Here is a 115,343-nt window from a genome sequence, read left to right as displayed (position 1 = left end):
CGTGCCGAGACGCAGGGGCTGACCGCCGATGGGATCGAGTTCGCCTTCGATGATGTTGCGGACGTCGGCGACGAGGGTGGACTTGAAGTCGCGGGTGGGCGTGACGTTGCGGAGGTGATACTCCTCTTTGTTGGCTCCGGCGATAAGGTTGGTGCGGCCTTCGAGGGCTTTGTCGAGGATGACCAGGGTGCCGGGTTTCTTTGGGTGCGGAGCGGCTTCGAGGCCGATGGGACCGAGATATCCTGCGGGTGCTTTGAAGGTGGCTTCGATCTCTTCGGTGACCATGGGGCGGAGTTCACCGCCGGCCAGGAGAAGGAGCTTTGCTTCGTTGATGGAGTGGTCGCCGCGCAGGAAGACTACGACGGGGCGGAGTTTGCCGAGTTTGGCGTGGTCTGATTCTTTGAGTTCGGCCATATAGGCCATGGTCTTGATCTGATGGACCGGGGCGAGGTTGAGGAAGGCTCCGACCTCGTCGATGGTGCGCTGGCCTGGGGTATGGACAAGCTCGGGGAGGCCGTCGCCGGTGGGGGCGAGGTCATCGACGGGAGCAAGCTGCGAGGTGGCCTTTTCGAGGTTGGCGGCGTAGCCTGAGGCGCTGCTGGCTATGAGATCTTCGCCTGCGTCGGTGTAGACCATGAACTCCTGCGAGGCGGAGCCGCCCATGGCGCCGGAGTCGGCGTCGACGGCGACGAACTGCAGGCCGCAGCGAGTGAAGATGCGGCGGTAGGCCTGATCGTGTTTGTTGTAGGAGATGTCGAGGCCGGCTTCATCGATGTCGAAGGAGTAGGCGTCCTTCATGAGGAACTGGCGGACGCGAAGCAGGCCGGATTTGGGACGGGGCTCGTCGCGGAACTTGGTTTGGATCTGGTACCAGATCTGGGGGAGCTGTTTGTAGCTGCGGAGTTCCTTGCGAGCGATGTCGGTGACGATCTCCTCGTGGGTCATTGCGAGGCAGAGCTCGGCGCCCTTGCGGTCCTTGAGACGGAACATGTTTTCGCCCATGCCGGACCACCGGCCGCTGGCCTCCCAGACTTCTTTAGGGTTCAGTGCGGGGAGCAGGAACTCCTGGCCGATGCGGTCCATCTCTTCGCGCACGATGGCGACGATCTTGTTGACGGAACGATTGCCGAGGAAGAGGTAGCTGTAGATGCCAGCGCCGAGTTGGCGGATATAACCGGCGCGGAGGAGAAGCTTGTGGCTGGCGACTTCGGCATCTGCGGGTGCTTCACGGAGGGTGGGGATAAAAAGTTGAGACCAACGATGCATTGTCAAAAAAGGCGCTTTCCGGCCCATCGCATCGTGGCTGCGTGAGCATTTTAAGATGAGCCTCCATTCTAAACCGGGTGACTTCGGATTTATTTGGGGACGAGGTTTGTTCGGGTTGATGGGGCATGCAATGGGGTTAGGTCTGCATTCTATTCGCTATGTCGTTCATGCGACATACTTTCTATCTTGATAAAGCGTAGAGTCCAATCAATCGCATCTACCCGCCCTGCAATGTGTGGGCAACTCGTCTTTGCGGCTAGAGAGGCGACTCTCGTGCAAAGGACCTCGGGGTGCGAAATAACCACACTATGACTGAGTCACTACCGCGACCAAGAAATCTCATGCTGGCTCAGTTGCCGGATGCCGAGTATGAGGCGTTGGCCAAGTTTCTTGTGCCTGTGGAACTGCCGTTAGGCACGCGTCTCTCCGAACCCAACGAACCTGTCGAGTTTATCTATTTTTTGAATAGCGGCCTGATCTCGACCGATGCGCTAACCGAGAAAGGCGAATCAGTAGAGGTTGGAGTGATTGGCCGTGAGGGATTCTCGGGGCTGCCGGCGCTTCTGGATCAGCCTCAAATGTCGCACTCGGTGTTGATGCAGGGAGTAGGCGAGGGGCTACGAATCCGATCTTCCATCGTGCGCGATCAGTTTTTGAAGGGTGGAATGCTACAGCGGCTCGTACATTCGTTCGCCTATTTACAACTTGCACAGACGTCTCAGTCGGTGCTGTGCAACCGGATGCACGAGGTGGATGCGAGGCTGGCGCGATGGCTGCTCACCTCTGCCGACCGGATGGAATCGGAGTCGTTGAACCTGACGCAGGAGTTTCTGGCGCAAATGCTGGGGGTGCAGCGGTCGACGGTGACGGTGGCGGCCGGAGATCTGCAGAGAGCCGGTGTCATCGGGTACAGCCGCGGAAAGATCAACATTTTGGATCGCCCGGCGCTGATCGGGAGGGCGTGCGAGTGCTACAGCATTGTTACTTCTGCGTACGATCGGATCATTACCAAAAAATTTTTAGCAGAATTGAGTTATGTCGAATAGGAGATTGAAAGGATGCTCGTATTCTGTTAGGCTCACTGGGCGATTGCGTAGACCCAACACACTTCTTGATTTGCTCAAACGCGTCGAAGACGCCCATTCGGAGACGACCGTGCCGAAGATTCTTTTGGTGGGACAGGACGTTCGCTTGTTAGGAACGCGGGCTGCCGTGCTCAGGAAGACCCGCGCCGAAGTGAACTACTGCCTGGGGTCGCAGGCGGTCGGAAGGGTAAAGAGTGAACGGCCGGATCTTGTGGTCCTCTGTCATTCGCTTCTGGAGGGTGAGGTGGAGTCGATCGCAGATGATATCCGTAAGTGTTGCAAGACGACGAAAGTTTTGATGGTTCTATCCGAAGCGGGGACTGAATTTCCGCTTCAGGATGGAAAGTTTGATGCGATTTGTTTGTCACGTCCTGATCGACTCATCGCTTGTGCAAAGGGGTTGCTGGGTGGGCCTCTACCCCATTGTGTGCAGGGAATGAAGGGCAATGGAGAGGCAACGCTGGCTCCCTGATTGGTGCCGAGATTACATGACACTGATTGTTCGATGCGGCTTCGGGATCAGGTGAGTTGCAGGGTCCATAGGTCGTGGAGATGGACGACGCCTTCTACCTGACTACCCGGGCCTACGACGATGAGTGAGGTGATCTTTTTGTCCTCCATGAGGGCCAGTGCTGAGGAGGCCAGGGCGCTGCCTTCAATCGTGTGGGGATGGGAGTTCATGATTTCGGCGGCTGTGTGTTCGAGGGCGTGGGATCCGTCGCGCTCGAGGAGTCGGCGGAGGTCGCCATCGGAGATCATACCGGCTAAATGACCGTCTTTTAGGACGGTGGTCATGCCGAGCTTTTTTCGCGACATCTCATAGATGACCTGCGGCATGGGCGTGGATTCGCTGACCTGTGGGAGGGCATCGCCGGTGTGCATCAGCTCGCGGACGCGGGCGAGCCGTCTGCCGATGCGGCCGCCGGGATGGAGGTCGGCGAAGTCTTCGACCTTCCATTGACGGAGGCGGCTTACTTCGAGGGCGAGGGCGTCGCCGAGAGCGAGCATGACGGTGGTGGAGGCGGTGGGCGCGAGGTTGAGGGTGCAGGCTTCGACAGAGACGCTCGCGTCGAGGAAGATGTTGCTGGCCTGGGCGAGGGTGGAGGTGCCGCAGCCGCTGATGGCGACCAGTGTGGTGTTGAGGCGCTTGAGCGTGGGGAGGAGACGGAGCAGCTCTTCCGTTTCGCCGCTGTAAGAGAGGGCCAGGACGACACCGCCGGAGGTGAGCATGCCGAGGTCGCCGTGAATCGCTTCGGCAGCGTGCAGGAAGTGTGCCGGGGTCCCGGTGGAGCGTAGAGTGGCGGCGATCTTGCGCGCGATGATGCCGCTCTTGCCGATGCCGGTGACGATGACTCGGCTTTGATTGGTAGCGGCTTGAAGCAGATGATTGATCGCCTCGGTAAACGGGGCGAGCAGCGTGGTGTCGAGGCGGTGGGCTAGCTCGTTGAGCGCGGCGGCTTCGATGCGGACGAACTCGGAGGGACGCGGGGAATCGGATGGGGCGGTGGCTTTGCTGGACATAGTGGCTGAACCATGTCGATGCTAGCAGAGGTCTGCGTCGGAGCAAGACTGATGTGCGTTTTCGAGGTTCGGCTACGAGAGGGTCGTGTAACTTGCAGAGAAAGCTGCCGGTGCATCGTTTATGGGGTCTTTGCGTCTAAACTACTGGTGTGGCGCGAGGTTCGTGCTGAAAGGATTTCTCACGTGAAGCGGAGTGGATTGGTCTTTGGTGTGATGGTGGTTGGGATTGCGCTGCTGTTGTGGGCGGGATGGCACAATCTGCGCGAGCGGAGGCTTGCGATGCAGCAGGCCCAGGAGAACCACGTGGTTCTTGTGCCGGAGAAGGCGGGGCCGGCGGCGCAGACAGATTCCCAGTCGCCCGAAGCAGAGGCGATGCAGATGCGTGGCAAGGTTGCCCCTGGCTTCACGCTCGTGACGCTGGATGGTAAGAAGGTTTCGCTGAGCGACTATAAGGGCCGGCCCGTTCTGGTGAACTTCTGGGCGACTTGGTGCGGGCCCTGCAAGGTGGAGATGCCGTGGTTTGAAGAGTTTCGCAAACAGTATGCGGCGCAGGGTTTGGAGATACTCGGGCTGGCGGATGATGTCGATGCGGGCAAGGATGCGATCGCAAAGGTGGCGCAGAAGACAGGGGTGACTTATCCCATTTTGCTCACCGATGGGAAGATCCAAAAGGCTTATGGCGGACCGGATGGGATGGACTATCTGCCGATGTCGTTCTATGTCGACAAGAACGGCGTGATCGTCGAGGAGACGGCTGGGCTCGGAAGCAAGGATGAGATCGAAGCGCACATCAAGAAGATTGTTGCTTCGGGAGCGACGACGGCGGCGGGTGGACAGTGACGGGATTGTTTGCGGGGTTGTTGATCGCGTTGCCAATCGGGTTGGCGGCGCAGCAGGTGGGCAATCTTGATGCTCCGGTCGTGAAGCCGAAGTCGTATGTTGTGTATGGGGCTGATCAGCAGAATGTCGTTGCAGGCAAGCGCAGCGTGGTGGAGCTGCACTTTCGCGTGCTGGATGGCTACCATGTGAACTCGCACACGCCCAAGTCGGAGCTGTTGATTCCGACCAGGATAGAGTTGCAGCCGGCGACTGGAGTGAAGGCTGAGGCGGTTGAGTATCCGACTGGTACGTCCTACAGCTTTAGCTTCGATCCGACGGAGAAGCTTGACGTTTACACGGGGACGTTTACCGTGAGGCTGCCGGTGGTGGCTGAGGCGGGGACGCATAGTGTGGATGGAACGCTTCGGTATCAAGCATGCGATCATGCGGCGTGCTATCCGCCGAAGAGCCTGCCGGTACAGGTAATCTTTACGGCGAAGTAGCTTCGGGCTTGTGCGTCAAGCTGGAAGATTTCTGTTGGTAGGCTCGATACGTCTGACGGTTTTTTTCATGGAGTGGTGGCATCATGGAGGAACAGGACAGACAGGAGCGGGCGGACGGAAATGGAAGAATTTCGAAGGCTGACACGGCTGCCGGCGTACGTATTCAACATTACAAGTGAGCTGAAGGCTGCGGCACGCAAGCGTGGGGAAGACATCATTGATTTCGGGATGGGGAATCCCGACGGTGCCACGCCGAAGCATATTGTCGACAAGCTGATTGAAGCGGCGCAGCGGACGGCTACGCATCGCTACTCGTTGTCGCGAGGGGTGCCGCGGCTGCGGAAAGCGATTTGTAACTGGTACAAGCGGCGCTACGATGTGGATCTCGATCCTGAGACCGAGGCGATTGTTACGATCGGTTCGAAGGAGGGGATTGCGCATCTTTGTCTGGCGGTGCTGGATGATGAGGACACGGTAGCTGTTCCGAATCCGAGCTATCCGATTCACATCTTTGGGCCGGTTATTGCGGGCTCGAAGGTGCAGAGCATTCCTATGCGGGGCGGGACTGCGGAGGCGCTGCTGGAGGAGTTGGAACATGATCTGCCGCGTATGGAGCCGCGACCGAAGCTGCTGATTCTGAACTTTCCTTCGAACCCTACGGCGCAGTGCGTGGAGCTTTCTTTCTTTGAGCGGATCGTCGCGCTGTGCAGGGAGTTGGGGATCTACATTGTTCACGATCTTGCTTACGCGGATATAGTTTTCGATGGCTATCGTGCTCCGAGCATCCTTGAAGTTCCTGGAGCTAAGGAGATTGCGGTGGAGTTCTTTACGCTCTCGAAGAGTTACAATATGCCGGGCTGGCGGGTCGGCTTCATGGTGGGAAACACCAAGCTGGTCGCGGCTTTGGGACGCATCAAGAGCTACTTCGACTATGGGACTTTTACGCCGATTCAAGTGGCGGCAATCTGCGCGCTGGATGGGCCGCAGGAGTGTGTGGCGGAGATTCGCGATATTTACAAGGAACGGCGGGATGTTCTGGTGCCGGGGTTGAATAAGCTGGGATGGCCGGTGGATCTGCCGAAGGCTACGATGTTTGCGTGGGCGAGGATTCCGGAACAGTACAAGGGGCTTGGATCTGTTGAGTTTTCGAAAAAGCTGCTGCTGGAGGCTAAGGTTGCGGTGAGCCCTGGCGTGGGTTTTGGCGAGCATGGGGACGGGCATGTTCGGTTTTCGTTGATTGAAAATGAGGAGCGGACACGGCAGGCGCTGCGGGGGATTAAGCAGATGTTTAAGGCTGGTTGAAGATCGAATTTTGCAAAAATATTTGCCCTGGTGAGAGCCAGGGCTTTTGCTTTTTTGCTGGTGTTTTTGAGGGGTGTTTTGGGAAAATGTGGTGTTTGGCGATGGTGAGTTGTGGTGAGGAACGTGGTGGATTGTGGTGGGGACGTGGTGTTTTGCAGTCGCATTTTCAGGCGCGAAAAATACGCCATGTTTTGAGGTTTATTTTCGGGTTGCGGGTGGGTTTTGAGTGGCGGGTATCGGGGTGCCTTGGTGGAAGGTGATCTGCCATTGGCCGTTGACGTGCGTCCAGATGGAGCTTCGCAAGGACTGGCCGATTGGTTCTCCCGCCGCGTTGCGCCGGGTAGCTTTGTAGGTTGCGAGGATGACGTTGGGGGCTAGTTCTCTGGTTTTGAAGTCAGAGAGGAGGGAGGCTGGGCGGGGTGGTTCGTCTTGAAACTCTTTTGCGAGGTCTTCGAGGATGGCGGCTTTGTCGAAGACTCGGCCTGAGCCACCGAACTCGAGGAAGTCGTCGGCGAGATAGGAGGCGACGGTTTCCGAGTCGCGGCGGACGGTGGGGTCGAGGAGATGTTCTTCGAGGGACTTCAGGTGGTCGGCGATTTGCATAATGAAACCATTTCGGCAGTTTCAGAGATGGAGATAGTCTAGCGTGGCTCAGGGTTTCAAATTTCCTGATTACGGTAGCCGTGACGCTTCGGGGTTCGGGTGAATCCGGCTAATTTACCGTGAGGGTGAAGTTGGTTGAAGCTTTGATTGCGGTGTTCACGGAATCGGTTCCGGTCAGTGTGAGGGTGTAGGTGCTCGCGTTGGGCGGGGGTGTTGTATTGCCGGTTCCGCCGGAACTTCCACCTCCACTTCCTCCGCAGCCCGAGAGTCCCAGGCTCGCTATTGTGATGAACGCGACAGCGAGCCACAGTGATGGGCTGAGTCTTCTTCGTCTTCTCGTAAAGAAGGATCCGCCGACCAGCAGGCCTGCATAGATGACAATTCCTGGCGTGCTGCGCCACTTCGATGACGTTTCTCGTCTCGAAGATGCGTGTGAGGTGAGAGTGCGAAAGCTCGTAGGTTCGCCCGAAACTACGCGAGTACATGCCGAGCCGACGCCGATGTTCAGTGTGGCCGCGTTCGGATTGTTGGTGGTCGATGCGCTGATGAAATAACACACCTCAGAGGTGCCAGTAGACGTAGCGGCGGCGAGAGACCAGGCGACCCTGCCACTGTAGCCTCCAGCGGGTGTTGCGCTGATTGGAATGCTGCCCTGGCTGCCGTTTGCGACCGTGATGTTTGCGGCTGCCACCGTGAAACTGCCGGTCGCTGTCAGGTTCCCGACCTGGAAGGCGTAGGTTGCGATGGAAGGTGAAAGCGTTGCGTCGCCCGGATAGGCGACCGTCAGCAGATGCGATCCGGGGGTCGACGGCTGCGGAAAAGGAAAGGTGATGAGTTGGCCGCCGTCGTTATAGTAAGGAGTCGACGGGAACGCAAGCAAAGGGTTCAAGACAGTGCCATCGAGGGACACCGAAATGCTGCCGGTGAGAGCGGCGGCATTGACAGCAGAGATGGCCGGTTCCACGCTGATTTGAACAGCGATGTCTCCCGGATTATCGGTATAGACAGAATTGATCCGGATTGTGGTCGGCACTAGTTTCGTGGTTGGGCTCGGAGGTAACGCCTTGGCCAACTGGCCGAAATCGACGCTGCCCAGGCCGGTGGCCTCGTCATACCCCGGGGTTGCCGCATATCCTGACTCGCCGGGCGCTGCGCAAGAGGGAGTGGTGGAAGCGCAGGCATTCGTGCCCGAGACAATATCGTGAAATACCGCTGCATACGATGCAGGATTTGATGCCAGGCCGTACAGGATGGGGTTGATGTTTCCCTGTCCTGTTTCCTGCTGGGCCTGGTTGAGGATGGCGATTAGACCAGCGAAGATGGGCGTGGCAAAGCTAGTTCCTCCGGCTACGGGGAAGTTCGTGTTGCTACCTCCCAGTCCATTGGCACAACTGGCTGTCTCCCCTTGTGAGTTCGTCAGGGAAGGGTCGCCGGAGCAGAACAGAAAGCCGGGACTGGCGATGGAGGACTGAAGCGCGACGTCGGGCAATAGGCGATAGGCTCCAGAAGGTATCCCGGGAACGGCGGACTGCCATGTGGGTCTGGAGAAGTGGGTGCTGGCCCCACCCCCACCCGCGGCGATGCCGAACGAAGACGAACCCTCGTTCCAAACCACCTCTGGAACGTAGGAAAGTAGAGAACTGCTCAGGTTTTCGTTGGTGGCGGCTGACCAATATTGACTGGACCCTGGGGCAAAGGTTCCCGTTGCCATCTGGGTTCCGCCAATTGCTGTGACATAGGGACTGTCCGCAGGATAGGAGACCGAGAGAGCCTGTTGCTGCGTGAGCGAGAGCCCTGAAGAGGTGAAATCGACGCAAGCTGTGGAGCCGCTGTCACCCGCAGCAGCGACAATGGTTTGTCCTTGGGCGGCCGCTCGTTCGAAGAGCGCATTTCCCTGATCGAGATCTGTCGCGCTCATCAGCGATTCGCAGACGCCATAACTGATGCTGATTACGGGGGCTATATTCTGGTCGATCGTGAACGCCAGGGCGTCAAAGACATCGTAGTTCTGGTTGGCACCTACATGAACGAAGAATATGTTGGCCTCTGTTGCGATACCGGAGGAGTATTCGAGGTCGATCTCGGACTCCCCCTCATCGCCTGGCGAGATGGCCTCGACACCTGAGCCTGGAACCAGGACAAAGCTGATGTTACCGATGCTGCCCGGCGAGAGGTTTCCCTTGAAGAACGAGACCGCGGAGGTAGTATCCGCATCGGACTGACCGACCACAGCGAGGCCTTGGCCCGAACCCGTGAACCCGCTGCTGTAGAGCGTGTTCAGGTCGTACATTGTGGCGATGTCTTGTGGGCCGAGGTAGTGGGTTTGGGTTGCCAGTGTTGTGTAGTCGGGATGGGGGTGGGTTTGTACTTTTAGGTTTGGCTTGGGGCGGAAGTCGGAGAGGTGGAGGACGGCGGCGGTGACGGGGGTGAGTTCGGCGGGGAGGGTGAGGTCGGCGGCGGGGGCGAAGTGTAGCTCGCCTTCGGTGCGGTAGTTGTGGAGCTCAGTGCCGAAGGCGGCCTGGACCTGCGCGGCGGTGCCGGAGAAGGTGATGCGGTCGCGGCTGCGGGAGACGCTGTCGATGTGAAAGCCGCGGGATACGAGCCAGCTTTGAGTTGCGGCGATGTCCTGGTCGGCGACACCGAAGCGGGTGGCGAAGGTCTCCGGGGTGAGCCATTGGTGATAGAGGGGCGAGGCTGGGTTCTGCTGGGCGGAGAGAAGCTCTTGCAGGGTGGCTTCCTGCGTGGCGGAGCGCTTGAAGACGAGCGTGATGCCGGGGATGGGTGTCTCGGAGGAGAGGGCGCCGAGGTCGTCAGCGGTGTGGACTCTGGGGGTGCGTGAGTTGGAAAGGACTACGCGAGATGCCTCGGTGATGGGGCCTTTTATTCGGGGCTCCGGAGTTTGGGAGAAAGTGGTTTGGGAGGCAGGGGTTTGGGAGAACGAGGGCAGAGAGGAGACCAGCAGGGCCACGGTAAGGAGTGGCAGGAGTACTCGACGAAGGTGCTTCATATGGAGCTATTACTCTTTTCTTGGGCCTGAACGCGTTGGGGGAAACAGACAAGAGACTAGCAGAGGAGCTGGCGGGAACTCTAATAGATTTTGCGAGAGAACAGTTGCGGCGGTAACGTGCCACGATTGTGCCATGTACAAACGAAGAGTTCGGGAGGCTTTGAGCGGGAGTTGGATCGCGACTGGGGCAGGTTTTTTTCTGGAGTAGACTTTTCGCATGAAAAATCTCTTTGAACGGTCGGCAGTGGAAGAGGTGAAGGGACGGATGGGGCAGTTGCGGCCTGATAGCGCTGCGCATTGGGGCAAGATGAATGCTGCGCAGGCGGTGGAGCATTGTGCGAGGGGAATGGAACTGGCGTTGGGGGATCGGCGTCCGCCGCGGGTGTTGATCGGGCGGATTCTGGGGCCGTTGGTGAAGCCGATGGCGTTTCGAGACGGTGAGCCGATGCGCAAAAACTCGCCTACGGTGCCGGGGCTGGCGGTGGAGGACGAACGGGACCTTGAGGCGGAACGTAGCCGGTTATGCGGGCTGATCGACCGGTTTGCCGCGGGTGGGCCGGAGGGATGTACTGACCATCCGCATAGTTTCTTCGGGCGGTTGACGCCGGAGGAGTGGTCCGCGTGGATGTATAAGCACCTGGATCATCATCTGCGGCAGTTTGGGGCTTAGTGCTTCCTGGGGCCCAGGGCTTTGACTACTTTTTTGCGTTGGCGAGTTTCTTTTGGGTTTCGAGGAAGCGGCGGACGCGGTCGAGGGTGCGGGATTTGCCGAAGACTACCATGCTTTCCAAGAGCGGCGGGGACATGGTGCTGCCCGTGAGGATCGCGCGGAGGAGCATGAAGTTTTCTTTGACGGACCACTGCTTTTCTTCGCCTAGTTTTTTTAGGGCGGGCTCGAGGGCTTCGTGGGTCCAGTCGGTGGCTTCGAGCACGGTGAGTTGCTCGGCGGCAAAGGCGAGGGTCTCTTCGGGGGTGCGTTTTTTGGGCACGAAGACTTCAGCGGGCGGCATGATGTCGTCGGCGAAGAGGAAGTGGGTGAGGTTGCCGAACTCGCCGAGGGTTTCGATGCGGGTTTGGACTAGTGGGGCTATTTGTTGCAGGTAGGCGTCGCTGAGGATGGTTTCGCGTAGGGCAGCGTAGAACTTTTCTGGCGTGAGGGCGCGGATGTATTCGCCGTTGAGCCACTTGAGTTTGGTGAGGTCGAAGACGGGGCCGCCGAGGCGAATGTTTTTGACGTCGAAGCGGGCGACCATGTCGGGGAGGGTGAAGATGTCGGTCTCGCTTTGCTTGGTGGCGGCTTGGGTGGGTGTGGATTCGGCGGTGGGTGCGGGCATGCCGCCGCCCATGAGTCCGAGGAAGTTGATCATGGCTTCGGGGAGGAAGCCGGCCTGGCGGTAGTAGATGAGGGAGACGGGATTTTTGCGCTTGGAGATTTTGGATTTGTCGAGATTGCGCAGGAGGGGCATGTGCCAGAAGCGGGGGATCTGCCAGCCGAAGGCTTTGTAGAGGAGGACGTGCTTGGGAGTGGAGGAGATCCACTCTTCGGCGCGGATGACGTCGGTGATGCGCATGAGGTGGTCGTCGACGACGTTGGCGAGGTGGTAGGTGGGGAAGCCGTCGGACTTCATGAGGACCTGGTCGTCGACGTTGGAGTGCTCGAAGCGGATGACGCCGCGGAGTTCGTCTCGGAACTCAGTGAAGGCGGGGTCGCCGGCAGGAACTTTGAGGCGGACAGTGTAGGGGCGGCCTTCGGCGAGGTACGTGTCGATTTGTGCCTGGGAGAGTTCGCGGTGGGCGCCGTCGTAGCGTGGTGGGAGCTTGGCGGCGATCTGGCGTTGGCGCAGGTCTTCGAGCTCTTCGGGGGTTTCGAAGGAGCGGTAGGCGGTGCCGTTCGCGAGGAGGAGCTGGACGTGCTCGCGATAGATTTCGGTGCGCTCGGACTGGCGATAGGGGCCGTAGGGGCCGCCGAGGTCGGGGCCTTCGTCCCAGGTGAGGCCGAGCCAGCGGAGGGAGTTGAAGATCTCCTGCTCGGAGGTGGCGACGAAGCGGGCGCGGTCGGTGTCCTCGATGCGGAGGACGAATTTTCCGTTGCGCTGGCGGGCGTAGAGATAGTTGATGAGGCCGATGTAGGCGGTGCCTACGTGGGGGTCGCCGGTGGGGGAGGGAGCGATGCGGACGCGGATGGGGGCTTCGGTGGTGCTAGTGCTATTCGTCATAAAGGCCAAGAGTTAATGCTAGCAGAGCGGGCGGCAGGTCCGGGGATTCATGGCGTTGGCCGGGAGGGATGCAGGCGCGCGGTGGGCTGCTCTTTGATGACGCCGGCCGCTTTGCCGGATCGCGCGCTTTCATCGGGACAGGCTCATTCTGCTCTGCCGGGGTTTAAGTTTTCTGTTGGAGCACTCGAAGAATCGAATGGTCCGGTAGAGCATTAGGAATGCCTGAGGTCGGAAGGCTTCGTCTTGCCCAGCCGCTGATACCCAGGGTGAACACCGCGAGTGAGCTTCTGCTGGTCTGCAACCTGCTGCAGCAACTCGGTTAACTTTTTGCGATCGCCGGCGCTCAGTGCGGAGAGGAGCGCATCCTGATGCTCACGGGCCACCTTGCCAATTCGCTCCAGGATTTCGCCTCCTGCCCTGGTGAGATGGAGCGAATACAGCCTTCGGTCGTTGGGGTTTGGCTTCCGCTCGACAAGTTGCCGGCGTTCCAGATTGTCCAGGATGGCCACCAGGCGGCTTGGATGGATGCGCAACTTCTCGGAGAGTTCCTGCTGGCTGATCGCCGCCGCGACGCGCAGCAACCGCAGGATCCCCGCATCTGCCGGAGTAAGTTGCAACACAGCTAATCGCTCGGTGAATTGATTCGCGGCATGCGCGCCCAACTGCGCGAGCAGAAATGCCGGCTGTCCGTTTTCCATCTCTTTGCGGTCCATGTCGTAAGAATATCATTGCATTTAATATTCATTTATAATATAAACGATTACATTATGAAAGTATCTCCGAAATTTCGTGGACCTTCGTTAATTCTGCTCGGGACGATACACATCCTGCTGTTCGCAGCGGGTCTCGTAGCAGCCGCGACGCTCCGGCACGGGGCGCCTTATATCAACCCTTTTGCGGCGGGTGAGACTGTCCGCGCTTTTTTTGAACAAAATCCCACCGCTGTCCGTGTAAGCAACTTCTTCTTATTTGCCTCCGCCGTACCTCTTGGGCTCTTTGCCGTCACGATGGTCAGCCGGTTGCGGTTTCTGGGGGTTCGGGCTGCGGGTACGAACATTGCGCTCTTCGGCGGATTGACGGCGGCCAGCGCGTTGATTCTTTCCGGACTATTCGGCTGGGTGTTGTCTTTGCCTGATGTTGCCGCGTCTGTGCCGATGGTTCGGGCTATCCTCTTTCTCAGTTTTCTGTTTGGAGGGGCCGCCTACGCGGTTGGGTTCGGCTTGCTGGCTGCAGGGGTGTGCGTCACGAGCTATTTTTACCGTCTCCTTCCACGTTGGTTGATTGCACTGGGAATGCTTGTCGCAGTTGCGGGAGAGTTCTCCTCGCTCGGCCTGGTCGCATACCCGGCGAACTTTCTGATCCCAATCACTCGATACCTGGGGTTCATTTGGCTGTTGCTTGCGGCGGTGAAGTTGACGAAGAGCCGCGACGAAGCGGGAGCGGCCAGTGTCCTCGATGCTTAGGAGGTTGCCGTTGCGCGGGACGCGATAACACGAACGTGTCTTCAGTTGTCAGTTGTCAGTTGCCGGTCGGTTTGGAGGTGCGGTGACGCGCCGATGCCTTTAGATACCTGCATACCAGGCATAGCCGAATTCGGGCTCCGAGGAGCCCAGACCCTTTCCGAAGCTTTTGAGCGAATCGGTGGCTGTGATGCGGTGGATGAACTTCACACTCTTGTAGCCGAGCTGGCGGGGGACGCGGAGGCGAAGAGGGCCACCGAAGGAGACCGGGAGGTCCCCGTCGTTCATGCCCCAGGTGAGGAGCGTTTGAGGGTGCAGGGCGTCGGCCATGTCGATGCTGTCCCACCAGTCGCTCTCGATGGAGTGGTAGACGATGTAACGCGCCTGCGGCAGGATCCCTGCGCTGTGGAGCACGTCGGTGAGCGGCGTGCCGATCCACTCGGCGATGTAGGACCAACCCTCTTCGCAGGCGACCTCGGTGATCTGGCTGCTAAGAGCCATGCTGCGGAGGTCGGGGAGCGAGAAGCTGGTGGGATGCGCAACCATTCCATCTACGTCCAGCTTCCAGTTGGCGAATCCGCTCGCCTGATGAGCCTTGAAGGCGTCGTTTGGTGGGGCGATGGCGTTGGCGAACGGCATCTTCGAGATCATTCCGCGTGGGAACTGACGTGCCGGCGAGTGCGCGGTGATGAGGCGTTGCGCGGCGTAGGTGAGTGTGGTGCCGAGGCCATAAGGGCCGGCGCAGTCGGGTGGGATGAGTCCGAAGCGGCGAGAGAGATGGGAGGCGACGGCCAGGCCTGAGACGCCGGCGGTCGCGGCCAAGCCAGAGGTGATGAGCTTGCGTCGTGAGATAGGAGTCATGGCTGCTCCGGTAGGGATGCGACTGTTGGGTGGGCTGCCTGCGTGGGTGCTGGGTTGTCGGTCCGGCCTGTGATCATCGCCCGGACATGGCTGCGGAAGCCTGCGTGGATGACCATGGCGATGTGAGTCAGGACAAAGAGCAGGATTGCTCCGGAGACGAGGAAGTGCAGCGTGCGTGCGGACTGCCGGCCTCCGAGTGCGCTTGCGAGGAAGGGATAGGCGGAGACAAGCGACGGCGACTGAGCGAGGCCGGTCCAGATTATGAGCGGGAATAACACGAAGATTACAGTCAGATAGGCGGTCCGCTGGATCACGTTGTAAGCATTGGCCCCGGGTTCCTCAGAGGATGGGCGGCGGTGGAGGTACATTGCGATCACGTCGCGGTAGGCTTGCCAGGTGCGCTGGCCACGGGGAGGGAGCAGGTGGTTGCGGAGGTGTCCGTTCCACAGGCTTGCCCCGAGGTAGAGCAGCCCCGTGAGAACGAGGACCCATGCGGCCTCAAAGTGGAGGTAACGACTCCAGCCGTTCTGGTCGGGGAGGACACGATAGCCAGTCGGCACGGTGCCTCGTGATGAAGGGATATGCAGGTTGACGAGGGGAGCCATGTTCACGTTGCCGGTCTCGCCCCAGTAGAAACGGGGATGAGAGATGACGATCTCAATGCCGGTCAACAGCAGGGCGAAGAAAGCTGCGGTGGTTATCCAGTGAGTAAGGCGAACGAGTGCGGAGTGTCGGGGATCTTCGGATTCGCGCAGTACGGACGTGCGTGGCACACCCGGAGGATAGCACCGGGGAATCGAGGAGTTGAATTTTAATCGCGCACTTAGATTTCAGCTGGTTTGCAAGGGCGCGTTGGCGATTTGTTTCGGGCGCTCAGGTTATTTAGGGTCCTTCAAGAGGGGTCCATTCGAGATAGCGCAATTGACATCAATCGAGTCTTAATATATATACCTACTAGTACGTATTTTTTAGGAGGGTTATGAAACATCTATCCGGTGCTGCGTTCGTGCTTATCCTTCACGCGTCTTTATGCGTGCCAACCCATCTCTCGGCTGCAACCATCCAGGTTGTTTCCCAAGATCATGCCGTTCTTGCCACTGTCGCAACCTGGAAGTCCACCAAGGCTGAACATGTGTATGGGCTACCAGATATGAAGCCCAATAAAAAAGGCACATTGACGCTCGGTGCGGATGCCCTTACGTTCACAGGAAAGTCGGGCAATACGTCCATTCAGCGCAGTTCTGTAACGGCCGTGAGCGCCGGCAACCAGAGAGTCGAGATCTGGGGTATCGGCGGAAGGCTCTTGAGAATGACGATCCCTGATGGCGGCGGCGTCGCAGCGGCTGCCATCATGCATCACCGGGTAGACATGCTGACGGTTGAGTTCAACGACAGCAGCGGCGGCTATCACGCTGCTGTCTTCTTACTACCAGCCAAAGAGGCAGACCGTGCGCTGGAGAGCTTCGTTTTAAGTCCTGTGCCGCCACGGAAATTTTCGGAGACGGTCTGTCATAACGCCCCGATTGAACCGAAGAGTGTGCTTGTGTCCGCTCCCAACTGGGATCAAGCTGAGGTGCCGGCTGCCTATCGAGCACTCGTATACGAGCACCTGATCGATCGTATTCAGAGTACGAAAGAAGTCGCGCATGTCTATCGGGGTGGCGAAGATAATGGCCAAGGTGTGTGCCCACAGTACAAGGTTCACATCTCGATTGCGACTTTCAAGGAGGGAAGCTCGGTGATGCGTGCAGCTCTGGGCCCTGCCGGAATGTTCGTTGGGACCACGCAGATGAAGTTCGATGTCACTTTCACCGATTCGTCGGGAAGGCTGAATACGAGCGAACAGATCACGGCGACGATGCGGGGCGAGTCCGAGAGCACAAACGTCGCGGATCACGTCGCCAAAAGTATTGCCAAGCATTACGCTACCGTGCTGAAGAGCGCCGACAAGAGCAACTCAGCGAAGAACATCGTCGACCCTGCTTCGTAAATCCGCAGAAGCGTCGTCCGTCATGGAGGCTGCGTGACGGCGCTCTTAGCAGAGTTCCTTGCTCCTTTCTACACTGTAAGCACCCAAGAGCTTCACTTTCTGAGCTTTGAGCGAAAAACAGAGAGGAAACATGAACACCGGCGAAGTACCGCACACGACTGACAATCGTTGGAGTAACGATTCGTACCTGGAGATGGACCACAGGCTCAATTCCTTGCGCTCGCTTGTTTGTGATCTTCTCAAGACCAATCAGGAGCTCCGTCAGGCTCTTCTGGAGGCGAGGTCAGGCGTATCTGAGGATCAGGGCTCGCGGTCGTCAGATGCTTTGGGAGCGAAGAGCGAACTTTGATCAATCAGAATCAGGTATCACCACCTTTACCAACGTGGCCGGCACTAGTCTGCAGATAGTGAGTTGGCTCCATCGAGTTGGAGCCGTCGAAGCGTCGTACTCAAACCAAATTATGATGATGAATAGTCTTCGCCATTGCGCAGAGCGCGTTTCAACCGCCGAGGAAGGGCTTTACTTCACGAACATGAGACCAGAGAAGATGACAGTCAAAACAGCCAACAAGCACGAACTCAGGACAAGAGAGACGCGGGCACTTTTGCTCCAGGCTGCTGAAACGATCTTCGTGCGGGACGGATACGAAGGGGCAGAACTGGGAGAGATTGCGGCCCTTGCCGGGCGCACCAAGGGTGCAATCTACGCGCAATTCAAGAGCAAAGAGGATATCTTTCTCGCGCTCATTGAGGAGCGCACGAATTGCTACCGCGCTCGAATGGAAAAGATTTTGGCCGCATCAACGACCGTTGACGGGAATATGAATGCTGTTCGGAATTTTTTCCTGGAGCGCACTGAAGACCAGGCGTGGTCCCTTTTAGTATTGGAATTCAAACTTTTTGCCTTGCGGCATCCCGAATCGAAGAAGCGGCTGCAGACGTTGTACGCCGGAATCCTCTACCGGACTGATGAAAAGAAGCTTGCCGACATACTAGGTGCAGCCGCGAAAGGAAAAGATGCGATCAGTCGGGCGGTCGCGGTCCAAACCCTGGGACCCGTGATCTCTGCTCTCGTTCTCGAATCTCAATTGGAAAACCATCTTATGAATAAGAATGTCATCAAAAAGGTTGCTAACCGAATATTTGACGCTCTGCTGGAAGTTCCGACACGTTAGTTTGCGAGGAGATCAACACTATCTCTTCGGTGTGGGAAGGTTGCTATTTGAGTTCGCGGACCCAGATGTTGCGGAAGCTGATGGGTTCGCTCTTGTCGCCGTGGGCTTGCAGTTTGATGGGCGCGGTATCGTACTTTTTGTAGAAGGGCTGGCCGATGTAGAGCGTTTCACCTTTTAGTTCGAAGTGATTCTCGACGAGGACGCCGTTGAAGAGGACGGTGGCGTAGGCGGGAGTTTTGACGGTGGCGTCGGCGTTGAAGGTTGGTGCGGTCCAGATTACGTCGTAGGTCTGCCACTCGCCGGGTTTGCGGTTTGGGTTGGCGAGCGGGATGGCTTGCTTGTAGATGCTTCCGGCCTGGCCGTTGACGTAGGTCTTGTTGTTGTAGGAGTCGAGGATCTGGAGTTCGTATCCGGCGTCGCCGGTGCCGGTGGAGGCGAGGAAGACGCCGCTGTTGCCGCGTGCCTGGTCGGTGCCGGTAATGTTTTCGGGAATTCTCCACTCGATGTGGAGCTGATAGTTCTTGAAGGTTCGTTTGGTTTCGATGTTGCCGGAGCCGGGTGCTTTGCTGACGGTGAGGATGCCGTCGGCGACGGTCCATGCGGCGGGGGATTTGTCTTTGGTGGAGACCCATTGGTCTAGGTTTTTTCCGTCGAAGAGGACGATGGCGTCGGAGGGGGGCGCGGAGTCGGTGATGCCGGGTGTGACGATTGGGGGGACCGGCTCGTAGACTTCGGTGTCCTGGTGTTTTGGTGCGGCAGGCTGTTGGGCGGTGAGGGAAGTGGCGGCGATCAGGGCTGCGAGTGCGAGGAAGTTCGAAGGTTGAATGCGCATGATTTTTCTAGAAGAGAATATACCCAATCGTGCGCTGCCTGAGAGCGTCGTCATCTTGCGACAGGTGAACGGATGGATCCGCGAGGACAAAATACGGGGATCCTTCGCTCCGCTCAGGATGACGACTTCTTGGATATCGGTTGGGAAGGTGGCTTGGTTAGCTGCGGGCGGAGCGGACGGCGGCGGCTAGTTCGGCCAGGGCGGTTTTAGTTTCGGGCCAGTCGATGCAGGCGTCTGTGATGGACTGGCCGTAGACGAGGGGTTTGCCGGGGACTAGTTTTTGGGCGCCGGCTACGAGGTTGCTTTCGAGCATGACTCCTATGATGCGCTTGTCTCCGGCGGCGATCTGGGCGGCCACGTTGCTGGCGACGCCTGACTGCTGGGTGTGGTCTTTGTGGCTGTTGGCGTGGCTGCAGTCGATCATGACCTGGGGGCGGATGCCGGCCTTCTCCATCTGCTTGCAGGTGTCTTCGACGGCGGTGGCGTCGTAGTTGGTGGTGTTGCGTCCGCCGCGCAGGATGATGTGGGTGTCGTGATTGCCTTTGGTGACGAAGATTGCGGTCTGGCCGTGTTTGGTGTGGCCGAGGAAGTTGTGCGCCTGGCCGGCGGAGAGGATGGCTTCGATGGCGATCTGGACATTTCCGGAGGTTCCGTTTTTGAAGCCAACGGGGCAGGAGAGTCCGGAGACGAGTTCGCGGTGGACCTGGCTTTCGGTGGTGCGGGCGCCGATGGCTCCCCAGCTGACAAGCGAGGAGACGTACTGGGGGGAGATCATGTCGAGGAACTCGGTGCCGGCGGGGACGCCCATCTCGGCGAGGTCGAGGAGGAGATGGCGGGCTTTGCGGAGGCCGTCGTTAATCTTGAAGGACTCGTCGAGGTAGGGGTCGTTGATGAGGCCCTTCCAGCCGAGTGTGGTGCGGGGTTTCTCGAAGTAGACGCGCATGATGATGCAGAGTTCGCGGGAGTGCTCGGCGATGGCGGATTTGAGGAGCTCGGCGTACTCGCGGGCGGCTTCGGTGTCGTGGATGGAGCAGGGGCCGACGACTACTAGGAGGCGATGGTCTTCGCCGTGGAGGATTTTGATGATCTCGGTGCGAGCCTTGTAGACGGTTGCAGAGGCGGCTTCGGTGATGGGGAGCTCTTCTTCGAGGGCGACGGGCGGAAGGACGACTTTGGTCCAGGTGATGCGAAGGTCATCGGTGGGAAAGAGCATGGGTCTCGCTTGAGTCGGATCAGATGGAGCGGCATTCCGCTGTGAGTCTTGTGAAAGTATCACGTCCCCTCAATCTTATAGCCTGATGGCTGCTGTGTACTGGCGGACGATCGGGTGCAGACTAGAATAGTAGCTGCGGGTTGTCTTCGACGAAGCCGCGATTCATCTGCGAGATGCAACAGGAAAGGTTTCCCCCAAGTGAAAGCATTAGTGAAGAGCCGCGAAGAACGCGGCCTGTGGCTAGAGGATGTTCCCGAGCCTGAGATGGGCATCAATGACGTTAAGATTCGTGTTCTGGCTACCGGGATTTGCGGTACCGACCTCCACATTTATGAGTGGGATGCGTGGGCCCGTTCGACGATCAAGCAGGGGCTGACGATTGGGCATGAGTTTGTCGGCGAAGTGGTGGCGGTGGGGTCGAACGTAAACGACATTCCGATCGGGCAGCTGGTGAGCGGCGAGGGGCATGTGGTCTGTGGGCGCTGCCGCAATTGTCTTGCTGGGCGGAGGCATCTTTGCGCGTTCACGCTTGGTGTCGGGGTGAATCGTAACGGGGCGTTCGCGGAGTACATTGTGCTGCCCATGTCGAACATCTGGATTCATAGTCCAGGGGTGCCGCATGAGATCGCGGCGATCTTTGATCCGCTGGGAAATGCGGTGCATACAGCGCTGGCGTTTCCGGTGCTTGGCGAGGATGTGCTGGTTACAGGCGCGGGGCCGATCGGGATTATGGCTGCGGCGGTGGCGCGGCATGCCGGAGCTCGGCATGTGGTGATCTCAGACCCGAATGAGTATCGCAGGGCGCTGGCGGAAAAGGTCGGGGTGACTCTTGCAGTGGATCCTCGGGCTACACCTCTGAAGGAGATTCAGCAGAAGCTGCATATGCAGGAGGGCTTCGATGTGGGGCTTGAGATGTCGGGAAATCCGAACGCGTTTCGGGATATGCTTGCGAACATGAGCCACGGCGCGAAGATTGCGATGCTTGGGATTCCGTCGGAGGATATCTCGATCAACTGGAACCAGGTGGTGTTCAACCAGCTTACGATTCGCGGCATTTACGGACGGGAGATGTATGAGACCTGGTACAAGATGACCGTGATGCTTGAGAGTGGATTGGATATTTCGGGAGTGATTACGCATCGGATGAACTGGCGTGACTATGAAGACGGCTTTGCGGCGATGCGATCGGGGAACTCGGGCAAGGTGATTCTCGATTGGAGCGACGTTGCTTAGGTTGTCCGCGCTTGAGTTGAGGTAGGTGTAGAGCTCGCATCCCACCACGGTTTTCCCTCGGTCTGAGAGGGCGGATCGTGGTGGAACTGCGTTATGGGTCCGCCGGCCTGAGATACATGTCGGGATTCGTAAGTTGGGCGTTCTCTACGGTCAACAAAATTCATACAATTTTCGATTGCATGTGGTGGGCTGTCGCCCGTGTTATCTGCCGGATGGCTGCTATCTGTAGCGGAAGCGGGCAATCTACGACATTAGTACGGCGGCCGTAACTTTAATGGGAGATGTGAATCAAACTACGCAGGAGCAGAACGGTGCACATTCCAGACCATTAAGCGTCTATTATCTGAGTCATCGCAAACCCGGGAGTTCTCGACCGAAGCGCACGTTCACACCTTGACAGGGCCAAGAATGGAAACAAGCGACTGCGAAATGCCCGGCCGAACCCTTGCGCATCCTCCTGCGCATCAGCCGGACAGCCTCTTTGAGAGCTGCTCGTGGTTTTACGCTCTTTGCCGTGAATATTTGTTTCGCGATCACACGCCGGAGATCAGTCGAGCGCTGTTTCCTTCTGCGGGACCGGCTCCTGGTACCAGGGTTCTTGAGCTGGGTTGTGGCCCTGGCTTCTATGCCTGTCGACTCTCGCAGGAGTATCCGCAGATTCATACCACAGGTGTCGACCTCTCGCGTCGATTGCTGGCGAGAGCGAAGTCCCGGGCTGCGAGTAGAAGTCTTCAGAACTGCACGTTCGCGCATGGCGACGCCCACTCTCTCCCGGATGATTCCAACTCTGTCGACGCAATTGTTGTCTCGCGGCTTTTTCTGATTGTTGCGAACAGGGAGGCTGTGTTGGGTGAGATCTTTCGGGTTTTGCGGCCGGGGGGACGCTGCTTTATCGCAGAACCGACCTCGGGCTTTCGTACCCGCATACCACTTGGCTGCATGTGGCTGCTCTCAAAGGTGAGCAACAGCCCGGCCGGAAGATATCGCGAGCCGCGACAAGCTGATGTAATGACGGCGACGGATTTTTCGGAGTTGATTCATTCGCAACCGTGGGGCGAGGTCGACCTGCAATATGATGGCTGGTATCAGTACGCGGTCTGCGAGAAACGAGCTGAGGCTCTGATCGACTCCGCATGGCTGGAGAGGCGGGTCGAATGGAGGGCGGTTTAGTCTTATGACTCCTTCAACGATGTCCTACCCGATTCTTGATCCTGGGAAGCCGGTGGCGGTAAGAGCCGGGCAGACGGCTCTCGCTGTGATGGCGAAGGCTCCGCGCGCTGGTAAGGTGAAGACCCGCCTCTCGCCTCCTCTGACGCCGGAACAGGCTGCGGATCTCAACATCTGTTTTCTGAAGGACACTGCTGAAAATATCGCTTCGGCTTCCGTGCCGGGTGGCGCGGTTGGGGTGATCTCTTATACTCCGGCGGGCGATGAGGGCCTCTTCGACAATCTTCTGCCTGTCGACTTTACGTTGATTCCGCAGCGTGGTGATGGCTTTGGCGAAAGGCTGTTTGCGACTGCACAGGATCTTCTCTCCTGCGGCTACGGCAGCGTTTGTCTTATTGACTCCGATTCGCCCACCGTTCCGGTGGCCGCGTTTGAACAGGCCATCGCTGAGTTGCAGAGGGAAGGTGACCGCATTGTTATTGGGCCGGCAATGGACGGTGGCTACTACTTGATCGGTCTCAAACGAGCTCATCCCGAACTCTTCGCCGAGATTACGTGGAGTACGCCGTCTGTGTTATCTGAGACGGTGGCTGCGGCGAAGAAGGCTGACATTGAGGTCGTAGTTCTGCCGCTTTGGTACGACGTGGATGATGGAGAGACGCTTGAATTGTTGACTGCCGAACTGCTTGGCGATGCCCAGCCACCGTTTGCCACGCTGGCTGGGTATCGCGCTGAACATACGCGCGCTTACCTTCGTTCGCTGCGATCTAGGGGAGGCGAAAGCTGATGATCGCAACGACCGACCGTGCTGCAAAATCCGCCGCGAGCGTTGGGATAGACGCTGGTGTTCGTCGACACTGGTCGGTTGCTCGCGCCTGGCAGACCAACGCTGCACTGGTTCTGATAGGGATTGCTCTATTCTTACTGACGCGACAATTAGTCAGCGAGTACGATCATTTCAGGATTGGGTTTTCAGGCGTGTCGGGGTGGTCGTGCATTCTTTATCTTGGCGCGGCGTTGATAGTGCTGACCCAGCCAGTCGATAGATTCACTTTTCCTATTATTGTGACTGTGGCGATCGCGTGCCGTCTGGTTGCGCTGCTGGGTCCGCCTTTTCTTTCGAGCGATGTCTATCGATATGTGTGGGATGGCGTGGTCCAACATGCTCACATCAGCCCGTATCGCTATGTTCCCGGGGATGCTGTACTCGCTTTTCTGCGCGAGCCTTTTCAGAGTGTCTTCGACAAAATCAACCGGCGCGACTATGCCCACACTATTTATCCGCCCGCGGCTCAGGCGCTCTTCTATTTGATTACCTGGATCTCTCCGACGATCATTTTCATGAAGTCCGTGATGGTCTTGTTTGAAGGGATTACGATGTATGCGCTCGTGACCCTGCTGCACTCGTTGGGTTTTCGTCGCGAGCAGACGCTGCTCTATGCATGGTGTCCGATGCTTGTGTGGGAGATCGCCGGCTCGGGGCATCTTGATTCTGTGGCGATGGCGTTCATTGGGCTTGCTTTGCTGGCGCGCTTTCGGAAACATCCAGTGCTGACAGGAATCTTTCTCGGCGTCGCTATTCTGCTGAAGCTCTATCCGCTTGTGCTGCTCCCTGCGCTCTATCGACGCGGGGATTTCAAGATGCCTGCCGCTGTTGCCACCGTTGTAGCGGTGGGCTACGCGGCATATTCGAACGTTGGTCTTCTCGTCTTTGGATTTCTTGGGGGTTATGTAAAGGAAGAGGGTCTGGCGACGGGCTCGCGATACTTCTTACTGGAGCTAGCGCAACAAATCCCTGGTCTGCACGGTCTCTCTACTGCCGCCTACATCGTTTTTTGTGCTGCGGTCTTCGCGGGGATCGTCTGGCGGTGCGGGCAGATCGCGGGCCGCGACGGGAGCAACCGTAAAAAGCCGTTTGCTTCGGATGGGGTTGCGGGTTTTCTTCCGCCTGCGTTTGCGCTGGCGAGTGCGCTGATGTTTTTGTTTTCACCTCACTATGCGTGGTACATCCTCTGGTTGATTCCGTTTTTCAGTTTGATGCCGAACCTGCCAATCCTGACTTACGTTCTCGGCTTCTTCTACCTGTACACAACGGATTTGGCTGAGCCGGGGCCTAAGATGTTTCTGGCTAATAAAATTCTCTACGCTTCGGTGTTTGCAGCGTTCATAATTCAGTTAGCTTTCAAGCGATGGCCGATTCATCGCAAGTTGTTTATTCAACCAGTGGTGGCGAGTGAATCTCTATGAGTACACTTCTTCCGATTCTTCCTCCCAACGACCTGCTCCATGACAAGGAGAGGCTTAGCCCCGCGGCGCAGCAGGCTGAGGAGGAGAAGAACCGCATGCGCCGGTACTTCGAGAAGCCTGAGTCGGACGCACATCTTGCTGCGATCGCCGCTCACGAGCCGGTTTGTCTTTACCTCGAGACGACGAACCGATGCAATCTGCTGTGCACGACCTGCCCGCGCACCTACGAGGAGCTGGAGCCCGAGGCCGATATGCCGTGGGAGCTTTTCACGTCTCTCATCGATCAGTATCCGAATATTGCGCGGGTTGTGCTGCACGGCATCGGCGAGCCCATGCTAGTCAAGGACATTGCTCAGCGAGTGAAGTATTTGAAGGATCGAAACATCTATGTTTTGTTCAACACGAATGGGACTTTGCTCACGAAGGCGAATGGGCGGGCTCTCATTGAAGCGGGTCTGGATGAGCTTCGCGTGTCACTCGACGCCGCGGAGTCTGAGGTCTTTCAGATGGTTCGCGGCAAGGACTTCTTCGACAAGATCGTTGCTAACGTCAAAAATTTCACGCGACTGCAGCGCGAGCTTGATGCTCCCAAACCGCGCGTGTCATTGTGGCTAACTGGTCTGCGTGAGACGGTGGATCAGCTACCTAATTTTGTGCGTCTGGCCCACTCTATCGGGGTGACCGAGGTTTATCTACAGCGGCTGGTATTCTTCGATGTCCCGATGGATGAACACTCTCTCGCGCGTGCGGAGTCGGCGCTCTTTGAACACACTACCGAGCGAGAAGAGGCTTTGATTCGTGAGGCTGAATCGGTTGCTCAAGAACTCGGTGTGATGTTCTCTGCATCCGGCGCAGTCGATCCTGGCGAGTCAATCAAGATGCAGCGCTCAGATAGTCCGTGGTCCCTGTGCCGTCGGCCCTGGTCGCTGATGTACATCACGGCGAACGGGCGTGTGCTGCCGTGCTGCATCGCGCCTTTCAGCATGAAGGGCTATGGCAGCTTCACTCTGGGTGATGCTACGCAGAGTAGCCTCCGCGAGATATGGAATGGGGCGGAATATCAACATTTCCGCGAGGGCCTTCTGACCAGCGCTCCGCCGCCGGCCTGTGTCAATTGCGGACTTCGCTGGAGCCTTTGACGATCGCTCTTGCACCTTTGCGGCAACGCCTTATAATCGCACCTGCGAAAGACAGAGAGGATGCGATGAATATCCAGCAGCACTCCGGCTTCTACGTGGTAGGCGTAGCGGCGCGCACGCATAATGCGGCTGAGAAGAATGGCAAGGGAAAGATCGGGGAGATCTGGCATACCCTGCTGCGAGACAATCTCGCCGCGAAGATCCCGAACAAGCTTGGGATTGATCTGATCGCGGTGTATACCGACTATGAAGCCGGCCGTGACGGTTACTACACCTACCTTCTTGGATTGCCTGTCTCTTCCATTCACAACATACCCGCGAAGTTCGTCGCGAAACATGTTCCCGGAGGCCGCTACGCAGTTGTTACGTCGAGCAGAGGGCCTGTGACACGGGTGGTTCCGGAGATATGGGACCGGATCTGTTCTATGTCGGCCGGCGAATTAGGTGGCTCGCGATCCTTCCGTGCCGACTACGAGGTTTACGACCAGCGTTCGACCGATCCGGAGAAGGCCCAGATCGAAGTGTATGTCGGTCTTCGCTAGACGCATCCATACGCACTGAATTTCAGGATTGACTCGAAGTAAAGAATCAGAATGCAACCAACAATTTCTGTCATCATTCCGGCGCTGAATGAAGCCGAGTCGATCGGGCATGTTGTCTCCGAGATGCCCTGGCAACTCATTGCCGAATGCATCGTCGTCGACAACGGGAGCTCCGATGAGACTGCCGCTGTTGCGGAGGCGGCAGGCGCGCGCGTCGTTCGATCTCCGCGTGGATATGGAGCTGCCTGTAAAGCGGGCGGCGAGGCGGCACTTTCCACGAGCGTTATTCTGGTCTACATGGACGGCGATGGATCCGACGTTATTGCGGACCTGCCACGACTGGTGGGTCCGATAGAGGCCAACGAGGCGGACTTCGTTCTCGGCTCGCGAATTCGCGGCACGCGTGAGGCGGGATCTATGCTCGGTTCGCAGGTCTTCGCTGCACATCTGGTCAGCACTCTTTTGCGTCTCTTTCAAGGCGTGCACTATACCGACATGGGGCCCTTTCGTGCAATTCGTAGAACGTCACTCAATGGGTTACAGATGTCGGAGCTGACCTACGGATGGAATCTAGAGATGCAGATTCGCGCTGCTCAGAACAAACTTCGCATTCGGGAGATTCCAGTCGATTATCGTAAACGCATGGGCGGAACCTCCAAAGTTTCGGGTGATGTGAGAGCGAGTATGAAAGCTGCGATTCGCATCCTCAAGGTTCTGTTTCGCGCGGGTCTTTCGCGCAAACTGAGCTAGGGATTGCGCAGAAGAAGGAAAGTTCCAACGTATACTTGTTGCGTCAAGTTGTCAGGAGACATTATGCAAAGTCGTATTCTCGGCACCACTATGCCCGTTCTCGAGTTCGCCCTCGGTCCGAATGACGCGGTCATCTCGGAAGCAGGGGAGCTCTCGTGGATGACTTCTTCTGTTCAGATGACCACGCACACTCAATACGCGGGTGGCGGCGGCTTCTTCGGGGCAATTGCGCGGGTCGCGGGCGGCGGATCGCTCTTTATGACTGAGTACAGGGCGGTTGGCGGTCCCGGCGAGGTTGCGTTCGCGACGCGAGTTCCAGGACACATCGTACCTGTGGAGGTTGGTCCGGGGCATGAGTACCTCGTTCACCGTCATGGGTTTCTCTGCGCCACCGCCGCGATAGAACTAGGGGTTGGTTTTCAGCAGTCGCTTGGCGCGGGGATCTTCGGTGGTGACGGTTTTCTGTTGCAGAAGATCAGCGGACAGGGCATCGCCTGGCTGGAGCTATCTGGGGAGCTTGTCATCAAGGATCTTGCTGCCGGCGAGACGCTGCGTGTCCATCCCGGTCATGTGGGCGCGTTTCAGTCTACCGTTGCGTTCCAGATCCAGCGGGTTCCTGGCATTAAAAACATGATCTTCGGTGGTGACGGTGTCTTTCTTGCGGCGCTTACCGGACCTGGCCGCGTGTGGCTGCAGACCCTGCCTATTTCGCGGCTCGCACATCAGATTCAGGAGTATCTGCCGAAGGAACGCGCGCAGCAGGCTGCTGAGGGCGGGGTCGTTGGCGGTATAGTGGGTTCCATCCTGAAGGGAATGTAGTCGCGATTAGCTGAATTGACGACATTCTTCTCCCTGTTCGTGATGGGTGAGATGTTTAGGTTTTAGCAAGTGAAACGACTATGCCCCCGACAACGATCAGCGTTCCTCCTATAAGGATCGTTGGTGAGGGAACCTGTTTGAAGATTAGCCATGAGAGCAGTTGGGCGACTACGAAGAAGAAGACGACGTACAAACCAAGTAGTCTTCCAAAGTCCCACGGTGGTGCGTTGACGGTCCAACCGTATGCAAAGAGGATGATTGCGGCTGCGCCGAACATTAGAATGCGGGCCCGGGCTGAATTCGAATGAAGGCCTGCACGAATTAGAGCATCGCCGCCGGCTTCGAGAGCTGCGGCGGCAAGCAAGATCAAAACTGTGGCGATGCGGCTCATGTTTCTATGTGATGAGACTCTTAAGGACAGCTCTACATAGAGGACCATGTCGCGGATAAGAAAGTCGTAAAAGCGCTTCTTCGAGTGGGTCAAAGTCATTTCGACCAGATGCTGCAGCCCCTGCCAGCCGGGGCTAAACTCGAGTAGAGGCTCGAATGACAGTAGTTGCGCTCGATATTCATCCAGGACGCTCGAAGAGATTTCCTGCTGGCCCCTCGTTTCTTCCAAGGTTTTTGACAGGCCGCATGTTTCGACAGACAGCGGTTGAGTCTATGGTGGAGTCTGCGCGGCGTTACGGAGACCTTGTCCACTACACCGTCTTTGGTCGCCATATCTATCAACTGAATCATCCTGAGCTTATTGAGGATTTTCTTATCAAGGACGCGGGCAAGCATCACCGCGGGATCGTGATGCAACGGTCAAAGACTGTTCTAGGAGAAGGGCTGCTGACCAGTGAAGAGCCACTGCACATGCGTCAGCGAAGGCTTGCGCAGCCGGCGTTTTTGCGTCATCGAATCGCGAACTATGGAGAGGTGATTGGAGAGAATGCTGCCGCGATTTCACAAAGTTGGAAGCCTGGTTCGATTCGTGATGTGCATGAAGATATGCTCGAGCTGGCGTTGCGGATTGTCGGCAAGTGCCTCTTCGATCTGGACGTTCAGTCGCACGAAGAGGTGAAGAAGGTTTCGGCTGCGGTAGATGCGTTCATGGGGTTTCTTCCGCTGGCCATACTGCCATTCTCGGAACAGATTCAGCGATTGCCGCTGCCTGCCATGAGGCGGATACGGAAGGGACAGGCGGACCTCGATACGATCATTTACGGAATGATCCGTGAGCGACGCCAGTCGCCGGGGGATCGCGGCGATCTACTCTCGATGCTGATTGAGGCGGTCGATACGGAAGGATCCAGTGGCCGCATGTCGGACCAGCAGGTGCATGATGAGTGTCTGACGATTATGCTGGCGGGGCACGAGACCACTGCGAATGCGCTGAGCTTTGCGCTGTGGCTGCTCGCCAAGTACCCGGAGGTGCAGACGCGTTTGTATGAAGAAGCCCGTATGGTTCTCGGAGATCGTGCGCCGACAGCAGCCGACTACTCCCGTCTTCCTTATGCTACTCAGGTTTTTTCCGAGACGATGCGGCTTTATCCACCGGTCTGGGTGATTGCCCGTAGCTGTGTCGAACCTTATGACATCGCCGGCTATGCAATCGCCAAGGGAGCTATTCTTATCGCGCCTCAGTTCGTCGTCCACCGCGATGAGCGTTTTTATCCGGATCCACTTCGATTTGATCCTGAGCGTTTTGCAGTGGATAAGAAGGAGACTGTAAGGTCGCGCCCGCGTTTCGCCTTCTTTCCTTTCGCGGCGGGAAGCCGGCAGTGTATCGGAGAAGGGTTGGCCTGGATGGAGGGAGTGCTTTCTCTGGCTACGATCGCCCGTGACTGGAGGCTTAGCCTGCCATCTGGAGCACCGGCTCAGATCGCGGTCAATCCTGCAATTAGCCTGCGACCGAAGCATGGAGTTCCGTTATTGATGGAACGAAGAGGCTAGCGCCCCTCCATCCAGGAGTCGATCGAGTATCCGTTGTGGCGGTGTAGAAAGATCAATATGGAGTAGACCAATGCATAGGTCAGTTGAATTGCTGCTGCGGCCCAATCCTGCAAAAGTGCGGATCCAAACGTCAGCACGACGATGAGGAGACTTGCCGCGATGAGCGCTGCTCGCGTTCTGAGGCCGGTTAGAATCAGGAGACCAAAGAGACCTTCAATTGACGGCAGGATCAATCCGAAGAACCAGACGCTCCATGCGGGAAGTGGTGCATGGCCGAACTGAATGACTAGCTTTGCGGCGAACTCGCCTGGGCCGGCAATCATGCGGCTTACGCCGTGCATCATCAAATTTACGCCGACCACTATGCGCAGTAGGGCATATGCTGTGCGCTCGTCAGAAAAATTCAATTCTTCAACCATTGGGTCCCCGCTTAGTGGTGCGCTCAACTCGGGATCGCATTATTTCTTCAGATGCCAAAGCTGACGGAACGGTATAAGGAATTGTCGAGGGATGCATAAGTTGAGTGCGGGGCTCTATATTCTGGAGCAATGCAAGGAAACTCAACAGAACCTTTTCTTCATCTCGCTCATGTCAATGTAGCCCGCGGAGATAGTGTCGTTCTTCACGACATCAACCTGTCGGTTAATGCGGGGGAACATATAGCGATTCTCGGCCCGAACGGATGTGGCAAGTCGACGCTGATCAAGACCATAACGTGCAAGTGTTATCCGCTGGTGCAACCGGAGATGAAGGTGAGAATCTTTGGGCGCGAACGGTGGGATCTAACGGAGTTGAAGAAGCGGCTCGGGGTTGTTTCTGCGGAGTTGCCAGGGAAACAGACGCTACAGACTACGGGGCGCGATGCCGTGATTACTGGCTTTTTTTCGAGTAGTACGCTGTGGCCGAATCTTGTGGTGACGGAGGCTATGCGGGCTTCTGCGGAGGAGGTGTTGGGGCAGATTGATGCGGTGGGGTTTGCGGAGAAGCTGGTGGGAGAGATGTCGGCGGGGCAGCAGAGGCGGATTATGATTGGGCGGGCGCTCGTGGCGTCGGCGGGGATGTTGTTGTTGGACGAGCCTTCGAATGCGCTGGATCTGGCGGCTCAGGCGGAGTTGCGAGGGTTGTTGCGAAGGTTAGCGGAGCAGGGGACTGGGATCATGCTGATTACGCACCATATTGCGGATATTCCACCGGAGATTGATCGGATTTTGATGATGCGGGAGGGGCGGATTGTGGCGGATGGGTCGAAGGCGGAGCTGCTGACCGCAGAGAGGCTGAGTGATCTGTTTAAGACGGAGGTTCAGCTTTCGGAGCGGGATGGTTTTTATCACGCTTGGTGAGGGATTTTTTCTGGCGTGGTGATTTGGGGTTTTTACAGGGGTATTTTGAGAAAAGTGGGTGCGTTGCGTGGTGTTTTGGGTGGTGAAACGTGGTGTTTTTGCATGGTAGACGTGGTGGGTTAGCAGTCGGTTTTTGGGTGATGAAAAATGCGCCACGGTTTTGAGATTTATTTTTGAGTGGTTGAAAGAGATGTCCTGCCGGACGGGCCCACTGCGCGTGGGGCGGTCACTTCGTGACGGGTATACCTCGTCTTGGTGGGACTGGCATTTGGCTCCTCCCGTTGGTCGGAGCGACTTTCTGCTTGCGACCAGCGGCAGCATTACGCGAAGCCCAATACGCGTCACGAAGTGACCGCTGCCCGCGCAGGGCGGAGAAGCGCTTTAGTCTGCTTGGGGGATTACGCCGGTTTGGAGCTTGACTAGTTCTGGCTGGGCTATGCGTGATGGGCCGAGGACCGCGATTTTGGGTAGGGGGCCGCGGACCATGGCTACCTCGTCGCAGGCGTAGAGGCGCGGGCAGGTCTGGCAGTCCTTGTAGATCTTGTCGGGCAGGGTGGTGCGGTCGACTACGCGGAAGCCGAAGTGGAAGAAGAAGTCGGGGATGCGGGTGAAGAGGCAGACGGCGGTGACCTTTTGCTCTTCGGCTTCTTCAAGGAGGGCGCGGAGGAGACGGCCCCCTGCGCCCTGGCCCTTGGCTTCGGGCTTGACGACGATGGAGCGGACTTCGGCGAGGTGGGGGCCGTAGAGGTGGAGTGCTCCGCAGCCGAGGAAGACGCCGCCTGAGTCTCCATCGACGGGGGATTCGGCTACGGCGAAGTCGCGGATGTTCTCGCAGATCTCGGCGTAGTTGCGGCGGAGGAGGGTGCCGTCGCCGGAGAGGGAGTTGACGAGATCGAAGATGTTGACGGCGTCAGGGAGCTTGGCCTTGCGCACGGTTGCGCCGCCTACGCGGAGGCGGGATGAGGAGGTGGATTCACTCACGGTCATCAAGGGGGTAGTGGGCAACTGCGTTTAGCTCCTTACTTTATTTTCGCAGAGTATTGGATGATTTGATGATTCGGTTTGGTGCGGGGGTTGAAGAGTGCGGTTCGCGTGTGGCGCGAATGCTCACTCATGCGGTGAGACTGGGTAAGTAGCGTTCGCAACGGCAACAGACGAAATACGGGGGTCTCTCCACTACGCAATAGACGATGGAACTGTCTATTGCTTCGGTCGAGATGACGAATCTTTGGGGAAGCGGGATTGGATGAGACTGCATGAGTGGGCATTCGCAGCGGCAACAGACGAAATACGGGGGTCTCTCCACTGCGCGATAGACGATGGAACTGTCTATCGCTTCGGTCGAGATGACGAATCTTTGGGGATGCGAGAGATTGAACCGGCTTTGTCGTCACGCGTGCTCCGTGAGACGGACCTTGGCTTCAGCGAGGGCTGTGGCGACGCGGGGACGGGCGGTGCCTCCGATTACGTCGTGGCAGTCGAGGGTGGCTTCGAGGGTGATGGCTGAGAAGAAGTCTTCGCCGAACTGGGGGCAGATGGTGCGGAGTTCTTCGAGGGTTAATTGCTGGAGTTCGCGGTGGGTTTCGAGGCCCCCGTCTCCCATCGCTAGGCGGACGGCGTTGCCGATGTGCTCGTGGGCCTTGCGGAAGGGGATGCCTTTGTCGGTGAGGTAGGTGGCGGCGGCCATGGCGTTGAGGTAGCCGGAGTGGGCGGCGGTCTTCATGATGTCGTAGCGGAACTTGAGGGAGGCGGTGAAGGCTGGGAGAACGCTTAGGATGCCGGCGATGGTGTCGGCTGCGTCGAAGACTGGCTCCTGGCCTTCTTGAAGGTCTTTGTTGTAGGCGAGGGGTAGGCCTTTGATGAGTGTGGCTAGTGTTGTGGCTGCGCCTAGGAGGCGTCCGGATTTGCCGCGGATGAGTTCGGTGAGGTCAGGGTTCTTCTTTTGCGGCATGGCGCTTGAGCCGGTGGAGAAGCGTTCGGGGAGGTCTAGGAAGCCGAACTCGGCTGTTGAGTAGAGGGTTAGTTCTTCGGCGAAGCGGGAGATGTGGATGCCTAGAGTGGCGATGGCTTGGGTGAATTCGAGGGCGAAGTCGCGGTCGCTGGTTGCGTCCATGCTGTTGGGGGTGGGGGCGTCGAAGTTGAGGGCGCGGGCGGCGATGGTGCGGTCGAGGGTGAGGGTTGCGCCTGCTACTGCGCCGGAGCCGAGGGGGCAGAGGTTCATGCGCTTGCGGGCGTCCGTGAGTCGGCTGGCGTCGCGCTCGATCATCGTTACATAGGCTAGGAGCCAGTGGGCTACGAGGACGGGTTCGGCGCGCTGGAGGTGGGTGTACGAGGGCATGGTGGCTTCGCCTGCGGATTCGGCTAGGTCGATGAGGGCTTTTCGCCATGCGGTGAGGCCAGCGAGGGTGTTGTCGATGGCTTCGCGGACGAAGAGGCGCATGTCGGTGGCGATCTGCTCGTTGCGGCTGCGGCCGGTGTGGAGCTTGAGGGCGAGGTCGCCGATTTGTTTGGTGAGTTCGAGTTCGACGTAGTGGTGGACGTCTTCGGCCTGGGGGTTGGCGGTGACGATGGCTTCGCCTTGTTCGGCTTGCTGCTTGGCTACGGCGCGGAGGCCTTCTTCCATTTGCAGGAGCTCTTCGCTGGTGAGGATGCCTGCGGCTTCGATGGCGCGGGCGTGGGCTATGCTGGCTTCGACTTCGTAGGGGACCAGGCGCCAGTCGAAGGGGAAGGAGCGCTGCCACGATTCGAAGGTGGCGTCGAGTGGTTCGCGGAAGCGGCCGGACCACATTTTTGCGGATTGATCAGTCATCGTGTGTTCTATCCCTATTGGGTCGGTGATGGATTCTAATGAGGCATAGGCTCTAAAGTGATCGTGACATCCCCACACTTAATGGCTTGAAAATGTACTTCGGTTGAGTTGATTGGATCTGTTCCTGGATCAATCACAACTGCCAAGTATCTCGGGCCTGCCCAATTAAGGTGAAGACTTGATTTAGATAATAAGCGATCAAATTCGAGAATTTCGACTGGCTGTTGCTCGGCCTGACTGAGGTAAACAATGGTGGCTTCATATCCTCCGCCGAAGCTACCGCCCGCTTCGCCGTGAGCAGTGGCGAGCCAGTGTTTGTCAGACGAATAAGCTTGGGTAGACCAACTAATGTCGCGTTTGCTACGGCAGCCAGTAAGTGCAAATACGAGGAATGAACAGAGGGAGAGCTTGCACAGATTGTCTCTCAGGTTGATCGACATCTATGCGTGTCCTTCTGGCATGAGCTCTTCCCAGGTTGCGTTATTCGATTCAATCAAAGCGATCTTCTGTGCCCGTGTCCAATGCTTGAGTTCCTTCTCACGAGCAATGGCGTTATTGACGTACTGGTGGCGCTCGAAGTAAACGAGCCGGTGGACTTTGTAGCGTGCGGTGAAGCTGCTTGGTGCTTGTTTGCGGTGTTGGTAGATTCTCTTGCGAAGGTTGTTGGTGACGCCGATGTAGAGGATATGTGAACGGTTGGAGAGGATGTAGACCCAAAACTGGTATTCGTGTCCTGGCACTGTGGCTCTCCGGTTGGCGCTGCGGCTTGATTGGTGAAACGCAGATTCCCTTCGGGAATGACAAACAAAATGGGTGTCACTCTTTGTTGCTGCTGCTGTTGAGTTGGGGCATTTCGGAGCCTTTGCTTAGGGTGATTAGGCCGCTTTGGGCGTAGGTGATTAGTTTGGCGCGGGTGTCGGTGATGTCTAGGTTGCGCATGGTGAGTTGGCCGATGCGGTCGCGGGGGGAGAAGGTGGATTCGCCTTTTTCCATGGTGAGACGCTCGGGGTGGAAGGTCAGGTTGGGCGAGGCAGTGTTGAGGATGGAGTAGTCGTTGCCGCGTCGGAGTTCGATTGTAACCTCTCCGGTTACAGGTTTGGCGACCCAGCGCTGGGCGGCTTCGCGGAGCATGATGGCCTGGGGGTCGAACCAGCGGCCCTGGTAGAGGAGACGGCCCAGCTTGCGGCCGTTTTCGCGGTACTGCTCGATGGTGTCCTCGTTGTGGATGCCGGTGATGAGGCGCTCGTAGGCGATGAAGAGGAGGGCGAGGCCGGGTGACTCATAGATGCCGCGGGACTTGGCTTCGATGATGCGGTTTTCGATCTGGTCGCTCATGCCGAGGCCATGGCGGCCACCGATGCTGTTGGCTTCGAGCATGAGGGCTACGGGGTCGGAGAGCTCTTTGCCGTTGAGGGCGACGGGGAAGCCTTCTTCGAAGCGGATGGCGATCTCTTCGGGTTTGATCACGACGTCGTCGCGCCAGAAGGCGGTGCCCATGATGGGTTCGACGATCTTCATACTGGTGGTGAGGAGCTCGAGGTCCTTGGCTTCGTGGGTTGCGCCGAGGATATTGGAGTCGGTGGAGTAGGCTTTTTCGGCGGACATCTTGTAGCCGAAGCCGGCCTTGGTCATGAAGGCGGACATCTCGGCACGGCCGCCTAGCTCGTCGATGAAGGTGGGGTCGAGCCAGGGCTTGTAGACCTTGAGGTCGGGGTTGACGAGGAGGCCGTAGCGGTAGAAGCGCTCGATGTCGTTGCCTTTGAAGGTGGAGCCGTCGCCCCAGATGTTGACGTCGTCTTCCTTCATGGCGGTGACGAGCATGGTGCCGGTGACGGCTCGGCCGATTGGGGTGGTGTTGAAGTAGGTGACGCCGGCGGTGGTGATGTGGAAGGCTCCGGACTGTAGGGCGGCGATGCCTTCGCGGACGAGGGGGGCGCGGCAGTCGATGAGGCGGGCTTTTTCGGCGCCGTACTCGAGGGCTTTGCGGGGGATCTCGTCGTAGTCGGCTTCGTCGGGCTGGCCGAGATTGGCGGTGTAGGCGTAGGGGAGCGCGCCTTTCTGCTTCATCCAGTGGAGCGCGGCGCTGGTGTCGAGGCCGCCGGAGAAGGCTATGCCTACTTTTTGGCCTAGGGGGAGAGTTTCGAGAATTACGGACATTAATTTAGGACCTCTATAACGCGGTGGACTGGAAGTAAACTCAGCTTAGAAAATATTGCTCACGAATGAGGGGCCGTCGGGTGAATCGAAAAAGCCGCGCGAAAGACCTGTTTCTTTATGTGCTGATTAGCGGAGCTATCATCGCTTTGCTTGTAGTTGTGATCGAGCTTGGAGTCGACCGAAGAACCTTTATGAACGGAACTGGGTTTGCATTCTTTACGCTCCCACTTTTCGGATTCTTCGTTGAAAGCAGTCGGCGTTGGTGGAAAAAGCCGCTGTTTTGGTCGCTTGCCGGATTGCTGTTTGTCCTGCACTCCATGTGCTTTTGGTGGATTGCATATCGCGCCGGTTTATTCAAACCTGCGTGGTATCCGATCCTCATCTTGGAATATGCCGTGCTCATCGCTTGCAGAAATCTAGTTTTAGCTAAGGCTGATAATTCCAGTTAGCTTCTCTTCCGGGGTTGGATTCCGCGGCTGCGGCTGTTGGAGGTGCGCTTGGCTCCGCCGAGGAGCATGAGCAGGATGGCTTTTTGGGCGTGCATGCGGTTTTCGGCCTGGTCGAAGACGACGGATTGGGGGCCGTCGAGGACGGCGTCGGTGACTTCGGCGTTGCGATGCGCGGGGAGGCAGTGCATGAAGACGGCGTCGGCTTGCGCGTTGGCCATGAGGGCTTCGTTGACCTGGTAGGGCTTGAAGATGGGAGCGCGCTTGGTGGCCTCGTGCTCGAAGCCCATGCTGGTGCAGACGTCGGTGTAGACGGCGTCGGCTCCGGTGACGGCTTTGACGGGGTCGTGCATGAGGGTGATGCTGCCGCCGGTGGTCTCGGCGATCTCGATGGCTTTGTGGATGATTTCGAGTTTAGGGGCGAAACCCTTTGGCGTGGCTACGGTGCAGTGGGCGCCGAGCTGTGCGGCGGTGAGCATGAGGGAGTGGCAGACATTGTTGCCGTCGCCGACGTAGGTGAAGTGGAGGCCCTCTGCGGAGCCGAAGCGCTCTTCGAGGGTGAAGAAGTCGGCGATGGCTTGGCAGGGGTGCTCGAGGTCGGAGAGGGCGTTGATGACGGGGATCTTGGAGCAGGCGGCGATCTCGGTGATGGTGTCGTGGGCGTAGGTGCGGAGGACCATGATTGCCATCCAGCGCTCGATGTTGTGGGCCATGTCGGAGAGGGATTCGCGCTCGCCGAGGGGGGACTGGGTCTGGTCGACGAAGATGGCGTTGCCGCCGAGGGTGTTGATGGCGGTCTCGAAGGTGAGGCGGGTGCGGAGGGAGGCCTTCTCGAAGAACATGACCATCTGGCGCGCGTCGAGGGCGTGACGGAAGTCTTCGGGATTGTTCTTGACGGCGTGAGCGAGCTCCATGAGGGCTGCCATCTCCTCGACGGTGAGGTCGGCGATGGAGCAGAGGTCGCGGCCGTGGAGGCGCTTGGAGGCTTCGCTGAAGGCGGTGTCGGACTGGATGCCGAGGGCGGCGTGGCGCGTGGGGACGAAGTCTTCGGCTTCGGACTTCGAGTTCATGATGACGGTTTTGCTACCCATTGGCTTTGTCTCCTGCCGGAACTGCTCCGGCCAGTGCTGCAGTGAAGATCTCGTCGAAGGCTTTGATGGCGGTGTCGACGTGTTGACGCTCCAGAAGGAAGGGCGGGAGGAGCCGGAGGACTGTCTCGCTGGTGCGGTTGATGATGATGCGGCGCTCTAGCATCTGTGCGGCGACGCGCTGGGCAAGGTCGGCGGAGTTGATTTCGATGCCGAGCATGAGGCCTTTACCGCGAACGTCCGTGATGCAGTCGTGGCGCTTGGCTAGTTGCGTGAGTTGATCGTGGAAGTATGCGCCTACTTCGTTGATGTGGGCGAGAAGGTTGTCGCGTTTGATGGTGTCGATGACAGCGATGGCTACGGCGCATGCGAGTGGATTGCCGCCGAAGGTGGTGCCGTGCATGCCGGGGGTGATGGCCTCGGCGGCGGCGTTGGTGCAGAGCATCGCGCCCATGGGGATGCCGTTGGCGATGGGCTTGGCGAGGGTGGTTACGTCAGGGAGGATGTTGTAGTGCTGGTAGGCGAACCATCTTCCGGTGCGGCCCATGCCGGACTGAATCTCGTCGGCGATGAGGAGGGCGCCGGTGGAGTCGCAGAGTTCGCGTGCGGCTGCGAAGAACTCCTGCGAGACGGGATGGATTCCGCCTTCGCCCTGGATGGGTTCGATGCAGATGGCGCATATTTCGGAGGAGAACTTTGCGCGGAGGTCGGCTACGTCGTTGAAGCGGACGAAGTCGACGCCGGGCATGACGGGCATGAAGGGCTCGCGGTACTTGTCCTTAGCGGTGGTCGCGACGGAGCCCATGGTGCGGCCGTGGAAGCTGTGGTCGAGGGCTAGGAACTTTGTGCCGATGGTGCGGCCCTTCGAGCGGAGGAGACCGGAGTGGGCGCGGGCCAGCTTGAGGGCGGCCTCCCAGGCTTCGGTGCCGCTGTTGGTGAAGAAGGCGCGGTCGAGGCCGGAGATCTCGGTGAGGTGAAGGGCGAGTTCGGCGGTGTGCTGGTGGAAGAAGAGGTTTGAGGTGTGGATGAGGCGCTTCGACTGGTGCGCGATGGCCTCTTCGATGGCGGGGTGGTTGTAGCCTAGCCCGCAGACGCCGATGCCGCTGAGGAGGTCGAGGTAGTCGTTGCCGTTCTCGTCGCGCAGGTGAACGCCCTCGCCGCTGACGAAGAGGATGGGGTTGCGCTCGTAGGTGTTGAGGAGCAGTTTCTTTTCTGCTGCCTGGATGGATTGCAAGTTGGGTGTTGCGTTCATGCGACCATGACCTCCGTTCCGTCGTTGACCCGTGTGGAGACGAGGTCAGGTAGTAGAGATGCTGCTTCTGCGGGAAGAATGCGTACGCGCTTGACGCCGTGAGTGAGTGCGTCGCGGCAGGCGTTCAGTTTGGGGAGCATACCGCCTGAGACGACCTGCGCCTGCTCCATGGCGGGAATCTGTGCGAGGGTGAGCCAGCGCATGACGTTGCCGTCTGCGCCTTTGACGCCGGGGACGTCGGTGAGGAAGACGAGGGTGTCGGCTTTGGTGCCGATGGCGCAAGCTGCGGCCATCTCGTCGGCGTTGATGTTGTAGTACTCACCGTCGAAACCAAGGGCGATGGAGGAGATGACGGGGACTGCGCCCATGGCCCAGATGGCCTCGAGCCACTTGGGGTCCATGGCGGCGATCTCGCCTACGAAGCCGAGGTCGGGGTTGGTCTTTTTCTTGCGTGCGCGGAAGACGTGTCCGTCGCCACCGGAGAGGCCGACGGCGGATTGGCCGTGCGAGCCGATGGCGGCGACGAGCGATTTGTTGACGCGGCCGGCGAGGACCATGAGTGCGGCGTCACGGGTTTCGGCATCGGTGATGCGGAGGCCGGAGATGAACTCGCTCTTTTTGCCCATGAGGGCAAGGGTGCGGGTTAACTGAACGCCCCCACCGTGGACGACGGCGACCTGGTTTCCGTCTGCGACGAGGTCGGCGATGGCTTTGCCGCAGGCGTGGAGGATCTTCTTGTCCTCGAGAGCGGCACCGCCTAGTTTGACCACAAATCTCACAGCAAGCCCTCCTCTTCGTTCCATCCGCAGATCAGGTTGAGGTTTTGAACGGCCTGGCCGGAGGCTCCCTTGAGAAGATTGTCGAGGCAGGAGACCATGATGAGACGCTTTCCGTCGGGAGCGAGCGCAAAGCCGAGGTCGCAGAAGTTGGTGCGAACGATGTGTTGTATCTCTGGCAGGTGCGGCGTGGTGCGAAGCCGGACCAGCGGGCTGTGTTGATAGAAGTTCTGGAGCACGGTGCTGATGGCAGCGGCTTCGGTTTTGGTTTTGAGGCGAAGGTAGATCGTGGACAGGATCCCGCGTGGTATGGGGAGTAGATGCGGGGTGAACTGGATTTGATCCGAGGTGATGTGAAGCTGCTCGAGCAGCTCGCCCGTATGGCGGTGGCCGAAGACGTTGTATGCGGAGAGATTGTCGGCTGCGTACATGAAGTGGGTTTTGGATGTGGGTGCTTTGCCTGCGCCGCTGACTCCCGATTTGGCGTCGCAGATGATGCCGTGGTCGAGGTCGACGAGGCCAGCCTGTACGAGCGGCGCGAGGGCGAGGATGATCGAGGTGGCGTAGCAACCGGGGTTGGCGACTAGACGGGCTTTGCGAATCTCGTCGCGATGCAGCTCGGGGCAGCCATAGACGGCTTCTGATTGAAGCTGTGCGGCGTGATCGGCGTTGGTGTCCTTCAGCTTGTAGATGTCGCGGTTGGCGTGGTGTTGGAGCCGCCATGCGCCGCTGAGGTCGATGACCTTGATGCCGCGTTCGATGGCTTGGGGAACCCACTCACGGGACTGCTCGTGTGGTGTGGCGAGGAGGAGGACTTCGGTTCCGGAGTCGACGATGCGGTCCCATGAGAAGGGGAGGATCTCGTGGGCGTGATCTTTGCCCGCGACAGCAAGCTGGGGATGGATGTCTTCGAGGGAGTGCGGGGTGGTGGACTCCGGTTCGCCGGCGCGGCCGAGGAACGTGGGTGCGGTTCCGCGGAGTCTGGGATGATGCAGGAGCAGGCGCGCGAGCTCGCCGCCTGCATAGCCGCCGATGCCGGCGATGGCAGTGCGGGGCGCGGTGGTGCGGGCGGCGGGTTGTTCGAGGAGGTCGGTGATGGTGGAGTGAGAAGTTGCGTTAGCCAAGGTAGCCTTCGATTCGTGTCTTTAACAGGTTTGCTTGTTTTTCGTCCGGGCAGATGATGAGGACGGTGTCGTCGCCTGCGATGGTTCCTACGACCTCGGGCCAGTCCTCATAGTCGATGCCGGCGGCGATGGGTTGAGCGCTTCCGGTGGTGGTGACGAGGACGAGGAGGTTGATGGCCTGGCGCACCTCGAGGCCGAAGCTTTCGAGAACCTCGCGGATGCCGGGGAGTGCATCTTCGTCGGAGTCGTTTCCGTTGGGAAGAGAGTAGCCGTTCGGTCCTTTATTTAATCTCAATTCATGGATATCGCGCGATAATGTTGCTTGAGTGACATGAAATCCGCGTCCGGCTAGTTTTCGACGTAGCTCGTCCTGGCTGGTGACCGCGGTCTTTACCAGCAACTCTCGAATTACGGCGTGACGCTGTTGTTTCATGAGTTTGTTGTACCTGTGTTCGCGTAGTTAAGTCGTCAATTGTGGCTCAATTTGTTATAGAGCCCATCTGTATAAATATACATTATCTGTGTATATTTATACACACGTTGCTTCGTCTTCTTTTTCGTTGACGAGCGCTCCACAAAAAAGGAAGGGTTGTAGCCGGGATTTTGGTGCCGGGTGCGACGTATAGTGAAGCATGGAACGGTCCCTGGCAGCTAGTTTGAACCCAACTCGCCGAGATGCGGGTGTGTCTTCCTCGGTTTCGCCGTCATTAGTTGACGAGCGTTTTGACCACGACTCGTGTGGCGTGGGATTTGTGGCTTCGGTAGAGGCTTTGCCTTCGCATGTAATTCTGGAGCAGGCGCTGACGGCGCTGGGCAGGCTGGCTCATCGTGGGGCGACGGCGGCTGATGGCAAGAGCAGCGACGGAGTGGGCGTGATGACCGCGGTTCCGCGGTCGCTGCTGGTGAAGGCTGCGAACCTCTCGACCGACAACAAAATTGGCGACAAGCAGCTGCTGGGTGTGGGGATGCTGTTGATTCCGGTAGCGGAGACGCGTGCCGAGGAGGTCCTGGGACGGTGCCTGCTCTCGCATGACTTCGAGATTCTTTGTTGGCGCGATGTTCCGGTGCGGACGGAGTTCCTAGGGGAGACGGCGCTGGAGACGATGCCGAAGATTCGGCAGGTGCTGATTGTCGACGGTGTAGATGCAGAGCCGGAGACGATGGAGCGGCGGCTGTATCTGGCGCGGAAGCAGTTTGAGCGGGCGCATGAGCAGGGCGACGTTACGGGGTACGTATGCTCGCTATCGTCACAGACGATTGTTTATAAGGCGATGTGTACGGGAGTTTTCCTGCGGGATTTTTATCCGGATCTGGATTCGGAAGATTACGTTACGCCGTTCGCGGTATTTCATCAGCGCTATGCGACGAATACGCTGCCGACGTGGCATCGCGCGCAACCGGGGCGGAAGCTGGGGCACAACGGCGAGATCAATACGGTATGGGGAAACCGGGCGCGGATGGATGCTCGCGACTCGACGCTGCCGGTGGAGTGCAAGCCGGTGCTGACGAAGGATGGGACCGACTCTACGAGTCTGGACGAGGCGGTGGAGCTGCTGTCGCAGAATGGCAGGACGCTGGCTGAGGCGGTTCGTATGCTGCTGCCGCCAGCGACCGATGGGCATCATGAATCTTCTTTTTTGAGGTACCACACGGATTGCGCGGAGCCGTGGGATGGTCCGGCTGCGCTTGCGTTCAGCGATGGGCGTGTTGTGGGTGCGGCGTTGGATCGGAATGGGCTGCGGCCTTGTCGATTTGCGATTACGAGCGCGGGGCTGGTGGTTGCTGGGTCGGAGGCGGGGTTGGTGGATCTCGATCCGGAAGAGGTGACGCATAGCGGACGGCTGGGGCCGGGGCAGATGCTTCTGGTGGATCTGGAGAAGCACAAGGTTTATGAGGATGAGGAGCTGCTGGAGCTGTTCGACGTGGGAGCGACGTACGCCAAGCTGGTGGAAGATAGTCCTCTGATTGCGGCTGAGGCGCCAGTGGTGGATTTGGCAGCGCTGGCTGCGGTGCAGCGTGGGTTTGGCTATACGCGTGAAGACGTGAAGATGATTCTGCAGCCGATGGCGCTGGAGGGGAAGGACGCTGTGTATTCGATGGGGGACGATACGCCGCTGGCGTTTCTTGCCCGGTCGCCGCGTCCGATATATGCGTACTTTCGACAGAGGTTTGCGCAGGTGACCAATCCGCCGATTGATTCGCTGCGCGAGTCCTGCGTGGTGTCGCTGCATACGCGGCTTGGGCCGTGGCCTCACATGCTGGATAAAAATGCGCCGCTGCCCGGAGTTTCGCTGCCTTCTCCGTTTCTGACGCTGGGGCAGGTGGAGGCGCTGCGGAAGGGTGAGTATCCGCATCGGGAAGAGTTGAAGCTTGCGGAGTTGCAGGCGGTGTTTGGTGCGGAGAAAACGCTGACGCAGGGGATCGACGAGCTGTGCATGCAGGCGATCAAGCTGGTGCGGGAGGGGGCTCGTATTCTGCTGCTGTCTGATCGCAGTGCGAGTGCGGAGAGGCTGCCGATTCCGATGGCGATGGCTACGGGTGCGGTACATCATGCGCTGGTGGATGCGGGGTTGCGTACGCTCGCTGGGCTTGCTGTTGAGGCGGGAGACTGCAGGGATATTCATCATGCTGCGGTGCTGATTGGTTATGGCGCTGGAGCAGTCTGTCCGTGGCTTGCACTGGAGACGGGCAGGAGTCTTGCGCCTGCGGGTACTGACGCGGCGGATGCTGAGCGGAAGATGATGAAGTCGCTCGATGCCGGGCTGGCGAAGGTGATGTCGAAGATGGGGATCTCGGTGGTGGACAGCTACCGTGGGGCCCATCTGTTCGACATTCTCGGGTTGCACTCGAGTGTGGTGGCGCGATGCTTCTTTGGGACGCCGGCTCCGTTGTCCGGTGTCGGATTTGCGGAGGTGGAGCGGCAGCTGCGACAGACGTGGACTCCGGGTGAGTCTGTGGCTGCAGCTTCGGCAGAGCTGCCGGACTATGGGTGGGTGCGATTCCGGAAGGCTGATGTTTCGGAGCCGCATGCGTGGCAGCCGCCTACGGTGAAGGCGTTGCAGTCGGTGGTGGGGAGTGCGCGGAATGTTCCGCAGCCTACGGACCCCGCGGGTGCATTTGCGATCTATACGCGGGATGTAATTGCGCGTGATCCTGCGGTGTTGCGGGATCTGTTGGAGATTCGTCCGGCGGGGCCTGAGCTGGCGTTGAGTGATGTGGAGACGCCTGCGAGTCTGTGCAAGCGGTTTGTGGCTAGTGCGATGTCGCTAGGGTCTTTGAGCCCGGAGGCTCACCAGACGATTACGGCTGCGATGAATATGCTGGGCGGCCGGTCGAATACTGGCGAGGGTGGGGAGGATTCTGCGGTTTATCGGGTGCATCCTGAGGGCGCGGAGAGGGTCGATGCAGGCGGAGGGATGAGCCTTGCTGCGCGGTCGGGTGGAGGAGCGGCGGTGGCCGAGGCCGCAGTGGAAGCGCCCGCGGTGCATGTGTCGCTGAACAACAAGATCAAGCAAATTGCGTCGGGACGGTTTGGCGTGACGGCGGAGTATCTCGTGCATGCGGAGGAGATTGAGATCAAGGTGGCGCAGGGTGCGAAGCCAGGCGAGGGTGGACAGTTGCCTGGGCACAAGGTGAGCGGGCTGATTGCGCGGTTGCGTCATGCGCAGCCGGGAGTGGCGCTGATCTCGCCGCCGCCGCACCATGATATTTACTCGATCGAGGACTTGGCGCAGCTGATCTATGACTTGAAGCGCGTGAACCCGAAGGCTGCGATTGGGGTGAAGCTGGTGTCGGGTTGTGGCGTGGGTACGGTGGCTGCTGGTGTGGCGAAGGCTTATGCGGATTACATCGTGATCGCTGGGAACACTGGCGGGACTGGTGCGGCTGCGCTTTCGAGCATCAAGTATGCGGGGAATCCGTGGGAGCTGGGGCTTGCTGAGGCGCAGCAGGTGCTGATGCAGAACGGCATGCGCGGACGCGTGAGGCTGCGCACCGACGGCGGGCTGGCTACGGCGCGGGATATTTTGATTGCGGCGCTGCTGGGCGCGGATGAGTATGCGTTCGGGACGGCGGTGCTGGTGGTGCTGGGCTGCGACATGGCGCGGCAGTGTCATTTGAATACTTGTCCGACGGGGATTGCGACACAGAAGCCGGAGCTGCGGGCGAAGTTCCGTGGAAAGCCGGAGCATGTGGTGCGGTTCTTCGAGCAGCTTTCGGGGGATCTGCAGCATCTGTTAGCTCGGTATGGACTTCCTTCGATGGAGGCGGCGATTGGGCGCTCGGATCTGTTGGAGCAGGTTCGGTTCGATGGGAATCTTGATCTGCAGCCGATGTTGGCGAAGGTGTCGGATGGGCCGAGCCGGTTTATGGGCGTGCGGAATACGCAGCCGGTGGCGGGGCCACCGCTCGATGAGCCCTGGGTTGGGCCGGCGATGACGGCGACGGATGCTGGAGAGCCTTTTGTTGTGGACTCGAAGATTGCTAACTCTGATCGTGCGGTGGGTTCTCGGTTGGCGGGAGAGCTGGCGCTGCGTCGAGCGCAGGGAGAGCTTGCGGCGGATATTACGTTCAACCTGACGGGAACGGCTGGACAGTCGTTTGGCGCGTTCACGGTGGATGGGATGAAGCTGGTACTCGATGGACAGGCGAACGATTTCGTCGGGAAGGGCCTGTCGGGTGGCGAGCTCGTGATTCGAGCGCGTGGTCTGGCGGCGAAGGACAGCGGGAAGCATGTGATTCTTGGCAACGTCGCTCTCTATGGCGCGACGTCCGGGCGGTTGTTTGCAGCAGGACGTGCTGGAGAGCGGTTTGCGGTTCGCAACTCGGGCGCGATTGCCGTTGTCGAGGGGGTGGGTGACCATGGGTGCGAGTACATGACTGGTGGTGTGGTGGCGATTCTTGGCAGGGTTGGCATTAACTTTGGCGCTGGGATGACGGGGGGCCTGGCGTGGGTTTTGGATGCGGATGGTTCCTTCGTGTCGGGGCTGAGGTATCACCCGGAGTTCATTGATGCGGAGCCGTTTGATGTCGTTGGCGCTGAAGCGCAGGAGAGTCTGCGGGCGTTGATTGCGGAGCATGTGAAGGAGTCAGGGAGCGGGCTGGGGCAGGCGATGCTGGCGGATTGGCCTGCGCGGGCTGCGGAGTTCATTCGGTTGACTCCGCGTCCCCAGGCTTAGACGCTGATCAGGCTGCTGTGGTGTGGCGTTGGGATGGCGCGCCGCAGCAGCCTGAGAGGACGACTGGTTAGATTGCGGCTACGCCGTAGATGTGTTCGGCGATGCACTTCCGTGAGACAGGGATTGCATAAAGATTCATTTTGGAGGAATGAATCGTAATTCATTCTTGGCAAAGTCGTGTGGATTCATTAGAGTGGCGGCACCGGAGATTTCCGGTTTGAGGCCTGGACTGAAACGATTAGCGAAGAAGACGAGGCCTGATTCGATTAAGGCAGATGTGCCGGCAACGGGACCCGGAAGCGAAAAATATCAACGCATTCTGGATGCGGCGGTGGAGGTCATCGCCGAGCACGGTTATTTCAGTTCGCCGGTAAGTGCGATTGCGAAGCGCGCCGGGGTGGCGGATGGGACGATCTATCTCTACTTCAAGAGTAAGGATGACGTGCTGCGGACGGCGATCGACTCGACCTTCGACAAGTTTCATCGGCAGGTGGAGGAGGAGTTCAAGACGCTGCATGGGCCGCGGGAGCAGCTGGAGTACATCGCGCAGGTTCACCTGGAGAGCCATGCGGTGAATCGTAGCATGGCGGTGCTGATGCAGACCGAGGTGAGGCAGAGCGCGAAGTTTATCGCGGAGTTTTCGCATCATCATCTCGTGAAGTACATCCAGGTGGTGCGCGAGGTGGTGCGGCGGGGGCAGCAGGAGGGTATCTTCCGGAGGGATGTGTCCGACGGCGTGGTGGCTCACTGCATGTTCGGGGCGATTGATGAGCTGCTGAGTTCTGCTGTGTTTACGGGACGGGTCTATGATTCGAAGGCGACTGCGGCGCAGGTTATGGATGTGCTGCTGAGTGGGATTCAGACGAAGTGAACACCTGTCATGGTTGTGGTGATTTGGGAAAGGGTCGCAAAAGCAGATTCCTCCGCTGCGCTGCGGAATGACAACAATAAATGCGTTGCGGAATGACAACAAAAGAGATTTGGAGATGAATGATGTTTGATTTTGTGACTTTGAATGATGTTTTGGAGCAGGCGACGGGGCGGGGCGGTCGAGCTGTGATGATGGGGCAGGGTGTGGATGGGGTTTGGAATCCGATTACATCTGATGAGCTTTATGGGCGGGTGAGGGCGCTGGCGGATGTGTTTCGCGGATGGGGTGTGGGGAAGGGCGATCGCGTGGCGATTGTTTCGGAGAACAGGTGGGAGTGGCCTGTGACGGACTTTGCTACGCTGGCGATTGGGGCAGTGGATGTGCCGCTCTATCCGACGCTGACGCCGGAACAGATTGGGTATATGTTGCGGGACTCGGGGGCGAAGGTGGCGGTGCTGTCGTCGCAGGACCAGTATGACAAGTTGTCGGCTGCGGGGGAGCTGCCCGAGCTGGAGCATGTGGTGGTGATGGACGCGGGAGAGTTTCCGAACGCGGAGAGCTTTGGCGCGCTGATGGAGGGGGCGAAGGCGAAGCAGCAGAGGGATGTGGGCTTCGATGGGATGCTGAAGACGGTGAAGCCGGAGGATCTGGCGACGATTATTTACACGTCGGGTACAACGGGAGAGTCGAAGGGCGTGATGCTGACGCATGGAAACCTGACGAGCAATGTGAACTTCTCGACGGGCAAGATGGGATTTTCTGAGAAGGATAGCTGCATCTCTTTTCTGCCGCTGTCGCATGTGACGGCGCGGCATCTGGATTACTCGATGATGTGCCATGGGGCGCGGCTGGCATATTGTCCGAAGTTTGACCAGCTGGCGGCGGCGATGAAGGAGGTGAAGCCGACGGTGTTTGTTGCGGTGCCGCGGGTGTATGAGAAGATTCGGCAGGCGGTGGAGGGCAAGTCGGCTGCGTCGCCGGCGAAGTTGAAGATACTGCGCTGGGCGTTGGGCGTGGGGAAGAAACATCGGCCGGAGATCCTGGCAGGGACGACGCCTGGTTCGGTGAGCTGGAAGATTGCGAACAAGCTGGTGTACTCGAAGATTCGCGAGGCGTTTGGCGGGAGCGCTGAGGTGTTCATCTCGGGCGGCGCGCCGCTTGGGATGGATTCGGCGGGGTGGTTCGCGGATGTTGGGATCCGGATTTTTGAGGGGTATGGGTTGACGGAGACCTCGCCGGTGATTGCGCTGAACTTTCCGGAGGCGCATCGGATTGGGACGGTTGGGCAGGCTTTGAAGAATGTGGAGTGCCGATTTGCGGAAGACGGCGAGCTGGAGGTGCGGGGGCCTTCGGTGTTTGTGGGGTACTGGAAGAAGGAGGAAGCGACCAAGGAAGCATTTACTGCGGATGGGTGGTTCAAGACTGGGGATATCGGGAATATCGATAAGGATGGGTACCTGTCGATTACGGACAGGAAGAAGGAGCTGCTGAAGACGAGCGGAGGAAAGCTGATTGCTCCGCAGCCGATTGAGAATAAGCTGAAGGCGAATGTTCTGGTGGCGCAGGCGGCTCTGGTGGGCGATAAGCACAAGTTTGCGTGTGTGCTGATTTCTCCGAACTTCGCGGCGCTTGAAGGATGGGCGAAGGGGCAGGGCATCAACGCCGGTGATCATGCGGCGCTGGTGAAGGATGCGAAGGTGGTGAAGGCTTACCAGGAGATCGTAGATAAAGTGAATATGGGCCTGGCGAACTTTGAGAGTATGAAGCGGATGAGCGTGGTTGCCGAGGAGTGGAGCGTGGAGGATGGAACACTGACTCCGAGTATGAAGTTGAAGCGCCGGGTGGTGGAGCAGAAGTACGCGAAGGAGATTGGAGATTTCTATGCGGATGAGGCGACTGCATCGAAGGGGTGAGTTAGATGGTTTAGGGGGCGGTGTGTTGCGCGTCATGGGTGTGATGGCGCTTGCTGGTGGAGTTTGTCTGGCGCAGATGGGACCGCCGGTTTGCGCGGTGCCGGCGGGAAAGCAGGTTGCCAGTTTGCGGCCTCAAGTAGGACCGAGGCCTACGGTGGAGGCCGCGGTGGCTACGGGGGAGACCGCGGCGGCAGATCCGACGATGGTGGTGGCGGCAGAGCCGATGGAGAACTTTGGGGTGGCGCGATATCGGCTGGAGGACTACGCCGATTGCGTGGGGACGGGTGGGTGCTACTGGGCGGATCTGGATGCTCAGGCTAAGCGGGCAGAGGCCGGGTTGAAGAGGCTGATCGCTGCGGAGAAGGTGGGCGAGAAGCTGGCGCTGGTCTTGGATATTGATGAGACGTCGCTGACGAACTACTGCGAGATGAAGCGGGAGGACTACGGATTTATCTCGGTGCCGTTCAACGAGTGGGCGGTCTCACCGGAGGCGGACATGCCGATAGCGGGGACGCTTAGGTTGTTCAATGAAGCTCGGGCAGCGGGGTTGGAAGTTTTCTTTATCACGGGGCGGCCTGGGGAGCAGAGGGCAGCTACGGCGAAGAATCTCGAGGCTGCAGGGTATAAGGGATGGAAGGGGCTCGCGCTGCGAGAGGGGCCTCAGAAGACAATGGCTACAGTCGCTTACAAGAGTGAGGAGCGAAAGAAGATTGTGGATGCGGGGTATCGGATCGTGATGAGCGTTGGGGACCAGTGGAGTGACTTGAATGGGGAACCCAGGGCGGAAATCAGCGTGAAACTGCCGAATCCCTTTTACTATTTGCCTTAGGATTGTGCAGGGGGCTTGATTTGGGGACTTTAGTATCCGGCGATAGGACGGTGTTGCGGCGGGCGCGTAAGGCGGGGCGGAGGTTTTTAAATCCGGTGCCTACCGTGATCGGTGGGTTGAGTACGATGTTCAAAGTGCTGCCGCATTATTTGATGAATAAAGCGGAGACGGTGCCGGTGAGGGCGCTGGGGCCGTTCCACACTGATGTTTCGATGTATGACGCGGCTCCTGCGAGTGGGCTCCGGGTGACCTGGATGGGGCACTCCTCGATGCTGATGGAGATTGATGGGCTGCGAGTGCTGATGGACCCGATGTGGGATGAGCGGGCTTCTCCGACGCGATGGGCGGGCCCGAAGAGGTTTTTTGCTGCTCCGATGCGCCTGGAGGAGTTGCCGCCTGTGGATGTGGTGTTGGTGTCGCATGACCACTACGACCACCTGGGCGAGGTTACGATTCGAGGATTGGCGCGGCTGGCGTCGATGCGTGAGGCGAGGTGGGTGACCTCGCTTGGTGTGGGAGAGCTGTTGCGGGGATTTGGAGTTGATGCTGCTCGGATCTCGGAGCTGGATTGGACGCAGAGTGTCTCCGTGGGTGGAGTGGAGATCACAGCAGTTCCGTCGCGGCATTTTTCCGGGAGAAGCCTATTCAATCGGTTTGAGACTCTTTGGTCGGCGTTTGTTTTTAAGGGTCTAAAACACAGGGTTTACTTTGGTGCGGACTCGGGATGGTGGGAGGGGTTTGCGGAGATCGGCGCGACGTATGGACCGTTCGACCTGACGATGCTGGAGATCGGAGCGTTTGATGCGCTGTGGAATGCAATTCATCTGGGGCCGGATGGTGCGGCACGTGCGTTCGAGGCGCTAGGCGACAAGGGATTGATGATGCCTATTCATTGGGGTCTGTTCGACCTGGCGCTGCATGCGTGGCGGCAGCCGATAACGGCGATGCTGGAGATTGCCGATGAACGGGGGATTCGGTTGTGGGCGCCAGAGCCGGGACGGCCAACAGAGGTAGTCAGTGGGGTGGAAGTGCGGTCGGATTGGTGGCTGTGAGCGGGCTCTAGTGCCGCGCGAAGTCAACACTGACGATAGTTGCTACCTCTACTGGAACGCCATCCACCAGATAGGGCCGGAAGCGCCAGGTGCGTACTGCGCTGGTTGCGGCGCTTCGTAGCAGGCGGTGTCCTTTGAGGACGCGCAGGTTCTCGACGGTACCTTTTTTCGAGATGATGGCCTGCATAACGACATTTCCCTGCGTATGGGTGAGACTAGCGAGCTTCGGGTAGGTAGGCTTTGGAGCGGAAAGAAGATTCGCTGCCATGACACCGGACGATACGTTGACACGGCGATTGGAGAGCACTGAGGGAGTCCATCGAGTGGCTGCGCGAGGGGCTGGTTCAGGGGAACGAGCATCTGTGCCAGCGGTGGTGTCAGTGGCTACTTCGGCAGAGCTCTCGCTGTAGGCGGGGGCAGAACTTGGCGATGGGTCGAAGGAACTCGATGCGGTTGTGCTGGATTGTCTGGTTGCGATCGGGGATCGCGGGTTTACGGACTGATCGCTTTTGGCCACGGACCTCGAGGTCGTGTTTGATGGGTCGGTGGTGAAGACTGCTGAGGGTTTCTGGGTCTCGTGAGGTAGAGAATCTGCGCTGGGTGGAAGAGTCTCGCTGACGGGGACGGCGTTTGCCTGGGCCGTGTCACGCCCGAGACGCCGGTACACGAGACCCGCAAGGAGCAGCACGCCGCAGAGAAGAAGAATTGGGAATGCATATTGTCTCCCGGAAGAGAACAGATGTTTGGACCGTGTCCAGGGCTGAGCGAAGGCCAGAGGGAATTTCTTGGTTTGCCAAAATTTCTTTGGCTCTGGGTCGTGCTTCGGCTCGTTTGCCTGGTTCGCCTCGACATTCTTCCTGACTTCATTTTGTCGTGTTGCCTGGAGGGGGTCTTGATTTGAATCAGAGTCGTCGTGCCGTGTGAGTGGCGGAACGGCGGCGGAGAACTTCGCATCGTTGGCGTCTCTGACGTGCGGAGTGACGTTCTGGCTGTGGGGTTGCGGCGCAGCGGGCAGCACAAGCGAAGGGATGTTTTCGAGTCGCGGCTCCATTCGGCTAATCCGTTGGTCGATTGAGTCGAGGTAGAACTTGACCTCCAGGCTGCTGAGCTCGAGCCGGGTGAGCGATTCTGTGAGAATGTTCACGTTGGCGTGGGAGTCGGCAGCTATCGCATCGAGTGAGGAAGCAAAGGCGGGCTGGAGGATCAGTTCTTGTGGTCCTTGGTCCGGAGTGGTGTCGGAGATAAAGGTATCGGGGTGTGTCGCGAGGGGCGGATGGTCCGGGGAGGAGCGGTCGAGCGCTAGAGAATGTTCGTCAGGGTCGACAATAGATTCTGAACAGGGGCTGTCGGGGTGTTCGGCGCTGATTCGACTGCAGCCTCCCACGCTGATGAGGAAGTCGATGATGAGGTTGACCGGCAGGCTGATCTCGCGGTCGGAGGTGGCGACGTCAGGGCCGCCGCTGGCTACGGCGAGGATCGTGAGGACGGTACGGAGGGAGACCTGGCTCTCCCGTTCCATAAAGGTTTTAGCCAAAACGGAGAGATCGGCGCGAAGCTGGGTGTCCTTTTGAAGCCTTCGGGCGAAGGTGAAAAAGTTGTCCGGTACACCGAAGGCGACGCCACTGCTCCGGAAAAAATCCTGCAGCTCGTCGATGTACTCCCCGAACCGGGAGATTGTTTCCTGCGAGTCGGAGAAGAAGGTCATGGCAGTAGTTTTGATGCCAATTGACGACGAGTGGTGATCCTGCCGGGCGTGAAGTGTGGAAATTGGCAGATTGAGGCTTGCGGCCGGTCGATGACACCGATGGTCTGGCCAAGGGGTGCGGCTAACTGAGGTATGATTTCGCTGACGTTTAAAGGAGATTGCGATGCGGGTTGGGATGTTGACTGGAGGCGGAGATTGTCCTGGGCTGAACGCTGTGATCCGGGCGGCGGTACGTAAGGGGATTTTGCACCATGGGGATGAGTTTGTCGGCTTCATGGAGGGGTGGCGGGGCGTGTTAGATGACGTAACGATGCCGCTTACGCTCGAGACGACCTCTGGGATTCTGCATCGGGGTGGGACGATTCTGCGGTCTTCGAGAACGAACGTGAAGAAGATTCCTGGTGGGTTTGAGAAGTGTCTTGAGGTGCTGGGGAGACACAAGCTGGATGCTCTGATTGCGCTGGGTGGAGACGATACCCAGTCGATCAGTTTGGCGTTGAGCGAAAAGGGCGTGAAGTGCGTGGGCGTGCCGAAGACGATCGACAACGATTTGAATGGGACTGACGCCTGCTTCGGGTTTGATACGGCTGTGGGGATTGCCACCGAGGCGGTGGACCGGCTGCACTCGACCGCAGAGGCGCATAACCGCGTGATGGTGTGTGAGGTGATGGGGCGCGATGCTGGATGGATCGCGATTACGGCAGGCATCGCAGGCGGCGCGGATGTGATTCTTGTGCCGGAGGTGCCGATCGATATCGAAGAGGTGTGCCGGTTGGTGAAGTATCGGCGTGAGCATGGGAAGAAGTTTTCGATTGTGGTCGCGGCCGAGGGCGCGCAGTTTCCGGAGACAGGGCAGGCGACCCACGGGACTTCTGTCGACTCGTTTGGCCATGCGCGGCTGAGCGGGATTGGGCAGGCGCTGGCTGAGGAGATTGAGAAGCGGACCGGCTATGAGACACGTAGCGTGAACCTGGGGCATACGCAACGGGGAGGGACTCCTTCGGCCTATGACCGGATGCTGGCTACGCGGTATGGCGTGGCGGCGATTGACCTGGTGCATGCGGGTAAGTTTGGCCGTCTGGTGGTGCTGAAGGGGACCGAGATCACGGATATCCCGTTGGCGGACGCGATCGCCAAGACGAGAACGGTGGGGGAGGACTTACTGGCGGTGATGAAGGGGTTACAGCCGTTAGGTTCCAGTTAACAAAGGGAGATTTTTGTTGTGCCGGTAGACAAAAGGGGGTACAAAGAGGGTGCTGGTGTTGCTCTGCATCCGGCATCCACTTTGCACTGCTTTCGTCGAACGGAGACTTGTGATGGCTGTGTCGGTACAGGCAACGGTGCGTGAGGTGATGGACATCCGGCAGGCGTCGGAGTATCTGGGCATCAGCGGGGACACGTTGTACAGATACGCGTCGGAGGGGTTTATTCCTGCGTTCAAACTGGGGAATCGGTGGCGGTTTAAGAAGACGCTGCTGGATGCCTGGATGGATGAGAAGTCGGGCGTGAAGCCACCTGCGCCGATTGCTGTGATGCCAAAGCAAAAGAAGCCAGTTGCGAGGGCGCGGTAGACGGATTGATTAAACTGCTGGCGTTGCACATCGATGGATACGTTGTCCTGTTCGGGGCAGTTGCAGTCGCGGCGTTCTGGTTTGCGATTCAGCTTTGCTGGTCGGCTGCGGGCAAGCCCTGGTATGGAGTGGTGGGGCGGCTTGTGGGGGCGCTGGCGCTGCTGGGACTGGGAATCGTGATGATCTTTTTTACTGCCTTCGGGACCTGACTGAGGGGTTCGATTATCTGCGATGGAGGTTCGAACCTCTGTGCCGTATGGTGCGTGCTGCTTAGGCCGGTTGAAGTGTAATGACCGTGATCTCCGGAGGACAGTTGAGTCGGAAGGGCAGCCCCACGGTGCCGATGCCGCGATTAACGTAAAGCTGCATCTGATTGAAGCGGTAGTGGCCTTCCGGATATTTTTCGCCTAGTGGAGGCAGGATGAGTGGGCCGAGGAAGGGCAGACGGACCTGGCCGCCATGGGCGTGGCCGGAGAGCATGAGATCGACGAGCGGGCCACGGGGATGGGCGACGACGGTGTCTGCGTAGTCGGGCTCGTGCGCCATGAGAATGACTGGGCCGTCGGGCTTTGTGGGGATGGCGAGATCGAGGTTGGGAGCGCTGGTGCCGGGGTCGTCGACGCCGCAGAGCCAGAGGCGAGCGCCGTTGCGTTCGATGGGAAGATACTGGTTAACGAGAACTGGCGTGCCGCGGCTGGAAAGAGCCTGGATGACCATCGGGGCGTCGACGGCTACGTCGTGATTGCCGAGGATCGCGTAGCGCAGGGGGGCGGTGAGGGTGGCAACGATCTCGGCGCAGCGGTGGGCTGCGTGTTTGCCTGCTATGAAGGTGATGGAGCCGTGGGTGATGAAGTCGCCGGTGAGGAGGACGAGGTCTGCGGCCAACGTGTTGACCTTGCTGATGACGCGCTCGAGGAAGAAGGGCTCGGTGTACTCGTCGAGGTGGATGTCGCTGAGTTGAACGATGCGGTAGCCATGGAAGGCGGAGGGAAGATTTGCGATGGCGATGGGGCGTTGGACGACGTCGACTTCGTGGCGAGCGATCTCTCCAGAGTAGAGAGCCAGAGCTGCGGCGGTGGTCCCTGAGCCTATGAGGAAGTTGCGTCGAGTAAAGCGCGACGGCTGAGCGGATTGAGAGCCGGGCATACTTCATGATACCGGTGGAAGGGGATAGACGAAAGGCGGTGTTCGATCTGGGAGTTGGGTAGAATCAGAGGTAATGAATTTTAGTCTGAGAAAGAAAAGAGCCGGCGCTGGGGCGAAGGCAGCTGGCGTTGATGGGATCCTGATCACTCATCTGCCGGATGTTCGTTACTTGTGTGGATTCACCGGCTCGAGCGCGGTGCTGGCGTTGGTGGGCGCACGCGCAACGCTGTTTACCGATGGACGGTACACGGTGCAGGCGCGGGCGGAGGCGGCTGGGACTAAGGTCGTGATTGCGAAGAAGCCGGCTGTGGTGGCGGCTTGTGAATGGCTTGAAGCAACTGGGGTGAGGCGCTGTGGGTTCGACGCGGCGCATACGACGGTGACCGCTTTGGAGACGATGCGGAAGGCGCTTTCGGCGAAGGTGCGACGGGGGATGTTTGTGGCGGTGGGGCCGGTGGTGGCCAGGATGCGAGAGGTGAAAGATGCCGACGAGATAGAGCTGATACGGGCCGCTGCGCTGGTGGGGTGCGATCTATTTGATGGCATGCTGACGTATCTTGAGGCGGGGCTGACTGAGGTGGAGGTGGCGGCGACGCTGGAGTACGCAGCGAGGCTAGCGGGTGCGGAGGGGATGTCGTTCGATACGATCGTTGCGAGTGGAGAGCGATCGGCGCTGCCGCATGGGCGAGCGACGAGGGCAAAGCTGCCGAAGCAGGGGTTCGTGACGTTGGACTTCGGTGTTATTCTCGACGGATATTGCAGCGATATGACCCGTACCGTGCACATGGGCAAGGCGTTGCGTAATGAGCGGGACGTGTATGATTCTGTGCTGGAAGCGCAGGAGGCTGCGGTCGCCGCTGTGGCGCCGGGCGTGACTGCCGGAGAGGTGGACGAGGCGGCCAGGAGCGTTTTGCGGAGGGTGAAGCTGGATAAATACTTCAGCCACTCTACCGGGCACGGTGTTGGGTTGGAGATTCATGAAGGACCGAGACTTGCAGCGAAGCAGACGCAGGTGTTAAAGCAGGGAATGGTGATTACAATCGAACCTGGTGTGTATATGCCGGGACAGTTCGGTTTGCGCATTGAAGATATGGTTTTGGTGACGGCTAATGGCGGTGAAGTTTTGACGCCCAGTGTGAAGGCCTGGATAGAGCTCTAAAAAAGACATGGTGCCGGAAGAGGCACGGGAAGAGACATGATGGACGGAAATAAGTTGAATGAGCTGCGCGAACTGGTCGAGTTTTTGAAGGCGAATGAGATCGCCGAGTTCGATATGGAGCAGGACGACCTGAAGGTGCGGATCAAGTTTGCGGGTGAGCCTGCTGCCGCGCCTGCCGGTGGGTTTGATATGGCGCAGTTGAGTCGATTGATGGCGTCAGCTCCTGCTGCTGCGCCGGTGTCTGCTGCTGCTCCTGTGGGTGGGGCGATTGCAGCTGCTCCGGCTGCTGAGGTTGAGGAAAAGCTGCATGAGGTGAAGTCGCCTATTGTGGGGACCTTCTATGAGTCGCCGTCACCGGGCGCGCCTGCGTTTGTGAAGGTAGGCGATCAGGTGGAAGTGGGGCAGGTGCTCTGCATCGTTGAGGCCATGAAGCTGATGAACGAGATTGAGTCCGATGTGGCCGGCGAAGTGGTGAAGCGGATCGCGGCGAGCGGCCAGCCGGTGGAGTATGGACAGGCACTGTTTGCCATCAAGTCGCGATAAGAGACGGTAGCGATCCGTCAGCAAAGATTCGTAAAAGATCGATGGAAGGCTCCTGTATTTATGTTTCGTAAGGTATTGATTGCCAATCGTGGGGAGATTGCACTGCGCGTGATCAGCGCTTGCAAAGAGATGGGTATCCGCACGGTCGCGGTATATAGCGAGGCTGATCGGAATTCGCTTCATGTGCGGTTTGCCGATGAGGCGATCTGCATTGGACCTCCACGTTCGGCGGACAGCTATCTGAATGTGCCTGCCGTGATCTCGGCGGCTGAGATTGCGGACGTTGACGCGATTCATCCCGGGTATGGATTGTTGAGCGAGAATGCGAACTTCGCAGAGGTGTGCCGGGCTTCGAATATCAAGTTCATTGGGCCTCCGCCAGAGGTGACGCGGATGATGGGCGAGAAGTCCACGGCGCGACAGACGATGAAGAAGGCGAAGGTGCCGATTCTGCCGGGGTCGGACGGCGTGATTGCCGACGAAAACGAAGCGCTGGAGTGGGCGAAGGATGTGGGATATCCGGTGATTCTGAAGGCTGTCGCAGGCGGCGGCGGTCGCGGAATGCGCATCTGTCGCAACAAAGAAGAGCTACCGGGGATGTATCAGCAGGCTTCTACGGAAGCAGCGAATGCATTCGGCAACGGCGATATGTACATGGAGAAGTTCATTGAACGACCTCGGCATATCGAGTTCCAGGTGCTGGCGGATGAGCATGGAAATGTAATGAGCCTGGGCGAGCGGGAGTGTTCGATTCAGCGTCGGCATCAGAAGCTGATCGAAGAGGCTCCTAGTCTGATGATCACGCCGAAGTTGCGGGAGGAACTAGGTAAGACGATCAAGCGAGCGCTGGAGAATATCGGTTATTGGAACGCCGGGACCATCGAATTTTTGATGGATGAGGATGGCAAGATCTACTTCATCGAGATGAACACCCGGATCCAGGTGGAGCATTGTGTCACCGAGATGGTTACAGGAATTGACCTGGTAAAGGCTCAATTACGGATTGCCGCGGGGGAGAAGCTGACCTCGATTATTACGCGCCCGGTGGAGATTCGTGGACATGCGATCGAGTGCCGGATCAATGCAGAACATCCGGAGAAGTTCACACCCAGCGCCGGAAAGATTACGGCTTTCAATCTGCCGGGCGGCAATGGGGTGCGGGTGGATACTGCCCAATATGCTGAGGGATTTGTGCCGCCTTACTACGATTCGTTGATCGCAAAGCTGATCTGCCATGGATCGGATCGCGAAGATGCGATGAACAAGATGCAGCGGGCTCTGAGCCAGTTTGTGGTGCAGGGAATCCATACGACGATTCCGCTGCATGAGAAGATCTTTGCGGATAAAGAATTTCGGTCGGGGCAGTTCGATACGAAGTTTATGGAGCGATTCTTCGAGCGGCAGAAGGACAGCTAGGTGGAGACCTCTCTGCCTCGCTTGTATCCGATTGTGGATGACGGGTTTCTGGTGAGTCGCGGCTTTACGGTTGAGCGATTCGCGAAGGAACTAAGAGCAGCTGGGGTTGGGCTGCTCCAGTATCGCAGTAAGACGACAGGTCCTCGGGAGGTTCTGAGGGTTGCAGCGTTAATTCGTGATGCGATGGCTGGAAGTGAGTGTCGATTGATTTTGAATGACCGGGCAGATCTCGCGTTGCTTGCCGGGTGGGATGGAGTTCATGTAGGGCAGGAGGATCTGTCGCCTGATGAAGCACGCCGGGTTGTGGGGGCACAGCGTTGGGTGGGGGTTTCGACGCATACCGAGGAGCAGGCTCGACAGGCGGAGTTGAGTTCTGCGGATTATGTTGCCGTGGGGCCGGTGTTTGCTACGGGGACGAAGCTGGATGCGGAACCGATTATTGGTTTGGCGGGTGTGAGGCTGGCGCAGAGACTGACGAAGAAGCCGATTGTGGCGATCGGTGGAGTTACGCGGGCGAATGCGCGAAGTGTGATCGATGCCGGGGCGGATTCGGTTGCGGTGATCAGCGCATTGATCGCTGAGGGGGAGTCGGTTGAGAAAGTGGCGAGAGACTTTCTCGATGTTTTGCGGTAGAACAGACGAACGTGAATCTTGTGAAAAAAATAACAGCAGATCCCCCTGCTTCGCTTCGGGATGACAAACAAATAGGCATTGTGGACGATGCTGCACCGGTGTCGTCGGCTCCTCAGTTTGTACAGGGGATGGGGCTGTTTTCGGCGACCGCGATTGTGATGGGTTCGATGATCGGGTCGGGCATCTTCATTGTGTCGGCGGATATGTCGCGCGGGTTGGGTTCGCCGGCGTTGCTGATTGCGGCCTGGCTGGTGACGGCGGCGATGACCATGATCGGCGCGCTGAGCTACGGGGAGCTCGCGGCGATGATGCCTAAAGCCGGTGGACAGTATGTTTATCTCCGCGAGGCGCTTGGGCCGCTGTGGGGTTTTCTTTATGGGTGGACTCTTTTCCTGGTGATTCAAACGGGGACGATTGCGGCCGTGGGGGTTGCGTTCGGAAAGTTTCTTGGAGTTTTCTTTCCGAGTGTGAGTGCGCAGAACTGGATCTGGCACATTGGGCACGTTCCGCCGTGGCATGTGGGACCAATGATGTTGGGCAACATGGATATTGGGCTGAATACGGCGAACCTGTCGGCGATTGTGGTGATCACGCTGCTGACGCTGCTCAATACCTTTGGCGTGAAGATGGGGGCGGCAGTGCAGAATGTCTTCACCTCTGCGAAGGTGCTTGCGTTGGCGGCGGTGGTGCTGGTGGGTGTGCTGGCAAAGAATTCGGTTGCGGTGGCGGCGAACTTTGGGGCGGGCTGGCAACACTTCTGGACGGGGGCAGGATGGCACACGTTGCATGCGGTGCAGGTGGGGGTGGGTGGCCCGACCGCCTATGTTGGATTGCTAACAATGGTGGCGGTGGTTCAGGTGGGATCGCTGTTCAGCTCGGATGCGTGGAACAACGTTACCTTTACGGCGGGCGAGATCAGGAACCCGAAGAAGAATCTTCCGCTCTCGTTAGCGATTGGCACGGGCGTGGTGCTGCTGCTGTATGTGCTATGCAACTTCGTTTATCTGAGTGTGCTGCCGCTGGCGGGCGATGCAGCGGCGACGACGATTGCGGGCCGAGGGATTCAGTTTGCTTCTGAGGACAGGGTTGCGACGGCGGTGATGGAGCAAGCCCTTGCTGGCTACGGCGCGAGGCTGATGGCTGCGGCGATTCTGATCTCGACCTTTGGATGTGTAAACGGAATGCTCTTGGCGGGTGCGCGGGTGTACTACGCGATGAGCCGGGATGGGCTGTTTTTTAAGTCTGTGGGGAGGCTGAGTGAGAGGTCGAAGACGCCGGTGAACTCGCTGTGGGTGCAGTGGGCGTGGACCTGCCTGTTGTGCCTCTCGGGGAGTTATGGGCAGCTTCTGGATTATGTGATCTTTGCCGTGCTGGTCTTTTATATTCTGACGATTGCGGGGCTGTTTGTGCTTCGGCGGACTCGGCCGACGGCGGCGCGGCCTTATCGGGCGTTCGGGTATCCTCTGCTGCCGGGGCTTTATATCGTGATGGCGCTGTGGATTTGTGCAGTACTATTGCGTTACAAACCTCAGTACACGTGGCCGGGCCTGATAATTGTTCTGTTGGGCATACCGGTGTATCTGGTGTGGAAGCGACAAGCTGTCGCGGATGCTGTTTAGGAAGTTGGGAGATTAGAGCGCGCATGGGAAATTTGTTTGCCAAGAAGTCGATGAACAAGATGATGGCCGAGGCCAATGAACATGGCGTCGATACACTGGAGCGGGTGCTGGGGCCAGTGCAGTTGACTGCACTCGGCATCGGCGCGGTGATCGGTGCAGGTATCTTCGTGCTGAGCGGATTGGGAGCGAGAACCGCCGGGCCTAGCCTGATGCTGGCATTTGTGCTGAGCGGGTTGGGATGCGCCTTCGCGGGATTGTGCTATGCGGAATTTGCGGCGATGATTCCGTTGGCAGGCAGCGCCTACACCTATGCGTATGCGACCCTGGGTGAGTTGATCGCGTGGATCATCGGGTGGGATCTGACGCTTGAGTACGCGATGGGCGCGAGCACGGTGAGTTCGGGTTGGTCGAACAATTTTGTAGAGATGCTGAACATCTTCCATCTCAGGTTTCCCTTATGGCTGGCCTATGATCACTGGACGGGGCTGAGGCAGGCGACCGATCGTGTGGCGAGAGGCATGGTTTTGAGCTCTCATCCGGGCATGGTTCCGGGTACTCCAGCGTTCAGCGATGCGATGGACGCATTGAAGGCGGCGCATCCGCCCGAACTTGTGACCCAGGCGCATGCGCTGTTGAATGCACCACACATCTTTGGAGTGGAGATCGGGGTCAATGTACCGGCTTTCCTGATTGCGCTGGTGATTACAGCGGTGCTCGTGGTGGGCATTAAAGAGAGCGCGAAGTTCAACGCGACCATCGTGGCTATCAAAGTTGGAATCGTGCTGTTTGTGCTTGGCCTTGGATCGCACTACATCACCAAGTCGAATTGGGGGACGGACTGGCATAGCTTCGCGCCGTTTGGCGTTGGCGGAATTGGACTGGCTGCTGGGCTCGTGTTCTTCTCTTATATTGGTTTCGACGCGGTGTCCACGACGGCTCAGGAGGCAAAGAATCCGCAGCGCGATCTGCCAATTGGAATCATTGTGTCGCTTTCTATCTGCACGCTTCTTTATATCGGCGTGGCGGCCGTTCTGACTGGGATGGTGCCGTGGCGCGAGGTGAATATTGAAGCACCAATCTCGCGGGCCTTTCTCGATCACAACCTGGCGTGGGCTTCAAACATCGTGACCATTGGTGCGCTGGCCGGGTTGACCAGCGTGATGTTGGTGATGTTGCTGGGGCAGAGTCGGGTACTCTACTCGATGGCACACGACGGTTTGCTGCCGAAGAAGTTTTTTGGGGATATCCACCATAAGTTCAGGACGCCGTGGAAGGGTACGATCCTCGCAGGCCTTTTAGCCGCAATTGTGGGAAGCATTACTCCCATCGACGATATTGGCAAGATGGTGAACATCGGAACGCTGTTGGCGTTTGTCATCGTATGTATCGCCGTGATTGTGCTGCGGAGGACCGATCCTGATCGCGCAAGGCCGTTCAAGACACCGCTGGTGCCGTTCGTGCCGATTCTTGGGATTTTCTTCAATGGCTACATGATGTACAAGCTGGGAATCTGGAACTGGGTCCGATTGATCGTGTGGCTGATTATCGGGCTCGTTGTCTATTTCACCTACAGCAGAAAACACAGTACGCTGCAGCAGAGCCTTGAAGCGAAGGAGTCAGTGGAGATCAAGTAGCAGACAGATTTTGAGAGCAAGAAGGGCGTCCGGCTTCGGCTGGGCGTCTTCTTTTCATTTGGCTCTGATTTGCTCCTAGACTAGTGGTTGCTAATTTCTCAGTGGGCTCTTGGGGCTGGCGGACGCGGTCGGGGAGTTAGGTGCGGCGGTCGGCGCCGCCTGAGGCAGGATTGGAAGAATTACGGTATTCGCGGACGTGGGGTCGTCGCGCAGGCGGAGAAAGAAGCCGGTCTTTGCGGGGCGGGGGAGCGTAAGAGCGGTACCAACGAACCCTTCCGGGACAGTGATTGGAGAGGTAAAGGCAACGTCGGTGGCGATGGAATCTACCAGATAGAGGCTGGAGCCGGTGACAGTGCAGGGCTGGGTGGTGTCGGCGGGGCAGTGAAGGTCTTTGAAGGTTGGGAGGCGGACGAGAGTGACAAGTGGGAGCCAGTCGCCGGTGGTTCCGTCGGGGGAGACGGGGCGAAGGCGGAGTGGCCCAAAGGCGGAGGCGCCAAAGTCCTTGAGGGGATCCAGGGTGGCGAGGATGGTGTGCGGATTTTGAAGTACCAGGTTGCCGGAGGAGACACTCAGGGTGGTGTGCAGACTTTCGTCGGCGTTCGCTATTTCAATCTTGCCGGAGCGGGGAAAGGGCACAACTGACTTGAGGGAGAAGGTGAGTTGCTGGTCGGCTGGCAGATCGTCCTGGTCGGCTAGGTGGATGGGCGTAGTGCTCGATTGGCCGATGTTCTTGCTGATGAGAGTAACGGAGGGCCGTGGTGGCGAGACCGTGACGGGAAGAGTGAGGGTGCGACCGTCTTTGAGTGACAAGCTGGCGGTAAGATGGTCGCCGACGCGAAGTTTGAGCGCCTGGCTGTTTGGGGGAAGGGTAAGACGAAGTTGAGTGTCGGAGTTAGGTGGCGCGGGAGTTGGGGTCGCGGTGTCCTGATTAGAGGGCGTGCTTGGCGGAGCGGGGGTAAAGGTGAGGTCGTTGATGGTTAGCTGCTGGACCTGATCGAGGCTGGAACCGGTGAGGTCTGCGGTGGTGTCCCCGGCGTGGAGTTCGAGCGAGGCTAGACGTGCGGGTTCAGAGTAAGTCTTGGCGGCGACTGTGCTTGCCTTCGTGTCGCCAAACTGTTTGATAGCGAGGTGAAGGGCACCCGGGTTGATGGATTTGAGAGAGACGGTTACGTCGACCGCAGCAGGTTTGCCCGTTGGCTTCCACTTGGTTTCGACCAATTTGCCGGCGCTGGTGTCGAGAGAGATGGTGTCGACGCATGCGGTGCCGGTGGAGCTGAGCATGAGATGATTTTCGCGGCCTGCGATCAACACGTCATCGTCGGCGAGCTTCCAGTCTTTTCCTGGGGTGTCCTGGAGCTGGAGGGTGGGACCTTTGAAGGCGTCGAAGCCCCAAAAGCCGGTAATGGTGCCGGTGACGGTGTTGGTGGTTTGATGCGATGCAGGTGCAGAGGCCGCTACCGCCGGTTGGGATTCCGGAGTTGCGTTGGAACTGACGTTTTGTACAGGGTCGGAGTTTGCGTCTGGGTTCGATTCGAGGGACAGGGGCTTCCGCGCGGGTGCGTGGGAGAGGACGAGGCCGCCTTCAAAGGCGTCCGGCTTAACCGGAATATCGGTGCCGCCGTTGGGGCCATCGATATGAAGGACGAGATCGTGTGCCAGCGTGGTCGCGTAGACAAGAGGCGCGCCCTCTACAGGAAGAACAACAGCGGGTTTGAGCAGGCAGGAGACGCTGTCAGGACTGGAGGCGCGGAGGGGTGGGGGGAGAGAAGCCTGAATTGCAGGAAGGCCGATGACGATGACGGATTTGGGGTTGTTGAAGGAGGGTGGGGTGTTGAGGCGAAGGTTGAGAGCATCGCCATCAGGAAAGGCAATTGCGGGAATGTATTGATACTTGGCGGTGTGAAGGCTACTGGTGATGCGGATAAGATCCACGATTGCACCGACATAGGCGCTGTAAGTACCTGCTCCGGCGAGTTGGGTATAGCTGGCCTGAGCGATGAAGTCAGAGTTTGCTCCACTGCTCAACGCGTCGGCGACGGTCTGGCCATGGCCATCATCGAGAAGACTTTGGTTTCCGGCTTGAGTGAGACAAGCGGCCTGCATGTCGACGGGGCGTTTGAAGCAGTCTCCGTTCGGCTTGAGATTGAGGGTGCGGGAGAGAAGATCAGAGTGTTCGGCGAGACCCTTGGAGTCTTCGGGTGGCACACGGCGGATAGCGGCGAGGTAGGTCTCAATGCGGGCCTGCTCGAAGCCGGCCTCGATGAGGTCTTGAGACGCGCGGACGAAGATGCCGGGGCGACCGCGAACCGCGGAGCGAAGGGTGCTGAAATCGCCTCCGGTTTCGGGCGCAAGGAAGAGGATTACCTGCTGAGCCTCGGCGGGGACGGTGATGGTGACGCCCTCTTCGCGGACTTTTTTATTCCAGGTCTGGATCTCAAAAAACCAGTTGTCCGGCGGAGGATTTGTGGTTCCGCGCAGGAAGGCGGCGACCAGGAGGTAGTGAACTGATTGCGTGGGGGGCAGGTCTGCGCGGAGCCAGATCTTGTCGCCAGGCTGCAGGTTGGGGACTTGGGCAATGGGCAGAACTTTGCCAGAGCGCGTGACGTGGACGTCTACCTTTGGCCCAGCCAGGTCGAAGCGCGCGGGGTCAGCGTGGAGCAGCGGGCAGGCCAGAAGAGTAGCAGCGAGGGCTCCAAGGAAGCGCGAACGACGAAACGCTTTTGCCATCATTCCATTTTAGACGGGAATGAGCTGGGTGCGGATGTAACCGTGCCGCATTGAATCTTTATCGCAACTGATGCTGCAGTCAGTTACGGATGCGCGCCGAGAGATGGTCGCCGGCGATGACGCCGTCGCGGATGGTGACGATTCGGTGGGCGTATTCGGCGATGTCGGGCTCGTGGGTGACGAGGATGATGGTGTTACCGCCGGCATGAAGTTCGTCGAACAGAGCCATGATCTCGTCGCCCGTTTTGGAGTCGAGGTTGCCGGTGGGTTCGTCGGCGAGGATGATTGAGGGTTTGTTCACCAAAGCACGGGCGATGGCGACGCGCTGACGCTGACCGCCGGAGAGTTCGTTGGGCTTGTGCATCATGCGAGTGCCGAGACCGACTGACTCGAGGACACTCTTTGCTCGCTCGGTGCGTGCAGCTGCGGGTGTGCCGTTGTAGATCAGAGGCAGCTCGACGTTGTGGAGCGATGTGGCGCGGGCGAGCAGGTTGAAGGTCTGGAAGACGAACCCGATCTCTTTGTTGCGGATTCGGGCGAGCTCATCGTCGTTAAGCTCGGAGACGTCATGGCCGTTGAGCCAGTAGCGGCCTTGGGAGGGCGAGTCGAGACAACCAATGAGATTCATCAGGGTGGACTTGCCGGAGCCAGAGGGACCCATAATGGCAACGTACTCATTGTGGCGGATGCGGAGGTTGACACCGCGGAGGGCGTGCACCTGCTGATCGCCCATCTCGTAGGTCTTCCAGAGATTGTCGGTGACGATGACGTCTCCGGGGGTGGGTCCGGAGGCGTTGCTGGTGCTTAGGTTGGATTCGACTGCAGTTTCAATGGCCATCCGGTTCTCCGTGCTCCTACGTATTTCAGGATAGTACGTTTGGGGTGGTGGGATGGTTCCGCGGTATTGACTGAGTCACTCCGAGAACAACAATTTTAAGGCTTTTTTTCGGTATATTCAGGTTTTTTTCTTATGATTTGTCGGAGTCGCCTGGAGCTTCAACGCTGTTGTCTACTTTGACGGAAGTTCCACTCTTTAGGGTTCTCAGGATTCGATAGCGTCCAGTGACGATTTCATCACCATCTTTCAAACCGCTGAGGACCTCGATATCTGTGGCTCCTGTGACCCCAGTGGTGATTGGAACGAAGATGGCGCGGCGCTTTTTATGGTCTGTCCGGAGCACGTAGACCCCCTGGACCGGTTGAGGTTTGCGTTCGGGAGCGCTGGAGGTGGAAGCGGATACTACGCTTGGTTTGCCTGCGTTCGCTGCGAGTGCTTTTTCGACGGCAGGATCACGCTGCACAAGCGCCTGAATGGGGATGATGAGGGCGTTCGGCTTGTGGGCGGTTGTTATCTTTGCTGTAGCCGAGAGGCCCGGGCGAAGATCGTCGGAGGCCTGGTCGAGGGTGACGACGACCTTGAAGTCCTTGGCTTCCTCGGTACCTGTGGTGCTCTGTGTGGTCGAGAGGCCGGTGGTTCGGAGAAGGGCCTGATCGCCAACCTCGGTGACGTGGCCTTTGAAGACCCGACCTGGCAGCGCGTCGACGGAGACATCAGCGGGCTGGTTCAGGGAGACGTTGACAATGTCAGTTTCGTCGACCTTGACCTCCGCTGTAATGACGGACATATCGGCGAGGGTCATGATTGTGGATCCGCCGGCGTTCTGGATACCAACGACGACAGTTTCGCCCTCACGCACGGGAACGTTGGTAACAAGTCCATCGAACGGGGCGCGGCTGATGGTTTTGTCGAGGGCGTCGAAGTTTGCACGCTGACTGGCGACTGCCTGGTTCATGTGGCCGCGTTGCGATTCGGTCTGCGCGATAGCTTGAGCGAGAGCAGCCTGCCGCTGGGCGAGGGTAGCGGAAGCCATGTCGTACGCGGCTTTCTTGGCGTCGAAGTCCTGTTTCGCGATCAGCTTTTCGTTGTACAAGGACTCGGCGCGGCCGAAGTCGAGTTTTTTCTGTTCAAGGTCAGCTTTGCCCTGGGCGATGTTTGCCTCGGCGGTCTTTTCCGCGGCAGTGTAGCTGGTGATGTCTGTGCGCGATGAGGCGATAGTCGCTTGCTGGGCTGCGACGGTGGCCTGCGGTTGGACACTTTCGACCGTGGCGAGGGTCGTACCAGCCTTTACGTGATCGCCTTCTTTGACATAGAGGTGGGTGATGCGCCCGAAGGCGGTGGCACCGACGTTGACGTAAGTCTTCGGCTTGATTTGGCCGGTGCCGTTGACGATAGAGACCAGATCCTGGTGCACGGCCTTGCCTGTGGAGACCTTCGTAACGCTGGCCTGCCCATGAAGGATGGTGCCGACGACGATGCCTGCAAGAACCAGGACCGCAACTACGATCAAGAGGATTTTCTTTGTGCTCATTGCCGCTTTCTATCGCACCTCCGCGGCAGTGCAGAGGTGGTTGGGAGTCGGTGCTTGCTAAAGACAGTACGGAAGCGGAAGAAATTGCGTTCCGTAATCTTGCCAAAACCTGAGTGAGATCACTTTACGAGAAACTGCGCAAAAGCCTGCAACTATCCGGTAGACGAGACTTATGGGCTTGCCCGGGAATACGAGCGATGATATCAGGGGCGGTCTGGAGTCTCCTCTTGTAACGAAGATGTAACCGCTCTACAATGTTGGTTGGTAACAGGAGTGCACCCCTTCTTTATGACGACTTCCCGGCGCTTGGTATCGAGCACGACCCTATTTTTGTTGATCCTGATGGGGGGGCATGTTTTGACTGCCCAGGAAGCACCTAGCGATTCCGCACAGGCCGACGGCGTGACGAAGGGACCGGTGACGGTGGAAAAGCCGGATCCTTTGAAGCGTCCTCTTAGCGATAAAGAGAAGCGCGACCAGCAGAAGGCGCTGAAGGCCGAGTTGAAGGGTGTTTACAAGAAGTGGGTGGATGAGGACGTTCGTTGGATCATCACCGACCAGGAGTTGCAGGCGTTCAAAAGCTTGAGCAATGACGAGGAGCGCGACCAGTTTATTGAGAACTTCTGGTTACGACGCAATCCGAATCCTGACTCGCCGGAGAACGAGTTTCGCGAGGAACACTACGCGCGCATCGCTTATTCGAACGACCACTTCGCCGCCGGCAAGCCTGGCTGGAGAACTGATCGCGGTCATATTTATATTGCTTACGGGAAGCCCGACAATATCGACTCGCATCCGAGCGGCGGAAGCTACGAGCGCCCTGTCGAAGAAGGTGGCGGAAATACCTCTACGTTTCCCTTCGAGATTTGGCACTACCGCTATCTGGCGGGTATCGGGGACAACGTTGATATCGAATTTGTCGATACCTGCATGTGCGGCGACTATCACATGACGATTGATCGCTCCGAGAAAGATGCTCTGAAGCACACCCCAGGTGCTGGCCAGACACTTTATGAGCAGACCGGACAGTCGAAACAGGCAGACCGATTTTCGGGCGGCGGACTGGAACAGCTTGGTGCAGGGCCGCTATCGTCTCAGAACCAAAGCAAGCAGTTTGACCGATTGGATCGATTCGCCAAATTGATGGCTCCTCCGGAGATCAAGTTCAAGGATATGGAGTCGTTTATGACGACTTCGAAGATTCTCACCGGGCCTCCATTTCTATTTGACGTGCGTACCGACTACGTGAAAGTCACCAACGATACGATCTTGGTTCCTGTAACGTTGCAGATCAAAAACGGCGACATTACGTTTACGAATAAAGATGGTGTCGCGATGGGCACGGTGAACATCCTGGGCCGCGTCTCGAATCTGAATCACAAAGCAATACAGACCTTCGAAGATACGGTCAGTGTCCAGGTCCCGAGCGAACTGCTTGCGCGCAAACGAACTGATCAGTCCGTCTATTGGAAGTCGCTGCCGCTGCGTCCTGGGCTGTACAAGATCGATATTGTTATCAAGGACGTCAATAATCCCGACCATATTGGCAGGTGGCAACGTAGTTTGAACGTGCCAGCCTACGATGATGACCGGCTTGCTTCGTCTTCCCTCATTCTGGCTTCTTCCATGGAAAGAGTGCCATCGAAGGATATCGGCGCTGGAAACTTCATCATTGGCGACACACACATTACTCCACGCGTTCCTACTGGAATTGGGGTGCCTGTTACGTTTCATCGAGCACAGAATCTGAACTTCTGGATGCAGGTTTATAACCTGGGGATCGACGAGAAGAGCAAGCAGAATGGTGCGACGATCGAGTATCAGATTTTGGACGTGGCAACGAATAAGTCCATTCTTGAGACGCAGGAGCTGACGTCGAAGACCAACCCTAACGCCGATCAGGTTACGATTGAAAAGAGTTTGCCGCTGGCGAGTCTTCAGCCCGGTAAGTATCAGGTCAACATCAAAGTAAATGATGGAATAACGAAGCAGCAGATCGCAGAATCTGCGCCGTTTAACGTAGATTAGACAGGTGCGGTTAGAACGGGAACATGGTTATACAGACGCTAATTCGTAATAACCAGTTACATCGCACTCTGTAACGCCGCCCCCTAATTTTTCTGGGTGCGGGATGACTCTGGACAGCCATTCGACGCGCAGGACGGTTTTACTGTGCAACGACCCCAGGTGAAGATCGCGCTTCTGTCGCTGATGCTGCTGTCTGCAGCCGTCGGCGTTGCCGTGGGACAAAGTGCGGCTGTCTCGGGGGTGGTTCGCGATGCGCAGGGTGTAGCGCAGCTGGGTGCTTTGGTTCAGGTAATAGCAGCTGATTCTGCAATGGCTGGAACTGCGTTTACTGATCTTCATGGGCGCTATTTCATCTCTCATCTGCTTCCCGGCCAATATGAGGTACGAGCCAGTGCGGCGCTGTTTGTTCCGGCAATGCGGGGTAACTTGCAACTTCAGTCTGGAGCTCAGGCGGTCGTCAATCTCACTTTGAGTACTCTTTTCGAATCGACTGCGTGGCTTCCGGCAGAGCGGCGCAAGGCAGATGAACCGGGTGACGATTGGAAGTGGACTTTGCGATCGGTGGCTAATCGTCCAATCCTTCGGCTGACTGAAGATGGCGACGTGATCATGGTCTCATCCAGCGTTCGAGAGACGCCTAAGCGTGCTGAAAGAGTGCGCGCCGAGGTTACGGCTGGCGATGGCGGGTTCGGGAGTAACGGAATTCACAATGTTTTTGCGTTCGACCGAGTACTCGATGACGGCGCCGGTTTGACACTGCATGCGGATATTGGGACCCAACCTGGGGCACCTTTTGTGGGGCAATCCACTGAAGTTGCGACCGGGTATGGAATGCAGCTCGGGATGGGGGGCGCGGCACGAACGGTGTTGAGCTATCAGGGGCATCCTGAGGTGCTGGGGCCGAACGGCTCGTCTGGGCTGGAAGTGATGCAGCTGGCCAGCGGGCAGAAGATGCAACTTGGGGACTTGGTGGACGTGGAGGCTGGAGGCACCGTGTATGTTGTCCGGACCTCTGGTTATGCCTCCGGGTCGCGGCCGTTCCTGAAGGTCACGGCGCACCCCACCGAGAACTGGAACTTCGGCTACCGAATGGCTACGTCGCAGGATCTGCAGTCGTTTGCTGGGCTCGATACTGTTAAGCGTGAGCTGCCTGTAGCCGCGATCTACCAGGGGAAGATCCAGACCGAGGGCGGACTGCACCAGGAGTTTACTGTCGGTCGGAAGACTGGCCGGGGAATGGTGCAGGTCGCGTATTACAGTGATTCCCTTGATAGGGTGGCGGTTTCTGGTGGCGGCGCGTTGACTGCGGCTGATATTGCTCAGACAGGACAGAACGGCGCGAGCGGGATTATCGCGGATTCCACGACGGGGAACTTCAGATTTTTGAGTGCGGGCTATAACGTCAGGGGCCTGAATGTAATGATGACCGAGCCGCTGACCACTAACCTTTGGGTTGCGTTGGAGTATGGCACCGGAGCGGGGCTTGGCGCAAAAGATGGGGCTGCTGTCGGTCTGCCCGGAACTGGATCTGACCTTGCGCCGGTGAGCGCCCGGACTGCGACGGTCGCTTTGAGAGGCCGGGTGCTCCGCAGTGGTACAGCGGTTCGAGCAGCTTATCGCTGGCAGCCGACACGACTCGTGACCGCGGTTGATCCCTATGCTCCTTTCAGTGATCAGGCGTACCTCAGTTGCTATCTGCGGCAGACTTTACGGCTGGGAAGTCTATTGCCGCCGGGGCTCGAGGCTACGGTTGACGTCACAAATCTTTTGGCGCAGGGTTATCGACCATTCCTGTCGGCGGATGGACAGACCCTGTTCCTTGCGCAGTCACCTCGGACGATTCAGGCCGGGCTTGCGTTCACCTTCTAGCCCGCCTTTGTGTCCCCACACGGATGTAGCATGACCCACGTCCGCTAGTCAGCCTCCTGACTCTGTCAGGTTGGCCACCCCGGTACTGTTTTTACGAGGAGTCTGACTGCCGACCCGACTCGCCAGGAGCAGAGTTCGTGGTCGCTTATGGCTCTTTAAGGTGAAGCACAAAAATTCATCGTCGGCTCCTCATGGATAATCGGATGCCAAAGAGATCACCCATTGGCCGAGTTTCACAGATCTTCCAGATCACAGATGTCCTATTCATCCAATACCTGACCTAGGCGTGCTAATTGATGGCTTGCGGTCGAGAAGTGCGTTGGTGAGACGACGCGTAATCGGTGAGTACCCCGTCATTTTTCAGTTTCCCTTTCATATTTATTGATCCAGTTGACTTCCCACGTCTTTCCGCCATCGTCTGAAAACGCTTGTTCGGATTGTGCCGTGTCAGGAGTGATCTTCCAAATGGAAAATCGTACAAGGACCGATCTGCCGTTGATTAACTCGTAGTCATAAAAGTCGCCACGCCCATTCTTGAATTCGCTAACGCCGGGTATACCGAGCGTGCCAACGGTTGGCGTCGCAAACTCTAAGTTCCACTCCCGTGTCGATGGGTTGAACCAGCGCAGGGACAAGAGTTCGATGTGACCGGCTGGACCATCCGCCTTGTACTCCGCCAGATTGGCGCGGCCATCCCAGACTTTCTTGACGACGGTGGCACCGTCCATGTCGACCCACGTCGTCGATCCCGTCAGGGGATGCAGAAGTCGGGAAGAATGCGTCTTCCAGGTGCCGAAATCGAAATCGAAGTCGTGTTGCCCGTCCTCTGCTGCGGTTGAGGTCTTTGCAGCCTTGTTCGCCCCGGCGTCGGAAACGTCCAGGGCTGTCGATTGTGTTTCCCGTGTCAGGTCTGCAATGAAAGCCGCCGCCCAGGTCGCACCACCGTCATTCGAGTAGGATTCTTCGTAGCGATGAGAACCCGGCTTGATGTTAGACCACACCCCGCGAACCAGGATTGATTTGTCGTGAAAGGTGTCCTGGGAGAAGAGCTCCCCGCGTCCGTCTTTGAACGAACCGATCGTCGGCGTATTCAAAACCCCCATCTTGCTATCGATGAACGACTGGCTCCACTGATGGGACTGAGGGTTATAAAGAAATAGAGTTAACCCCTCCCAATGTCCGTTCGGGCCGTCGGCCTCGATCTCCTCCAATTGGGCCCGACCATCCCAGACCTTCCTTACTGTGACCGTTCCGTTGAGTTCCATCGACTTGGAAGAACCTGCGAACGGATCGAGGACTCGCCTGATATGGGTATGCCATACCCCAATGTTGAAGTCGAAGTCGTGTTGCCCGTCCCGTCCCGAAGCGGGCTGAGGCGCGGCGTCTGACACTGCCTGGGCTATTAGGGGAGACGTCAGATCCGGACGTCCGCCAAATCCACATATTAGAAAACCGATGACAGCGATGCGAAGCTTGATGCTCCGCTTGTTTATGGGTCGCCGATGTTTCGCCATCCCGAGTATCTTGGTCTGGCAGGGAAGAGAATGGATTATTGGTGTTCTGCTCTCGCTCATGCGAGCAGTGTAGGCTTGTTTCCACGTTGAACATTCCACTTATGACACACGGATTTTCAAAGAAAAATCAAAGCTCGGTTGACTATGCCTACCGGTTCGGTGATTTCGAGCTCCATCCAGAGGAGCGACTCCTAAAGAGAGCTCGCATTCCGGTCCAGCTCCAGCCCAAAGCCTTCGACGCTCTCCTCTGTCTGGTGCGAAGGGCGGAACGTCTCGTAAGCAAACAAGAGTTGATCAACACTCTCTGGCCATCGATTCATGTGAGTGAATCAAACCTTACCAACACAATCGTGAGCCTGAGAAAAATTGTCGGGCGCGAGACGATTCGCACCGTTTCGAAACACGGCTATCGATTCGAACTGGCAGTTACGGGTGAACCAGGCGTCGCGCAAGCCACATATGAGAAATTTACGCGCGCGAAAGAGTTGACTGTTCAACGTTCTTTGGAGTCGATGCATCTCGCGCGCGATTTGTACTGGACCTGCCTGGCTGCGGACCCAAGCTTTGCACCTGCCTGGGCGTGGTTGGGTCGATGTTGCTGGTTCCTTGATAAATTCAGCGGCAACTCTTCGGCGAATCTGGAGTTGGCACATGCCGCATTTCAGCGAGCGTTTGCGCTCGATCCGGAGTTGGCCTGCGCTCATCAGTTCTACACCTTGCTGCAGGTAGACACTGGACATGCAGATGAGGCTATGGGGAGGCTCCTTGAACGGTTGGAGCGTCATCCTGGGGAGCCGGAATCGTTCACGAGTCTTATTCAGGTGTTTCGTTTTCGGGGATTACTTGTAGAGTCGGTTGAAGCGCACAGACGAGGAGTTGAGTTAGATCCGGCGCTCGTCACAAGCGTTGCTCACACGTTATTCCTTGCTGGAGAATTTGCGTCTGCCATAGAGCACTATAGCGGACGCGCTGCCTACTATCTCGACGCGGCGGCCTGGGCGGCCTTGGGTAATCGGAAGCGAGCGATTACCCTGTTGCGTGAACGGTTGGGTCGTATGCCGTTATCCAAGTTGATGAACGCTCTCATGAGTTCGCTGTTGGCCCTTCTGGAAGGCAGAGCGGATGAGGCAGTCCATCTCATGGAGACGGCGGACACAACTCGCGAACCCGAAATTCTCGTCTATTTCGCACGTCACTACGCCCGGCTCAGGATGACAGATTCCTCGGTGAGCGTTCTGAAGCGGGCGGCGCAGTCAGGCTTCGTCTGCGCACCCTCCACTCTAACTTCAGACCCGTGGCTGAGCGCCTTACGAAGACATCCGGAGTTTGGCTCTCTGTTGATCACTGCGGAAACTCTGGTTGAGGAAGCACGATCAAACCTCGGCGCGTCTCCGAAGAGTTGGCCATCTTGATCCGCTATCAGGCCGGGAATGTAAGCAAGCGACTGACGGCGCGATAGAGCAAAATCATTCCGGCGGGTCTGCCGCAGTCGAAGACAGGGTGCAGAATTTTTGGATGCATTTGCGTATGATGTGTCTCTGTTCGATTCGACGTATGGGTTGAGATCGAACGAGGAGGCTTTGCTTGCGAGTTGGTCTGATGACACGAGAGTACCCACCCAATGTCTATGGGGGCGCCGGAGTTCACGTTGAATATCTCAGCCTGGAGTTGGCCAAGTCGATTGAAGTCGAGGTTCACTGCTGGGGCAATCAGTTTCTTGACGAAGGAAATCTGCATGTCCGCGGTGCGGAGCCGTGGTCGGAGATCGCCAAGGGCACTAACGAGAAGTACACGACGGCGCTCGAGACTCTGAGTCTTAATCTTGTCCAGATGAAGTCGCTTGCGGCCATTGACATTGTGCACACGCATACCTGGTACGTGGCAATGGCGGGCTTTCTTGCAAAGAAACTCTTTGACGTTCCGTTTGTACTAACAACGCACAGTCTGGAGCCGCTCCGTGCGTGGAAGGCAGAGCAGCTTGGTAGCGGATATGCGATGAGTTCGTGGATGGAACGCACCGCGATCCTGGATGCGGATGCAGTGATCGCTGTATCGCACGGCACCAAAGAAGATATTCTACGCGCTTATCCGGAGATCAAGCCGGAACGCATTCACGTGATCTACAACGGGATCGATCTGAAGGAGTATCAGAAGACTCCGGATGCGTCGGCGCTGATCAAGTACGGAGTTGATCCGACGATACCTTATGTTTTGTTCGTCGGCCGGATCACGCGGCAGAAAGGCGTCACGCATCTTGTGGAGGCAATCCCTCATCTTCCAAAAGGGACACAGGTGGTGCTCTGCGCAGGCGCGCCGGATACGCCAGAGATTGCGGCCGAGATGCGCGAAAAGGTTGAACAGGTCAGCAAGATAAACTCGCGAGTGGTATGGATCGAGAAGATGGTGACAAAGCCGGAGGCGATTCAGCTCTACAGCAACGCGGCTGTCTTTTGTTGCCCTTCTGTCTACGAGCCATTCGGCATCATCAATCTCGAAGCGATGGCTTGCCACGCCCCTGTAGTGGCGAGCGCTACGGGCGGAATTTTGGAGGTTGTGGTGGACAACGTGACAGGCTACCTGGTGCCGTTCGAGCAGGACCCTGTGACAACGTTTCCTTCGGATCCTGAGAAGTTCTCGCGTGATCTTGCGGAAAAGATCTCCGAGCTCCTTGCTCATCCTGAGAAGGCGAAACGGTTCGGCGAGGCAGGCCGCAAACGTGTGGAAGAGACCTTTGCGTGGTCGGCGATTGCGAAGCAGACGATCGACCTCTACCGGACCCTCCTCCGAGACCGCAGCATGGCGAGTCGTCACGATAGATAAAGGCATCCTGAAATCAGATACGTTGAGACGGCCGGCGACGTACGTTTGGTGTTAGGAAACGATCTGCCCGACAACGCCAAGGCTCTCAAAAAATTCCTGCATCCGTTGTGGCATTGAAAACGCCTGGGTCCCTCCGCTTGCTGTGGTGGAATAGGCCCCGCACGCATTGCCCAACGCAAGACAGTCCCTCAGACCGGCGCCGTGAACGAATGCGTGTAGAAACCCGGCGTTAAAGCTGTCGCCGGCGCCTATGACATCGATAACCTCCGTGTGATGGCCAGGGGCTTCGTAGCGTAGTCCTCCATGCATGACTAAAGCACCCGCGGCTCCGCGTTTGATGACCAGCATGGGAATCATCTCGGACAGCTTGTTAATCGCGTCGTCTAGATTGGACTCATTCGCCAGTCGGCAGGCTTCTCGTTCGTTGGGCATAAGGATATCGAGATGGGTGAGGGTCTCTGCGATTGGACCCTCCCACAAATTCGCGGGATCGTCATTGGTATCGAGCGAGGTAGTCAGGCCAGCCCGGCGCATTGTGGCCAAAAGTTTTGGCACATCGTTGCGTAGTCCGCGTTGGAGGAAGAACGACGACAGATGAAAGTGTCTGCCGGAGGCAAGATAGGCGAGGTCGAGATCCTCGTAGCGGAGGTCGGAGATTGTGCCCGAGTAAGTAAGGGCGCGGCGACTGCGTTCATGTTGTAGCAGGACGGTCAAACCGGTGCCTATTTCTGGTTTCGGAGCGACGGCATGAGAGAGGTCTACTCCTGCACGAAGAAGAGGTTGCAGACAAAGATCCGTGAACGGATCGGCACCCAGCTGCGGAATGAAGCCGATGCGGCTGCCTAGAACGGCGAGGTTGTGCGCGGTGATAGCGGAGGAACCGCCGAGCGTCAGAGCCATGCTGGTGGCTAGAAATTCTCGCTCGACGGGAAGCTCTTCCGGTAAACCGTACATGAGCAAATCTATGGTGATCTCGCCGGCCAAGGTTATATCGAACTGTGCCAACTTACCTCCTAGGCTATTTTCGTCCTACCGATTTTGAGATCCGATCTCTCATGAGCGCGTGCGGAGCTGTGTCCTTCCCTTCATCTGCTGTCTCCGAAGTAGCCATAAAGCGATACCCAGCGTAGCCCAGACGGTACCCGCCCATCGTGCTGTTGCGCCGAGATTGAGCCACAAAAAGAAGCAAACTACGAAGCCGGAGAGAGAAAGCACAATGGGGAACAATGGGTTCGTACCAGCGGTACGATGAGCGCGATAGGCTAGTACCGCGGATGCGACGTTGACACCCATGAAGGCCAGGAGAGCGCCATAGTTCAGCAGTTCGGTTCCAAGTTGGTAGCTCATGGCGAGTGAGCCTGCCAGGACGATCGCGCCGATCAGCAGGACGTTGTTCTGTGGGATGCGACGAATCGGATTGAGCGTACCGAAGAACCTGCGCGGCAAAGCTCCGTCTTGACCCATGGCGAACAAGAGCCGTGCCGCTCCTAATTGTGACGCCATGCCGGAACCGATGGTAGCGATCAGTAGCGCACCATTCATCAACGCGAATAGAAAGGGACCTCCGGCGCGCCGCGCGATCGCTACATAGGCGGTGTCGAGATCAGGGAAGGCGACACCGCGTGGCCACACCAGCTGCGCCAGATAGACCTCGATGGAAGCGAGAACACCGGTGATGAGGCAGGTGAGAATGATTGCACGTGGAATAGTACGGGATGGATCGTGCGCCTCATCGCTCAGTGTAGAGATCCCGTCGAAGCCAATGTAGGTGAGCACCGCGATCGAGGTGCCACGAAAGACAGAGTGGGCCGAGAAGGTACTTCTATCGTAGACAGGGTTCGTATAGAACGCGAATGACGATGTATGGAGATGGAAGATGTATCGCACGGCCGCGACTACAAAAAGAATGATCACGATGCCTAACCCTGCTGCGACAGCAGAGTTAATGCGCGCCGAGGTTTCGACGCCTCGCAGGTTGAGGATGGTGAAGAGTCCGGCGAAGAAAAGTACCCAGAGGATGTAAGGAACTTCTGGAATAAAGTTGATTGCGGCTTTACTGCTCCAGATAGTGCAGATCAATGGGTTAAGAATGTAGTCCATGGCCATGCACCAGCCGGTCATGTAGCCGAGAGCCGGATGCAACTCTTCGCCCACGTAGGTGAACGCAGAACCGCCCTTGGGATAGGCGCGCGCCATGCGGCCGTAGCTGTACGCGGTGAACAGCATGGCGACCAGCGCGAACAGGATTGCCATCACTACGTGACCGCGCGACTCCTGATAGATGACACCGAAGACTGGCATCGGCGCAGTCGGTTGAATCAGGATGATGCCGTAGAGGATGAGGTCGCGATAGCGCAGACTTCGCTTCAGCGTGACCGTCTGTCCCTCATGTTGCAGCTCAGTTGGTATCATGCCTCTTTTTTCCCTTTATTGATCATGCGTCCACACTGTGGTTACAAAGGCGACTCGGGCTTCTCGGGAGTAACCTGAGAGTTGATGGTCACCGGCTCCACATTCCACCCTTCTATCTTCACCTTCAACCCAGACTTCCCCTTCAAATCGACGCCGGAGAGGAGGTCGGAAGGCAGCTGTGCAGTCAAGTCACGCTCTTCGCCCGGCATCAGTTCAATGTAGTTATCGCTCCAGGTAATTCGTGTCAGCTTCCCCCCTTGAGCATCATCAAGCTCAGCTGCGACTTGAAAGGCCAGGGCCTTCGACGGATTCGAGACGTGCAGATGAACCATCGTCCCGGAGCTTCGCGCTGTCGCTGTGACGCGTGAAGTTGAAAGGCTCTGTAGAGCTGTCATGTCTTCAGATGTCTTCGTCGGGGTGTGCGTGTAAGTAGTCTTTGCCCAGTCGAACTCCGTCAGCTTAGCCGGCACCCAGTAGAAGTTTCTGCTCTCAACCGTATCCTTCGCATTCTTCAACTCGAGCTGAACAAAGTACACGGTGGATGGAGCTTGGAACACCGCTTGCGGGATGTCGAATGCTTTGATCGAGCTATCGGGGCCGACATCCAGAGCGGTGGATTTGCTGAACAACTCCTTCAGGTTGATGTCATACACATGAGCAACTGCAGTTAGACCGGGCGTAGCCTTATAAAGGCTGTTGACGACATAGACACTGTGATCGTCATAGGAGTACTGCACATGCAGCAACTCGCACGCTTTCTTTGTCCCGTAGTATCCGCCCGCTGCATCGAGGTAGTAGTCGTAGAGGTGCCAGATGCTCGAAGGCCAGGCGTTGTTGAGCATCCATTGAATAACCCCGGTTGAGTTGTACTTATTGCGGCCATAGGCCTCAAACATGGCCCGCTCGCCATCGAAGGCCATAGACTGGGCAACCTGGTTATAGCGCGCCGCGGTCTTTGCTTCGCCGTAGGTTGCTGACATGGCGTCGTTGAAGACGTGAATATCCTGGAAGCCTTCGCCGCCCGCGTGATAGCCCCATACTGCGTCCTGCGGCCAATGATGATCAGGCGGCAACATCTTTTTCAGACTCTCCGGTGAGGGAATTGCTGGACCTGGGCTGGTCTCGGTGTTGAATCCATAGGCCCCGCCATACTTGGTATCGACGAGCCAATAAGAAGGGGCAACAAAATCATACGGGCCAGTCATCTTGACGCCACTCTGACCACTCACGCTGGTTGGTGTTGCGCTGGCCGAAGACACGATGGCATTTGGCCAATGCATCTGCTCGAGAACTTTCAGGTAGGCCGTCTCGACGTTCGCGGGCGGCGGATTGTCGCTTCCGTTCAACCACGCAATCAAGCTGGGATGGCTGCGGATGCGCAGGATTTGAGATTGCAGCGAAGCCGTAGCGACGTTCAATGTATCGGGCGTCCACTTGTCCCAGTGCTCCCAATGATCGCAGCAGCACCAGCCCGCGATCACCAGAACCCCTTGCTCATCGGCCAGGCGAAAGAACTCGTCGGTCTCCATCTTGCCTTCCAGGCGGATCGTATTCAGGTGCATGTCGTGCACCATGCGAAACCCCTCGGCAAGGCGCTCGGGCTGTTGACGAAGCAGCATATCCTGCGACCAGCCTGCACCACGAATGAGAATGGGTCGCTGGTTGACGCGAAACAAGCGGTATCCCTTTGCGGTCAACTCGGAGTTAACCTCGCGTATACCGAAGCGGCGGGACTGCTCATCCGAAACCATGCCATCCAGAAGGAAGCGAAGAGTAAGGGTCTGGAGCGGATGCGCACCCTGGTCCGCCGGCCACCATACCCGCGGGTGTTCGATCCGGAGTTGTGGAAAGTCGCTTGGCGCAAACGAGATTGTCTTCTCTTCGCCCGCAGCCAGGCGCACGAGCTGCGAGATGGGTATGCCGGCGGCCGTGCCTTCGAGACGACCTTCGACCGGATGGTCTGTCGCGTTGCTAACTTCGGCGCGGATTGTAAGCTCCGCCGTCTGCAAGGAGGCATCCGTGAAGTGGGTTGTCGCCATTGGCGAACGGACTGCTACCGATCCACTTGTCATCAGAGAAACGGGCCCCCAGAGACCCATGTCTTTATCGGGCGGGCAAGGATTCCAGTCGACCCAGTTGATGCCTAGATCGGTCGGAGTCGGAGCAAATGTCTCCACGGCCAGCACATTTTCTTCACTTGGCTTAATAGCTTTGGTGACGTCGAACTCATATGTTCGATAGGCACCCTGCACCTGATCGGAGTCGGCGATCTTCCGGCCGTTCAGCCAGATGTCGGCGCGGTAGTTGATGCCGCCGAAGCGCAGCCAGATCGTCTTTCCTCGTTCGCTGGCAGCAACGTGAAACGTCTTGCGATACCACCAACCACAGCGATAGGGGCTGTCCGCTGGCATGTCAAGATTCGAGAAGTTTTCTCCCAGAGGGTAAGATGTCCCCGGGATCGAACGCAGATTTGTACCTACGAAGGGATCTTTGAATTCGCCTGCCGCAACCTGCACCGCGAGCACAGTTGCGGGAACGCTTGCGGAATACCAAGCCTCGGTTCGCGCATTTGGCATGGAGAGTTCTGCGCCTACGCCGTGGACCTTGCAATCTGACTGAACCGCCCAACCCGATTTGAGCGGTACCTCAGAGAGCGGACTGCTAGCCGCGGCGCGTGCTTGCCCATGGGATGCAGCAAGCCAGGCCCCCATGATCAATAGACAGCTCGGATTTATAAGGCACTTAATTGTGCGCGGTCGCAGAGTCATGCTCTTCAGTACCTCCAGAAATCTTTCTTACGTTTGCTTCCGCGACTCAACTCTGGACGAGATCCAGGCAAGATATCGAATGCAAACGGACGACTGGCGAAGTCGCACTTTGGCCATAGATGGGGACGACGAACGAATATTAGAACGTTTGAATAAAAATTGCAATGAGATAAAAATATCTCGATCGAACACAAACCTGCGCTATTCTTTTTTTCGTCGCGACCGCCCCTGAGCCGCGACACCCAACCGTGTTACTGGCGCAGTCCGTATATCGATAAGCCGTCTCGTCGTCGATTGGCGGATGACCAACTCTGGAGGCAACAAGTGTAGAGTGCCGGAGAGGGAAGAAGTCTCCGTCGCGGTATGGGACGGTTTTGTGTCAGCGAGCGAGTCGAGCACCCACTTGGCCGCGAGGCTTCCCATTTCCTCCATCGGTTGGCGAATAGTGGTGAGGCCGGGTGTATTCACGGCGGCATGGGGAACATCATCGAAGCCGATGACGGAACAGTCCTCGGGTACGTACCGTCCCGTCTGGCGCAGCGCCCGAATTGCGCCCAGACCCGTGAGATCGTCGAAGGCGATCACGGCGGTAAATTCAACTCCCTGTTCAATCATCGCCGAGATGAGACGATAACCTCCCTCGAAGCCGGAGGTTGGATCGTCGGCTGCCGGGAGTTGTCCGACGCGCTTAGAAGCGAGCGGTAGCCCGACTTCAGACGCGAAGCGCTGTATTCCGTTCCAGCGGCGATCACTGTCGGCCAGTTCGGAAGGACCACGGAGAACGGCGATCTTGCGATGGCCAAGATCGTAAAGATGCCGCGCAGCGGCGTATCCACCAGCCTCGTTGTCTACTTGTAAAGAGCGAACGCGGCTTGCTGTGAGGTCCCGGCCCACGCCGACCATGGGGATTTGACTCTTCCGAAAGTCGGCGAGCTGGTCGAATTCACCGAAAAGCCAGTTTGCGACAAGGATCAGCCCCTCGACCCGACGCTCCATCATCATCTCAAGATGGCGTCCAAACTGCTTGCGCTGGTTGTGAGCGATCATGATGATTGGCAGGTAGGTCGTCGGATGGAGTGCCTTCTCGATGCCCTGCAGGATGAGCGTGCAGAACGGATCGGAGATGTCGGAAACCATGATGCCGATAGTGTGGCTTCGGCGGCTGCGCAATGAGCGGGCCGCCGCATCTGGACGGTAGCCAAGTTTGCTGGCGACAGCTCGGATATGCTCTTTGGTGCTAGCAGCAACATAACGGGAGAGTGGCGCCTCGTTGAGCACGAGGGAGACGGTGGATATAGAAAAGCCGCTGACACGCGCAACGTCGGCGAGGGTGATGCGCTTCGTGTAGTGGTTTTGAGTTAGCAAACGGCAGGGACCCCTTCCGATTATAAAATCTGCATTAGCTGTTGCCGAGTGTAAAGGAAGTTGTTGGAGCGCGCTCCCTAGGAGCTGCGGATGCAAGAATCGGCGCACCCTTTCGTTCCTTCTTAACTGGCGGAGTCGATTTTCGTGACACTATAGCAACGTTCTTCAAGAAAAATCCTGCTGTGATGCGTACTCTGCAGCAGCTATTGCTGTGCGGCATCCTGCGCGTCGGCGGACCGGTCACCCGATGGGTCTTGTTGCAGGCGATCGTTGAACGACTTCAGCAACTGTGCGGCCGTGTCGAACTCCTGATGAGCCTTTGCCGACTGGCCTAGGCGGGCCAAAACTTTACCCCTCGCGTAGTGCACGCTGGCGCTTTGCGGCGCCAGGGATTCGGCATGATCCAGCATCTCCAATGCTTCCGGGTAACGTGCGGCATCCCGGTACAAGTTGGCGAGACCGAAGTAAGAGTTTACGAGCGCGCTGTTACGTTCAATAGCTTGGCGGAAACTGTGTTCAGCTTTCTCGGGCTGATGGAGTTGGGCGTACAAAATACCAAGATCTTCGTAGTTATAGGCAAAATCGGGTTCCAAGACTGCGTCTTTTTGTAATTCAGTCTCGGCCTGAGGATAAGCATGCTGCTCAAGGTAGGTGCGCCCCAGAAAGTAGTGCACCAGAGGAAGGTCGGGGCGTGCGGCTACGGCGGCGCGGAACTCTTCTAAAGCTTTCTCGGTATTGTCTTCGGCCAACCAAGCCTTCCCGACATATAAATGGAACTCTGGCGTGTTCTGGCCAATCGCCAGCATCTGATCGAAGGCCTTCTTTTGTAGCAGAGGGTTGGACGATTTACTGGCCGCTATGCTCAGGACATAGAGATAGTTCAGATTCGTGGACTCTTGCTCCCACAGCGGCTTGAGGGTATCGCTGGCTTCCTTGTACTTATTCGTAAAAAAATAGCAGAGCCCCAGCAAATACCGTGCTTGAAGCGAATCGGGCGCACGCTGCAAGGCTTCAGAGAACGGTTCGATGGCCCCATCAAAGTCGTTCTTGCGGTAGTGAGCAAGGCCAATGTTCAGGGGAATGCCGGGCGCATTTGGAGAGAGCGATTCCGCTTGATGCAGTTCGACCAAAGCATCGTCCCACCGGCGCTCCCGCATATAGGCGACGCCTAGATTGACGTGGGCCGCACTCGACTTAGGGTCCAGAGCAATCACTCGTCGAAAGTCCTCTTCAGCGTCACCAAGTTGCCCGCTTTGCATGGCCTGCATGCCTTGGCGGAAGAGCAATGCAGGATCTGCAGAAGTGCTGGCGGAGTTTTGTGCGGAAGCAGGTACAGCGCCTGGCGTTGCTGAGATAGTGGCTTGCTCTTTGCCACGAGCACGGGCCTGTGCTGCATACAGCAAGCAGAGTAAGAACAAAGATCGAAATCCTTTGCAGCGATTCAAGTGGGTTCAGCCTTCTGGGGGCAGTGTACTGAAAAGCTGCCATGAGCACATACAGATCCAGGTCGAAATAAATAAACAAAAAAATTTTCTCTTGACAAGGTATTCAATCGTTCTAATATAGGCACATTCACTTCTGCCAGCGCATCGCAAAGGGAATCTTTTTGTAGAACTGCCACTTCTTTTCATTTCCTGAGTGCTCACGGAGGCATTTAAGCCATGTGGTCCCGATGTTCTCTTTCCTCTGATCCAACCGTGCTATCCGCTCTTCCTCACTCTCCGTTCGACACCGTCGGGAAGTTACGGAAGTCGTCTCGCTCGAATGTCTTTCGTTCTGTGCTCTTTGCGCTATGTCTGCTTTTCCCGGCCTCAATCGTTGCGCAACAATCAAGTTCCATCGATGGTTCGGTTAAGGATAAGAGCGGCGGGGCCATCCAAAATGCCAAGGTGACACTCACCAATGTGGCCCAAAATACTAGCGTCGAAGCCACCACCAACGCGGCTGGCGAGTACTCTCTGCCCGGTCTCGAGGCCGGTACTTACAATCTGCAAGTCACCTCCCCGGGGTTCGAGAAGTTTTCCGCCAACGGGATCATCGTCCGCGTTGCGCGTAAGGAGCGGGTGGACGCGCAACTCACGGTTGGAGCCGTAACTGCCGAGATCCAGGTAAGCGGTACCGACTTGGGTGTCGTGCAGACGGAGTCGCCCGAGATCTCCTTCACCATCACGGGCAAGCAGATTACGCAGCTCGTGTTGAACGGCCGTAACTTCGCCCAGCTCGTGACCCTGTCCCCTGGTGTCGTCAGCCAGACCAACCAGGACGAGGGTCAGACCGGCGTTGCCGGCAGCGTCGAATACGCCATCAATGGCGGTCGCCCGCAGTACAACAACTGGGAGATCGACGGCGCGAGCGTCATGGACAACGGCAGCAACGGCACCCTTAACGTCTACCCCAACGTCGACGCCATCGCGGAGACGCAGGTGCTCACCTCAAACTACGGCGCTCAGTACGGTCGCAACGCATCCGGCACTGTGCAGTCCCAGACAAAGTCGGGCACCGACCGTCTCCATGGCGAGCTATTCGAGTTTCTCCGCAACGATGCCTTCAATGCGCGAAACTACTTTGCAACGACGGTTCCAACCTATAAAAAGCATGACTATGGCTTTACTATCGGCGGCCCGGTCTATATACCGCACCTCTACACTCCAGGCGTGAGGAAGACCTTCTTCTTCTACTCGCAGGAGTGGCGCCACGAGAATGTGCCTGGCACCAACTTCAATCAGCCGGTACCTTCGGATGCGCAGCGCACCGGAAACTTCTCTGACCTCTGTCCAGCCGCAGGAAGTCCCGTAGATACGGCGGATTTTCCTGATTGCCCAGTCACTCCACCCACCAGCCCATCCCCCGGCGTGTACTACCCGAACAACCAGGTACCCGTCGACCCCAACGGGACTGCGTTGCTCGCACTCATTCCCGCGGCAAACACGTCCGTCAACGGATCTCCGTACTATGTTGCATCTCCCGCGCAGTTGACCACCAATCGAGAAGAGCTCTTCCGCATCGATCAGGTCTTCAGCGAAAAACTGCGCGGCTTCTATCGTTTCATCTACGACTCCTGGTCCACGGTGAGTTCCTCTCCGACCTTTCAGACGAACGCCTTTCCCACCGTCCAAAACAGCTTCGCCGGCCCCGGCATCGATATGGTGGCCAGCCTCACCTACGCTGCCTCTCCGTCCCTGGTCAACGAGTTTGTGGCCGACTACACCACCGATCACATCACCCTCACCAATATCAGCAAGGGTATCGATCGTAGCGGCTTCTCCGGCAATGGGTTCTTCAATAACGGCTACGGCGGGGTCCTTCCTTCGATCATCCTTACTGGCAACTCGGCATATGCCGGCGGCTTTACCGTCAATACGGGTTACTTCCCGTGGCAGAACTCGAACCCCACCTATAGCTACCGCGACGACCTCACCAAAACTCTCAACCGCCAAACCCTCATCTTCGGCGTCAGCTTGATCGCTGGCCAGAAGAACGAGCCCTCCACAGGAAATAATCAGGGGACCTTTTACTTCAACACCTCTGCAACGGCGGTGACCACCGGGAATGCCTTCGCCGACCTGCTGACGGGCCAGATCGCTCAGTTCTCCCAGACCTCGGCTCAGCCGAAGTACTACAACCGGTACAAGATCGTTGAGCCTTACTTCCAGGACAACTGGCGCTTGACTCCGAAGTTGACCCTCAATCTTGGCCTTCGGTTGAGTCTCTTCGGTACCTATCACGACATCAGCAACCAGTCCGGTAACTTCGAGCCTTCAGCATGGAGCGCTTCGAACGCACCGACGATCGACGTAGACGGGACGCAACAATCCTCGCAACAGCAGGTGGGAGCGATCGTGCCGGGCACCGGAAACATCTTCAACGGCGTGGTCTCCTGTGGCAAAAATGGTGTCTATTCAGGCTGTATGAGCGGGCACCTCTTCAATCCTGCACCGCGCCTTGGATTTGCTTACGACGTCTTCGGCAACGGAAAGCTCGCAGTCCGCGGCGGCTATGGCATCTTCTTCGAACACACAAATGGCAACGAGAGCAACTCCGAGTCTCTGGAGGGCTCAGCCCCAATAGTGCAGACCCCGAATAAGTACAACTTCCCCGGTTACACCAGCGCGGGCGTAGGCGGGGTACAGTTCCCGCTGAGCGTTTTCGCAATCCCAACCCACGCTGTCTGGCCGTACGTCCAGCAATATAATCTGGCCGTCCAGGGTGAGTTGCCAAGCCACACGGTACTGCAGGTAGCCTACGTCGGCAGCGTTGGCAGGCATCTGCCCACTTGGTCTGACCTGAACCAGCTAAGGCCACTGTCCGCGGCTGAGAACCCTTACGGCCCAGGCCAGCCGATCTCAGCTGCAGATTGCGGAAGTATCACAGGTAGCTTCTCCGGTCCCACCCCCTATGCGGGCACAGTGAACGGTCAGCCGGTCACCGGAAATGTCCTGAACCATCTGATCATCGCATGCGGCCTCTTCGACGGCGCCGCTCCCTATCGGCCCTATGTTGGCCTCAGTGGAATCAATAACTCAACCAATTCCGTGAGTTCGAGCTACAACGCTCTCCAGATCGGTGTCAGCCGGTACTTTGGTGGATTGAACGGCAGTCTGGCATACACCTACGGTCACTCTATCGACGAAGGTTCGAACGGCGCGTATGGAGCGACTGAAGTCATCAACAGCTACAACCTCAGCCAGAGCAGGGCGAGCTCAAACTTCGACGAACGCCATAGCCTTGCAGTCAGCCTGGTCTATGACATTCCCCTCTTCACCCAACCCGGACTTCTGCACTCGATCCTCGGAGGATGGCAGGTCTCAGACCTCACCATCTTTCAAACCGGCACGCCATTCAGCGTGACCAACCAGGCCTACACGGATAATGCCGGAACAGGAAATGCCTTCGCCAACACTGCAAACGGTCAAGTGCAATCCTATCCGGATATCGTTGGGAATATACACGGCAAAGTCGCGACCAAGTATCCCTCTGGGCCGGGACCGCGGCTTTATAACAGCGATGCCTTTGCCGCTCCTCAAGGGCTCACTTACGGCAACGCCGGCCGCAACGTTCTCAACCTTCCTGCTCGCACGAACTTCGATATGGGTCTATTCAAGAACTTCGCCATTCGCGAAGGGATGCACTTCGAGTTCCGCACGGAGGCGTTCAACGTCTTCAACCATACCCAGTGGATGACGATCAATTCGTCCACAAGCTGCTACTCCACTCTAGGAGGCTGTTCGGCCGACCCCTTCCTGACGGCGACGGCAGCGCACAACGCGCGCATCCTCCAATTCGCTGGAAAATTTGTCTTCTAGACAAAATGAGAGAAGGAAACAAGCTGGTTGAATCGCTCAGTGCGGTTCAGCCAGCATTTGTCCGGCTGCTTGACAAATTGACGGTGGAAAAGAGGGTTAGAGAACGAGGCCCAACAGTTCCAGGCCGCTCCGAATTTCTAGTTGCGGTAGATTTGAGTCCAAACCTAAGTCATATATTATGAATACTTTGGCACGTTTTTGCCGGGGAGTGGGGTGTGCCCTTACTCAGACATCAAGCTCTGCATCACAAAACTGGGAGGAGATACCAATGCTGTCAGCACGGATGTCATCAGTAGTGCTTGCTTGTGCATTTTTAGCTGGCGGTTCGCCGCTGCAAGCGGACACACCACTGCCCATCATGCCGCTGCCAGCTCATATGGTCGAGGGTACGGGTAGCTTTCCGATCGATGGCGGATTTCAGATTGTCTTCCAAGGCCACACCGAACCGCGACTGGAGCGGGCGCGCGACCGCTTCCTCATCAATCTCACACGCGAGACCGGAATCCTTCATTGGCCCGCTTCCGCGGTGAATCAGCCTCAGTTCGTTATAAAGACAGCAGAACCGAGCGCGGAGGTTGAACAACTCGGAGAGGACGAGTCCTACCGCCTCGAGGTTGCGCCAGCTAGGGTGCTGTTGAGCGCTCCGAACCCGCTCGGCATTCTGCATGGGCTACAGACATTCCTTCAGCTGGTGCAGACGTCGCCGCAGGGTTTCGCCGTCGCCTCGATGACGATCGAGGACAGGCCGCGTTTTGCTTGGCGCGGGCTGATGATTGATGCAGGACGCCACTTCATGCCGCTCGATGTGATTCGCCAGACTCTGGACGGAATGGAGGCTGTGAAGCTCAATGTCTTTCACTGGCATCTATCCGAAGACCAGGGCTTTCGCGTAGAGAGCAAAGTCTTTCCGCTATTACAACAAAAGGGCTCCGACGGCCTCTACTACACACAGGACCAGATCCGCGACATCATCGAGTACGCGCGCGACCGTGGCATACGCGTCATCCCAGAGTTCGATATGCCGGGCCACGCCACTTCGTGGTTCGTCGGATACCCGGATCTGGCGAGCGGCAAAGGCCCATATCGGATCGAGCGTAAGTGGGGCATCTTCGATCCGGCGATGGATCCAACTCGCGAAGCCACCTACAAGTTTCTTGACCGTTTCATCGGAGAAATGACAGGACTGTTTCCGGACGCCTATTTCCATATCGGCGGCGACGAGTGCAATGGCAAGGAATGGCAAGCAAACTCGCGCATTACACAATACATGCGCGAACATGGGATCAAGGATAATGCGGCCCTACAGGCATATTTCACCGGTCGTGTTCAAAAGTTGGTCACTAAGCGCGGCAAGATTACCGTCGGCTGGGATGAAGTCCTGCAGCCTGATACTCCCAAGGACGTCGTGATCCAGTCATGGCGTGGACAGGATTCCCTTGCGCAGGCCGCACTGCGTGGCAATCGTGGCATTCTCTCCGCGGGTTATTACATCGACCTCAATGAGCCGGCTTCTCAACACTATGCAGTTGATCCGCTCGAGAGCGCCACCGTCAAATTGACTTCGGAGCAGCAAAGCAACATCATGGGCGGTGAGGCGACGATGTGGACAGAATACGTAACTCCAGAGACGATTGGGAGCCGCATCTGGCCCCGCACCGCGGCCATCGCCGAACGGTTGTGGTCGCCGAAGGAAACGAACGACATCGACTCGATGTATCGGCGGCTCGCGATTGTTTCAAGAGATCTCGAATATTATGGCCAAACTTACCGCTCCGTCAGCGAGCGAATGCTACAGCGCATGATAGGTGATGAGGATTCATCCTCGTTGAAGGTGCTTGCTAGTGCGGTCGAACCGCCGAAAGAATACGCCCGCGAGGAGTTGGGGAGCTACGATAGTTTTACTCCGCTGAATCGAATGGTTGACGCTGTGCCCCCAGAGAGCGATTGCGCTCGCGAGTTCCGTGACGCGGCCAATCGTATCGCCATTGGAAAGGCCACGCCGTCAGACTGGCAACAGGCGAGGCAGTGGCTTACTCTCTGGCGTGACAATGATTCTGTGCTGCAGCGATACTTGCCACAGTCTGCATTAACCGCGGAACTTGTTTCGGTTTCGCACAATCTGAGTATGGCTGCAGCTATTGGCTTGTCGGCTCTAGGTTCTCTTGAGAACCGCGAGACGGTTAGCCCAACTGATCGGCAGGGGCAGCTCTCCTCGTTAAAATCGCTGGAAGCGCCACATGCAGTCCTCCTCGATATGATTGTTCCTGGAGTGGAAGTATTGGTGGCTGCAACTCGCTAAGCTAAAGCTCAAATCCGCTGTTCGGCCGCGCTATCAAACAGCAGGACGTTTCGAATGTCGCCGCCGCCGAACTCTTTGATCATGATGCTGCTATACCCGCGACGTGTGGTTGAGCATAACCGATGAATAAGATAGCGGAGTTCTCGGGGTGGCGGTCTACGAGTGATCTGGACGCGGGATTTTTCATTTTTCACTCTGGTGAAGTGGTGGACGCGGTAGGGATCGAACCTACGACCAGTCGATTAAGAGTCGAATGCTCTACCAACTGAGCTACGCGTCCTTTTGGTTTTTGCTCCCAGAGAGGAGATCGGTAAGAGTCGTTGCATGGGGTATTTCAGGCAGGACTCAATTACTCGACTTGTTAAAGATAACACAGCTTGCAGCGTAAAACAGGGGCTGCAAGCTGTGAGTCGGACGAAAGTATTTTTGCCGAAATTAGTACTCGAGGGGCTACAAACCTTAGGCTACCCGACGAAATCTACGTTGGCGCGATGGGGGATGATGCCGCGCTCGTAGCCCATAGCGAGCAGCTTGCGAATAGCTTCTTTGCCGTCTTCGCCGTAGTTGAGAGTGCGCTCATTGACGTACATGCCGACGAAGCGGTTGGCGAGGGTGGGGTCGAGGTCGCGGGCGAACTGCATCGCGTAGGTCAGGGCCTCTTCGCGGTTGTCGAGGGCATGTTGGATGCTGTCGCGCAGGGCGTTCGTGGTGGTAAGAAGGGTTTCGGCGCCGAGGGAGCGTCGGATGGCGTTGCCACCGAGCGGCAGAGGTAGGCCGGTCTGTTCGCGCCACCACTGGCCTAGATCGAGGAGCTTGATGAGGCCATCGTTGGCGTAGGTGAGTTGGCCTTCGTGAATGATAAGGCCAGCGTCGAACTCGCCCGCAACGACGGCGGGAATGATTTTGTCGAAAGGAACTGTGACGGTTTCGACATCAGGGGCGAACAGCTTGAGGGTGAGGTAGGCGGTGGTGAGAGTGCCGGGAACGGCGATCCGAGTCTTCTTGATGTCGTCGAGAGAGAGCTTGCGCGGCGCGACGATCATGGGGCCGTATCCTTCGCCGACGCTGCCGCCGCAGGACATGAGGGTGTAATTGTCCTGCAGGTAAGGGTAGGCGTGGAAGGAGATGGCGGTGACGTCGTAGAAAGCTTCGTCGATTGCGCGATGATTAAGGGTCTCGATATCGGTGAGAGTGTGGGTGAACTTGAAGCCGGGGACTCGGACCTTGTTGGTGGCGAGGCCGTAGAACATGAAGGCGTCGTCGGAGTCGGGGCTGTGGGCGATGCTGATTTCCTGGATTGCGGTGGTTGCGGTGGTCATGATGCTTCCTTCGGACTTCGTGATGCCTGTGTGATGCGCAGGGGAGTAGAGTGGCTCTGCGCTGAGGTTGGATGCTTGAGGTCGGATCGCTTGGTTAGGGTTGACGCCAGCGTTGGAGTGAACTGAAGATGCCGGCGGCGGCGGTGATCTTGACGACTTCACCGGGAAGGAACGGGGCGATGGCCATGGTCCATGTGGCTGCGGCGCTGGTGTGGAGGAGATGCGAGAGCCAGCCTGCGCCAAGGAGGAAGATTGGTGCGCTGGCGATTGTGGCGGCTACGAGGCCGGCTCGGAACCGGGAGGTGATGCGCTGCATGGCACGAACGCTCCAACCGGCAGTTGCTGCGGCCAGCGGGTACGAGAAGAGGTAGCCCGCGTTGGGGCCGAGCAGGTGCGCGATGCCGCCGACACTGTGGGGCGTGAAGACGGGGAGGCCCATAGCTCCTTCAGCAAGATAGAGGACCATCGCGGAGAAGCCGACGACCGGGCCGAGCAGCATGCCGACGAGGATGACGGCGAAGTTCTGCAGAGTGAGAGGCACGGGCGTGAACGGAAGCGGCAGAGAGATATGGGCGCAGATGCCGACGAAGGCGCTGGCTGCGACTGCGAGCATGACTTTGCCGGAGAGGGACTCCTGAAGCGATCCGGAGCGGTGGGCGAGACCGAGTTGAGAGGAGGTGGCGGATTGCATGCTTGAAGTCCTTTCGCGCTGGTGCTTTGTTGAAGTTTCGATGCCGGGTCGGCGGTGTCGACTTTTAGATGGAACGTCTGGTGTGGATGTTATGTAGGCCCGGTTGAGACGGTATGAAGGCTTTAGCGAGAGGCGACGTTGGTTCCTCGATTGTAAGCCCGTTGCGGAGGAAAGACCGCGACGCTGGTTGGTTGCGAGTAGAGAAATGGTGGGTCGAGATGGCAAAGAAAGTCGGCATGCTCTACAAGAAGGATAACAAGGGACATGCGCTTCGTGCAGTTTTTCGGTTTCCGCTTTGGCATCCGGACAGGCTTGCGGTTTCGGGGAGTATTCGTGGCGAGACGGTATGAAGTAGGTACGTGCCAGCTGGAATCGGGTTTTCCACTTGACGGTGAAGGGGGTGAAGTTTGTACTGGAATTTGAGATGGCTCGTTTAAAGACAACAGGCACGAGTGCGAAGCGGTCGAGTGCAATCGTCCGTTTGTATGAGCGGGGCCGTGTCGGTTGGAGGAAGGTCGCTACGGGCGCGGCTGCAGTGCTCGCGGTGGCGATGGGTTACCACGTTATCTTTGGGCAGAATGGGCTGACGGTTTATCAGCAGAAACGCAATGATGCGCAGAGCCTGGACGGCCAGCTGCGTACTCTACAACGGGAGAATGACCTGTTGAAGGGGCACGTCGGCAGGCTGCAGAGTGATCCGAACGCGATTGAACATCAAGCGCGCGAAGAGCTGCATTACACGCGACCGGGTGAGGTGATCGTGTATATGCCCGCTCCGGCTGGATCGGGCCCTGCCGGTGTTGCGAAGCAGTAGCTGATTCGTCTCGCCGCTCGATATTTTGCTTGAGTGCGCCGCTCCATATATCGCGTTTCCGCCTACCTGACCACGCTAGATGTGCCGTATTTTTTTGTCACTCCCTTTTCGCTTGAATTTCCATCCCGATAGTCGAGGCAAGGCAACGCCCGTTGACTACTCGGACCGGAGCGCCTGGGTTAGATCAACGGATGCTGCGCGACGGGCCGGCAGCAGGGAAGCACCCAGTGCGAGCAGCAGAAGCGAAAGTGTCGCGAGGGTCAGTACGAGAGGATCAAAGGCACTGACCCCGAAGAGGAAGGAGCGCAGCAAACGGGAGGCGGCGAGGGCTCCTGCTAGGCCAATCGCGCAACCTAAGAGTGCAAGTCTGGCTCCCGAGGTGACAACTAGGCGGACGATGCCCGCGCGTTGTGAGCCAAGCGCCATGCGAATGGCCATCTCCTGAACTCGCAGGGCGACCGAGAACGCGATGACACTGTATATGCCGAGCACGGCCAGCAGGACGGCGATAGCGGCGAAGGATGAGATCAACGCAGTGTTGAAGCGGCGGGGAGCTTCAGAGTCCGAGATGGCGTGCTCAATACTCTGGACCTGGGTGAGGGGAAGCTGCGGGTCGATAGAGTGCACCGTGGAGCGCAGTAGGTTCTCCATTTGTTCGGGCGCCATGGACGTGCGCAGAACAATGTAACCGCCGTTGCCGTTGAGGTCGGTGGGCGAGGCAAGTGATCCGATCATTTCCTCTTGCTGCTCGACCGGCATGTAGTACTGCTGCTTCAGGGGTAGGTCGGGTGAGTTCTCCTTCACGTCCGCGACTTCGCCTACTACCGTGGCCCACGGTGTCTTCATCGTCTCTGTCCCGAGGCGGAAACGTTTTCCGATCGGATTTTGATTGGGCCAGGACTGCTGGGCCAACATGTGGTTGACGATAACGATCGGCTGTCTGGTGGCGTCGTCGTCGGAGGTGAACAGACGACCGTGGAGCAAAGAAATGCCCATCGCGCTGAAGTAGTCCCCGTCCACCGCGATCGAAGTTCCTAGATCGAGACCTGCGGCGTTGGCCGGTAGGATGTGTCCCTCTGCCACAAAGGCGCTGCTGGAGTTGTTGCCGGAGGCTGGGAGGAACGTGGTAAGGCCGACACTCTTGACTCCGGGGAGAGACCGTAAACGACTGAGTAGCTCGCGATCGAATTCATCGACTGCAGTCTGGGTTCCGTATTGTTTCCTTGGGAGGCTGTAGTTGGCGACGAGGGTGTGGTCGGGCTGAAATCCGAGGTCGACCTGACGCATCTTCTCGAAGCTGCGGAGCAGCAGCCCAGATGCCGCCAACAGAACGAGGGCGATGGCGATCTCGGAGATGACGAGAGCTGACCGCAACCTGGCGTGGCCGCCGCCGGAGGTGCCGGTTCGGCCTCCTTCTTTGAGGGTGTCGTTGACGCTGGTGCGGATGGCTGCGAAGGCTGGGGCAAGGCCGCAAAGAACGCCGGTGACCACCGCAAGCCCAAGCGCAAAGGCGACGACCGGCCAGTCGAGGCCGATCTCATCAATGCGTGGCAGTGTCTCCGGTAGCGCCTGAATGCCGATGCGCAGTGCAATCGCAGCGAGCAGGAGTCCTATGATGCCTCCGGATATGCTGAGAACAAGACTTTCGAGAATGGCCTGCCAAAGCAGCGTGGAAGACGAAGCGCCAAGTGCGAGACGGACGGCAATCTCCCGGCGCCGCCGAATGGAGCGCACCAGAAGAAGACCGGCGAGGTTCGCGCAGGCAATCAATAGAACGACGGTGACAGCGAGAAAGAGGGTTCGGATGAGAGGCCGCGCCTCTTCGACGGTCTCTTCGTCGAGCGGCCTGACGATTGGGGTGATGCTGAATCCCTCCATGAAGGCGGGATAGTTCCGCATGGTCTCCTTAGCGACCCGGTTCGCATCCTCGACGGCCTGAGTTGCGGTGACGCCTGGCTTGAGGCGGCCCACCATCTGAAAATTCCATGATGCTGCGCCAGTTCCGAGCTCTTGCGGTTCGAAGCTGATGGGAACCCACAGTTCGCTACGATTGAGGTGGCCGGGAACGAGGGGGAATTCGAAGTTGCGGGGCATAACGCCTATGACGAGGTAAGGCTTACGGTCGAGCAGGACCTTGCGCCCGAGGATGTTGGGATCGCCCTGAAACCGGCTCTGCCAGGTGGCGTAGCTTAGCACCATGACCTGTTGTCGCTGCTCGTCCTCCTGTCCAGTGAAGAAGCGACCGAGGAGTGGCTGAACAGCGAGTGCCGGAAAGACCCCGCCGCTCATCCGTGCTGCGTTGACATTGGCGGGTTCGCCTGCGCCGGAGAGCTCGTAACTGGTGGACTGGTAGCCGCCGAGGCTGGTGAAGCTGTGAGTGTCACGGGAGTAGTTGCGAATGTCGGGAGCAGTGACGCCGGCCTCGCCGTTACCGCCGACGTCCAGGCCCTTGAGGATGTCCGAGAGGACGACTAGTCGGTTGGGCTCGGGAAAGGGAAGCGGCCGCAGGAGGACTCCTTCGACGAGAGAGAAGATGGCGGTGGTCGCACCGATGGCTAAAGCAAGCATCAGAATAGCGGTGGCGGCGAATCCGGGTGACTTCGCCAGGTGACGGACGGCGATCTTCAGATCTTGAAAGAAGGAGCGCATGCGGGATCCTCAGAGAGATAGTTATGAGGAACTTAGCAATTGTCTTGCCACAGAGGATGCATGCGAGGTGGCCGTTTTCTTTGGATTTCATAGGGTTATGGGTCGCTTTCGCGATGTACCGGTGTCCATCAGCGGAATGATTGTCCATGGATGGACAGCCGGGGACGGAAGAGCGGGGAGATGAATTCCAAAGGCCAGTGATTTATACTTGTCGCTTGCCCTGCAACCGGCGTGGCGTTGGTCGACAGACCTCCCCGCAAGGTCACGCAAAATCCCGGGCACGCAGCCATTTCCGAGGAGGAAACGGCTCTCGCGCGAAGTGAAGGTTTTAGTCAAGCATGATTCGTATTCTGCAGCAGGACAACCGCATCACGAAGATTATCTTCGCCGTCATTATTGGATTTGCCGTGATCACGATGGTGATTACGCTGGTGCCCGGCATCTTTGACAACGCCACGACCAACGACGCGTCTGTCTACGCGACTGTCAAACAGCCTGGCGTCTTCGGGCGTGTCTTTGGGGAGAGCACGCCGATCAAGACCGTCGAAGTAAATCAGCTGGCGAGCCGGCAGCTGCAGCAACAGCATTTTCCTGATGCGTTGCTACCGTACTTCTTGCCGCGAGCGGGGCAGATCCTGGTGCAGCGCGCGATTTTGAAGCATGAGGCGGACAGGATGAACCTGCAGGTGAGCGACGAAGATCTCCGCCGCGAACTGCAGACAGGACCGTTTGCTCAGTATCTCTTTCCCAACGGCCAATACATTGGCGATGACGCCTACATCAACTTCGTACAGAGCGCCTTCCAGACCACTCGTGGCGATTTTGAGTCGCAGGTGAAGAGCGATATGGAGCTGAACCGCCTCCAGGCGCTGATCACGGGAGGAGTTTCGGTCTCGGATAACGCAGTGCGCGAAGCCTACAAAGTCGATGGGACCAAAGTGAAGTTCGACTACGCTGTGATCTCGTCGGATGATGTGCGTAAGACGATCAACCCGTCGGACTCGGAGTTGCAGGCATTCTTCAAGACAAACGCGGCGCGTTATGCGAACGCAGTTCCTGAGACGCGGAAGATTGAGTATGTTTCGTTCGACACCTCGAATCTCCCTGGCGGTAAGCCGCAGATCTCGGATGCGGACGTGTTGGCTTACTACACCGCGCATAAGGACCAATACCAGGTAAAGGAACAGGTGCAGGTTCGCCATATCCTGATCGCCGTCCCTGCCGGCTCGGATGCGAAGACAGATGCCGCTGCAAAGGCGAAGGCCGAAGATATTCTAAAGCAGATCAAGAGCGGCGGAAACTTCGCGGATCTCGCGAGCAAGAATTCGGACGACCCAGGTAGCAAGACGCAGGGCGGCGAACTGGGATGGCTGGATCGCGGTAAGACGGTACCGGAGTTTGATAAGGCTGCATTCACACTCGCACCGGGACAGACCTCGGACCTGATTAAGACGCAGTTCGGCTATCACATCCTGCAAGTGGAGGAAAAGAAGACGGCGCATCTCCGTCCGCTGGACGAAGTAAAGCCGGAGATCGTGCCGGTGCTCGAGCAGCAGAGGGCAGGTGCAGCAGAGCAGACATTTGCTTCGGCGCTGGCCGCGGATGCGAAGAAAAATGGCTTGGAGAAGGCAGCTGCGTCCAAGGGACTGCACGCGGTGACGACTGATTATGTTGCCAAAGATGGGGTCATCGCTGGGCTGGCTGATGGTTCGGCGTTGCTGACGCAGGCGTTCTCCGTGGTTAAGGGTGCGGATCCCGCTCCGGTTGCTACAGGCGATGGCTTCGCGGTATTCCAGGTAACCGATGTGAAGCCCGCGCATGCCCCGGAGTTTGCGGATTACAAATCGCACATTCTTGAGGACTATCGCGAACAGCAGGTGCCTCAGTTGTTGAGTGCCCAGTTGAACAAACTGGACGAACGGGCGAAGGTGCTGAACGATCTGAAGAAGGCCGCGGCAGAGATGAACGTTCCACTCAAGACGAGCGATCTCGTCGGCAAGGATGGTCAGGTACCGGATCTTGGCGCGATGAGCGGTGCAGGTTCGGTAGCTTTCTCGCTGCCGAAGGGAGCTATCTCGGGGCCGATCAACGCAGGCCGGGTTGGGGTTGTGCTCAGTGTGATCGACAAGCAAGAGCCTACTGCCGACGACATCGCGAAGAACTTCAATGCAACCAAGGACAAGCTGCTCAACGATCAGCGCGAGGAGATCTTCCGTGTGTACATCGGCGAGCTGACCCAGAAGTACGAGAAGGGCGGCGCGGTCCGGCTCTCGAAGAGGCAAGCGGAGCCGGGGTTGCCAGCCGGAAACTAGCTGCACGCTGAAACAAAGAGAGACAGACGCCCGAGTGAGCCCCTCGGGCGTCTTCGTGTTTTGTGCCGTTATCACTGTTGCCACATGGGGAGACTGTTGCATGACGCCGACTTATCGGTTTCTGGCATCATAAGTTGGAGTTGTAAGAGGGGGCTGGATGAGTGGGGACGTGAGCAATCAGGAACGTTTGTCGGGAGTTTTGCTGCATGTGACGTCGCTGCCTTCGTACGGTGGGATAGGGGACTTTGGGCCGGCTGCGTACGCATTTGTAGATTTTCTGGCGGCGGCGAAGCAGAGGATGTGGCAGGTGTTGCCGTTGAGTCCGACGGGATACGGGAGTTCTCCGTATTCGGCACTGTCGGCGTTTGCGGGGAATCCGCTGCTGATAAGCCTGGAGATGCTGGTGCATGACGGGTGGATTGCCGGGGAGCGGATCGTGGGGTTGCCGGGGCATGATGGGCCTGCGGACTTTGACGCGGCGTTCCGACTGAAGCTGCCACTGATTGAAGAGGCTGCTGGTAATTTTCTGGATCATGCCCCGGATGAGAGACGCGCGAAGTTTCAGAGATTCTGCGAACACAATAGCTCGTGGCTGCAGGACTACGCTATGTTCAACGTACTACGGCGCATGCATGAGTACGGGAGCTGGCATGAGTGGCCTGCGGAGTACGCGCGGCGTAACGGCGATGCATTGAGCAAGTTGATGAACGATCACGCCCGCGAGCTCGCGATCGAACAGGTCGTTCAGTTTTTCTTCAATGAGCAGTGGTGCGGTCTGCGGGGGTATTGTGCGGAACGCAAGATTCGTATCATGGGCGATGTTGCAATCTTCGTGAACTACGACAGTGCCGATGTGTGGACGCATCCTGAGATGTTCGAGCTGGATGAGGAACTGAGGCCGGTTCGGGTGTCGGGGGTTCCGCCGGACTACTTTTCCGTGACCGGACAGCGGTGGGGAAATCCACTTTACAAGTGGGGTCTGCTGAAGGAGCGCGGATTCGACTGGTGGGTGGCACGAATTCGGCGATCGCTGACACTATATGACGTGATTCGGCTGGACCACTTTCGCGGGTTCGAGGCGTTCTGGTCGATCCCCGCAGAGGAAGAGACGGCAATCAATGGGCAGTGGGTCAAGGCTCCGGGGCATGAGCTGTTTCAGCGTCTGAAAGAGGTGTTTGGCGATCTACCGTTTGTCGCCGAGGATCTTGGGCTCATTACGCCCGAGGTGGACGAGCTGCGGGAGCACTTTGGCATGCCGGGTATGCGAATTCTACAGTTCGGGTTCTCGGATCGTGGGGCGCATCTCTATCTGCCCCACCGGTATGTCCCAAATACGGTGGTGTACACCGGGACGCATGACAATAACACGACGCTGGGCTGGTGGCGGGATGATGTGAGCGGTGTCGAGCGTACCAACGTGCAAACCTATCTTCAAAAGATCGATCACGACGAAGACATTGTTTGGGCGATGATTCGTGCGGCCGCTCGATCGGTGGCGAATCTTTGTGTATTTCCCATGCAGGATGTGTTGCACCTGGGCAGCGAAGCCAGGATGAATACGCCTTCAGCTGGCGCGGGGAACTGGAGCTGGCGGTATGGCCTGAAGGCGGTGCATTCGGATTTTGCGACTCAACTGGCGGAGTTGATGGCGATGACCGATCGCGATGGATGGGAGAAGCCAACGGAGGGGATTGAGGCGGGAAAGCCGGTGGAAGAGGGGTCGAAACGGGCAGAGCTGGGCGCGAACGTTTAGACTGGGAGGGTATCTTAATTCTCAGGAGCACCAAAGCATGCCTCTCTCTGGCGAAGCAATCCGCACCATGAACTATGTTGATGACATTTCGGTAACGCTGCGCCGCATTCTCGCGGTGCTGCCGTCGCTGACAGAGGAGGAACGCCAGCGCGTGTCCGACCATATCAGGGGAGCCGAGCCTAGCTACGAGTCCGTGATCACGGCAGTCGCGAGCAAGAAATGATGAAGGAGGCTGCGGACCAGCCGCCGCTCGAGATTCGCATGGTTGCGATCATCGGGGCTGGTGTGGCTGGCCGCAGCTTCGCATTGGCCTGTTCCGCCGCGGGGTTCGATGTTGTGCTGGAAGATGTCATGCCGGCCAATCTGTGGCGGGCTGAGGCGGCGTACGCAGACCTAAGCAAACGCGTTGTTGCGGGAAGTTTGGAGTTGGCCTCGACTGTTGAAGATGCCGTGCGCACAGCCGATATCGCGGTGGACTTTGTACCCGATGAGCTGGAGTCGAAGCTTGAGATCTTCAGCATGATCGACCGGATGGCTCCGCCGAAGACGATTTTGTGTACGCCGAGCTATGCGCTGAGTATTACAGATCTGGCGTCCTGTGTTTATAGGCCAGAACGGTGCGTTGCAGTGCGGGGCAATCTTGTTCGAGGTGATGCGGTAGTAGCTCCGGCGGTACGCGTGTTGTATCCGGCGGCTGCGCTGAAGCCAATTGTAGAGACTGTCCGTCGGTTTCTCTGTACGCTTGGACTTGCGGTACAGGCGGAGGCGGATCCCGACGAGCCTGCACTGATTAAGAATGTCCTTCCGGCAGCGCTGTAGGTTGCTCTTCTGTTGCAGTTAACCCTTTCTGTGTGAGCGAAGATTGCCAATGTTAATTCATTGCTGAAAGGGAACTGGCTTGCGCAACTCTGCGTAGACAACTACGGGGAGTTTTCGTCCAACCAACGCTATGCGCGCTCTAATCAATATCTTCGCTCAGGTATTCCGGTCGATTGGTGCCAACAAGCTGCGGTCGTTTCTGACGATGTTCGGCATTGCCTGGGGGGTGGCCTCACTGTTGCTGCTGATTGGGCTGGGTGAGGGATTTCGCTCGGGGCAGCGCAGAGGGCTCGCCGAGCTTGGCACTGATGTAATCATGATGTGGGGTGGAACAATTCCGGTGCTGCCGGAGCAGCATGTGGGGATGCGGCCGTACAAGCTGACGATGAGCGATGCGGCGGCGATTCGCGCACAGGCCCCGGACGTTCGGAATGTGACCTCGATCATCAATCGCAGCGATCTGAAGCAGGTAAGTGATTTTTCGAGTGCGGGCGGACAGGTGTTGGGGGTTGAACTGAACTATCCGCAGATCGCGAATCTGCCCATCGCGCAGGGACGATTTTTGAATCAGCAGGATCTGACTGAGCGACGCCAGGTAGTTGTGCTGGGACAGAGAATGGTTGGGCTCCTGTTTCCGGGACGTCCTCCGTTGGGCGCCGTGATCACACTGAATGGCTATCGGTTTCAAGTGATCGGAGTAGCAAAGAAAGTAGGGCGCGGCAACAACGATGGGCCCAATCAGAGAATCTACATTCCGCTGACCACGATGCAGGAGTTCTTTCCGATTACTGGAGACAATATCCCGCAAGACTCGATCTCTCAAATTCAATACCAGCCACTGACAGAAGAGTTGAACGAAACGGCAAAGTCTGAGGTCCACAAGATCATCGCGACGCGACATGGCTTCGATCCTGCTCGCAAAGAGGGTTTCGAGGAGTGGGACACAATCAAATCGAACCGCATGGTAGGGTTGATCTTTACCGCGATGGATGTGTTTCTGGGTGGGGTCGGCATCGTGACGCTTGCGTTGGGAGCTGTGGGAATTATCAACATCATGCTGGTGACGGTGACGGAGCGGACGAAGGAGATTGGCCTGCGGAAGGCGTTAGGCGCGACGAATAGAAGCATTCTCTTCCAGTTTTTTCTTGAGGGGTTGACGCTGACGGCGCTGAGTGGGCTGATTGGAATTATCGGTGCCGCGGCTCTGATGGCGGCGCTCGGTTCGGTGGTCGGAAATAATGATATGGGGTTCGATCCGCCGCGATTGGTGCCTTGGTCGGCTGCGATGGCGATGGGGACGTTGACCTTGTGCGGCATCGTGGCTGGACTGTATCCGGCGAGACAGGCAGCAATGCTCGCTCCTGTTGAAGCACTGCGAAAGGAATAAGACCATGCTGAGTGACATTCTGGGGCAGGCTATAGAGGCGATGAAACACAATCGTCGACGGACGACGATCACGATTGTGGGCATGGCGTGGGGCATCGCAACGGTGGTGTTGCTGCTGGCTTACGGTGCCGGGTTTGGGCAGGCGTTCGAGAATATCTTTGCTCAGTTTGGCACGAACATGATCGGTGTGTTTCCAGGACGGACCAGCGAGCAGGCGGGCGGCTCGAAAGCGGGAGTGCAGGTTCGGCTCACGCAGGAGGATGTGGAGAGAATTCAGGAGACGGTGCCGGGGGTGATGCGCGTCGCCCCAACGGTGGATAAAACCGTGCCTGTGCAGAACGATTTGCATAGCTTTAGCTGGGATGTGACCGGAATTACGCCGGAGCTGCAGTCGATTCAGAGGCTCGATCTAGCCGCGGGGCGTCCAATCACTGAAGCCGATGTGCAGCAAAGGGCGCACGTTACGGTAATCGGCTCGGAGGCTAAGACAAAGTTATTTTCGGGGCTATACCCGATTGGCGAGAAGATCCGGCTAAATGGTGTGAGCTTTGAAGTGGTTGGGGTGATGACGCCGAAGATGCAGGAGGGCGATGACAGCGACATTAACCGTCAGGTGAACGTGCCGCTGACGACGATGAGCGATATCAAGGACACCAAATATCTCGACGGCATCTGGCTGGACTACAAGGGCGACCCCAAGATGGTTGAGGAGGCGCTGCGCAAGACACTTGCGATAGCACATGGCTACAGGCCGAGCGACCGGCGCGCTGTGTTTGTGGCGAACATCATGGAGCAGTTGACGCAGTTTCGAATTATTTCGCTGGGGTTGCAGGTGCTGCTTTCCTTTATCGGCGCGCTCACACTGGGAATCGCGGGAATAGGTCTGATGAACATCATGCTGGTGAGTGTACAGCAGAGAACGCGAGAGATCGGTGTGGAGAAAGCACTGGGAGCAAGGAAGCGACACATTCTGATGCAGTTTCTGGCTGAAGCACTCGTGATTTCGGGTGTCGGCGGGGTGGGTGGCATTGCGCTGGCATATGCGGTCGCAAAGAGTGTAGGGCGGATTACGTTCTATAGTGCGCTTGCATCGAATGCGGAAGCTGGAGATATCCATCTGCTGATTTCTCCAAACACAGTTTTGGTGGCGACGATAATTCTCATCATCGTGGGAACGATCAGTGGGATGATTCCGGCGATGAAGGCAGCTGCTTTGGATCCGATTGAGGCGCTCAGGTACGAGTAGAGGAGAGACTTTTCAGCGAGTGGGCCTCGTTTTCGTCGACAAGAATCTCTCAATTCCTGCCACTTCGAGGACGCGGATTTCTACGGAACGGATCTCTCGGAGCTCGATTTCGCAGATGTAATCTTCGGAACGTCGAGATGAGTAAAAGCTAGCTTGTCGACGAGCATCTTCGAGGGTCAGTAGTGGATGGAATCCAGTTGTACGCAGAGGATATTAAGGGCGCGGTGGTCGATGCATCGCAGACGCTGTTATTCGCTCGGTTTTTGGGCATACGAATTGCGTAGCTAGTTTTCACCACGCTGACATTTGTAGGGAGCTTGCATGGAGGCGCGTGCTTCGTTGACGGCGCCCTGGGTGTTGTCGTTGCTCTGTACTGCGAGACGATACTCGTTGACGGCACGGTCCCGCTGGCCGGTGCAGTCGAAGATGCGGGCCAGCTCGATGTGGCTCCAGACCTCTACCCATTTGGGATCGCCGTCGCCGCGGAGTGCGTCGCGGAAGCTGTTGGCGGCGGACTGGTAGTTGCGCTGCATGAAGAATATTTCGCCTATGCGGTAAGCGGCGAGCGAGCTGTTTTTGTTGGTGTCGAGAGCCTTTTGATATTCGATGAGTGCGGCTGTGAGGTCGCCCTGCGCGACTTGCTCTTGACCACGGAGGACGGCGACGCGGACGGCAAGATCCGGAGTGCTTTTTAGCAACCAGTTGTCAGGGTCAATGCTGATGCGGCGGGGGCGTCCGAACGTTTCGATGGAATATTGCGAGTCGGAGCCGGAGACGTCGACCCGGCGAATCTCCGTTTTACCGTCGGTTTCGATGCGGAGCTCGATCGGCATTCGAAAGAGGTCAAGGTCCTGAGTGATGGCTCCTATGGTGCGGAAGCCCTTGTTGTCTCCGAGACGGAAGACAGAGTATTTGTCGGCGAAGGCTGGGGCGCCGGTTCCGTCGAGCCACTGGGCGAAGAAGGACTCAAGCTGGAGGCTGGATTCCTTTTCGGCTATGGTCTGAACGTTGGAGGTGTGGACGGATTTGTCGGTGTACTGCGAAAGAATACTACGGAGAAATTTGGTGAAGACCTCGTCGCCCATCTCCCAGCGAAGCATGTGAAAGACCATGGCGCCTTTCTCAAGGGTCATGGACTGGAACTGCGGGGAGAAGGGGTCAAGCCGACCAATGGTTGTGAGTGGTTCGGTGTCATATGCCAAGGCGCCGGCAGAGACATCAGTGATGGCGGACTGGAATGCGTTTTTACCGGAAGAGTCCTCGAGGTACATCAGTTCGGCGTAGCGAGACATGCCGTTGGTGATCCAAGCATCGTTCATCGTCGCGGGTGAGACCTGACTGCCCCACCACTGGTGGGCGAGGGTATTGGAGAGCAGGCGCTGCTCGTTGCGGGCAGCGATGCGGTTGCCGGCGATGGCGGCTATCTCTGGGGCCCAGGCGGCGGAGACGGCATCGTCGGGTAGTTCGACCAGGTTCATGCGAGTGGATTCGGGTTGGCCGAAGGTGCCGGACATGAAGAGATATTCGCGCTCGCCCAAGCTGGCGAAGTCGTGGGCGTGGTCTTTGTGTTTTTCGGTAACATAGACGCGCATGTTGCCCGCGGTTATGGGCTCAAGGAACTTTCCCGCGATGATGGTGCCGGGGAAGCCGGGTTTGGCCCACTTAAAGGTATGTTCCGTGCGGTTGCCGGGGAGGCTCTTTGATGCGGCGACCCCGCTGCCAGAGCCTACGACGCGCTCGTCCGAAGGGACCCGGATGTGCATTTCGGCGGTGAAGCGATTGGTGAAGAGGCCCGTCATGGGGAACCAGCGGCCGGCATAGAGAAGAATGCTGATGGGATCTTCGACGGAGGCAAGCTTGATGCCTTCGACCGGGCTAGTGTCGGCGCCTTTGAGGGTCCCGGAGTATTCGAAGTGATATGTGGTGCTTGCGCCCTTTGCGAGAGGCGTTGAGAGCGTGAAGCGAACGGTACTGTTGTTGGTGAGGCGCTCGGATTCGAGAGAATGGCCCTGGGCGTCGGTGACCTTGGTGATTTGGAGGCCGTTGTTCAGCTCGAAGGTGGGTGTTGTGAGGTCTTCAAGGGCGGTGAAGGTGACCTCGACGGTAGCGCTGAGGCGGTTGACGGAGGGGTCAAGGTCGGCGCTGATCAGGTAGCCGGTGATCTGCAGTTGAGGCTTTACCGGCGCAGCCCAGGCTGCAGTCGCGAGAAGACAGAGAGAGAGCACCCTCATGGGTGTCGTTCGAAGGATGCGGAAGAGGGCGGACATGCGGGCTAAGATTCCTCAAAACATCATGGTACAGCGATCGATTGATTAGACGCTTGCAGTTACGTTTGGGCCACCAGCGGGCATTTTTCGAGACAAAAGTTCCTCGACGGCATCGCAAACCTGCTGTATAGGGCTTGAATTCAAGTCTGGACGGAGGATGTGGCGGACTTCCGCGAGGTCGGCGATCATCTGTTGGCGCTCAGTGGTTTCGGCAAGTAGGGGTGCCAGGGCCGCGGCCACGTTTTTGGCAGTAAAGCGGTCCTGCAGGAATTCTGGCACGATGCGGCGGCCAGCGATGAGATTGACCATGGCGATGGGAAGGTTACCGTCGGCGTCCGTCTGTGAGGGGATCTCCGGGGGGTAATGGATGAGCTGTTTTGCCAACCGAAAGGTGACGGGGGAGACGCGATAGACAACGACAAAGGGGTTTCCAATGACTGCCGCCTGGACCGTGGCTGTGCCGCTGGCGACGACACTGGCGCGGGCATGGTGAAGAGCCTCGCGAGCGTCGGGCACGAGGTGAAGATGAAGGCGCTTCAGGTCTGACTCAGGTTTCGCGGGCCACCACTCGTCGGGGCCGGCGATATAGGCCTCAAGCTTTTGGCGATCGATAGTGGCAGCTACAGGCAATAGGAACTCGAACCCGTAAGAGAGTTGGTGAGCCAGCTCGATCATGGCGTCTAGATTGGCGGTGATCTCTTTCCAGCGACTGCCGGGTAAGAGTGCGATCCACTGCCGGGCCGGGTCGAGGCCATGGGCTGCGGCGTAATCTTCTCGAGAGACCGTCGGTCTGGGAAGTTCAGCCAAGGGATGACCGACAAATGCGGCGTCGACTCCTCGGGCTCGGTAGAACTTTTCTTCAAACGGAAAGATAACCATCATGCGATCGACGCGCTGCTGGACCCAACGAAGGCGGCGACGCTTCCAGGCCCAGAGTTGCGGGCTTACGAAGTAAACGACCGGAACGCCCAGTTTTTTCAGTTCGCGTGCAAGGCGGAGGTTGACGTCAGGAAAATCGATGAGGATGGCGACGTCGGGACGGCGCTTTTTGATGACGGCGACGAGACGGCGATACTCCCCATAGATGTAAGGAATGTGCCGGATGACCTCGGTGATGCCCATGTGGGCGACATCCTCGGCGCGGACTATGCGGTCTAGGCCGGCGTCTTCCAACTCCTTGCCTCCGAGCCCGAAGCCGATGAGGCTCGAGTGGCGGCTGCGAAGTTCGGAGAGGATCTGGGCGCCATAGTGGTCGCCACTGGCTTCGCCCGCAGAGAGAAAGATGGTCGGATTGGGGTTCGTGGTGATGGATCCAGTGTAGATTTTTCTGGAGGAATTCGCATGGTTTTAAGTGCAACGAAGAGGTTTCAGGCGGTGCTGGAGCCGGCCAACAACGGGCTGGGGTGGGTGATCGTGCGGCTGCCGTTCGACGTTGAGAAGGCATGGAAGAAGATGGTGCGGCTGCGGGTGAAGGTGGAGATTGGGGCTGAAATCTTTCGAACTTCTTTGTTTGGCGATGCGGTGCGGGGCGGCCATTTCGTTCTGGTGAACAAGAAGATGCAGAAGGCCGCATGCGCGAAGGTCGGAGCAATGGTGGAGATTGCGATCGAACCGGATCTCGAGCAGCGTGAGCCGGTGGCAACTGCCCAGTTCGAGAAGCTGTTGAAGCGAGAGAAGAGGTTGGCGAAGTGGTACATGGAACAGAGTGAGTCGATGCAGTACGAGGTGGGCAAGTGGCTAAATGCGGTGAAAAGTCCCGAGGCGCGTCAGAGGCGTGCGGAGCAGATGGCGGAGCGGATGTTGCTGACAATGGAGGGAGAGAAGGTGCTACCGCCTGTGGTGGAAGCGGCGTTTCACAGGGCGCCGATGGCGCATCGAGGGTGGGAGCTATTGACACCGACGCAGAGGATGAGCAGCCTGCTGGCGATCTTTTACTACCAGGGTCCGGAGGCTCGGGAGAAGCGTGTGAGGAAGCTGGTGGAGGACTGTTTGAGGGCGGCGAGACGAGCGGACGTCAGTCGGCGCTGAGGGGCTCGAGGGGAATCGAGTCGCTTCCTGAGCCAAGCTCCTGATCCCTGTACTGGAGTTGGTAGAGCTTCCAGTACAGGCCGCGTTCGGTGAGAAGCTGCTGATGGGTACCGCGTTCGCGGAGCTGGCCTTTGTGCATGACGAGGATGGTGTCGGCGCGTTGAATCGTGGAGAGACGATGCGCGATGAGGATCGAGGTGCGTCCGGTGATCATGCGGGAAAGGGCGAGGCGGACCCGGAGTTCGGTGTCGGTATCGACAGAGGAGGTGGCCTCGTCGAGGATGAGGATGCGGGGCGAATGGGCGAGGGCACGGGCGAAGCTGATGAGTTGCTTCTGGCCGGTGGAGAGCGTGGCGCCGCGTTCGCGAACTGGTTCGGCAAACTGCAAGGGTAGCGATCGGATAAAGTCGCCTATGTTGACCTCGTCCGCGGCGAGCTCAAGGCGTTCGTCGGTGATCCATTTAGACCCGAGGCGGATGTTGTCGGCGATGGTGCCGGTGAAGAGAAATGGATCTTGCAGGACGACGCCGAAGCGCTGGCGGAGCTTCTTCAGGTCTTGCTCGCGGACGTCGACGCCATCGACCAGGATGCTGCCGCGCTGAATGTCATAGAAGCGCATCATGAGGCCGGTGATAGTTGTCTTGCCAGCGCCGGTGTGGCCGACGATGGCGGCGGTTTCGTCTGGTTCGACTGTAAAGCTGACGCCGCGAAGAATCCATTCAATGTCGGCGAAGGTGTTGAGCTCATCTTCGGTTGCTGCAGCTACACGTGTGTATTGTGCTTCATCAAGTTTTTGGTAGGTGAACCAGACGTTGCGGAACTCGACGCGGCCAGAGTCATCACCAAGGATTGGGGAGGCGGGCGAGATGATGGTCGGCTGGGTATCCAGCAGGTTGAAGACGCGTTCGCTGGCTGCCATGGCCGCTTGCAGTATGTTGTACTTTTCGCTGAGATCCTGAATGGGCCGAAAGAAGCGCTGCGCGTACTGGATGAATGCGATGAGAACGCCAACAGTCACAACGCTGCCAGCCTTTGGCAGAGCGTGCAAAATAGGCTGCAGTTCGTGGAGTTGCGTTGCCTGGAGATAGTGGAGCGCGGAGATGCCGCCGCGCCAGATGACGAGCGCGATCGCGGTCGAGCTAAGGAACTCAACGACCGGGTAGTAAACAGCGTAGGCGAAGATGGCGTCGGTCCACGCCTGTTTGTTCTCGGCGTTGACCGAGGAGTAGTCGTTGAAGGCGCGGCGCTCGCGGTTAAAGAGCTGCACGATAGACATGCCCGAGACGTACTCCTGCGTGAAGGAGTTGATCCGTGCCGTTGCCGCTCGCTGGCGGCGGTAGCTGTCGCGAACGTGGCGGCGGAAGATTTTTGTGACGTAGAGAATTGCCGGGATGACCGAGAGCGCGAGCAAGGCGAGCGGCCAGCTCATCCGGAGCATGATGAGAACGATGAACAGGAGAACGAAGATGTCCTCGAAGATGGCGAGCACGCCAGAGGTGAACATCTCGTTGAGTGCGTCGACGTCCGACGTGACGCGGGTGACGAGCTTACCGACGGGGTTGTGATCGAAGAACGAGGGCTGCATTCGCTGTAGGTGACGGAAGATCTGGCTGCGCAGATCGAACATGATCTTCTGACCGGTCCACTGCATCATGTAAGTCTGCGCGAACTCCAGCACGTAGGTGAGAAGGAGCGCCCCGAGGTAAAGGCAGCCGATCTGCGTGATGCCGGTCATGGGGCGTGAGCTGAGATGGCGCGCAAGCCAGGAGAGCTTCGCCGGCGGAGTGTCAGTCATGTAGGTGTCGACGGCGACCTTGACCAGATATGGTCCCATGACATCCGTCGAAGCCTTGAAAAAGATGGTAAGAGCTGAGAGACCGGTCTGTAGCTTGTAGGGCTTGAGGTATGTCAGAAGGCGTCGCATGAGGCGCGCGTCGTAGGCTTTGCCTGCGACCTCATCGTCTTGCGACGGCTTTTTCGCGGGCTGTTCCTTCGGATCCTTCGGTTTCTGCTCGTCGGCCATTTGCAATCTCTATTCTAGATGCTTAAGGGCGACTAGAGATTCGGGAAGTGCGGGGTTCATTAGGGTTTGACGTCTATCACCACTGCGCCCAGTACAGTGCCTTGGTCGTTCAGCTGGGCGAAGACCACCACGCGCATGTTGACAACGTTCGCGTCTCCGGGAGCGTTAAGGCTGAAGCTAAGTGGGCCAGCCGCCAGGTCTTTCAAAGATCCAATGCGCTGCAGGTTCCGTACGACACCGACGTGCTGAAGCCTGCGACCGCCATTTTCGCCGTTGCGAACGTCAGTGATGTCCGTCGGATCGACCAGGGCGGCGTAGAGTTCGACGCGCGACGAAGATACCGAGGACGCAGGCAGCGAGACGGAGGCTGAGATTTTTCGGGCGTCTACCACGGGGCGGGAGAGCAATAGGTTTAGTTTGGCCTTCTGTGCGGCGCTTGCGATCGACCGGTGGGCGTGGGAGCTGTCGTTGCCGACGAACTGGTCAGTTCCGTCGACGATCATCTGCGGGGTGTAGACACCGTCAACGCCGAGGCGAGCGCTGTATTGGTTTTGACGCTCGGTGTACTGGTGTGAGGAGAAACGGTCGTGCCAGCCGAGATTGTCCCAGTAGTCGACGTGCTCGCCGAGCACGATGATCTCGGCGTTTTGAATGGGTTGATCGTGGTCGAGCTTAGCGAGCAAGGCGTCTGCGGGCGGACAGCTGGAACAACCCTCAGAAGTGAAGAGCTCCACCAGAACCGGCGTGCGGTTCGACGGAGCAGCCTGCGAGAGAGCGGAGATCGGCGCGGCGAGGAAGAAAAGAGAAAGGACGGAGGTGGCGAAGGAGCGAATCTGCAGCATAGAACTGAACCTCTGTAACGTTAGAGCCGCTTGCGCTTGTTTAGTTACGTCCACGAGAAAGGACCAAGCGTGAAACAATTGGAGGGAGGATATCTCGTACTAATGGCTGGCCCTGTTGGCGTCTACATTTCGGTTCCGTTCTGCAAGGCAAAGTGCACATTCTGCAACTTTGCTTCGGGTGTATTCGGCGCGGAACGGATGCAGCATTATGTGGACCGCCTTTGCGGAGAGATTCGCGGGGCACATGAGGCTGCCGAAAGAATTGGAGCGTCGCTGCCCAGGGCTGTGGACACGCTCTACTTTGGCGGGGGAACGCCTAGCCTGCTTTCGGCACAACAGTTTCGGGAGATATTTCAGCATTTGGGCGGTGAGTTCGACATCGACGCTGATGCGGAGATCACTCTGGAATGCGCTCCGGGGCAGCTCGCGGCTGAGACCCTGGACGAGCTATTGCGGCAGGGGATGAACCGAATCAGTTTTGGCGTGCAGTCGTTTGTTGACCGGGAGACGGCAGCGGTCGGGCGGTTGCATACGCGACAGCAGTGCGACGCGGAGATTGCGAGGGTGAGAGCTGTTGGGGTTCGCGAGATCAATGTTGACTTGATCGCCGGACTGCCGCACCAGACAGCGGAGAGTTGGCAGTACTCCGTGGAGCAGGCCATTGCAAGTGGTGCGCCACATATCAGTGTCTACTTGCTTGAAGTAGATGAGGATTCGCGGCTGGGACGAGAGCTGCTGGAGCAGGGAAGTCGATACAGTGCTGCAGCTGTGCCCGATGAGGATCAGGCTGCGGAGTGGTATCAGCATGCGTGCGACATGCTGCGGGATGCAGGTGTGCAACAGTACGAGATCTCGAACTTTGCACGGCTTGGACATCAGTCCCGTCACAATCTGAAGTACTGGCAGCGTCGGCCTTACATCGGCTTTGGGCTCGATGCTCACTCGATGCTGCTAGCTGGTCCAGATGCCGTGAGATTTGCCAACACCAGCGATCTGGAACGTTATCTCGGACAAGGATCGGCTGCGAATCCGCTTCGTCTTTTTGAGTCAGAGCAGGACGCGACGGATGGTCAGGTCGACGTTGTCGGGCATTGCGAGGCATTTGAGGAGGCACTTTTCCTCGGCTTGCGGTTGAATGAAGGGGTCGATCTCGGCACGTTACGGAGACAGTTTGGTGAGACCTTATTGGAGGAGACGATGCCTGCCCTGATAGAGGTTCGCGATGCAGGTCTACTGGTACTCGACTCTGGAAGGATTCGGTTGACTCCGCGTGGGCGCTTAGTCTCCAACGAAGTCTTCAGCCGGCTGTTGATTTCCACCGCCGCATAAAAAAGAACAATCATCACAGGAGAGAACGAAGACCATGATCGATCTGCGCAGCGACACCGTTACCCGCCCCACCGCAGCCATGCGCGAGGCGATGGCCTCCGCGGAGGTCGGCGACGATGTCTATAGTGAAGACCCTACTGTCAACCGTCTGGAAAAAGATGCCGCGGAGGTTTTTGGTCGCGAGGCTTCCATCTTCGTGCCGACCGGAACAATGGGAAATCAAATTGCGATTCGGTTACATACGCGTCACGGGCAGGAGGTTATCTGCGAAGCGCGGTCGCACGTATTGGACTGGGAAATGGCGATGATGGCCGCGTTCTCGGGCTGCCAGGCACGTACGGTCGCAGCAGAGCGAGGCATCCTGACGTGGGACCACATCAAGCCTGCGATCGGCGCAAAAATCTACTATCGCGCTCAAACGGCGCTGATCAGTCTGGAGAACTCACACAACATGGCCGGCGGTACGGTAACTCCGTTGCCGGTTCTCGAAGAAGTATGGGCAGGCGCTCGCGAAGTCGGCTTACCAGTCCATCTCGATGGGGCAAGAGTGTTTAACGCAGCGACTGCGCTGGGACTTAGCGTGGCGAAGTTGACCAGCGGATTCGACACCGTCATGTTCTGTCTGTCGAAGGGGTTGGGCGCGCCGGTCGGTTCCATGCTGCTCGGCAGCAAGAAGTCAATTGATGAGGCTCGGATCTATCGCAAAGCCTTGGGTGGAGGCATGCGGCAGGCGGGTATCATTGCCGCTGCCGGGCTGATCGCTTTGCACGAGATGCCGAAGCGCTTGCAGGAAGATCACTCGAATGCTCGTCTTCTAGCAGATGCGGTCGCGTCGGAGCCCAGTAAGGCGGTGATCGATCTAGATGCGGTGCAGACCAACATTGTGATCTTCAAGCTGCTTGGCACAGATCAGGCCAACGGCGGCGATGCCGTGGGCTTCGTTGCTGCATTGAAGCAGAAAGGAGTGTTGGCCAGCGCCATCGGCCCCCACTCGGTGCGATTCGTGACGCACTACGATGTCGATCGAGTCGCTTGCACCAAGGCCGCGGCGATTGTGTCAGAGGAGTTGCGTGCGCTCTAATAACCGGGGCGGCTTTCGTGTCGTGGCTTAGACCGAAAGCCTAATCTCCGCCAGCATTGATAGTGGGATCGGTTGCGAGGAAGACGCTGACTCTGGTGCCGTGCGATGCGTCGCTCGTATCGCTGGAGATAGAGATCGAGCCCCCATGTTTATTGATGATTCCGCGGCTGACCCAAAGACCGAGGCCAGTTCCATGCTCTCCTTTCGTGGTAAAAAAAGGCTGGAACAGGTGTGGCTGTACATCGTCTGGAATGCCCACTCCATTGTCGGCTATCGAGATGATCGCCCCGGGTTGCAGCTTCTGGCCATTTGCTCCGACACTTGCGCATTGCGGTACGATGCTGACTTTTACCTGCCCGCCCTGACCGGCTGCTTCGGCCGCATTCGTGATGAGGTTGGTGAACACCTGCCGCAGTTCGGCAGGGAAGGCGCATACTTCGATCGGTTCGGGCATCTCTGTTGTCGTCGTCACACCGAGATCACTGAGTCGTCTTTCCATCAGAAGGAGAATCTCCTCCAGCATCTCTTTGAGATCCACCACAACAGGAGCCTTCGATTCGCGATACAGCCCAAGCATGGCGCGGCTGATCTGAGTGACTCGCGTCAACTCCTGCTCGGCCATATCCATGAAGTGGACCGATTCCTCGGGAGACGCGCCGTTGCGCATGAGATAAAGCAGATTCGAGACGGAGTCGAGCGGGTTATGGATCTCGTGCGCGATGGTGGCGGCGAGACGACCCGCAACCGCCAGCTTCTCATTCGCGATCAGAGCCTCTTGTGTTTTACGTTCCATCGTGATGTCGCGAAAGACGAGGACGATGCCGATCGTGTTGCCAGCTTTGTCGCGGATGGGCGCGCCGCTGTCGGAGATATCGAGTTCAGTGCCGTCCTTGCGCAGGAGAATGGTGTGATGGTTCGCCATGCCGACGATCCTGTCGAGTCGCCTCACCTTCGCGACGGGTGTTTCTACCGGTTCGCGCGTCGTCTCGTTGACGATGCGGAAGATCTCTTCGAGTCGTCGTCCATCGGCCTCGGTCTGACTCCAGCCGGTCAACTCCCTTGCTACGGGATTCATCATCTGGATGCGGCCTTCAGCATCGCACGTGATGACTCCGTCGCCAATCGATTCGAGAGTGGTCCGGAGTTGCTGCTCGGATTGGTAGAGTTCTTCGGCGCGGCGGCCTAGGATGTCAAGCGAACCTCGGTATGCTGCGGAGACTGCATGGAGACGGCTGCGGGTAAAGAGGCCGATCAAGACCCCCATTCCAAGAGCCAGCGCGAGCAACACGAGAAGCAGGCTATGGACTTGACGGTGCCACCGGGCGATTCGACGGGTGCGGCTGGCCTCAGCCTTCTGGATGATGTCGGTGAGGTCGTGACGAACATTGTCCATCAAGACCTTGCCATGCAGGTTCAAATCGACGTCGCTGGTCTGTCCCCCTCCACGAACGGTCGCGATAATGGGAAGGGCAAACGCGTCCTCCCACGTCTGGTGTTCGTCTCGGAGGTCTGCAATGTCGTGCTTCTGGTCCGCGTCGGCCCCGGCCATGTTGTCAAGGTTTTGAATTTCGCTCTGCAGATGGGACTCAGCCTCGTAAAAGGGCTGCAGAAACCTTGTGTCGCCGGTTGTTTCGTATCCGCGCAGGCCGGACTCCTCATCCACAATCAGTTTCGAAAGAAGGGTCGCCTGTGAGATTCGGGCATCAGATTCCTGGATCAAATTAACCGTTACGTTTGATCCACGGATCTGGACGTAGAGCGCGCCGGCGACCACCAGCAACGCCACGACAGGCAATATGAACACCTGCCTTAGAATGTTATTGAACTGACTTAGATTCACAGTCCTCTCATCTCGTGCCTTGCCTTCGCGGGTTGGATCAACTGATTGGTTGCAGCAGGCTGCCTAGTTTTTCCAGAAGAACAGGCGCACCTTCTCCCTTAGTCATATAGAGATCCACCACAGAGGTCACCTCAGGAGCCAGACCAATGTAGGCGGAGAGCAAAAGGATGGGGACCTGGGGCTTTGTCTGACGCATCTGGATGGCGATTTCGCCGCCGTGCATGCCGGGCATGGAGTAGTCCAACACAACCGCCTCGACCGGCTCGGTTGAGAAGATGGCAAGGCCGGTCGGTCCATCTGATGCAGTCAACACTCGGTATCCAGCGCGTTCCAGCAAAATCTTCCGAACCTCGAGCCCGATTCGTTCGTCATCCACGCAAAGGACGAGATTGGAGTTCTGTTTCATGGAGTTCTGACCATCTACAACCCGTAGAATTACTCTAGAGTATACGAACGTACTCTTCATACGGTTTACTGTGGACGATTCATCGTACGTTAGCAATCCCCCGTCCGGGGTGCGCTAACCTGACGTTAATCAAGTCGCGAGTTGACAGGGGTTTACGAAGTGAGTCAGACGATTTTTGTTTTGGAAGACGATGCGGATATCTCCCGCCTGGTGCAGTACCACCTGGAGAGCGCCGGTTTTACAGTTCGCCCTTATCTTGCTATCAATCAGATACTTGCCGATGCTGAACGGCAGCCGCCTGCACTTTTTCTGTTGGACATCATGGTCCCCGGTGGCGACGGTCTCGATCTATGCCGACGGCTCCGTCAGAATCCTACCCTCAGCGTGGTTCCGATCATTTTCCTGACGGCACGCGCGGCTGAGAACGACCGCGTCCACGGTCTGGAGATGGGCGCCGACGATTACATCACCAAGCCCTTCGCCACCCGTGAGCTTGTCGCCAGGGTAAAAGCGGTGCTAAGGCGCTTCGAGCGGCCGAGTTCCCCTTCGGTCCTGAAGTTCGAGAATGTGGAGATCGACGCCAGCGCGATGCAGCTTCGCGTGAACGGCGAACTGGTAACGACGACCGCTACGGAGTTTCGGCTTCTCGATTATCTCGCCCGTCATCCCGGGCGTGTTTTTAGTCGCGATCATCTTCTGGACGCGGTGTGGGGCGACGCCCGCTTTGTGACGCCTCGTTCGGTCGACGTTTACGTCCGTCGTATTCGCGAAAAGATCGAGGCCGACGCCGAGACACCGCGCTATTTGAAGACCATGCGTGGCGCGGGCTATCGATTCGAGATTCCTAAGGCGGCACAAGCCTAGGGGGGCGGCTCGTGAGGCGTGGTGTCTTTCTTTCGGTCTTCCTTCGCATCGCGATCGCGTTGGTATTCGTTGCGCTAGCAGGGTTCTCCTCGCTCCCGCACCGCTGGATAATCGCCGGTGTCCTTGTTATCGCATGGGCCGGTATCAGTGCCTTCTCTCTGGCGCGTTCGGTTCGGCAAGACGTCACGCTTCTGCAAAATTCGGCCGCGGCGATTCCAGAGCGCCAGGTAGGAGAGATCACACCTTCG

General features: G+C 57.9%; 95 protein-coding genes, 1 tRNA gene and 1 pseudogene (2 of these 97 running past the window's edge). 54 read left to right on the top strand and 43 right to left on the bottom strand.

Translation table 11 applies throughout. The features are described 5' to 3' along the window. A protein-coding gene (locus tag RBB81_RS18550; protein ID WP_353071657.1) for a proline--tRNA ligase crosses the window boundary here: on the bottom strand, window positions 1-1,266 show its 5' portion. Its footprint begins 534 nt before the window's first position; the window shows 1,266 of its 1,800 coding nt (coding positions 1-1,266); its start codon is at window positions 1,264-1,266; its stop codon lies off the left edge, out of view. Window positions 1,267-1,607: 341 nt separating this feature from the next. On the opposite strand from RBB81_RS18550, the gene RBB81_RS18545 reads away from it, so the two are divergent. Together RBB81_RS18545 and RBB81_RS18540 are read left to right on the top strand one after the other, a co-directional pair. Beyond that, the gene (locus RBB81_RS18545) at window positions 1,608-2,312 is read left to right on the top strand and encodes a Crp/Fnr family transcriptional regulator (RefSeq protein WP_353071656.1); all 705 of its coding nucleotides are present in this window, start codon (window positions 1,608-1,610) and stop codon (window positions 2,310-2,312) included. 109 nt (window positions 2,313-2,421) lie between these two features. After that, window positions 2,422-2,823 carry a hypothetical protein gene (locus tag RBB81_RS18540; RefSeq protein ID WP_353071655.1) on the top strand — a complete coding sequence of 134 codons (402 nt, stop codon included), beginning with the start codon at window positions 2,422-2,424 and terminating at the stop codon, window positions 2,821-2,823. Between the two features lie 47 nt (window positions 2,824-2,870). Here the strand turns inward: RBB81_RS18540 and RBB81_RS18535 are convergent, their stop codons facing one another. Further along, a complete protein-coding gene (locus tag RBB81_RS18535) occupies window positions 2,871-3,872 on the bottom strand; it encodes a KpsF/GutQ family sugar-phosphate isomerase (RefSeq protein ID WP_353071654.1) in 1,002 nt (333 codons plus the stop codon). 183 nt (window positions 3,873-4,055) lie between these two features. On the opposite strand from RBB81_RS18535, the gene RBB81_RS18530 reads away from it, so the two are divergent. From RBB81_RS18530 to alaC, 3 genes are all read left to right on the top strand, one after another. Continuing rightward, on the top strand, window positions 4,056-4,712 hold the full coding sequence (locus RBB81_RS18530; protein ID WP_353071653.1) for a TlpA family protein disulfide reductase: 657 nt from the start codon (window positions 4,056-4,058) through the stop codon (window positions 4,710-4,712). Further along, the gene (locus RBB81_RS18525) at window positions 4,709-5,194 is read left to right on the top strand and encodes a protein-disulfide reductase DsbD domain-containing protein (RefSeq protein WP_183787853.1); all 486 of its coding nucleotides are present in this window, start codon (window positions 4,709-4,711) and stop codon (window positions 5,192-5,194) included. Before RBB81_RS18530 ends, RBB81_RS18525 begins: the two co-directional genes overlap by 4 nt. 120 nt (window positions 5,195-5,314) lie before the next feature. Then, window positions 5,315-6,496, top strand: coding sequence for an alanine transaminase (gene alaC / locus RBB81_RS18520; RefSeq protein WP_353071652.1), 1,182 nt, complete (start codon window positions 5,315-5,317; stop codon window positions 6,494-6,496). 198 nt (window positions 6,497-6,694) lie between these two features. Here alaC and RBB81_RS18515 read toward each other — a convergent pair whose 3' ends face one another. Together RBB81_RS18515 and RBB81_RS18510 are read right to left on the bottom strand one after the other, a co-directional pair. Then, entirely contained in the window at window positions 6,695-7,099 is a 405-nt protein-coding gene (locus RBB81_RS18515; protein WP_353071651.1) for a nuclear transport factor 2 family protein, read from the bottom strand. A gap of 109 nt (window positions 7,100-7,208) precedes the next feature. Beyond that, the gene (locus RBB81_RS18510) at window positions 7,209-10,106 is read right to left on the bottom strand and encodes a S53 family peptidase (RefSeq protein WP_353071650.1); all 2,898 of its coding nucleotides are present in this window, start codon (window positions 10,104-10,106) and stop codon (window positions 7,209-7,211) included. A gap of 217 nt (window positions 10,107-10,323) precedes the next feature. Between RBB81_RS18510 and RBB81_RS18505 the strand changes: the two genes are divergently transcribed. Continuing rightward, on the top strand, window positions 10,324-10,776 hold the full coding sequence (locus tag RBB81_RS18505) for a DUF1569 domain-containing protein (protein WP_353071649.1): 453 nt from the start codon (window positions 10,324-10,326) through the stop codon (window positions 10,774-10,776). Between the two features lie 25 nt (window positions 10,777-10,801). Here the strand turns inward: RBB81_RS18505 and gltX are convergent, their stop codons facing one another. Both gltX and RBB81_RS18495 read right to left on the bottom strand, forming a co-directional pair. Continuing rightward, window positions 10,802-12,322 (bottom strand): glutamate--tRNA ligase, encoded by a 1,521-nt coding sequence (gene gltX / locus RBB81_RS18500; protein WP_353071648.1) that lies wholly within the window; start codon window positions 12,320-12,322, stop codon window positions 10,802-10,804. 212 nt (window positions 12,323-12,534) lie between these two features. Beyond that, window positions 12,535-13,035, bottom strand: coding sequence for a MarR family winged helix-turn-helix transcriptional regulator (locus RBB81_RS18495; RefSeq protein WP_353071647.1), 501 nt, complete (start codon window positions 13,033-13,035; stop codon window positions 12,535-12,537). 54 nt (window positions 13,036-13,089) lie between these two features. Here RBB81_RS18495 and RBB81_RS18490 point away from each other — a divergent pair, with 54 nt between their 5' ends. Then, entirely contained in the window at window positions 13,090-13,785 is a 696-nt protein-coding gene (locus RBB81_RS18490) for a hypothetical protein (protein WP_353071646.1), read from the top strand. A 99-nt stretch (window positions 13,786-13,884) separates the two neighbouring features. On the opposite strand, the gene RBB81_RS18485 is transcribed toward RBB81_RS18490, so the two are convergent. Both RBB81_RS18485 and RBB81_RS18480 read right to left on the bottom strand, forming a co-directional pair. Beyond that, a complete protein-coding gene (locus RBB81_RS18485; RefSeq protein ID WP_353071645.1) occupies window positions 13,885-14,643 on the bottom strand; it encodes a molybdopterin-dependent oxidoreductase in 759 nt (252 codons plus the stop codon). After that, window positions 14,640-15,416 carry a cytochrome b/b6 domain-containing protein gene (locus tag RBB81_RS18480; protein ID WP_348641519.1) on the bottom strand — a complete coding sequence of 259 codons (777 nt, stop codon included), beginning with the start codon at window positions 15,414-15,416 and terminating at the stop codon, window positions 14,640-14,642. The genes RBB81_RS18485 and RBB81_RS18480 overlap by 4 nt, the downstream gene beginning before the upstream one ends. 206 nt (window positions 15,417-15,622) lie before the next feature. Between RBB81_RS18480 and RBB81_RS18475 the strand changes: the two genes are divergently transcribed. Together RBB81_RS18475 and RBB81_RS18470 are read left to right on the top strand one after the other, a co-directional pair. Beyond that, window positions 15,623-16,633 carry a hypothetical protein gene (locus tag RBB81_RS18475; RefSeq protein ID WP_183787861.1) on the top strand — a complete coding sequence of 337 codons (1,011 nt, stop codon included), beginning with the start codon at window positions 15,623-15,625 and terminating at the stop codon, window positions 16,631-16,633. Window positions 16,634-17,181: 548 nt separating this feature from the next. Further along, on the top strand, window positions 17,182-17,808 hold the full coding sequence (locus tag RBB81_RS18470) for a TetR/AcrR family transcriptional regulator (RefSeq protein ID WP_183787862.1): 627 nt from the start codon (window positions 17,182-17,184) through the stop codon (window positions 17,806-17,808). Window positions 17,809-17,851: 43 nt separating this feature from the next. Here RBB81_RS18470 and RBB81_RS18465 read toward each other — a convergent pair whose 3' ends face one another. Both RBB81_RS18465 and RBB81_RS18460 read right to left on the bottom strand, forming a co-directional pair. Next, window positions 17,852-18,640: a 3-keto-disaccharide hydrolase gene (locus tag RBB81_RS18465; protein ID WP_353071644.1), complete on the bottom strand. Its 789-nt coding sequence runs from the start codon at window positions 18,638-18,640 to the stop codon at window positions 17,852-17,854. Between the two features lie 157 nt (window positions 18,641-18,797). After that, window positions 18,798-19,853, bottom strand: coding sequence for a 3-deoxy-7-phosphoheptulonate synthase (locus RBB81_RS18460; protein ID WP_183787864.1), 1,056 nt, complete (start codon window positions 19,851-19,853; stop codon window positions 18,798-18,800). A 198-nt stretch (window positions 19,854-20,051) separates the two neighbouring features. Between RBB81_RS18460 and tdh the strand changes: the two genes are divergently transcribed. The 8 genes from tdh to RBB81_RS18420 all read left to right on the top strand — a co-directional run bounded on the left by tdh (window position 20,052) and on the right by RBB81_RS18420 (window position 27,750). Further along, window positions 20,052-21,086, top strand: a complete 1,035-nt coding sequence (gene tdh, locus RBB81_RS18455; protein WP_179584472.1) for an L-threonine 3-dehydrogenase — start codon at window positions 20,052-20,054, stop codon at window positions 21,084-21,086. A gap of 429 nt (window positions 21,087-21,515) precedes the next feature. Further along, window positions 21,516-22,256: a class I SAM-dependent methyltransferase gene (locus RBB81_RS18450; protein ID WP_353071643.1), complete on the top strand. Its 741-nt coding sequence runs from the start codon at window positions 21,516-21,518 to the stop codon at window positions 22,254-22,256. Between the two features lie 4 nt (window positions 22,257-22,260). After that, entirely contained in the window at window positions 22,261-23,040 is a 780-nt protein-coding gene (locus RBB81_RS18445; RefSeq protein ID WP_246373396.1) for a TIGR04282 family arsenosugar biosynthesis glycosyltransferase, read from the top strand. Then, complete coding sequence (locus RBB81_RS18440; protein WP_353071642.1) at window positions 23,040-24,500, top strand: glycosyltransferase 87 family protein; 1,461 nt, start codon at window positions 23,040-23,042, stop codon at window positions 24,498-24,500. The genes RBB81_RS18445 and RBB81_RS18440 overlap by 1 nt, the downstream gene beginning before the upstream one ends. After that, the gene (locus RBB81_RS18435) at window positions 24,497-25,639 is read left to right on the top strand and encodes a radical SAM protein (RefSeq protein WP_183787867.1); all 1,143 of its coding nucleotides are present in this window, start codon (window positions 24,497-24,499) and stop codon (window positions 25,637-25,639) included. The genes RBB81_RS18440 and RBB81_RS18435 overlap by 4 nt, the downstream gene beginning before the upstream one ends. Before the next feature lie 65 nt (window positions 25,640-25,704). Continuing rightward, a complete protein-coding gene (locus tag RBB81_RS18430) occupies window positions 25,705-26,181 on the top strand; it encodes a GyrI-like domain-containing protein (RefSeq protein WP_353071641.1) in 477 nt (158 codons plus the stop codon). Between the two features lie 51 nt (window positions 26,182-26,232). Beyond that, a complete protein-coding gene (locus RBB81_RS18425) occupies window positions 26,233-26,931 on the top strand; it encodes a glycosyltransferase family 2 protein (RefSeq protein ID WP_353071640.1) in 699 nt (232 codons plus the stop codon). Between the two features lie 63 nt (window positions 26,932-26,994). After that, window positions 26,995-27,750: a TIGR00266 family protein gene (locus tag RBB81_RS18420; protein ID WP_353071639.1), complete on the top strand. Its 756-nt coding sequence runs from the start codon at window positions 26,995-26,997 to the stop codon at window positions 27,748-27,750. Window positions 27,751-27,805: 55 nt separating this feature from the next. Here the strand turns inward: RBB81_RS18420 and RBB81_RS18415 are convergent, their stop codons facing one another. Continuing rightward, window positions 27,806-28,240, bottom strand: a complete 435-nt coding sequence (locus tag RBB81_RS18415) for a hypothetical protein (RefSeq protein ID WP_353071638.1) — start codon at window positions 28,238-28,240, stop codon at window positions 27,806-27,808. Between the two features lie 56 nt (window positions 28,241-28,296). Here RBB81_RS18415 and RBB81_RS18410 point away from each other — a divergent pair, with 56 nt between their 5' ends. After that, window positions 28,297-29,691, top strand: a complete 1,395-nt coding sequence (locus RBB81_RS18410; RefSeq protein WP_353071637.1) for a cytochrome P450 — start codon at window positions 28,297-28,299, stop codon at window positions 29,689-29,691. On the opposite strand, the gene RBB81_RS18405 is transcribed toward RBB81_RS18410, so the two are convergent. Beyond that, complete coding sequence (locus RBB81_RS18405; RefSeq protein WP_353071636.1) at window positions 29,688-30,110, bottom strand: DoxX family membrane protein; 423 nt, start codon at window positions 30,108-30,110, stop codon at window positions 29,688-29,690. The genes RBB81_RS18410 and RBB81_RS18405 overlap by 4 nt on opposite strands. A gap of 129 nt (window positions 30,111-30,239) precedes the next feature. Here RBB81_RS18405 and RBB81_RS18400 point away from each other — a divergent pair, with 129 nt between their 5' ends. Beyond that, window positions 30,240-31,031 (top strand): ABC transporter ATP-binding protein, encoded by a 792-nt coding sequence (locus RBB81_RS18400; RefSeq protein ID WP_353071635.1) that lies wholly within the window; start codon window positions 30,240-30,242, stop codon window positions 31,029-31,031. 381 nt (window positions 31,032-31,412) lie between these two features. On the opposite strand, the gene RBB81_RS18395 is transcribed toward RBB81_RS18400, so the two are convergent. The 5 genes from RBB81_RS18395 to argG all read right to left on the bottom strand — a co-directional run bounded on the left by RBB81_RS18395 (window position 31,413) and on the right by argG (window position 35,997). Further along, complete coding sequence (locus RBB81_RS18395) at window positions 31,413-32,018, bottom strand: GNAT family N-acetyltransferase (RefSeq protein WP_179586929.1); 606 nt, start codon at window positions 32,016-32,018, stop codon at window positions 31,413-31,415. A gap of 403 nt (window positions 32,019-32,421) precedes the next feature. Beyond that, on the bottom strand, window positions 32,422-33,840 hold the full coding sequence (gene argH, locus RBB81_RS18390) for an argininosuccinate lyase (RefSeq protein ID WP_353071634.1): 1,419 nt from the start codon (window positions 33,838-33,840) through the stop codon (window positions 32,422-32,424). 35 nt (window positions 33,841-33,875) lie between these two features. Next, window positions 33,876-34,280 (bottom strand): hypothetical protein, encoded by a 405-nt coding sequence (locus RBB81_RS18385; protein WP_353071633.1) that lies wholly within the window; start codon window positions 34,278-34,280, stop codon window positions 33,876-33,878. After that, on the bottom strand, window positions 34,281-34,580 hold the full coding sequence (locus RBB81_RS18380) for a GIY-YIG nuclease family protein (RefSeq protein WP_353071632.1): 300 nt from the start codon (window positions 34,578-34,580) through the stop codon (window positions 34,281-34,283). A gap of 76 nt (window positions 34,581-34,656) precedes the next feature. Then, window positions 34,657-35,997, bottom strand: a complete 1,341-nt coding sequence (gene argG, locus RBB81_RS18375) for an argininosuccinate synthase (RefSeq protein ID WP_353071631.1) — start codon at window positions 35,995-35,997, stop codon at window positions 34,657-34,659. Window positions 35,998-36,077: 80 nt separating this feature from the next. On the opposite strand from argG, the gene RBB81_RS18370 reads away from it, so the two are divergent. Next, the gene (locus RBB81_RS18370; protein WP_353071630.1) at window positions 36,078-36,446 is read left to right on the top strand and encodes a hypothetical protein; all 369 of its coding nucleotides are present in this window, start codon (window positions 36,078-36,080) and stop codon (window positions 36,444-36,446) included. Here RBB81_RS18370 and argF read toward each other — a convergent pair. The 5 genes from argF to RBB81_RS18345 are packed head-to-tail and all read right to left on the bottom strand — an operon-like array spanning window position 36,443 to window position 41,116. Then, window positions 36,443-37,534, bottom strand: a complete 1,092-nt coding sequence (gene argF / locus RBB81_RS18365) for an ornithine carbamoyltransferase (RefSeq protein WP_353071629.1) — start codon at window positions 37,532-37,534, stop codon at window positions 36,443-36,445. The two genes, RBB81_RS18370 and argF, sit on opposite strands and share 4 nt — an antisense overlap. Further along, a complete protein-coding gene (locus tag RBB81_RS18360; protein ID WP_353071628.1) occupies window positions 37,527-38,783 on the bottom strand; it encodes an aspartate aminotransferase family protein in 1,257 nt (418 codons plus the stop codon). The genes argF and RBB81_RS18360 overlap by 8 nt, the downstream gene beginning before the upstream one ends. Beyond that, a complete protein-coding gene (gene argB, locus RBB81_RS18355; protein WP_353071627.1) occupies window positions 38,780-39,562 on the bottom strand; it encodes an acetylglutamate kinase in 783 nt (260 codons plus the stop codon). The genes RBB81_RS18360 and argB overlap by 4 nt, the downstream gene beginning before the upstream one ends. Then, a complete protein-coding gene (gene argC / locus RBB81_RS18350) occupies window positions 39,559-40,656 on the bottom strand; it encodes an N-acetyl-gamma-glutamyl-phosphate reductase (RefSeq protein WP_353073951.1) in 1,098 nt (365 codons plus the stop codon). The genes argB and argC overlap by 4 nt, the downstream gene beginning before the upstream one ends. 19 nt (window positions 40,657-40,675) lie before the next feature. Beyond that, window positions 40,676-41,116, bottom strand: a complete 441-nt coding sequence (locus RBB81_RS18345; protein WP_353071626.1) for an arginine repressor — start codon at window positions 41,114-41,116, stop codon at window positions 40,676-40,678. 199 nt (window positions 41,117-41,315) lie between these two features. On the opposite strand from RBB81_RS18345, the gene RBB81_RS18340 reads away from it, so the two are divergent. The 5 genes from RBB81_RS18340 (at window position 41,316) to RBB81_RS18320 (ending at window position 50,525) form a co-directional block, all read left to right on the top strand. Continuing rightward, window positions 41,316-45,860 (top strand): glutamate synthase-related protein, encoded by a 4,545-nt coding sequence (locus RBB81_RS18340; RefSeq protein WP_353071625.1) that lies wholly within the window; start codon window positions 41,316-41,318, stop codon window positions 45,858-45,860. Window positions 45,861-46,077: 217 nt separating this feature from the next. Continuing rightward, a complete protein-coding gene (locus RBB81_RS18335; RefSeq protein WP_353071624.1) occupies window positions 46,078-46,731 on the top strand; it encodes a TetR/AcrR family transcriptional regulator in 654 nt (217 codons plus the stop codon). A gap of 119 nt (window positions 46,732-46,850) precedes the next feature. Beyond that, window positions 46,851-48,644: an AMP-dependent synthetase/ligase gene (locus RBB81_RS18330; protein ID WP_353071623.1), complete on the top strand. Its 1,794-nt coding sequence runs from the start codon at window positions 46,851-46,853 to the stop codon at window positions 48,642-48,644. Further along, window positions 48,619-49,473 carry an HAD family acid phosphatase gene (locus RBB81_RS18325; RefSeq protein ID WP_179586923.1) on the top strand — a complete coding sequence of 285 codons (855 nt, stop codon included), beginning with the start codon at window positions 48,619-48,621 and terminating at the stop codon, window positions 49,471-49,473. Before RBB81_RS18330 ends, RBB81_RS18325 begins: the two co-directional genes overlap by 26 nt. Before the next feature lie 20 nt (window positions 49,474-49,493). Further along, window positions 49,494-50,525: an MBL fold metallo-hydrolase gene (locus tag RBB81_RS18320; RefSeq protein ID WP_353071622.1), complete on the top strand. Its 1,032-nt coding sequence runs from the start codon at window positions 49,494-49,496 to the stop codon at window positions 50,523-50,525. A 7-nt stretch (window positions 50,526-50,532) separates the two neighbouring features. Here RBB81_RS18320 and RBB81_RS18315 read toward each other — a convergent pair whose 3' ends face one another. Beyond that, complete coding sequence (locus RBB81_RS18315; RefSeq protein ID WP_353071621.1) at window positions 50,533-52,230, bottom strand: energy transducer TonB; 1,698 nt, start codon at window positions 52,228-52,230, stop codon at window positions 50,533-50,535. Between the two features lie 163 nt (window positions 52,231-52,393). On the opposite strand from RBB81_RS18315, the gene RBB81_RS18310 reads away from it, so the two are divergent. The 3 genes from RBB81_RS18310 (at window position 52,394) to RBB81_RS18300 (ending at window position 54,010) form a co-directional block, all read left to right on the top strand. After that, entirely contained in the window at window positions 52,394-53,434 is a 1,041-nt protein-coding gene (locus tag RBB81_RS18310; protein ID WP_353071620.1) for a 6-phosphofructokinase, read from the top strand. Between the two features lie 112 nt (window positions 53,435-53,546). Continuing rightward, complete coding sequence (locus RBB81_RS18305) at window positions 53,547-53,801, top strand: helix-turn-helix domain-containing protein (protein WP_179584429.1); 255 nt, start codon at window positions 53,547-53,549, stop codon at window positions 53,799-53,801. 5 nt (window positions 53,802-53,806) lie between these two features. Then, window positions 53,807-54,010 (top strand): hypothetical protein, encoded by a 204-nt coding sequence (locus RBB81_RS18300; protein WP_179584427.1) that lies wholly within the window; start codon window positions 53,807-53,809, stop codon window positions 54,008-54,010. A gap of 61 nt (window positions 54,011-54,071) precedes the next feature. On the opposite strand, the gene RBB81_RS18295 is transcribed toward RBB81_RS18300, so the two are convergent. After that, on the bottom strand, window positions 54,072-54,947 hold the full coding sequence (locus RBB81_RS18295) for a metallophosphoesterase (RefSeq protein WP_353071619.1): 876 nt from the start codon (window positions 54,945-54,947) through the stop codon (window positions 54,072-54,074). 73 nt (window positions 54,948-55,020) lie between these two features. Here RBB81_RS18295 and RBB81_RS18290 point away from each other — a divergent pair, with 73 nt between their 5' ends. From RBB81_RS18290 to RBB81_RS18265, 6 genes are all read left to right on the top strand, one after another. Further along, a complete protein-coding gene (locus RBB81_RS18290; RefSeq protein ID WP_353071618.1) occupies window positions 55,021-56,106 on the top strand; it encodes a Xaa-Pro peptidase family protein in 1,086 nt (361 codons plus the stop codon). Window positions 56,107-56,145: 39 nt separating this feature from the next. Beyond that, a complete protein-coding gene (gene accB, locus RBB81_RS18285; RefSeq protein ID WP_179586919.1) occupies window positions 56,146-56,649 on the top strand; it encodes an acetyl-CoA carboxylase biotin carboxyl carrier protein in 504 nt (167 codons plus the stop codon). 60 nt (window positions 56,650-56,709) lie between these two features. Beyond that, on the top strand, window positions 56,710-58,065 hold the full coding sequence (gene accC, locus RBB81_RS18280) for an acetyl-CoA carboxylase biotin carboxylase subunit (RefSeq protein WP_179584421.1): 1,356 nt from the start codon (window positions 56,710-56,712) through the stop codon (window positions 58,063-58,065). Then, window positions 58,066-58,698 carry a thiamine phosphate synthase gene (thiE, locus tag RBB81_RS18275; RefSeq protein ID WP_353071617.1) on the top strand — a complete coding sequence of 211 codons (633 nt, stop codon included), beginning with the start codon at window positions 58,066-58,068 and terminating at the stop codon, window positions 58,696-58,698. A gap of 128 nt (window positions 58,699-58,826) precedes the next feature. Further along, window positions 58,827-60,317: an APC family permease gene (locus RBB81_RS18270; RefSeq protein ID WP_353073950.1), complete on the top strand. Its 1,491-nt coding sequence runs from the start codon at window positions 58,827-58,829 to the stop codon at window positions 60,315-60,317. A gap of 23 nt (window positions 60,318-60,340) precedes the next feature. Beyond that, entirely contained in the window at window positions 60,341-61,951 is a 1,611-nt protein-coding gene (locus tag RBB81_RS18265; protein ID WP_353071616.1) for an amino acid permease, read from the top strand. Window positions 61,952-62,041: 90 nt separating this feature from the next. Here RBB81_RS18265 and RBB81_RS18260 read toward each other — a convergent pair whose 3' ends face one another. The 3 genes from RBB81_RS18260 to RBB81_RS18250 form a co-directional block, all read right to left on the bottom strand. After that, the gene (locus tag RBB81_RS18260; RefSeq protein ID WP_353071615.1) at window positions 62,042-64,681 is read right to left on the bottom strand and encodes a hypothetical protein; all 2,640 of its coding nucleotides are present in this window, start codon (window positions 64,679-64,681) and stop codon (window positions 62,042-62,044) included. 76 nt (window positions 64,682-64,757) lie between these two features. Continuing rightward, the gene (locus RBB81_RS18255) at window positions 64,758-65,516 is read right to left on the bottom strand and encodes an ABC transporter ATP-binding protein (RefSeq protein ID WP_281376719.1); all 759 of its coding nucleotides are present in this window, start codon (window positions 65,514-65,516) and stop codon (window positions 64,758-64,760) included. A 130-nt stretch (window positions 65,517-65,646) separates the two neighbouring features. Next, entirely contained in the window at window positions 65,647-67,047 is a 1,401-nt protein-coding gene (locus RBB81_RS18250; RefSeq protein ID WP_179584417.1) for an efflux RND transporter periplasmic adaptor subunit, read from the bottom strand. Window positions 67,048-67,335: 288 nt separating this feature from the next. Here RBB81_RS18250 and RBB81_RS18245 point away from each other — a divergent pair, with 288 nt between their 5' ends. After that, on the top strand, window positions 67,336-69,075 hold the full coding sequence (locus RBB81_RS18245; RefSeq protein ID WP_179584415.1) for a GWxTD domain-containing protein: 1,740 nt from the start codon (window positions 67,336-67,338) through the stop codon (window positions 69,073-69,075). A gap of 144 nt (window positions 69,076-69,219) precedes the next feature. Beyond that, on the top strand, window positions 69,220-70,944 hold the full coding sequence (locus tag RBB81_RS18240; protein WP_353071614.1) for a carboxypeptidase-like regulatory domain-containing protein: 1,725 nt from the start codon (window positions 69,220-69,222) through the stop codon (window positions 70,942-70,944). A gap of 353 nt (window positions 70,945-71,297) precedes the next feature. Here the strand turns inward: RBB81_RS18240 and RBB81_RS18235 are convergent, their stop codons facing one another. Further along, a complete protein-coding gene (locus RBB81_RS18235; protein WP_353071613.1) occupies window positions 71,298-72,209 on the bottom strand; it encodes a hypothetical protein in 912 nt (303 codons plus the stop codon). 350 nt (window positions 72,210-72,559) lie between these two features. Between RBB81_RS18235 and RBB81_RS18230 the strand changes: the two genes are divergently transcribed. After that, window positions 72,560-73,870 carry a winged helix-turn-helix domain-containing protein gene (locus RBB81_RS18230; RefSeq protein ID WP_353071612.1) on the top strand — a complete coding sequence of 437 codons (1,311 nt, stop codon included), beginning with the start codon at window positions 72,560-72,562 and terminating at the stop codon, window positions 73,868-73,870. Between the two features lie 172 nt (window positions 73,871-74,042). Next, window positions 74,043-75,278, top strand: a complete 1,236-nt coding sequence (gene glgA / locus RBB81_RS18225; protein ID WP_353071611.1) for a glycogen synthase — start codon at window positions 74,043-74,045, stop codon at window positions 75,276-75,278. A 51-nt stretch (window positions 75,279-75,329) separates the two neighbouring features. Here glgA and RBB81_RS18220 read toward each other — a convergent pair whose 3' ends face one another. From RBB81_RS18220 to RBB81_RS18200, 5 genes are all read right to left on the bottom strand, one after another. Continuing rightward, window positions 75,330-76,283 carry a carbohydrate kinase family protein gene (locus RBB81_RS18220; protein WP_353071610.1) on the bottom strand — a complete coding sequence of 318 codons (954 nt, stop codon included), beginning with the start codon at window positions 76,281-76,283 and terminating at the stop codon, window positions 75,330-75,332. 48 nt (window positions 76,284-76,331) lie between these two features. Further along, complete coding sequence (locus tag RBB81_RS18215; protein ID WP_179584409.1) at window positions 76,332-77,690, bottom strand: APC family permease; 1,359 nt, start codon at window positions 77,688-77,690, stop codon at window positions 76,332-76,334. A 41-nt stretch (window positions 77,691-77,731) separates the two neighbouring features. Further along, window positions 77,732-80,266: a glycoside hydrolase family 2 protein gene (locus RBB81_RS18210; protein WP_353071609.1), complete on the bottom strand. Its 2,535-nt coding sequence runs from the start codon at window positions 80,264-80,266 to the stop codon at window positions 77,732-77,734. A gap of 393 nt (window positions 80,267-80,659) precedes the next feature. Further along, window positions 80,660-81,823, bottom strand: coding sequence for a LacI family DNA-binding transcriptional regulator (locus RBB81_RS18205; protein ID WP_353071608.1), 1,164 nt, complete (start codon window positions 81,821-81,823; stop codon window positions 80,660-80,662). A 203-nt stretch (window positions 81,824-82,026) separates the two neighbouring features. Beyond that, window positions 82,027-83,241, bottom strand: a complete 1,215-nt coding sequence (locus tag RBB81_RS18200) for a tetratricopeptide repeat protein (protein ID WP_353071607.1) — start codon at window positions 83,239-83,241, stop codon at window positions 82,027-82,029. A gap of 243 nt (window positions 83,242-83,484) precedes the next feature. Here RBB81_RS18200 and RBB81_RS18195 point away from each other — a divergent pair, with 243 nt between their 5' ends. Both RBB81_RS18195 and RBB81_RS18190 read left to right on the top strand, forming a co-directional pair. Next, window positions 83,485-87,126, top strand: a complete 3,642-nt coding sequence (locus tag RBB81_RS18195) for a TonB-dependent receptor (protein WP_257025669.1) — start codon at window positions 83,485-83,487, stop codon at window positions 87,124-87,126. A 268-nt stretch (window positions 87,127-87,394) separates the two neighbouring features. Then, window positions 87,395-89,425: a beta-N-acetylhexosaminidase gene (locus RBB81_RS18190; RefSeq protein WP_353071606.1), complete on the top strand. Its 2,031-nt coding sequence runs from the start codon at window positions 87,395-87,397 to the stop codon at window positions 89,423-89,425. A gap of 204 nt (window positions 89,426-89,629) precedes the next feature. Here RBB81_RS18190 and RBB81_RS18185 read toward each other — a convergent pair. The 3 genes from RBB81_RS18185 to RBB81_RS18175 all read right to left on the bottom strand — a co-directional run bounded on the left by RBB81_RS18185 (window position 89,630) and on the right by RBB81_RS18175 (window position 91,435). Continuing rightward, window positions 89,630-89,705: transfer RNA gene (locus RBB81_RS18185), tRNA-Lys, on the bottom strand. A gap of 184 nt (window positions 89,706-89,889) precedes the next feature. Continuing rightward, the gene (locus tag RBB81_RS18180; RefSeq protein ID WP_179584397.1) at window positions 89,890-90,744 is read right to left on the bottom strand and encodes a menaquinone biosynthesis family protein; all 855 of its coding nucleotides are present in this window, start codon (window positions 90,742-90,744) and stop codon (window positions 89,890-89,892) included. 94 nt (window positions 90,745-90,838) lie between these two features. Continuing rightward, entirely contained in the window at window positions 90,839-91,435 is a 597-nt protein-coding gene (locus RBB81_RS18175) for a biotin transporter BioY (RefSeq protein WP_353071605.1), read from the bottom strand. A 218-nt stretch (window positions 91,436-91,653) separates the two neighbouring features. On the opposite strand from RBB81_RS18175, the gene RBB81_RS18170 reads away from it, so the two are divergent. Continuing rightward, window positions 91,654-91,785, top strand: coding sequence for a hypothetical protein (locus RBB81_RS18170; protein WP_353071604.1), 132 nt, complete (start codon window positions 91,654-91,656; stop codon window positions 91,783-91,785). Window positions 91,786-91,859: 74 nt separating this feature from the next. Then, window positions 91,860-92,249 (top strand): FtsB family cell division protein, encoded by a 390-nt coding sequence (locus tag RBB81_RS18165; protein WP_183787905.1) that lies wholly within the window; start codon window positions 91,860-91,862, stop codon window positions 92,247-92,249. A 156-nt stretch (window positions 92,250-92,405) separates the two neighbouring features. Here RBB81_RS18165 and RBB81_RS18160 read toward each other — a convergent pair whose 3' ends face one another. Further along, a complete protein-coding gene (locus tag RBB81_RS18160) occupies window positions 92,406-94,898 on the bottom strand; it encodes an ABC transporter permease (protein WP_353071603.1) in 2,493 nt (830 codons plus the stop codon). A 338-nt stretch (window positions 94,899-95,236) separates the two neighbouring features. On the opposite strand from RBB81_RS18160, the gene RBB81_RS18155 reads away from it, so the two are divergent. From RBB81_RS18155 to RBB81_RS23510, 7 genes and pseudogenes are all read left to right on the top strand, one after another. Further along, a complete protein-coding gene (locus tag RBB81_RS18155; RefSeq protein ID WP_353071602.1) occupies window positions 95,237-97,210 on the top strand; it encodes a peptidylprolyl isomerase in 1,974 nt (657 codons plus the stop codon). 157 nt (window positions 97,211-97,367) lie between these two features. Then, the gene (gene malQ / locus RBB81_RS18150; RefSeq protein WP_179584387.1) at window positions 97,368-98,963 is read left to right on the top strand and encodes a 4-alpha-glucanotransferase; all 1,596 of its coding nucleotides are present in this window, start codon (window positions 97,368-97,370) and stop codon (window positions 98,961-98,963) included. A gap of 37 nt (window positions 98,964-99,000) precedes the next feature. Further along, entirely contained in the window at window positions 99,001-99,186 is a 186-nt protein-coding gene (locus RBB81_RS18145) for a hypothetical protein (RefSeq protein ID WP_179584385.1), read from the top strand. After that, window positions 99,183-99,782 carry a 3-hydroxyacyl-CoA dehydrogenase NAD-binding domain-containing protein gene (locus RBB81_RS18140; RefSeq protein ID WP_353071601.1) on the top strand — a complete coding sequence of 200 codons (600 nt, stop codon included), beginning with the start codon at window positions 99,183-99,185 and terminating at the stop codon, window positions 99,780-99,782. The genes RBB81_RS18145 and RBB81_RS18140 overlap by 4 nt, the downstream gene beginning before the upstream one ends. Before the next feature lie 130 nt (window positions 99,783-99,912). Continuing rightward, entirely contained in the window at window positions 99,913-101,169 is a 1,257-nt protein-coding gene (locus tag RBB81_RS18135; protein WP_179584381.1) for an ABC transporter permease, read from the top strand. Window positions 101,170-101,173: 4 nt separating this feature from the next. Further along, entirely contained in the window at window positions 101,174-102,415 is a 1,242-nt protein-coding gene (locus RBB81_RS18130; RefSeq protein ID WP_179584379.1) for an ABC transporter permease, read from the top strand. A gap of 84 nt (window positions 102,416-102,499) precedes the next feature. Beyond that, window positions 102,500-102,556: pseudogene (locus RBB81_RS23510) on the top strand (hypothetical protein); the annotation flags it as partial. A 143-nt stretch (window positions 102,557-102,699) separates the two neighbouring features. Here RBB81_RS23510 and RBB81_RS18125 read toward each other — a convergent pair. Next, entirely contained in the window at window positions 102,700-104,682 is a 1,983-nt protein-coding gene (locus RBB81_RS18125; RefSeq protein WP_353071600.1) for a M1 family aminopeptidase, read from the bottom strand. Between the two features lie 45 nt (window positions 104,683-104,727). After that, window positions 104,728-105,966 (bottom strand): lipid-A-disaccharide synthase, encoded by a 1,239-nt coding sequence (gene lpxB, locus RBB81_RS18120; RefSeq protein ID WP_353073949.1) that lies wholly within the window; start codon window positions 105,964-105,966, stop codon window positions 104,728-104,730. A 57-nt stretch (window positions 105,967-106,023) separates the two neighbouring features. On the opposite strand from lpxB, the gene RBB81_RS18115 reads away from it, so the two are divergent. After that, complete coding sequence (locus RBB81_RS18115) at window positions 106,024-106,710, top strand: YdeI/OmpD-associated family protein (protein WP_353071599.1); 687 nt, start codon at window positions 106,024-106,026, stop codon at window positions 106,708-106,710. Here RBB81_RS18115 and RBB81_RS18110 read toward each other — a convergent pair. Together RBB81_RS18110 and RBB81_RS18105 are read right to left on the bottom strand one after the other, a co-directional pair. Then, window positions 106,697-108,733, bottom strand: a complete 2,037-nt coding sequence (locus RBB81_RS18110) for an ABC transporter ATP-binding protein (protein WP_179584373.1) — start codon at window positions 108,731-108,733, stop codon at window positions 106,697-106,699. The two genes, RBB81_RS18115 and RBB81_RS18110, sit on opposite strands and share 14 nt — an antisense overlap. A 59-nt stretch (window positions 108,734-108,792) precedes the next feature. Further along, window positions 108,793-109,575, bottom strand: coding sequence for a DUF1223 domain-containing protein (locus tag RBB81_RS18105; protein WP_179584371.1), 783 nt, complete (start codon window positions 109,573-109,575; stop codon window positions 108,793-108,795). Between the two features lie 102 nt (window positions 109,576-109,677). On the opposite strand from RBB81_RS18105, the gene hemW reads away from it, so the two are divergent. Together hemW and RBB81_RS18095 are read left to right on the top strand one after the other, a co-directional pair. Continuing rightward, complete coding sequence (gene hemW / locus RBB81_RS18100) at window positions 109,678-110,904, top strand: radical SAM family heme chaperone HemW (RefSeq protein ID WP_353071598.1); 1,227 nt, start codon at window positions 109,678-109,680, stop codon at window positions 110,902-110,904. A 34-nt stretch (window positions 110,905-110,938) separates the two neighbouring features. Then, window positions 110,939-111,985, top strand: coding sequence for a threonine aldolase family protein (locus tag RBB81_RS18095; protein ID WP_353071597.1), 1,047 nt, complete (start codon window positions 110,939-110,941; stop codon window positions 111,983-111,985). 40 nt (window positions 111,986-112,025) lie between these two features. Here the strand turns inward: RBB81_RS18095 and RBB81_RS18090 are convergent, their stop codons facing one another. Next, window positions 112,026-113,825, bottom strand: a complete 1,800-nt coding sequence (locus RBB81_RS18090; RefSeq protein ID WP_353071596.1) for an ATP-binding protein — start codon at window positions 113,823-113,825, stop codon at window positions 112,026-112,028. 37 nt (window positions 113,826-113,862) lie between these two features. Next, entirely contained in the window at window positions 113,863-114,231 is a 369-nt protein-coding gene (locus RBB81_RS18085; RefSeq protein WP_179584363.1) for a response regulator transcription factor, read from the bottom strand. A 159-nt stretch (window positions 114,232-114,390) separates the two neighbouring features. Between RBB81_RS18085 and RBB81_RS18080 the strand changes: the two genes are divergently transcribed. Both RBB81_RS18080 and RBB81_RS18075 read left to right on the top strand, forming a co-directional pair. Next, window positions 114,391-115,095 carry a winged helix-turn-helix domain-containing protein gene (locus RBB81_RS18080; RefSeq protein WP_179584361.1) on the top strand — a complete coding sequence of 235 codons (705 nt, stop codon included), beginning with the start codon at window positions 114,391-114,393 and terminating at the stop codon, window positions 115,093-115,095. A gap of 11 nt (window positions 115,096-115,106) precedes the next feature. Continuing rightward, window positions 115,107-115,343, top strand: the beginning of a protein-coding gene (locus tag RBB81_RS18075; RefSeq protein ID WP_353071595.1) for a sensor histidine kinase. The gene runs 1,134 nt beyond the window's last position; 237 of the gene's 1,371 nt are visible here — the first part of the coding sequence; it begins with the start codon at window positions 115,107-115,109; its stop codon lies beyond the right edge, outside the window.

Source organism: Tunturibacter gelidoferens (genome assembly GCF_040358255.1).
GTDB classification, from domain to species: Bacteria; Acidobacteriota; Terriglobia; order Terriglobales; family Acidobacteriaceae; genus Edaphobacter; species Edaphobacter gelidiferens.
The sequence above is the reverse complement of the archived record's forward strand: the minus strand, read 5'-3'. Positions and strand labels throughout refer to the sequence as shown.

What these genes read in the sequence shown, in the direction of transcription:
- RBB81_RS18105 (WP_179584371.1), bottom strand. Translation starts at nt 109,575, where the DNA reads ATGCTGCAGATTCGCTCCTTCGCCACCTCCGTCCTTTCTCTTTTCTTC.
- RBB81_RS18265 (WP_353071616.1), top strand. Translation starts at nt 60,341, where the DNA reads ATGGGAAATTTGTTTGCCAAGAAGTCGATGAACAAGATGATGGCCGAG.
- argH (WP_353071634.1), bottom strand. Translation starts at nt 33,840, where the DNA reads ATGACTGATCAATCCGCAAAAATGTGGTCCGGCCGCTTCCGCGAACCA.
- RBB81_RS18325 (WP_179586923.1), top strand. Translation starts at nt 48,619, where the DNA reads ATGAGGCGACTGCATCGAAGGGGTGAGTTAGATGGTTTAGGGGGCGGT.
- RBB81_RS18235 (WP_353071613.1), bottom strand. Translation starts at nt 72,209, where the DNA reads ATGGAACTCAACGGAACGGTCACAGTAAGGAAGGTCTGGGATGGTCGG.
- RBB81_RS18115 (WP_353071599.1), top strand. Translation starts at nt 106,024, where the DNA reads ATGGTTTTAAGTGCAACGAAGAGGTTTCAGGCGGTGCTGGAGCCGGCC.
- alaC (WP_353071652.1), top strand. Translation starts at nt 5,315, where the DNA reads ATGGAAGAATTTCGAAGGCTGACACGGCTGCCGGCGTACGTATTCAAC.
- RBB81_RS18420 (WP_353071639.1), top strand. Translation starts at nt 26,995, where the DNA reads ATGCAAAGTCGTATTCTCGGCACCACTATGCCCGTTCTCGAGTTCGCC.
- RBB81_RS18510 (WP_353071650.1), bottom strand. Translation starts at nt 10,106, where the DNA reads ATGAAGCACCTTCGTCGAGTACTCCTGCCACTCCTTACCGTGGCCCTG.
- RBB81_RS18190 (WP_353071606.1), top strand. Translation starts at nt 87,395, where the DNA reads ATGCTGTCAGCACGGATGTCATCAGTAGTGCTTGCTTGTGCATTTTTA.
- RBB81_RS18180 (WP_179584397.1), bottom strand. Translation starts at nt 90,744, where the DNA reads ATGACCACCGCAACCACCGCAATCCAGGAAATCAGCATCGCCCACAGC.
- RBB81_RS18465 (WP_353071644.1), bottom strand. Translation starts at nt 18,640, where the DNA reads ATGCGCATTCAACCTTCGAACTTCCTCGCACTCGCAGCCCTGATCGCC.
- RBB81_RS18435 (WP_183787867.1), top strand. Translation starts at nt 24,497, where the DNA reads ATGAGTACACTTCTTCCGATTCTTCCTCCCAACGACCTGCTCCATGAC.
- RBB81_RS18295 (WP_353071619.1), bottom strand. Translation starts at nt 54,947, where the DNA reads ATGCCCGGCTCTCAATCCGCTCAGCCGTCGCGCTTTACTCGACGCAAC.
- RBB81_RS18400 (WP_353071635.1), top strand. Translation starts at nt 30,240, where the DNA reads ATGCAAGGAAACTCAACAGAACCTTTTCTTCATCTCGCTCATGTCAAT.
- RBB81_RS18140 (WP_353071601.1), top strand. Translation starts at nt 99,183, where the DNA reads ATGATGAAGGAGGCTGCGGACCAGCCGCCGCTCGAGATTCGCATGGTT.
- RBB81_RS18170 (WP_353071604.1), top strand. Translation starts at nt 91,654, where the DNA reads ATGGCAAAGAAAGTCGGCATGCTCTACAAGAAGGATAACAAGGGACAT.
- RBB81_RS18460 (WP_183787864.1), bottom strand. Translation starts at nt 19,853, where the DNA reads ATGCTCTTTCCCACCGATGACCTTCGCATCACCTGGACCAAAGTCGTC.
- argF (WP_353071629.1), bottom strand. Translation starts at nt 37,534, where the DNA reads ATGGGTAGCAAAACCGTCATCATGAACTCGAAGTCCGAAGCCGAAGAC.
- RBB81_RS18475 (WP_183787861.1), top strand. Translation starts at nt 15,623, where the DNA reads ATGAAACATCTATCCGGTGCTGCGTTCGTGCTTATCCTTCACGCGTCT.
- RBB81_RS18290 (WP_353071618.1), top strand. Translation starts at nt 55,021, where the DNA reads ATGAATTTTAGTCTGAGAAAGAAAAGAGCCGGCGCTGGGGCGAAGGCA.
- RBB81_RS18165 (WP_183787905.1), top strand. Translation starts at nt 91,860, where the DNA reads ATGGCTCGTTTAAAGACAACAGGCACGAGTGCGAAGCGGTCGAGTGCA.
- RBB81_RS18175 (WP_353071605.1), bottom strand. Translation starts at nt 91,435, where the DNA reads ATGCAATCCGCCACCTCCTCTCAACTCGGTCTCGCCCACCGCTCCGGA.
- RBB81_RS18545 (WP_353071656.1), top strand. Translation starts at nt 1,608, where the DNA reads ATGCTGGCTCAGTTGCCGGATGCCGAGTATGAGGCGTTGGCCAAGTTT.
- RBB81_RS18450 (WP_353071643.1), top strand. Translation starts at nt 21,516, where the DNA reads ATGCCCGGCCGAACCCTTGCGCATCCTCCTGCGCATCAGCCGGACAGC.
- RBB81_RS18440 (WP_353071642.1), top strand. Translation starts at nt 23,040, where the DNA reads ATGATCGCAACGACCGACCGTGCTGCAAAATCCGCCGCGAGCGTTGGG.
- RBB81_RS18405 (WP_353071636.1), bottom strand. Translation starts at nt 30,110, where the DNA reads ATGGTTGAAGAATTGAATTTTTCTGACGAGCGCACAGCATATGCCCTA.
- argG (WP_353071631.1), bottom strand. Translation starts at nt 35,997, where the DNA reads ATGTCCGTAATTCTCGAAACTCTCCCCCTAGGCCAAAAAGTAGGCATA.
- RBB81_RS18160 (WP_353071603.1), bottom strand. Translation starts at nt 94,898, where the DNA reads ATGCGCTCCTTCTTTCAAGATCTGAAGATCGCCGTCCGTCACCTGGCG.
- RBB81_RS18535 (WP_353071654.1), bottom strand. Translation starts at nt 3,872, where the DNA reads ATGTCCAGCAAAGCCACCGCCCCATCCGATTCCCCGCGTCCCTCCGAG.
- RBB81_RS18230 (WP_353071612.1), top strand. Translation starts at nt 72,560, where the DNA reads ATGACACACGGATTTTCAAAGAAAAATCAAAGCTCGGTTGACTATGCC.
- RBB81_RS18340 (WP_353071625.1), top strand. Translation starts at nt 41,316, where the DNA reads ATGGAACGGTCCCTGGCAGCTAGTTTGAACCCAACTCGCCGAGATGCG.
- RBB81_RS18430 (WP_353071641.1), top strand. Translation starts at nt 25,705, where the DNA reads ATGAATATCCAGCAGCACTCCGGCTTCTACGTGGTAGGCGTAGCGGCG.
- RBB81_RS18125 (WP_353071600.1), bottom strand. Translation starts at nt 104,682, where the DNA reads ATGTCCGCCCTCTTCCGCATCCTTCGAACGACACCCATGAGGGTGCTC.
- RBB81_RS18345 (WP_353071626.1), bottom strand. Translation starts at nt 41,116, where the DNA reads ATGAAACAACAGCGTCACGCCGTAATTCGAGAGTTGCTGGTAAAGACC.
- RBB81_RS18085 (WP_179584363.1), bottom strand. Translation starts at nt 114,231, where the DNA reads ATGAAACAGAACTCCAATCTCGTCCTTTGCGTGGATGACGAACGAATC.
- RBB81_RS18330 (WP_353071623.1), top strand. Translation starts at nt 46,851, where the DNA reads ATGATGTTTGATTTTGTGACTTTGAATGATGTTTTGGAGCAGGCGACG.
- RBB81_RS18445 (WP_246373396.1), top strand. Translation starts at nt 22,261, where the DNA reads ATGACTCCTTCAACGATGTCCTACCCGATTCTTGATCCTGGGAAGCCG.
- RBB81_RS18305 (WP_179584429.1), top strand. Translation starts at nt 53,547, where the DNA reads ATGGCTGTGTCGGTACAGGCAACGGTGCGTGAGGTGATGGACATCCGG.
- RBB81_RS18470 (WP_183787862.1), top strand. Translation starts at nt 17,182, where the DNA reads ATGACAGTCAAAACAGCCAACAAGCACGAACTCAGGACAAGAGAGACG.
- RBB81_RS18495 (WP_353071647.1), bottom strand. Translation starts at nt 13,035, where the DNA reads ATGGACCGCAAAGAGATGGAAAACGGACAGCCGGCATTTCTGCTCGCG.
- RBB81_RS18515 (WP_353071651.1), bottom strand. Translation starts at nt 7,099, where the DNA reads ATGCAAATCGCCGACCACCTGAAGTCCCTCGAAGAACATCTCCTCGAC.
- RBB81_RS18360 (WP_353071628.1), bottom strand. Translation starts at nt 38,783, where the DNA reads ATGAACGCAACACCCAACTTGCAATCCATCCAGGCAGCAGAAAAGAAA.
- RBB81_RS18505 (WP_353071649.1), top strand. Translation starts at nt 10,324, where the DNA reads ATGAAAAATCTCTTTGAACGGTCGGCAGTGGAAGAGGTGAAGGGACGG.
- RBB81_RS18155 (WP_353071602.1), top strand. Translation starts at nt 95,237, where the DNA reads ATGATTCGTATTCTGCAGCAGGACAACCGCATCACGAAGATTATCTTC.
- RBB81_RS18135 (WP_179584381.1), top strand. Translation starts at nt 99,913, where the DNA reads ATGCGCGCTCTAATCAATATCTTCGCTCAGGTATTCCGGTCGATTGGT.
- accC (WP_179584421.1), top strand. Translation starts at nt 56,710, where the DNA reads ATGTTTCGTAAGGTATTGATTGCCAATCGTGGGGAGATTGCACTGCGC.
- malQ (WP_179584387.1), top strand. Translation starts at nt 97,368, where the DNA reads ATGAGTGGGGACGTGAGCAATCAGGAACGTTTGTCGGGAGTTTTGCTG.
- RBB81_RS18270 (WP_353073950.1), top strand. Translation starts at nt 58,827, where the DNA reads ATGGGGCTGTTTTCGGCGACCGCGATTGTGATGGGTTCGATGATCGGG.
- RBB81_RS18485 (WP_353071645.1), bottom strand. Translation starts at nt 14,643, where the DNA reads ATGACTCCTATCTCACGACGCAAGCTCATCACCTCTGGCTTGGCCGCG.
- RBB81_RS18245 (WP_179584415.1), top strand. Translation starts at nt 67,336, where the DNA reads ATGACGACTTCCCGGCGCTTGGTATCGAGCACGACCCTATTTTTGTTG.
- RBB81_RS18490 (WP_353071646.1), top strand. Translation starts at nt 13,090, where the DNA reads ATGAAAGTATCTCCGAAATTTCGTGGACCTTCGTTAATTCTGCTCGGG.
- RBB81_RS18130 (WP_179584379.1), top strand. Translation starts at nt 101,174, where the DNA reads ATGCTGAGTGACATTCTGGGGCAGGCTATAGAGGCGATGAAACACAAT.
- RBB81_RS18210 (WP_353071609.1), bottom strand. Translation starts at nt 80,266, where the DNA reads ATGCCAAATGCGCGAACCGAGGCTTGGTATTCCGCAAGCGTTCCCGCA.
- RBB81_RS18385 (WP_353071633.1), bottom strand. Translation starts at nt 34,280, where the DNA reads ATGTCGATCAACCTGAGAGACAATCTGTGCAAGCTCTCCCTCTGTTCA.
- RBB81_RS18255 (WP_281376719.1), bottom strand. Translation starts at nt 65,516, where the DNA reads ATGGCCATTGAAACTGCAGTCGAATCCAACCTAAGCACCAGCAACGCC.
- RBB81_RS18110 (WP_179584373.1), bottom strand. Translation starts at nt 108,733, where the DNA reads ATGGCCGACGAGCAGAAACCGAAGGATCCGAAGGAACAGCCCGCGAAA.
- gltX (WP_353071648.1), bottom strand. Translation starts at nt 12,322, where the DNA reads ATGACGAATAGCACTAGCACCACCGAAGCCCCCATCCGCGTCCGCATC.
- RBB81_RS18145 (WP_179584385.1), top strand. Translation starts at nt 99,001, where the DNA reads ATGCCTCTCTCTGGCGAAGCAATCCGCACCATGAACTATGTTGATGAC.
- RBB81_RS18415 (WP_353071638.1), bottom strand. Translation starts at nt 28,240, where the DNA reads ATGACTTTGACCCACTCGAAGAAGCGCTTTTACGACTTTCTTATCCGC.
- RBB81_RS18315 (WP_353071621.1), bottom strand. Translation starts at nt 52,230, where the DNA reads ATGACCTTCTTCTCCGACTCGCAGGAAACAATCTCCCGGTTCGGGGAG.
- hemW (WP_353071598.1), top strand. Translation starts at nt 109,678, where the DNA reads ATGGCTGGCCCTGTTGGCGTCTACATTTCGGTTCCGTTCTGCAAGGCA.
- RBB81_RS18310 (WP_353071620.1), top strand. Translation starts at nt 52,394, where the DNA reads ATGCGGGTTGGGATGTTGACTGGAGGCGGAGATTGTCCTGGGCTGAAC.
- RBB81_RS18195 (WP_257025669.1), top strand. Translation starts at nt 83,485, where the DNA reads ATGTGGTCCCGATGTTCTCTTTCCTCTGATCCAACCGTGCTATCCGCT.
- RBB81_RS18095 (WP_353071597.1), top strand. Translation starts at nt 110,939, where the DNA reads ATGATCGATCTGCGCAGCGACACCGTTACCCGCCCCACCGCAGCCATG.
- RBB81_RS18410 (WP_353071637.1), top strand. Translation starts at nt 28,297, where the DNA reads ATGACAGTAGTTGCGCTCGATATTCATCCAGGACGCTCGAAGAGATTT.
- RBB81_RS18250 (WP_179584417.1), bottom strand. Translation starts at nt 67,047, where the DNA reads ATGAGCACAAAGAAAATCCTCTTGATCGTAGTTGCGGTCCTGGTTCTT.
- accB (WP_179586919.1), top strand. Translation starts at nt 56,146, where the DNA reads ATGGACGGAAATAAGTTGAATGAGCTGCGCGAACTGGTCGAGTTTTTG.
- RBB81_RS18425 (WP_353071640.1), top strand. Translation starts at nt 26,233, where the DNA reads ATGCAACCAACAATTTCTGTCATCATTCCGGCGCTGAATGAAGCCGAG.
- RBB81_RS18260 (WP_353071615.1), bottom strand. Translation starts at nt 64,681, where the DNA reads ATGATGGCAAAAGCGTTTCGTCGTTCGCGCTTCCTTGGAGCCCTCGCT.
- RBB81_RS18395 (WP_179586929.1), bottom strand. Translation starts at nt 32,018, where the DNA reads ATGACCGTGAGTGAATCCACCTCCTCATCCCGCCTCCGCGTAGGCGGC.
- RBB81_RS18215 (WP_179584409.1), bottom strand. Translation starts at nt 77,690, where the DNA reads ATGATACCAACTGAGCTGCAACATGAGGGACAGACGGTCACGCTGAAG.